This window comes from Escherichia sp. HH26CH (genome assembly GCF_009820205.1).
Lineage (GTDB): Bacteria > Pseudomonadota > Gammaproteobacteria > Enterobacterales > Enterobacteriaceae > Escherichia > Escherichia coli_F.
This window is the reverse complement of the sequence record NZ_VNXM01000059.1, coordinates 1-102,788: the sequence shown is the minus strand read 5'-3', so window position 1 is coordinate 102,788 and position 102,788 is coordinate 1. Positions and strand designations below refer to the sequence as shown.

The following is a 102,788-nucleotide window of genomic DNA, read 5'->3' as shown; positions in this document are numbered from 1 at the left end:
GCAGGCAGAGAAAACTGGCCGATTTTCTCTGCACAGGAGGGATAATACAAGGCCTGATAAGCGTAGCGCATCAGGCAATTTTGCGTTTGTAATCAGTCTCGAGCGGGTCAGTTTGCTGGCCCGCTTTTTTATGCGTTATTTTTGCTGAAGTGCTTAATGCCAAATCATCAATGCAATCAGACTGACCACCACCAGACCACACAATGCGCTGGTCAGAATAAACTGCCGACGCACCCGCTCACAGCGGCGAATAAACTCATCATCGTGATGATCGCGATAACGTTGGGCATAGATATACCAAACGAGACGCACCTGTTTGTTGGGTTGGCCATGTGAGGTAAAAAAGCCCCCTCCATCAACATATTGATAGAGCAATGGATCGCAGTTACGCAGTACCACTAACAACGCGCGTAGTGATGAGAAATAGCGCGCCATGTTAACAATGCAAACGACACATAAAGCCCAAAATAATGCGACGGTGCTTATCATACCTCCTCCCCGGCGACCTGCCCGCGGAGTTCCACCCCGGGGCTACCGCTCCCGATACGCTGCCAATCAGTTAACACCAGGTCCTGGAGAAACCGCTTTTGTGGTGACCAACATCCGAGCGGCTCTATAGATAGTGTAGGAGATCAGGTTGTTTTTTTTCCAGAAGGTTAACCACTATCAATATATTCATGCCGAAAATTTGTTTATCTAACGGGTAAGCAAGGCGGATTGACGGATCATCCGGGTCGCTATAAGGTAAGGATGGTCTTAACACTGAATCTTTACGGCTGGGTTAGCCCCGCGCACGTAGTTCGCAGGACGCGGGTGACGTAACGGCACAAGAAACGCTAGCTGGCCAGTCATCGACAACTTTATGGAAGGAGTAACACTATGGCTTATAAACACATTCTCATCGCGGTCGATCTCTCCCCGGAAAGCAAAGTTCTGGTAGAGAAAGCAGTCTCTATGGCTCGCCCCTACAATGCGAAAGTTTCTCTGATCCACGTAGATGTAAACTACTCTGACCTATACACCGGGCTTATTGATGTGAATCTGGGTGATATGCAGAAACGCATCTCTGAAGAGACACATCATGCGCTGACCGAGCTTTCCACTAATGCAGGCTACCCAATCACTGAAACCCTGAGCGGCAGCGGCGATCTGGGCCAGGTTCTGGTCGATGCAATCAAGAAATACGATATGGATCTGGTGGTTTGTGGTCACCACCAGGACTTCTGGAGCAAACTGATGTCTTCCGCACGTCAGCTGATCAACACCGTTCACGTTGATATGCTGATTGTTCCGCTGCGCGACGAAGAAGAATAATCTTCCCTCCACGACGTGTGCCTGAACGCCCGCATATGCGGGCGTTTTGCTTTTTGGCGCGCCTTGTTACCTGATGCAGCGTATACGCCTTATCTGGCCTACGATCTGCGTACGCAATCAAAATCCCCAGCCAATACAACATTTAACACCATCATATTTTCCATCATTAGTGTGATCAGCTGGTTATTTTCTGTTGTAATAGTGTATTAATCTATTCACCGCATCAATATTAAGAATCTCTGACAGATGTAAACTTTTTCGCGCGTTATCCCTTACGCGTTCATACTTTTCAGGATGGTATTGGAAGGTTAATAAATATGAATACAACACCCATGGGGATGCTGCAGCAACCTCGCCCATTTTTCATGATCTTTTTTGTCGAGTTATGGGAGCGATTCGGCTACTACGGCGTGCAGGGCGTACTGGCGGTTTTCTTCGTTAAACAGCTTGGATTCTCGCAAGAGCAGGCTTTTGTCACTTTTGGTGCGTTTGCTGCGCTGGTCTATGGCCTCATTTCCATTGGCGGCTATGTCGGCGACCACCTGCTGGGGACCAAACGCACCATTGTTCTCGGAGCACTTGTGCTGGCGATTGGCTACTTCATGACCGGCATGTCGCTACTTAAGCCTGACCTGATTTTCATCGCCCTGGGGACTATCGCTGTCGGTAACGGCCTGTTTAAAGCTAACCCTGCCAGCTTGCTTTCGAAGTGCTATCCACCGAAAGATCCGCGGCTTGATGGCGCATTCACCCTGTTCTATATGTCGATCAATATCGGCTCGTTGATAGCGTTATCGTTGGCCCCTGTGATCGCTGATAGATTCGGCTATTCAGTCACCTACAACCTGTGCGGTGCGGGATTAATTATCGCATTACTGGTTTACATCGCCTGTCGTGGAATGGTGAAAAACATTGGTTCTGTACCCGACTTCAAGCCGATGAGCTTCAGCAAACTGTTGTACGTATTACTTGGCAGCGTGGTGATGATCTTCGTCTGTGCATGGCTGATGCACAACGTAGAAGTCGCCAATCTGGTGCTGATTGTTCTCTCCATCGTCGTCACCATCATCTTCTTTCGTCAGGCATTCAAGCTGGATAAAACCGGGCGCAATAAAATGTTTGTTGCCTTTGTCCTGATGCTCGAAGCGGTGGTGTTTTACATTCTCTACGCCCAGATGCCAACGTCGCTGAACTTCTTTGCCATCAACAACGTGCATCATGAAATTCTCGGCTTTTCCATCAACCCGGTCAGCTTCCAGGCGCTTAACCCGTTCTGGGTGGTACTCGCCAGCCCAATACTGGCAGGTATCTACACGCATTTGGGTAACAAAGGCAAAGACCTCTCGATGCCGATGAAATTTACTCTCGGTATGTTTATGTGCTCGCTGGGCTTTTTGACGGCTGCCGCTGCGGGAATGTGGTTTGCTGATGCACAAGGGCTGACATCACCATGGTTTATCGTGCTGGTTTACTTATTCCAGAGTTTAGGTGAACTGTTTATTAGTGCCCTTGGCCTGGCGATGATTGCTGCCCTGGTGCCGCAGCATTTGATGGGCTTTATTCTCGGGATGTGGTTTCTGACGCAAGCTGCCGCGTTCTTGCTTGGCGGCTATGTGGCAACATTTACCGCAGTACCAGACAACATTACCGATCCGCTTGAGACGTTGCCCGTCTATACCAGCGTGTTTGGTAAAATTGGCCTGATTACGCTGGGCGTTGCGGTGGTGATGCTGTTGATGGTGCCGTGGCTGAAACGCATGATTGAGACGCCGGAAAGCCATTAATTATTCTTGCAGAACACAGGGTAGCAATAACACTACCCTGCTTTACTTTCACACCGGCGTACCTGCATAAATATCAAAGCGATGCCCTTTGGTAACTACCGCGTTTGGCGTGGCGACATTCGCCAGCGGTGGCGCGTAGTCCGGGCGCTTTACCACCACGCGTTTGGTCGCCAGCAAGCGTGCAGGCTCCAGCAATCCATCAGCGTCGAGATCCGGCCCCACCAGCGACTGGAACACGCGCATCTCTTTTTTCACCAGCGCGCTTTTCTGCTTATGCGGGAACATCGGGTCGAGATAGACCACCTGCGGGCGGGGAGTAATATCGGTTAGCGCCGTCAGGCTGGAGGCGTGGATTAACTGTAAACGCTCCTGCAACCAGCCGCCGATTTCCGCATCCGCATAACCACGCGCCAGGCCGTCGTCGAGCAGCGCGGCAACGACTGGATTACGCTCCAGCATCCGCACACGACAGCCGACCGAAGCCAGCACAAAGGCATCGCGCCCCAGTCCTGCGGTAGCGTCCACCACGTCCGGGAGATAATCGCCTTTAATGCCCACCGCTTTCGCCACCGCCTCACCGCGTCCACCGCCAAATTTGCGACGGTGCGCCATCGCTCCGCCAACAAAATCAACAAAGATGCCACCAAGCTTCGGCTCATCACGCTTGCGCAGTTCCAGATGCTCCGGTGTTAACACCAGCGCCATCAGGTTGTCTTCATCGTGCTCCAGCCCCCAGCGAGCCGCCAGAACAGATAAGGCACCGTCTCCGGTGCCTGTTTCATCAATTAAGCAGATTTTCACTGAATGATCAGCCCTTAATGCCGTAATGCTCCAGCATCGCATCCAGTTGCGGTTCACGACCACGGAAGCGTTTGAACAGATCCATCGGCTCTTCTGAACCGCCACGGCTCAGAATGTTGTCGAGGAACGACTGCCCGGTTTCACGGTTGAAAATACCCTCTTCCTCAAAGCGTGAGAAGGCATCTGCCGCCAGTACGTCAGCCCACAGGTAGCTGTAGTAACCTGCCGCATAACCACCAGCAAAGATGTGGCTAAATGCATGTGGGAAGCGGCCCCAGGACGGAGACGGTACCACGGCAACCAGTTTTTTGATTTCTGCCAGAGTTTCGAGGATTTTCGCCCCCTGCTCCGGACGGAATTCTGCATGTAGACGGAAATCGAACAGGCCGAATTCCAGCTGACGCAGAATAAACAGCGCCGCCTGGTAGTTCTTCGCCGCCAGCATTTTATCCAACAGTTCTTTCGGCAGCGGTTCGCCAGTCTCATAGTGACCGGAGATAAACGCCAGCGCCTCCGGCTCCCAGCACCAGTTTTCCATAAACTGGCTCGGCAGTTCGACCGCATCCCACGGCACCCCGCTGATCCCGGAGACACCGGCGGTTTCAATGCGGGTCAGCATATGATGCAGACCATGACCGAACTCGTGGAACAGCGTGATTACTTCGTCATGCGTAAACAGCGCTGGTTTACCATTCACCGGGCGGTTGAAGTTACATGTCAGGTACGCGACCGGTTTTTGCAGCGAACCGTCGGCTTTACGCATCTGGCCTACGCAGTCATCCATCCACGCCCCGCCACGCTTGTTTTCACGGGCATACAGGTCGAGGTAGAAGCTGCCGCGCAGTTCGTTGTTTTCGTCATACAGTTCGAAGAAACGGACATCCGGATGCCAGACATCAACATCTTTGCGCTCTTTAGCGGTGATGCCGTAAATACGTTTCACCACTTCAAACAAGCCGTTAACCGCTTTGTTTTCCGGGAAGTACGGACGCAGTTGTTCGTCGCTGATGCTGTAGAGGTGCTGTTTCTGTTTTTCGCTGTAGTACGCGATATCCCATGGCTGCAACTCATCGACGTCAAATTCGGCTTTGGCGAAGGCGCGCAGTTGCGCCAGCTCTTTTTCGCCCTGCGGACGTGCGCGTTTTGCCAGATCGGTTAAGAAATCAAGCACCTGCTGCGGGTTCTCCGCCATTTTGGTAGCCAGAGATTTAAAGGCGTAGTTTTCAAAGCCCAGCAGTTGCGCCAGTTCGTGACGCAGAGCGAGGATCTCTTCCATCACCTTGCTATTGTCCCACTTACCGGCGTTCGGGCCTTGATCGGAAGCGCGAGTGCTGTAAGCGCGATACATCTCTTCACGCAAGGCCTGGTTGTCGCAGTAGGTCATTACCGGCAAATAGCTTGGGATATCCAGCGTCAGTAAGTAGCCTTCCAGTTCTTTCGCTTCGGCCTGGGCTTTTGCCGCCGCCAGCGCGCTTTCTGGCATACCCGCCAGTTCCGCTTCGTCGGTAACGAGTTTGGTCCAGCCCATCGTCGCATCAAGGACGTTGTTGCTGTACTGGTTGCCCAGCTCGGAAAGACGGGTAGCAATTTCGCCGTAGCGTTGCTGTTTCTCTTTCGGCAGACCGATGCCAGAGAGTTCAAAATCACGCAGGGCGTTATCAACCGCTTTCTTCTGCGCCGTATTCAGCGTGGCGTAATGATCGCCATCGCGCAGATCGCGGTACGCTTTATACAGCCCTTCATGTTGCCCTACCCAGGTGCTGTATTCCGACAGCAGTGGCAGGGTTTGTTCGTAGGCTTCACGCAGTTCCGGGCTATTTTTCACCGAGTTCAGGTGGCTGACCGGGGAGAAGATACGCCCCAACACATCGTCCACTTCCGCCAGCGGCTGGCAGAGATTTTCCCAGGTGTACGGTGCCCCTTGCGCTACTACGCGCTCCACATTTTCACGGCAGTCATTCAATGCCTTCGTCACGGCTGGAACGACATGTTCCGGGAGAATTTTAGAAAACGGAGGCAATTCAAAGGGAGTCAGTAACGGATTCGTCATTAGCGCAGTCCTGGTTAAAGAGGTTAAGGAAGCGCTCAACAGGCGCTTTACATAATGTGTGTAGCATGGGGTTAAGTGTAGTGAATTTCAATGAGAAACGTTACGCTTTCGCGGCGACGGCCTCTTTTCGGTATACTGTCCTGATAGGCTTTTGTGCGCCCCGAATACGGGCCGATTTTTACTTACCGGAACACCTTTACCCATGCTCAGTTATCGCCACAGCTTTCACGCTGGCAACCACGCCGACGTCCTTAAACATACCGTTCAGAGCCTGATCATCGAGTCACTGAAAGAGAAAGATAAACCGTTTCTCTATCTGGATACCCACGCGGGTGCGGGGCGTTATCAGTTAGGCAGTGAACATGCCGAGCGTACCGGCGAATATCTCGAAGGTATCGCCCGTATCTGGCAGCAGGACGATCTGCCTGCGGAGCTGGAACCGTACATCAGCGTGGTGGAACATTTTAACCGTAGCGGGCAGTTACGTTACTACCCAGGTTCGCCGTTGATTGCTCGCCAGCTACTGCGCGAGCAGGACAGCCTGCAACTGACCGAACTACACCCGAGCGATTACCCGTTGCTGCGTTCTGAATTTCAGAAAGACAGCCGTGCACGCGTGGAAAAAGCCGACGGTTTCCAGCAGCTTAAAGCCAAGCTGCCGCCGGTTTCTCGCCGTGGTTTAATCCTTATCGACCCGCCGTATGAAATGAAAACCGACTATCAGGCGGTGGTCAGCGGCATTAACGAGGGGTATAAACGTTTTGCCACAGGCGTCTACGCGCTGTGGTATCCAGTGGTGCTGCGTCAGCAAATCAAGCGCATGATCCACGATCTGGAAGCGACCGGTATTCGCAAGATTATGCAAATTGAACTGGCGGTATTGCCAGACAGCGATCGCCGTGGCATGACCGCTTCCGGCATGATTGTGATTAACCCGCCGTGGAAGCTGGAACAGCAGATGAATAACGTGTTGCCGTGGTTGCATAGCAAACTGGTTCCGGCTGGCACCGGGCATGCCGCCGTAAGCTGGATCGTGCCAGAGTAATTGCAGCCATTGCTGGCACCTATTACGTCTCGCGCTACAATCGCGGTAATCAACGATAAGGACAATATGTCATGACTAAACACTATGATTACATCGCCATCGGCGGCGGCAGCGGCGGTATCGCCTCCATCAACCGCGCGGCTATGTACGGTCAGAAATGCGCGCTGATTGAAGCCAAAGAACTGGGCGGCACCTGCGTGAATGTTGGCTGCGTGCCGAAAAAAGTGATGTGGCACGCGGCGCAAATCCGTGAAGCGATCCACATGTACGGCCCGGATTATGGCTTTGATACCACCATCAATAAATTCAACTGGGAAACGTTGATCGCCAGCCGTACCGCCTATATCGACCGTATTCATACTTCCTATGAAAACGTGCTCGGTAAAAATAACGTTGATGTAATCAAAGGCTTTGCCCGCTTCGTTGATGCCAAAACGCTGGAGGTAAACGGCGAAACCATCACGGCCGATCATATTCTGATCGCCACCGGTGGTCGTCCGAGCCACCCGGATATTCCAGGCGTGGAATACGGTATTGATTCCGATGGTTTCTTTGCCCTTCCTGCTTTGCCAGAGCGCGTGGCGGTTGTTGGCGCAGGTTACATTGCCGTTGAACTGGCGGGCGTGATTAACGGCCTCGGCGCGAAAACGCATCTGTTTGTTCGTAAACATGCGCCGCTGCGCAACTTCGACCCGATGATCTCTGAAACGCTGGTCGAAGTGATGAACGCCGAAGGTCCGCAGTTGCACACCAACGCCATCCCGAAAGCGGTAGTGAAAAATGCCGATGGCAGCCTGACGCTGGAGCTGGAAGATGGTCGCAGTGAAACGGTGGATTGCCTGATTTGGGCGATTGGTCGCGAGCCTGCCAATGACAACATTAACCTCGAAGCCGCTGGCGTAAAAACCAACGAAAAAGGTTATATCGTCGTCGATAAATATCAAAATACCAGCGTTGAAGGTATTTACGCGGTGGGCGATAACACGGGCGCAGTGGAACTGACACCGGTGGCAGTTGCAGCAGGCCGCCGCCTCTCTGAACGCCTGTTTAATAACAAGCCGGATGAGCATCTGGATTACAGCAACATTCCGACCGTGGTCTTCAGCCATCCGCCGATTGGGACTGTTGGTTTAACGGAACCGCAGGCGCGCGAGCAATACGGCGACGATCAGGTGAAAGTGTATAAATCCTCTTTCACCGCGATGTATACCGCCGTCACCACGCACCGCCAGCCGTGCCGCATGAAACTGGTGTGTGTTGGACCGGAAGAGAAGATTGTCGGTATTCACGGCATTGGCTTTGGTATGGATGAAATGTTGCAGGGCTTCGCAGTGGCGCTGAAGATGGGCGCAACCAAAAAAGACTTCGACAATACCGTCGCCATTCACCCAACGGCGGCAGAAGAGTTCGTTACCATGCGTTAAATGTTAAAGGGCAAAGAGTGGTGTGCTCTTTGCCCTTAGTTACGTTTCCGCTATCAGTTCAGAAGCTGAAGCAGGAAGCGGATCAGTTCCAGCAGCGCAATTAACGCCCCAAGAACGATGATTGCTTTATCAATCACCCGTTTTCTCCATGCGATGGAGTGAGAATGCATCCGCTTACTCATCCACTGCCTGTCACGGCGCATGTCCCATTGTTAGATGACGACTATCTCACTCCGGCCAGAGCATCAGTTAACGGCACCACCCGTACCACTGATCATGTCTTTGAAAGCGTTTATGCGCATTACCAGAGTGAAAATGCCTCAGAGCTAACTGGATAATTATACAGTACTTGCGGGTTATAAAACCAGCATGTCCTTGCAATGGTTTCAGTATGGTATTAGCATTGATGTGTTAGATGATGGCTATCTCACTCCAGCCAGAGCCACCAACTCTGGGCTGAAGAGTAAAAAAACCGACGCGAAGTCGGTTTTTTTACGTCCGGATTCGGACAAGGCTTAGTACGGCGATAATCCGGTGAAAGTATATAAATCCTCTTTCACTGCCATGTATACCGAAGTGCTCCCTCCGCCAGCTGAAGAAATCGCTAACGCTTGCAATGTTAGCCACTGGCTAATAGTATTGAACCGTTAGATGTGGGCATTCTCACTCCGGCCAGAGCCACCAACTCAGGGCTGGAAAGTAAAAAACCGACGCAAAGTCGGTTTTTTTACGTCCTGATTCAGACCTCCTTTCAAATGAATACCCAACTCAAAATTCACACCTATTACTTACTTTTGCACTTACGCATTCGTTAAAACATATATGTTTTTGACTTATCCGCTTCGAAGAGAGACACTAAGTGCAACAATCAGGAGCGCAATATGTCATTTCTGTTACCCATCCAACTCTTCAAAATTCTTGCCGATGAAACCCGTCTGGGCATCGTTTTACTGCTCAGCGAACTGGGTGAGTTATGCGTCTGCGATCTCTGCACTGCCCTCGATCAGTCGCAGCCCAAGATCTCCCGCCATCTGGCATTACTGCGTGAAAGTGGGCTATTGCTGGACCGCAAGCAAGGAAAGTGGGTTCATTACCGTTTATCGCCGCATATTCCAGCATGGGCGGCGAAAATTATTGAGCAGGCCTGGCGATGCGAACAGGAAAAGATTCAGGTGATTGTCCGTAACCTCGCCAGACAAAATTGTTCCGCAGACAGTAAGAATATTTGTAGTTAAAAAATTTATCTAAACACATATGAATATTCGAATGTGTTTTATCCAGGAGGCATGATGTTACTGGCGGGCGCTATCTTTGTCCTGACCATCGTATTGGTTATCTGGCAGCCGAAAGGTTTAGGCATCGGCTGGAGTGCGACACTGGGCGCCGTACTGGCGTTAGTTACTGGCGTGGTCCATCCGGGCGATATTCCGGTGGTGTGGAATATCGTCTGGAACGCGACGGCGGCGTTTATAGCCGTCATTATCATCAGCTTGCTGCTGGATGAGTCCGGCTTTTTTGAATGGGCGGCGCTGCACGTCTCACGCTGGGGCAATGGGCGCGGTCGCTTGCTGTTTACCTGGATTGTCCTGCTCGGTGCTACCGTTGCGGCCCTGTTTGCCAATGATGGCGCGGCGCTTATTTTGACGCCGATTGTCATCGCCATGCTGCTGGCTTTAGGGTTCAGCAAAGGCACTACGCTGGCGTTTGTTATGGCGGCCGGATTCATTGCCGATACCGCCAGCCTGCCGCTTATTGTCTCTAACCTGGTGAATATCGTTTCAGCAGATTTCTTTGGCCTTGGTTTTCGCGAATATGCCTCGGTGATGGTGCCGGTGGATATCGCTGCAATACTGGCTACCCTGGTGATGTTGCATCTCTATTTCCGCAAAGATATTCCGCAGAACTACGACATGGCGCTGCTTAAATCTCCCGTAGAAGCGGTTAAAGATCCTGCCACCTTCAAAACTGGCTGGGTTGTTTTACTGCTTCTGCTGGTGGGATTTTTCGTCCTGGAACCGCTCGGCATTCCGGTAAGCGCCATTGCGGCAGTAGGCGCGCTGATATTATTTGCCGTCGCTAAACGCGGTCATGCGATTAATACGGGTAAAGTGCTGCGCGGTGCCCCCTGGCAGATTGTCATCTTCTCGCTCGGCATGTATCTGGTGGTTTACGGCCTGCGCAATGCCGGACTAACGGAATATCTTTCTGGCGTACTCAACGTGCTGGCGGATCACGGCCTGTGGGCGGCGACGCTCGGCACCGGATTCCTCACCGCCTTCCTCTCTTCTATTATGAACAATATGCCGACGGTACTGGTTGGCGCGTTGTCCATTGATGGCAGCACGGCATCTGGTGTCATCAAAGAAGCGATGGTTTATGCCAACGTGATTGGCTGCGATTTGGGGCCGAAAATTACACCGATTGGTAGCCTGGCAACGCTGCTCTTGCTGCACGTACTTTCGCAGAAGAATATGACTATCAGCTGGGGATATTACTTCCGTACAGGGATTATCATGACCCTGCCGGTGCTGTTTGTGACGCTTACCGCGCTGGCGCTTCGTCTCTCTTTCACATCGTAATGAGATACTGATATGAGCAACATTACTATTTATCACAACCCGGCCTGCGGCACGTCGCGTAATACGCTGGAGATGATCCGCAACAGCGGTACAGAACCGACCATTATCTATTATCTGGAAACACCGCCAACGCGCGATGAGCTGGTCAAACTCATTGCCGATATGGGGATTTCCGTACGCGCGCTGTTGCGTAAAAACGTCGAGCCGTATGAGGAACTGGGCCTTGCAGAAGATAAATTTACTGACGATCGGTTAATCGACTTTATGCTTCAGCACCCGATTCTGATTAATCGCCCGATTGTGGTGACGCCGCTAGGAACTCGCCTGTGCCGCCCTTCAGAAGTGGTGCTGGAAATTCTGCCAGATGCGCAACAAGGCGCGTTCACCAAGGAAGATGGCGAAAAAGTGGTTGATGAAGCGGGTAAACGCCTGAAATAACTATAGGGGGATATGCCCCCTTATTTGTTCTTCGTGGCTCCTTCGCCATCTGTTTTGCTGTTTACGCAGCACTCCTCACATAAAAATTCAATTATCGCTTCCAGCATTGCGTATTGCGAAACACACATCAGCGTCCGACTCTCACGGTTTTGTTTGACCAACCCTACCGATACCAGTGCTGAAATATGGTGACTGAGTGTAGAGCCGGGTATCCCAAGCTGCTTTTGCAACTCACCGACCGGCAACCCTTGTTCCCCCGCTTTGACCAGATGCTTAAATATGAACAAACGGGTCGGATGACCTAACTCTTTCAGTGCCTTAGCGACCTCTTCCAATTGCATGTGTCACCCCCTCTGTCTGGTTGATATTTCGATAATACCAGAAATATCTTGATCTGAACTTCATTTCGATTATTCTGGAAATATAGTTTTATTCAATGAGGTTACTTATGAGTAGTTGGCTTGCGATGCTGCAAGATGCCGCAGAGATGTTTGTGTTTCTCGCCGTCGAGCTTTCTTTGCTGTTTATGGTGATTAGTGCCGGTGTCAGCCTGATAAGACAAAAGGTGCCAGACCATAAAATCCAGCAGATGATGGGGGCCAGAAAAGGGAGAGGCTATCTCCTGGCTGCTCTGTTGGGAGCCGTTACCCCGTTCTGTAGTTGCTCGACAATACCCATGCTACGTGGATTGTTGTCAGCGAAAGCCGGGTTTGGTCCGACTCTCACTTTTTTATTTGTTTCACCGTTACTTAATCCCATTATCGTCGGGTTAATGTGGGTGACCTTTGGTTGGAAAGTTACCTTGTTGTACGCGATTATCGCCGCCGGCGTCTCCGTACTTGCCAGTATTATCCTGGATTCTCTGAGATTTGAACGTCATATCATTGCCAGTAAAAGCTCATCAGCAAATTGTTGCTCTCCAGCCAAAACTTCGCCGGGGACGACATATACGCCAATAAAAGTGAGTTGCTGTAGTCCAGCGGCTAAAGCCATTGAGAAACCGGTAGTAAACTGTTGCAGTACCAAAGCTGTGGTAAGTATTAATCCCATAAAACTAGCCACCAAAGATGCGTTGCAACAGTTTAAAGATGTACTGCCATATCTTTTGTTAGGGGTATTAATAGGCTCTTTTATTTATGGCTTTATTCCCTCAGCGTGGATTGCCGCTCATGCAGGGGCAGATAATCCCTTCGCCATCCCATTGAGCGCCGTTGTCGGAATCCCGCTGTATATCCGGGCAGAGGCGGTTATCCCTCTGGCATCTGTTCTGATGACAAAAGGAATGGGTCTGGGAGCATTAATGGCATTAATCATCGGCAGTGCCGGCGCAAGTCTGACGGAAGTGATATTACTTAAATCAATGTTCAGAATACCGATGATAGTTGCATTCCTGACGGTTATCTTAGGTATGGCTATCTTGATGGGCTATTTGACTCAAATGCTATTTTAAATAGATGCCAGCAGTAAACTATAAGGAGCATTGTGAGTGCCTTATCCTTCTGAGTAGAAAATCATAGATAGGATAATCCTTAAAAATCACAAATAACTTAACTAATGCTTTGAGAATGATGACGGATCCGTCAGTAAGTCATCAATCGACAATCACCACGCAATCATGCTTCTCTGACATTTTATCGGAGAAGCAATGCCTCTTTGTCTCAGTGCTATCCCCCCTTTTAAAGGGCAGATTTCAGTCGCCAATACAACACATTTTTAAATACACTTTAACCTGGTTCATTATTACACATCTAAAACATCACAAAAATATCACTTCACACACTATCGGAGAACATCATAACTTTTTAAAATGAGCGCTTTTTGATAGTTGTTAATGTTTTCCTTTACGATACTATCACTGCCCTTTTTTTATACACAAATATTACCGGGTAGAAATGAAAGGGAAGTTAAAGGTAATTATATCAGGAAGATATGACGCATTGTGTTTATTTCCGCGTAGAAGAAAATCCATTCCTGTTCTAATTCTCCGATTTGCAAAAATTTAGCGAAATAGATGAACAATAAGGAATGTTATGTCAATTGACTTTACCCCAGGTATGATAAATACATATCACGGCGATATTTATAACCGCACAACAGATACCGACAATATTAAAACACCAAACACACCGATGTGGCCTTGTGATAATCAGGAAGAACAGCAACCCATTAATTTTTCATTGTCTGAAGAAGGATATAACGCTGAACAATTTGATTTAGCGCAACAACAACTCCAACAAATTAATGCGTGCCACACGAACACCACATATACAAATGCAGACTACTCAAAAGTTGTGGCTCAACTTGTAAAACTTATTAATAACATTGAAACGATAAGTTCGACACCACTTACGCAACAGACACAATCAATACTTAATCAGATTAATAACATTAGATACGAAAAGAACAAAAGTGCTGAATGTCGAATCATTGTTGTCGCTAATCCTAAACCCGACAAGGCAATCATAACTAAAATTAGCGTAGAAGAGGGAATACCCATAACATTCAGTGTCCAAACCATGTTTTCAGATACTAATTTTATTGCTGAACAACGAGCTGACTTACCAACTAATATAAAAGATATTCAAAGCCTGTATCAAAAAATGACGAAGTTATATATTGAGCACAGTGAAAATAAAAACAGAATGAAAGTCTTTGCCGGAACCAACTTTATTGATTTCAATATGACAGGACAGAACCTGTCCGGGTTCGTTCTAACCTTGTCAAGGTTTTATTTCGAAGATCTACTTAATATAAATTTCACTGACGCAAATTTATGTGACACTATTTTTTCACATAAGGAACACCCTACCCATAAATTATATAAAGATGAACAATATCTTGACAAACAAATTGAAGGTTTATTTTCAACATTATTAACCATTAATGACAACTTTTTACGAGCAAAAGCTGAAGTTGCTTCGACGATAATTAAGTTTTTAGAGGCCAGGATAACCAATCTTTCATACAACGACATATTAAAATATCAGCAAGAATTCCAAAAACAATGTTATAAGCAAGTTAAAGCCTTTACGACACTCTCCCGATACAATAAAATTCAAACATGGGCACAAATGTCTGAATATCAATTCGAAATATTTCAACACGATACGTTTCATCCTAAAAAAATGTCATACGCACCTTATTTAAAGAGATCGCTACCTGATGAAAAAACTATAAATTATGGGGTGGAAATAGAAATATCAACTGGCAAAAGAATTCGCTTATCAAATCATTACCAGAATATAATCCCATAATATTGAACATTAGCGCTTTATAAGCATTGAATAAAAATAGATTTTATGTACCTTTAAAAAAAGGCTATTTTATGGGGCGATGGATACTCATGTCACGCCCCAAAATTAACAGAATTAAACTAAACAGAATGGATATAAACATCAGACAGGTTTACGTTACTATCAGGCATATCGCCTCAGAATCAGATGAAAACTATAAAGAAATATCTATTATGGTTTTAATATTTGTTGATAAGGATAGTAACATGAACATGACAAAAGGTGCACTCATCCTCAGCCTTTCATTTTTGCTTGCCGCATGTAGTTCAATTCCGCAAAATATCAAAGGCAATAACCAACCTGATATTCAAAAAAGTTTTGTTGCTGTTCATAACCAGCCGGGGTTATATGTTGGTCAACAAGCGCGCTTTGGCGGGAAGGTTATCAACGTTATCAATGGCAAAACGGATACGTTGTTAGAAATCGCTGTATTACCGTTGGATAGCTATGCGAAGCCTGATATTGAAGCCAACTATCAGGGCCGACTGCTCGCCAGACAAAGCGGCTTCCTTGATCCAGTGAACTATCGTAATCACTTTGTTACCATCCTCGGTACCATTCAGGGTGAACAACCTGGCTTTATCAATAAAGTCCCGTATAACTTCCTGGAAGTGAATATGCAGGGCATCCAGGTGTGGCATTTGAGAGAAGTGGTTAATACCACCTATAACCTGTGGGATTACGGCTATGGTGCATTCTGGCCGGAACCGGGCTGGGGCGCGCCTTACTACACCAATGCGGTGAGTCAAGTAACACCTGAGCTGGTCAAATAACACCACCGAGAGATGCAGATGCTTTCTCAGCATCTGCATCATGCATTGCATCAAATTAATACACAGCCAGCTAACTATTATTATAAGCCCTGTCCTGTTAATTACCTTTGGCAAACTGATTATAAAGTTAATGTCCGCACCAGGAGTCGGTTATGTTTCTTATAATTACCAGGGATACGATGTTCTTCACTGCGATGAAAAACATTCTGAGCAAAGGTAATGTCGTTCATATACAGAACGAAGAAGAGATCGACGTAATGTTGCATCAGCATGCCTTCGTCATTATTGATACATTAATGAATAATGTATTTCATTCTAATTTGCTCACTCAGATTGAACGATTAAAACCTGTCCATGTGATTATTTTCTCTCCCTTTAATATTAAACGCTGCCTGGGGAAAGTACCGGTGACCTTTGTTCCGCGAACTATCACCATCATCGACTTTGTCGCACTCATCAATGGCAGTTACTGCTCTGTGCCTGAAGCGGATGTGTCCCTTTCGCGCAAGCAGCATCAGGTTCTAAGCTGTATTGCGAATCAAATGACAACGGAAGATATTCTGGAGAAACTGAAAATATCGCTAAAAACGTTCTACTGCCATAAACACAATATCATGATGATCCTCAATCTTAAGCGGATCAATGAGTTGGTACGCCATCAGCATATTGATTATCTGGTGTGAATTTCCAGTAGGGTGGCGAGTGTGATTTCGCTACCACACAGATTAGCTAATTGAAACGCCTTTCACCCCTGCCATACCTTTTAATAATCGCAACAGATCTTCTATCGACGTCGTGGCATGAAGCTGGATATCAATGGCGACCACTTCATGATCTTCATTTTCCTGCAACGAAACTAAATCCGTTTTTATTTTTTGCTGCTTAAACCAGTCGAGCATTGATACCGTATTACCGTTCACTAATGTCAGCTGTAAATGGTAATTTTTATTCATCAGGCGGAAGGTTAATTGATGGAAGACTTCCAGCACCAGCAAGGTCATTACTGAACCATAAATGCCCAGCTCATACATACCGCTGCCAATCACCATACCAATAGCCGCAGTCACCCAGATATCGGCTGCCGTCGTCAGACCCACAATATTTTGGTTACGAACGAGAATGTTACCTGCACCGATAAACCCGACGCCCGTCACCACCTGAGCAGCAATACGGCTGGGGTCCAGTCCGACGTGATCTAAAGACAGCACGTCAGCAAAACCATATTTCGAAACAATCATAAACAGGGCGCTTCCCATGCCAATTAATACATGTGTGCGTAACCCTGCTCCTTTGCCGCGCATTTGCCTTTCCATGCCAATAGCGCCACAGGCAATTGCTGCGAGTATAAGACGTATAATAAATTCTGCTGTCATATAAAAATGCAAAAAGGAGCAGCAAGATGGCTCAACTTGCTACTCCTTTTTACTTGTGCCCCATTAATTCGGCAAGTCATTAGATGCTTGATTTTTGAAAGTATACAAATTTTTCTGCGGATTTTTTTTGCAGTATTCGATCACTTTAGGAATTTGAGTAAGATCGGTTTCATTTAAAGTAACAGTATCACCACCTTTATAAACTGTTTCTTCATGCAGCATCCACCACGCAACCGGTGTCATTGCTTTTGGATTCAGATCAATAAATTCCTGGCAAGTCATATCTTTAGCGGATTCATTGGCTGCCAGCGCAGATTGTGCGTTCACCAGTGACAAAGCCGCTACAGCGCCCATAAAAATAAACGCTTTACGGAGAGTTGAAATATTCATTTTGTAACCCATTCAATATAGAGATTAAATATGAACAGAAGGAATAGCTGCTTTTGAAGAAGGTATTCCTACCTGTTCAATATGCAAGGAAGTACGATGTAACGTATTCCCGGAATTACATATCTTTCTTAACTTTGTCCCATTCGCTTTTAACTTTATCTTTAAAGTTGGCTTGTTTATCCTGAGTACAAGCCTGAACGATCGCTGGGGTTACGGTTGCAATACCCTGAACATCTAAAACCGCATCTTCTGGTTTATCTTTATTGTTCAGTGCTTCAGCAAAACCAACTGCAGTTGGCTGGAAGGATTCGTCCACAGCCAGAAAATCTTCACAGGTCCAGGTGTTGACCGGTTTTTTGTTATCAGCTGCTTTTTGTGCATCCGCTGCATTGCTCACCACTGGCAGAAGAAGCAGACCACCAAGAATAACGCCTAATACTTTTTTCATCGTAATATCCTCAACTATAAAGTGAAAGAGCCGTCACGAATTAATTTCGACACTGAGGTTATAACCTGGTTTTCTGTATATGTCATGTTGATGGAAAATATCAAAATCAGATATTTTTATTTCAATACAATGAGTTACAGATGCATCAGATACTGTAATTAGGAAATTTTTATTAAATCGACTGCATTCTTAGACGCGTTTTTGGCATAGATTGATAGCAGGGGATTTTCTTCTTAATTTTATAGGGTGGTTATATGTTATATATAGATAAGGCAACAATTTTGAAGTTTGATCTGGAGATGCTTAAAAAGCACCGTAGAGCAATCCAGTTTATTGCCGTGCTGCTGTTTATCGTCGGGTTGCTGTGTATCAGTTTCCCGTTCGTCTCTGGCGACATTTTAAGCACAGTAGTGGGTGCATTATTAATCTGCTCAGGTATTGCGCTTATTGTCGGGTTATTCAGCAACCGCAGTCATAATTTCTGGCCTGTATTATCCGGTTTCCTCGTCGCAATCGCCTATTTATTGATCGGCTATTTCTTCATCCGCGCACCGGAGCTGGGCATTTTTGCCATTGCGGCATTTATTGCCGGTTTGTTCTGTGTGGCAGGAGTTATTCGTCTGATGAGTTGGTATCGTCAGCGTTCAATGAAAGGCAGTTGGCTACAGCTCGTTATTGGTGTGCTGGATATCGTCATTGCCTGGATATTCCTTGGCGCAACGCCGATGGTTTCTGTAACGCTGGTTTCCACACTGGTGGGTATTGAACTGATATTTAGCGCCGCTAGCCTGTTCAGCTTCGCCAGTTTGTTTGTTAAAAAGCAATAATTATCCCTATTGCCACCTGGATCATAGTCACTTGATGTGACTATGATCCAATTAATACTCTCTCCGCTACACAGCATTTTAGATCAATTGCGCGCTATCATTGAAATAATTACCTGCTGATGAGTATTTCAACCTACTGAATTTTATCTGATTTTTTTCATTGCATGGCAAATTAGCCATTTCAAACATTATCATGGCTGATATTTTCCGTAGTCAGGTTTAATGTTTTAAAAGTGCTGTGGGAAAGTGAACAAAGAGTTCCGTAAACGTTGATGCTATGGGCGGTTAAATAAGTAATCCGGGTTCATTTTTTTGCAACTGGCGTTGATTACATTGCATAAATATCCGTGTCTCCAGACGCTATATAAAAACCTGAAGACATGAATGAGTTATTTACTCAGGTAATTTCAATGCGTTAAAAGAAAGCTGGCAATCCAATTGCCAGCTTAAGTCGAAACAAGGAGACTCGATATTTAAATCGGATTACATTTTAACTTTAGTAATATTCTTCAGAGATCACAAACTGGTTATTGATAACTTATTCTTGGGCAGTAATCCGCAAACGTTAATTTTTTGTTTGCAGTTTACAATCTGATAACAACCAGGAATTTTACTTAGGATCAATATATGGAGTGCGTGATGGATAAATCTGAAGTATTGATTAGTGTTAATAGACGTATTAGTTCACGAAGGGCAAGGTTCTTATAGGCGTTTACTATATTGAACAACGATTCGGACAGGGATGTAAATAATGAAAAGGATGACATGTTCGAAACGATAACGGCTAAGGAGCAAGTTATGATTTTTCTCATGACGAAAGATTCTTTTCTTTTACAGGGCTTTTGGCAGTTGAAAGATAATCACGAAATGATAAAAATCAATTCCCTGTTAGAGATCAAAAAAGTAGGTAATAAACCCTTCAAGGTTATCATTGATACCTATCACAACCATATCCTTGATGAAGAAGCGATTAAATTTCTGGAGAAATTAGACGCCGAGAGAATTATTGTTTTGGCACCTTATCACATCAGTAAACTAAAAGCTAAAGCGCCTATTTATTTTGTCAGCCGCAAAGAAAGTATCAAAAATCTTCTTGAGATTACTTATGGTAAACACTTGCCCCATAAGAATTCACAATTATGTTTTTCACATAATCAGTTCAAAATTATGCAGCTGATTCTGAAAAACAAAAACGAAAGCAATATCACGTCAACGCTCAATATTTCGCAACAAACATTAAAGATTCAGAAATTCAACATTATGTACAAGCTGAAACTAAGACGTATGAGCGACATCGTCACCCTGGGTATCACATCTTATTTTTAGTCAGGACATAATTAACTGAAAATGATGGCAGGCATGAAGAGGGATGCAGATGCTGATTTCATTATCCCCGGTGATGACTAAAGGAGAGGCGAAAACGACTTTATTCCCCTGGTATGTGTATCCACCAGTAGAACCCTTCGTTGCCCGAATGCTGGCAGGAACTGTTGGCAGAACGGCAACATTTTTTTTGTCGTTGACCTCACCATGTCGATCACTGTGCTTGCATCCCATCTTACTGGCTGACAACCCCACTATGCCGCTGGTCTGTAAATCCCTCATACCTCTCCTCGCGCGCAATTTAAAGAACCGTTATATCTCAAGAATTTTCAGGGACTAAAATGAACAGAAGAAGAAAACTGTTAATACCGTTGTTATTCTGCGGCGCGATGCTCACCGCCTGCGATGACAAATCGACGGAAAACGCCGCCGCCATGACGCCTGAGGTCGGTGTCGTCACACTCTCCCCCGGTTCGGTCAATGTGTTGAGCGAATTGCCCGGTAGAACCGTTCCTTATGAAGTTGCCGAGATACGCCCCCAGGTGGGCGGTATTATCATTAAACGCAACTTTATCGAAGGCGATAAAGTGAACCAGGGCGATTCGCTGTATCAGATTGATCCTGCGCCTTTACAGGCCGATCTAAACTCCGCCAAAGGCTCGTTGGCGAAAGCACTCTCAACCGCCAGCAATGCCCGCATCACCTTCAACCGCCAGGCATCATTGCTGAAGACCAACTACGTTAGCCGTCAGGATTACGACACCGCGCGCACCCAGCTGAATGAAGCAGAAGCCAATGTCACCGTCGCCAAAGCGGCTGTTGAACAGGCGACTATCAACCTGCAATACGCAAATGTCACCTCGCCGATTACGGGCGTCAGCGGGAAATCGTCGGTGACCGTCGGCGCACTCGTTACCGCTAATCAGGCAGATTCGCTGGTTACCGTACAACGTCTGGACCCGATTTATGTCGATCTCACGCAGTCGGTGCAGGATTTTTTGCGCATGAAAGAAGAGGTCGCCAGTGGACAAATCAAACAGGTTCAGGGCAGTACGCCAGTACAGCTCAATCTGGAAAATGGTAAACGTTACGGCCAGACCGGCACGCTGAAATTCTCCGACCCGACGGTGGATGAAACCACGGGCTCCGTGACGTTACGGGCGATTTTCCCCAACCCAAATGGTGACTTGCTGCCTGGCATGTATGTCACGGCATTAGTGGATGAAGGTAGCCGCCAGAATGTATTACTGGTGCCGCAGGAAGGCGTCACCCACAACGCCCAGGGTAAAGCAACGGTGCTCATTCTGGATAAAGACAATGTCGTGCAGCTACGCGAAATTGAAGCCAGCAAAGCCATCGGCGACCAGTGGGTTGTCACTTCTGGTTTGCAGGCTGGCGATCGGGTGATCGTTTCCGGTTTGCAACGTATTCATCCGGGTATCAAAGCACGTGCAATTTCCTCCAGCCAGGAAAACGCCAGCACCGAATCGAAACAATAACGTTGCAGGCTTAAGGGGACTTTCATGGCTAACTATTTTATTGATCGCCCGGTTTTTGCCTGGGTACTTGCCATTATTATGATGCTTGCAGGTGGTCTGGCGATCATGAACTTACCGGTTGCGCAATATCCGCAGATTGCGCCACCAACCATTACCGTCAGCGCAACCTATCCGGGTGCCGATGCGCAAACGGTAGAAGACTCGGTCACTCAGGTGATTGAGCAAAATATGAATGGGCTTGATGGCCTGATGTACATGTCTTCAACCAGCGATGCGGCGGGTAATGCCTCTATTACTCTGACCTTTGAGACGGGGACATCGCCTGATATCGCGCAGGTTCAGGTGCAAAATAAACTGCAACTCGCTATGCCTTCATTACCTGAAGCGGTGCAGCAGCAGGGTATTAGCGTCGATAAGTCGAGCAGTAATATCCTGATGGTAGCGGCGTTCATTTCTGATAACGGCAGTCTCAACCAGTACGATATCGCGGACTATGTAGCGTCTAATATCAAAGACCCGCTAAGCCGTACCGCGGGCGTTGGTAGCGTACAACTCTTTGGTTCCGAGTACGCCATGCGTATCTGGCTGGACCCGCAAAAACTCAATAAATATAACCTGGTACCTTCCGATGTTATTTCCCAGATTAAGGTGCAAAACAACCAGATTTCCGGTGGTCAACTGGGTGGCATGCCACAGGCGGCAGACCAGCAACTGAACGCCTCGATCATTGTGCAGACGCGTCTGCAAACGCCGGAAGAATTTGGCAAAATCCTGTTGAAAGTTCAGCAAGATGGTTCGCAAGTACTGCTGCGTGATGTCGCCCGCGTCGAACTTGGGGCGGAAGATTATTCCACCGTGGCGCGCTATAACGGCAAACCTGCTGCCGGGATCGCCATCAAACTGGCTACCGGAGCAAACGCCCTGGATACCTCGCGAGCGGTGAAAGAGGAGCTGAACCGTTTATCGGCTTATTTCCCCACAAGCCTGAAGACGGTTTATCCTTACGACACGACGCCGTTTATCGAAATTTCTATTCAGGAAGTTTTCAAAACACTGGTTGAGGCTATCATCCTCGTCTTCCTGGTCATGTATCTGTTTTTGCAGAATTTCCGTGCCACAATCATCCCGACGATTGCCGTACCGGTGGTTATTCTCGGGACGTTTGCGATCTTGTCGGCGGTCGGTTTCACCATCAACACGTTAACTATGTTCGGGATGGTGCTGGCGATAGGGTTACTGGTGGATGACGCCATCGTGGTGGTGGAGAACGTCGAGCGTGTCATTGCGGAGGATAAACTGCCGCCGAAGGAAGCAACGCATAAATCCATGGGGCAAATCCAACGCGCTCTGGTCGGGATTGCCGTTGTGCTTTCCGCGGTGTTTATGCCAATGGCCTTTATGAGCGGCGCGACCGGGGAAATTTATCGTCAGTTCTCCATCACGCTGATCTCCTCGATGCTGCTTTCAGTATTTGTCGCAATGAGCCTGACCCCTGCCCTGTGCGCCACCATTCTGAAAGCCGCGCCGGAAGGCGGTCACAAACCTAACGCCCTGTTCGCACGCTTCAACACGCTGTTTGAAAAATCGACTCATCACTATACCGATAGCACCCGCTCGCTGTTGCGTTGTACCGGTCGCTACATGGTGGTCTACCTGCTGATTTGCGCCGGGATGGCGGTGCTGTTCCTGCGTACGCCGACCTCTTTCTTACCAGAAGAGGATCAGGGGGTATTTATGACCACCGCGCAGTTACCTTCCGGTGCAACCATGGTTAACACCACGAAAGTGCTGCAACAGGTGACTGATTATTATCTGACAAAAGAGAAAGATAATGTTCAGTCGGTGTTTACCGTTGGCGGCTTTGGCTTCAGTGGCCAGGGGCAAAACAACGGTCTGGCGTTTATCAGCCTCAAGCCGTGGTCTGAACGTGTCGGCGAGGAAAACTCAGTTACCGCGATCATTCAGCGGGCAATGATTGCGCTAAGTAGTATCAATAAAGCCGTCGTCTTCCCGTTCAACTTACCCGCGGTGGCTGAACTGGGTACCGCGTCAGGTTTTGATATGGAACTGCTGGACAACGGTAACCTGGGGCACGAAAAACTGACCCAGGCGCGAAACGAGCTGTTATCACTGGCTGCGCAATCGCCGAACCAGGTTACCGGGGTACGCCCGAACGGCCTGGAAGATACGCCAATGTTCAAAGTTAACGTCAATGCCGCGAAAGCCGAGGCAATGGGCGTGGCGCTGTCCGATATCAACCAGACAATTTCCACCGCCTTCGGCAGCAGCTACGTGAACGACTTCCTCAACCAGGGACGGGTGAAAAAAGTGTATGTCCAGGCAGGCACGCCGTTCCGTATGTTGCCGGATAACATCAACCAGTGGTATGTACGCAACGCCTCTGGCACGATGGCACCGCTTTCTGCCTATTCGTCTACCGAATGGACCTATGGTTCGCCGCGACTGGAACGCTACAACGGTATCCCGTCAATGGAGATTTTAGGAGAAGCGGCGGCCGGGAAAAGTACCGGTGACGCCATGAAATTTATGGCAGACCTGGTCGCTAAACTTCCGGCAGGCGTCGGCTACTCATGGACCGGACTGTCTTATCAGGAAGCGTTATCCTCAAACCAGGCTCCCGCGCTGTATGCCATTTCACTGGTCGTGGTGTTCCTCGCCCTTGCCGCACTTTATGAGAGCTGGTCAATTCCGTTCTCGGTGATGTTGGTTGTACCGTTAGGCGTCGTTGGCGCATTACTGGCCACCGATCTGCGCGGCTTAAGTAATGACGTCTACTTCCAGGTTGGTTTGCTGACTACCATCGGGCTTTCCGCCAAGAACGCCATCCTGATCGTCGAATTTGCCGTTGAGATGATGCAGAAAGAAGGGAAAACGCCGATAGAGGCGATCATCGAAGCGGCGCGAATGCGTTTACGCCCAATCCTGATGACCTCTCTGGCCTTTATTCTCGGCGTGCTGCCGCTGGTAATCAGTCATGGTGCCGGTTCCGGCGCGCAAAACGCGGTAGGTACCGGCGTGATGGGCGGGATGTTTGCCGCAACAGTGCTGGCCATTTACTTCGTTCCAGTCTTTTTCGTTGTAGTGGAACATCTCTTTGCCCGCTTTAAAAAAGCGTAACGTGTAAATGAGAGTAAGGTTGAACGTGAGGGTTCTGCCTTACTCTTTCCTGCTAACCATTCGCCACTCAACAACCAGCTGACCGTCAGGAATACCAGGCTTAGTACACAGCACTGAAAGTAGAAGCCACTCCAGCCATTCGTCATCAATTTGAACAGCACAATACTGACCCACATTCCCGTAATCGTATGAATTGTCAGCTTAATAATCCCAAACATGCCGAGTCTTTTCCTCCTGAAAATACCTATACCGCCTGGCATACTGCGAAAGAGAACTAGCCGGTAGCCCGGCAGAAATCATCAGGAAAGAGTTTCACATGAAGCAGGTGCGAGATCCTGACCAATATTCAAATACGAAATAGGTCAGGAAAAGGTACCCGGCGAATGTTGCGCAAACTGATGTGGCGTTACACCATAATATTGTCGAAATGTGTTTATAAAGTATGACGTACTGCTATACCCACATTTTTCAGCAATAGTATGCAAAGGAATTTGACGTAACTCGAGTAATCGTCTGGCCATCGACATCCTGGAAGCGAGTAATATTTTACTGAAACAGGTATTTTCGTCCTGCAACTTTTTTTTGATTAGACTCTCGCTGGTATACATTCTTTCCGCGATATCGCGCAGATACCAACGTTTAGCGATATCAAAGCTAATAAGGCGTTCAACTTTTCCTGAAACAGTGCTGATACTATTGAAAAGTAAGGGGATTAGTTCTTTCTTATGAGAAAACATAGATAAACAGGAAAGGTAGAGCATATTGCTCAGTATCGGCGAATTTACTCCGGATTCATTGAAACTATCAAAAATCGCCGTCACCAGAGGCATGGGCGGGGACTGGTTAATTAACAAACGGTCTTTGCTATGTAACCCTAAATTGCGCGGTAACTGACGAATATTTTGTAAGTAATGGCAAACTGTCAGCTCATCGATATCCAGTCGTCGTGTATCCGGTGAACAAAACGCAAAATCGTCTGCCAAATTTTTATCCAGCAGTAGAATACTTTCGTTGTGCAACGATATTTTTTGCTGTTCATGATGAATATCCAATGAACGACGAACGAGGATCACCGAGCAGACATGAGTCATGACTATCCCTTATATTTCATTACTGCGATTATTTCAATTTCAGTATACTAATGAAATGATGCCAGACCGCTTCTTCGTGCATAAACTGCCATATTTGGTAGGACCAAAAGTTATCCAAAAAGTAGTTTGACATAACAGTTAATTGATAATAAGAAAATGCAAGAAGAATATATTTTCACACAGCGCATAGCTTATGTTTATAAAAAAATGGCTGATCTTATCTCCAGTAAAAGTTATATTTAACTTACTGAGAGCACAAAGTTTCCCGTGCCAACAGGGAGTGTTATAACGGTTTATTAGTCTGGAGACGGCAGACTATCCTCTTCCCGGTCCCCTATGCCGGGTTTTTTTTATGTCTGGGTAAAAACTATAATCTTATTTCTTCCGCAGAATAGTTAGTACCGTAAAAATTCCCTTGCGCAACAATACTTGCCACCGAGTCACGGTTCGGCAATCCCTGCGCCGATCGCTCCTGATACTCTGTGGGCGTCATCCCATAATAATTTCGAAAAACGTAAATGAAATACGACACGCTGTGATAACCACAGGACACTGCGACTCTTTTAATTGAAAACCCATGTATAACAATAAGTTGTAAAGCACGTTGCATTCTACACTCAGTAAGCAACTGTGAATATGACGTACCTTCTTCGCGCAATTTTTTCTTTAACAGGCTTGAACTCATCAACAGCTCGCTGGCGATTTGGGCTAATGTCCACTCATGGGCGATATTATTATTGATGACCGTACAAACTCGTGTTCGCATGTTCGGTTGCAAAACGTTCAGAAGCAGCGGTATAAACTGCTCGTCCTCCAGGAAAACAGATAACAACGCAAAGATTAATGCTCTTTTACGGAGCATTTCTGCATAGCGCAGATTCTTATTCTGCGATAGTTGCGCAACCTCCTGAAAAACAGGAATATCTCTGGTACAGTGATGAACGAGTAACGAAGGAACTTTTTTATGTGCATGAAGATTTAATGCCTCCTCCTTGAGCATCGGGAGAAATAATGAAAGCGTGTCCCTTGAAACTAATACAAAATTCTCGACACACTTATCCACTTGAATTTGACTTGCATCCGCAAAAACCAGTTCACCGCCATTAAAATAGCGATATTCACCATTAACCATGGTGAGAATATATTTATGTCTTGCGTACGCAATTAGACAATTACCATGTAGTGATTGCATAGTCGGCTTAATATTACATAAACATATTACTGTTTATTAATGTAGCACGCCGCCCTCTTAAGTCAAATTGATTGATAAATAAATTTAAACGAAGCGGGAAAACAGGATGATGATGTGTGATGATAGTCGGGCTGGATAACTGGATTTATAATACAAAAAAAGGCGTTAAAAACGTAGAGGAATTATTAGTAAGCAAATAATCCCTTATTGTGATATTAAACGGTCCTGCCACCCTTAATAACATTCATATAACATATATCTTATCAACACGATGAATAAACAGCCAATATATTATTGCATGAATAAGTAACCGAATGCCCCACCTGTTTTTGAAGGTCGGGGCATTCGGTTTTTACAACATTATGTTATTAGGTGTGTTTAAAGCTGTTCTGCTGGGCTATACCCTGCAGTTTCGGGTGATCGCTGAGGTATTTCAGGGAGGCTTTGTAGTCTTCCAGTAACAGTTCAGCAAAGTCCATTTCGAAGCCACGACGACACATAATGCGCATCACCACGATGTCGGTGGCTTCACCGCCGAGGGTGAAGGCCGGAACCTGCCAGCCGCGCAGACGCAGGCGTTCAGAGAGGTCATACAGGGTGTATCCCGGATCTTCACCATCTTTCAGTTTGAAGCAAACCGCCGGGATGCCTTCATCCGGGCGACCGGTACAGATGAACTCATACGGCCCCAGTTTGGCGATTTCATCTGCCAGATAGGCCGCGACCTGGTAGGAGGCGTTCTGTACTTTGGTATAGCCTTCACGACCGAGGCGCAGAAACTCATAGTATTGTGCAATCACCTGACCCGCCGGACGGGAGAAGTTGATGGCGAAAGTGCCAATCTGACCACCGAGGTAGTCAACGTTGAATACCAGTTCCTGCGGAAGCGCTTCTTCGTCACGCCAGATAACCCAGCCGCAGCCCAGCGGAGCCAGACCGAATTTGTGGCCTGAAGCACTGATCGATTTCACACGAGGCAGGCGGAAGTCCCAGACGATATCCGGGGCGACGAACGGTGCCAGGAAGCCACCGCTGGCGGCGTCGATGTGCATGTCGATGTCGATACCGGTGTCGGCCTGGAATTTATCCAGTGCATCGTGCAGCGGTTGCGGGAATTCATAGTTACCGGTGTAGGTCACGCCGAAAGTCGGCACCACGCCGATGGTGTTTTCGTCGCAGGCTTCAATCATGCGTTTCGGATCCATAAACAACTGACCGGGGCGCATAGGGATTTCACGCAGTTCCACATCCCAGTAACGGGCGAATTTATGCCAGCAGATTTGTACCGGGCCGCACACCAGATTAGGTTTATCCGTTGGCTTGCCTGCGGCTTCCATACGCTTGCGCCAACGCCATTTCATCGCCATCCCGCCGAGCATACAGGCCTCGGAAGAGCCAATGGTGTTGGTGCCAACGGCCTGACCGTTTTTTGGCGCAGGCGCATGCCACAGGTCAGCAACCATGTTTACGCAACGCAGGTCGATAGCTGCAGATTGCGGATATTCTTCTTTGTCGATCCAGTTTTTGTTGATCGACAAATCCATCAATTTATGGACGTTTTCGTCGTCCCAGGTCTGGCAGAAAGTGGCCAGGTTCTGACGAGCGTTGCCATCAAGATATAATTCATCATTGATAATCTGGAATGCGACATCATCGCGCATTTCGTGCAGCGGAAATCGTTTTGACTCCGCGATAGTAGAAATGGCCTTTGCGCCAAAACGTGAATCGAGTAGTTCTGAGCGGAAATCCGTTAACAGCTTCTGGTCCATTTCGAACTCCTTAAATTTATATGAAGGCAATAAAAAAGTAGGATTTATCCGCAATGGAAGCAAGGCATTACAGGCTTAATTTAAATAACAAAATCCTAAGCAGAAAAAGGACTTTTTATAATATAAACATTTAACATGATAATATTAAAAACAGACTTTATTGTCGTAATAAAAATCGCCCAAACATTCCTATTCGGGCGATCAAATTAATTATTGTTTATCCTGCATATACGGCGTATATACCCCGTTCAGACTGTGCAGGAAAGCTACGATATCATCCACATCCTCCTGCGGCAGCTCTTTGCCTACCTGATAGCGCAGCATCAGTTTTACCGCCCCGTCCAGCGTCGGCACGTCACCGCGATGGAAGTACGGTGCCGTTAAAGCAACGTTACGTAAACCGGGTACTTTCTGACGCAATTTATCACGCTCTTCTTTAGTAACATTCATACGACCAATATCCGCCGCCGTAATTTCCCCAAAGTTAAAGTCTTTTTTCAGCCCCAACGGCTCGAAAGAACGTCCGCCGAGAATAATACCACCATGACAAGTTGCACATTTATTATCTTTAAATAATTGATAGCCTTTTTTCTGTTGCACCGTCAGCGCATTCTCATCTCCACGCAACCATTTATCAAATGGGGAATCCGGCGTAATTAATGTTTTCTCAAATTCAGCAATAGCATCAGTAATATTTTCGCCACTGAAACCTTGCGGATAGACTTCGAGGAACTGCGCTTTAAGCTGCGGATCTTTTTCCAGCTTAGCAATAATTTCGTCCCAGGATTTCGACGCCATTTCAATCGGGTTCAACGGCGGTCCACCCGCCTGATCCTGCAATGTTGCCGCACGACCATCCCAGAACTGCTCAACGTTAAATACTGAGTTAAAGACCGTTGGTGCGTTAATCGGCCCAACGGCACCACCAACACCAATCGACGTTTTTCTACCATCAACGCCACCCGCATTTAACGCATGGCAATGTGCACATGAAATGGTGCTATCAGCCGATAAACGGGGATCATGATACAGCGCAAAACCCAACGCCACTTTTTGCGCATCGGTAGGTAGTTTTTGCGGAATAGGCTGCACCGGTTCATTGCGATGCTCCGGAGCAGTATCATTACTGGCGTAATATTCCGCGCGCTGTTTTGCAATCCAGGCAAGTATTTCCGCCCGCTCTTCATCACTCACCTTACCCGCCCAGTGTAGCGCGGTATAACGCGTTGGTGGCATAGTTTCATACTGCATCACCCATTCAATCTTATTCAGATCGCTTTGCGAAACGGGTTTATCTGCCAACAGAGCCGCACGCACGGCCTCGAGGTTAAAAGATTTATATCCAAGCTTAATGTCGTAATCCATCAACTGTTTCGCGCCAGGAATATAATAATAGGCGGGTAATTCTGCCGAAGGCGTATGACAATAGTCGCATCCTTTTTCGCGAAGAAAACCTAAAACCTGATTATTTTCACTGACAGCAGATGCCTGAACATCGGCCTGTTTACTGCGTTTATTATCGTGGTACCACACATAACCAGATAACCCTAAATAGCAAATCGCGACGCCAGCCAGGCCGATCGCGGTAATACGTGAGACCATTTTCATTATTCTTCCCTCACGGTGGTGAGTTATTGTGACCCAGAAAATTTTCCAGAATGCTGCAAACGTCTCTGCGAGACAAAGCCATCATAAAAAACAGGGAAATACGCTTTTTGATAGGAATCAATCAATTACATGAATATAAACTATCAATAAGATAGTCTGTGCCTATTATACAGAGCAGGAATGGCATATCATGATTGCGGCGAGAGCAGGATTGAATGTTCTGAAAATGAAAAACAACACGGAATCCGTATTTTTATAAATTCTATTGATATTAGTGCGTTATATTTTTTGACAAGTTAATAAACGTGATCCACCGCACGCTTTGTCGCCCACCAGGCGGAGCGAATGACTACCCTTAAAGAAAAGCCCGATAATTAGCGACGAATTTCGGAGGTCGGATCCTTATGCTCAATCAGAAAATTCAAAACTCTAATCCAGACGAACTGATGATCGAGGTCGATCTCTGCTATGAACTGGACCCGTATGAATTAAAACTGGATGAGATGATCGAGGCAGAACCAGAACCCGAGATGATTGAAGGGCTGCCCGCCTCTGATGCGCTGACGCCTGCCGATCGCTATCTCGAACTGTTCGAGCATGTTCAGTCGGCGAAAATTTTCCCCGACAGTAAAACCTTTCCCGACTGCGCACCCAAAATGGACCCGCTGGATATTTTAATCCGCTATCGTAAAGTGCGCCGTCATCGTGATTTTGACTTGCGCAAGTTTATTGAAAATCACTTCTGGCTGCCGGAGACCTACTCCAGCGAGTATGTATCGGACCCGCAAAATTCCCTGAAAGAACATATCGACCAGCTGTGGCCGGTGCTTACCCGCGAACCGCAAGATCACATTCCGTGGTCTTCCCTGCTGGCGCTGCCACAGTCTTACATTGTTCCAGGGGGCCGTTTTAGCGAAACCTACTACTGGGATTCCTATTTCACCATGCTGGGGCTGGCGGAAAGTGGTCGGGAAGATTTGCTGAAATGCATGGCCGATAACTTCGCCTGGATGATCGAAAACTATGGTCACATCCCCAACGGCAACCGCACCTATTATTTGAGCCGCTCGCAACCACCGGTTTTTGCGCTGATGGTGGAGTTGTTTGAAGAAGATGGTGTACGCGGCGCGCGCCGCTATCTCGACCATCTGAAAATGGAATATGCCTTCTGGATGGACGGCGCAGAATCGTTGATCCCTAATCAGGCCTATCGCCATGTTGTGCGGATGCCGGACGGATCGCTGCTCAACCGTTACTGGGACGATCGCGACACGCCGCGTGACGAATCCTGGCTTGAAGACGTTGAAACCGCGAAACATTCTGGTCGCCCGCCCAACGAGGTGTACCGTGATTTACGCGCGGGGGCGGCCTCCGGTTGGGATTACTCTTCCCGTTGGCTGCGTGATACCGGTCGTCTGGCGAGCATTCGTACCACCCAGTTCATCCCCATCGATCTGAATGCCTTCCTGTTTAAACTGGAGAGCGCCATCGCCAACATCTCGGCACTGAAAGGCGAGAAAGAGACAGAAGCACTGTTCCGCCAGAAGGCCAGTGCCCGTCGCGATGCGGTAAACCGTTACCTCTGGGATGATGAAAACGGTATCTACCGCGATTACGACTGGCGACGCGAACAACTGGCGCTCTTTTCCGCTGCCGCCATTGTGCCGCTCTATGTCGGTATGGCGAACCATGAACAGGCCGATCGTCTGGCAAACGCCGTGCGCAGTCGGTTACTGACACCTGGCGGGATTCTGGCAAGCGAGTACGAAACCGGTGAACAGTGGGATAAACCTAACGGCTGGGCACCATTACAATGGATGGCGATTCAGGGATTTAAAATGTACGGCGATGACCTTCTGGGTGATGAAATCGCGCGCAGCTGGCTGAAGACGGTGAATCAGTTCTATCTGGAACAGCACAAACTGATTGAGAAATACCATATTGCCGATGGTGTTCCCCGCGAAGGCGGCGGTGGCGAGTATCCGTTGCAGGATGGGTTTGGATGGACTAATGGTGTGGTACGCCGTTTAATTGGTTTGTACGGCGAACCATAATATTTTTACAGCCAGCCGCTAACGTCCTGCTGGCTGTAAAATTATCCTCTTCAGGAGGAGATATTTAACATCATTGCTGCCTGGGTGCGATTTTTCACTTCCAGACGGCGATAGAGTGATTCCAGATGCGCTTTTACTGTTCCGGTACTGATATTCAGCGCCCTGCCGATCTCTTTATTTGATTCGCCCGCCGCTAACATGGTTAAAATTTCCCGCTGGCGGGCGCTTAACGATTTGAGATCTTTAATGTCCTTTTCCGGCGTCGTCCGCCAGTCTCCCGGCAGAAACATCATCCCCATCGCCGCACTATTTACCGCCAACGCAAATGTCTCGACGGTTGAATCACGAGGCACAATGGCCAGCACATTAAAATGGATAACTTCCTGTAACCACCGTTTATTGCAATCCGTCGCCGTAATTAACACCTTAACCTCAGGAAATTGCACCACGGTTTTTTGCAGCAACCAGTAGCAAAACTCACCATCCTGATCGCCATCGAGCATCACTAAGGCTTCAGGGTAACTTTCCAGCTTTTGCCATAACTCGTCTGCCTGACTGGCCCCCTGAATACTCACTCCTGGAATACGTTGCTGTAAACTGATTTTCATTCCATGAATAAATATTGACTGCCTGTCAAACATGACTATTTGCATAACTGAATCTCCACCTGAATACGTTAAAAAGACTTAAGTAGTGGAAGGGTATTACCCGCGAGAAAAAATAAGAATTCGCCATTTGGCGGTGGCCATTCTACAGAGATGACGCGTAGAAAATAGTTACCGATATAAATAGTTACAGCTAAACGCCTGAAATTACATGTCGAGGGCATTATTTAAAACAATTTTGAGGATTTCCTTATATTGATGGCTAGTACGCATGCAATTAAAAATGAAATTCCGCGACCACAAGCCAAAATAACAAACGGCAATGAGACAAAAATAAGCACAAATAGCCAATACGTCCTCTGTTCACTTTAAAGGGAATCGCTGAAAAATACGCTCTGTTTAAGGGGATTCACCGTTCTCATAAAGCTATTCTCCCCTTTTCCTGCTGAGAAATCGCCACATTCGTCATGACAACATTGTGAAACCCGGCATTAGATGTTAGAAAAAACAATAAACAATGCGATATGCGCGTTACTGTTTCGCTGTGAACAACAATCGGTCAAAGAAATGGATAAAATTCACGCAATGCAGTTGTTCATCAAAGTCGCGGAGCTGGAAAGTTTTTCCCGCGCGGCGGATTTCTTTGTTTTGCCAAAGGGAAGTGTTTCGCGCCAGATACAGGCACTGGAACATCAACTTGGCACCCAGCTTCTCCAGCGCACCACGCGGCGGGTCAAACTCACGCCAGAAGGCATGACCTATTATCAACGGGCAAAAGATGTGTTGAGTAATCTCAACGAACTGGACGGCCTGTTTCAACAGGATGCCACCAGTATCAGCGGTAAATTACGCATCGACATCCCACCAGGAATCGCGAAAAGCCTGTTACTGCCGCGTCTGTCGGAATTTCTCTATCTGCATCCGGGAATTGAGCTGGAGCTGAGTAGCCATGACCGTCCGGTAGATATTCTTCATGATGGTTTTGATTGCGTGATACGCACTGGCGCGTTATCGGAAGATGGTGTTATCGCCTGTCCCCTCGGCAAACTGACCATGGTCAACTGTGCCAGTCCGCACTATCTGACGCGCTTTGGTTATCCGCAAAGCCCCAACGATCTGACTTCGCACGCAATAGTGCGTTACACACCGCACCTGGGTGTACATCCGTTAGGTTTTGAGGTTACCAGCGTTAATGGCGTCCAGTGGTTTAAGTCTGGCGGCATGTTGACGGTAAACAGTAGCGAAAACTATCTCGCCGCCGGTCTTGCCGGTCTGGGGATTATTCAGATCCCGCGCATTGCCGTGCGCGAAGCCCTGCGTGCCGGGCGGCTTATTGAAGTATTACCTGGCTACCGTGCCGAGCCGCTCTCCCTTTCGCTGGTTTATCCGCAGCGTCGGGAGCTTTCCCGGCGTGTAAACCTGTTTATGCAGTGGCTGGCTGGCGTAATGAAAGAGTACCTGGACTGACCGACTATACTTTTTAAGAATGATAAAGACAGAAGGATAAAAGAGCGGATGACGCAGGAAAACGAGATTAAACGTCCCACCCAGGATCTGGAGCTCGAGCCGATTAAACCGCTGGATAATAGCGAGAAAGGCGGCAAAGTTAGCCAGGCGCTGGAAACCGTCACCACTACTGCCGAAAAAGTCCAACGCCAACCGATTATTGCGCACCTGATTCGCGCGACTGAACGCTTTAACGATCGGCTGGGGAATCAGTTTGGTGCGGCTATCACCTATTTCTCATTTTTGTCGATGATTCCGATTTTGATGGTGTCGTTTGCCGCCGCTGGTTTCGTTCTGGCCTCCCATCCGATGCTGCTGCAGGATATCTTCGACAAAATTCTGCAAAATATTAGCGATCCGACGCTGGCAGCTACATTGAAAAACACCATCAATACCGCCGTTCAACAGCGTACGACGGTAGGGCTTGTCGGCCTGGCGGTGGCGCTTTATTCCGGCATCAACTGGATGGGTAACCTGCGTGAAGCGATTCGCGCTCAATCGCGCGATGTCTGGGAACGTTCGCCACAGGATCAGGAAAAATTTTGGGTTAAATATCTGCGTGATTTTATTTCGCTGATTGGTTTGTTGATTGCGCTCATTGTGACGCTTTCGATCACCTCGGTTGCCGGTTCGGCGCAGCAAATGATTATTAGCGCCCTGCACCTGAACAGCATTGAGTGGCTGAAACCAACGTGGCGGTTGATTGGCCTGGCGATTTCCATCTTCGCCAACTATCTGCTTTTCTTCTGGATCTTTTGGCGCTTGCCGCGCCACCGTCCGCGCAAAAAAGCCCTGATTCGCGGAACATTTCTGGCTGCGATTGGTTTTGAAGTGATTAAAATCGTGATGACCTACACACTGCCATCGCTGATGAAATCTCCGTCTGGCGCAGCATTTGGCTCCGTGCTGGGACTGATGGCGTTTTTCTACTTCTTCGCTCGTCTGACGCTGTTTTGCGCGGCGTGGATTGCCACCGCCGAATACAAAGACGACCCGAGAATGCCGGGGAAAACGCAGTCTTAAAATATGCCGGATGCAGCGTAACGCCTTATCCGGCATACGAATTTATTCGGCCTGGCTCCCCGTAGGCCGGATAAAATGCGCCAGCATCGCATCCGGCTATCATGCGCACATAACCACTTAAACTCTTCCCCAGAGCCTTTTCTGTCATCTCTTAGGAGCAAACAATTTCATTCCAACTCATTACTCCAGCATATAAATCCAGTTGGTAACTTTTATTTAACCTAAAACCAGTTTTATCCACCATTTATGAAATTATGTGAAGCATTTCATAGAAGAAAAATCACCAGCTTAAACATTATTCCCTTTTTGGCTGATTTTCGACCAACTCCGCGATTTGTTACACATTGAAATATCACTTTTGCTGTGCGTAATATGGCTATTCGTTAGCCAAAAAATAAGAAAAGATTATGCAAGCAACAGCCACAACACTCGAAAATAACCAGGAATTTACGCCGGTAAACTCACGCAATAAAGTTCTGGTTGCCTCACTCATCGGTACAGCCATTGAGTTCTTCGACTTCTATATTTACGCAACGGCAGCCGTTATTGTGTTCCCGCATATCTTCTTCCCACAGGGTGATCCTACGGCAGCAACGCTACAGTCGCTTGCCACCTTCGCCATCGCCTTCGTCGCGCGCCCTATTGGCTCTGCCGTCTTTGGTCATTTTGGCGATCGCGTTGGGCGTAAAGCGACGCTGGTCGCCTCGTTGCTAACGATGGGGATTTCGACCGTGGTGATTGGTCTGCTGCCGGGCTATGCCACGATTGGTATTTTCGCCCCGCTGCTGCTGGCACTGGCTCGATTTGGTCAGGGTCTGGGCTTAGGCGGCGAATGGGGCGGAGCGGCGCTGCTGGCAACCGAGAACGCACCACCGCGCAAACGTGCATTGTACGGCTCCTTCCCGCAGCTGGGCGCACCGATTGGCTTCTTCTTTGCCAACGGCACTTTCTTACTGCTTTCCTGGCTACTGACCGACGAGCAGTTTATGAGCTGGGGTTGGCGCGTGCCGTTTATCTTCTCGGCGGTGCTGGTCATTATCGGCCTGTATGTTCGCGTATCGCTGCATGAGTCGCCGGTGTTTGAGAAAGTCGCTAAAGCGAAAAAACAGGTGAAGATCCCGCTGGGTACGCTGCTGACCAAGCACGTGCGCGTCACAGTGCTCGGCACCTTCATCATGCTGGCGACCTACACGCTGTTTTATATCATGACGGTCTACTCAATGACCTTCAGTACCGCCGCCGCGCCCGTGGGTCTTGGCCTGCCGCGTAACGAAGTATTGTGGATGCTGATGATGGCAGTTATTGGTTTTGGCGTGATGGTGCCAGTCGCCGGACTGCTGGCCGATGCCTTTGGTCGTCGTAAAAGCATGGTAATTATCACCACGCTGATCATCCTGTTCGCGCTGTTCGCCTTTAACCCGCTGCTCGGTTCTGGCAACCCGATTCTGGTTTTTGCCTTCCTGCTGCTGGGGTTAAGTCTGATGGGACTGACCTTCGGGCCGATGGGCGCGCTGTTACCAGAGCTGTTCCCGACAGAAGTGCGTTACACCGGAGCATCGTTCTCTTACAACGTAGCGTCGATTCTCGGGGCTTCCGTTGCACCATATATCGCAGCCTGGTTGCAGACTAACTACGGGTTAGGTGCGGTGGGGTTATATCTGGCGGCGATGGCTGGCTTGACCTTAATCGCCCTGCTGCTGACCCATGAGACGCGACATCAATCGTTGTAATAAGAGTGAAAAGCCTGATGCGCTACGCTTATCAGGCCTGAATTTCCATAAAATATATTGAATTCGCAAGGATTTGTAGGCCGGATAAGGCGTTCACGCCGCATCCGGCAGTTTCCATCACTTCTTCATCTGCGACAAAATCGTCCGACACTGATTAGCCTCCCCTTCGGAAGGAGAGATCAGCGCCAGTAACGCCGCCGCCGGTGTTACCAGCGTTGCCAGTGCCGCCGCAACAGCACCACGGGCAATCAACGGCCCGGCTTTCACCCCAGCCTGCGGATTTTTAAATGTCCCACGCACATACAGCGGCGAACGCAGTGTGATAATGCGAATCCCTTTACTTTCTGGATCGATAGTCAAATCCAGTTGCTCCGAAGCAAAACTTGCCGTGCCGGTAACATTGATCAACGCATTCTCAGTATCAAAAGCAAAAATCTGCGGACGCGCCACACCGTTGGCAATATCCAGATTCGCCGCCGCGCAGTTCACCCGCACCTCATCATCACCAAATATCGCGCCGACAATGTAGTTACCGACATTCAGCCCGACAATCTCCATCAGGTTGCGGCTCACCAGCCCGTCATTCATCAACAGTTTCAGGTTGCCGTTACTGTTGCCTAAAAGCGCCGCCACCGAGTTACCGCTACCGCGTAGTTCCGCGTCACCGTTCATTTCCCCCAGCGTCTTCTGCATCAGTTCTACATCGGGCATCAGTTCTTTCAGTTTCAGCCGACGGGCCTGAATATCAGCCCGCCCTTGCATCGGCTTTTGATCGCCTTCCAGATGAATATTCGCCGCAATGCTGCCTCCCGCCATGCCAAATTTCAGCGGTTGCAGGCGCAGGTCAGCATTTTTGAGAATGATATGGGTAGAGAGATCGCTAATCGGCAAGCTACTACCATGTTCAATGCGCCGACCTTTGAAGCGGACATCGGCATCCATGACGTCCCATTTATCGGTTTCGAAGCGGTCATAAGGCAGCACTTTGCCCGCAGGCTGAACGCTTTTTTCGCCTTTCTTCTGCTCAGACCGTTTCGACTTTTCTGCACCTTTTCCAGAATCAACGCCAATCAATGGCCCTAAATCTGCCAGCCGCAATTGCCGCGATTCGACATCACCTTCCAGTTTTGGCCGTGGCTTGCCGGTGGTGTAGATCAGAGAACCGTGGATATCACTATCGCCAATGCGCCCATTAAAGCCTCGATAATCAAATACCGACGATTTTTCAGTGTCGATTTTCGCGACCAGCCGACCATCGGTTTCAAACGGCGGGGTATCGGGCAGCAGAACGCCCGTCAGTTCATAGAGATCACCCAGCGAATCGCCAGAAAATTTAAGCCGTAAATCGACACCGCCCATCTTCATTGGGTCATTCACGACGCCATCAAAAGCGACGCGAGTATTCCCGGAGCGGAAATCAGCCTGTACCGGAAACGGTGTACCTTCGCCGCGTAGTGCCAGCATACCGCCGATTTTACCTTTGCCCGTGAGCGGTTCACCGTTATAACGTCCCTGCGCCTTCAGACCAAAAACGTAATCGCCCACCTTTTCTTTGTCCGCTTTACCTTTCGATCCAGTAACTTCGCTGAACGGCAGCGGCTTGCCTAACGGATCGACAAAAATTTCCAGATCCGCTTTGCTTACTTTGTCATCAATAGCGATCCGCCCTTGATCGAACAGAATATTATCCAGTCGAAACGACCACGCAGACGGCTTTGCATTCATGTCTTTGTTGTCATCATTGGCGAGATTAAAGGTCCAGTTATTGTTCTTTTCAGAGAGACGAATCAGACGCGCGTCGGGCTTCTCCAGTTTTATCCACGGTAGCCAGACCGTTTTGGTCAGCAACGCCAGCGGGGCCAGCGTCGCTTCTACCCGCGGCAAATGCACCATTGTTACTTCGGGAATATCCGGCGGATTGCCAAGAATGATGTCTTCTGCATGCACATGAGGCCACGGCACCCAGCTGCGCCAGCCGGTTTCTTGTTTTTGCCGCTCCCACACCACGCCCAGATCGCCACGGATAGCGAATGGACGATTCAACTCCGCAGAGACTTTCTGGTTGATGGTCGGTTTGAGTCGATTCCAGTCAAATGTTGCAATCAAAATGATCGCCACGACAATCAACAACAAGAAAGTCCCTGAAATCGCAGCGGTTATTTTGCCTGCCTTGCTCATCATTCGCTTCCTCATATTTCTTCCTGTGCCAGTCCTAAAGATAGTCCAGCCAGGCAGAAAATGAGGCAGCTTATAGCGCCAGAACTGCCGAATTCAGCGTTTCTATCGGTGCCGGGCGTGAAAGAAACCAGCCTTGTGCAGCAAATGCAGGCGAATTTTGTACATCGCGCCACTCTTCCGGCGTTTCTACGCCCTCGACGATCACCCCGCGACAATAGCGATTCATGAGATGTAAAAGCTGAGAAAAGAGTGTGCGTCCTTCCGGCGACTGACGCAGCATCACAAACAGTTCACGGGCGATTTTGATGTAGTCGTAACGTACTTCACTTAGCGCAGAGAAATTCGCCATCCCAGTGCCGAAATCATCCAGCCACAGCGGACCAAATTCACACATCGAGGCAAAGGTTGAGTCTTTTGGCAGGCGGATGTGTTCTACCAGTTCGAAACGCAGCCAGGGAAGATGCTCAATCTGGCGCAGGATTTTTGGTTGCTGACGCAGGGCGATGAGCGTAGGACCATCAATATTGACCGATGCCAGCAGGCCGTGCTCGACAAAGAAGTCGGCATTTTGCGCCAGCAAATCAATCTGCTCTTTCACAACCTCCATCCGATGGCTGACGGTGATTTCAGTAAAATAGCGATCCGGCGGCAGACGTTGTAAAGGGTTCGAGGGATGCGTGACCACCGTTAATAGCTCCACGGCCATTAACCGTCCGCAGGTTTGATAGATCGGCTGCCAGGTGTAAGCACGCTCACACTGCAACCAAAAACGCCGTTCCTGCAAGCTCTCGATGCTTGCTTCAGGGTTGCTTATTCGCTGGATAACCTGCCTTATCATCAAAGATGTCCTGTGTTTAAAAGTGATGCTGCCCGGACTCGACAAAGATTATCGGCGCGCAAGAGCAGAACTTTACCGCCTGACCGGGTTAAATTTCCCCACTCCACAACGGAATCTTTCAGGAATACGTTCTGGCTCAAAAAAATAATGGAACACTGTTTTAATATGGTTGACCAGCAAACCACCACAGCGCAAACTAACGCTAATTTTTTACAGATCAGGTTCACGACTATGTCCAAAAAGATTGCCGTGATTGGCGAATGCATGATTGAGCTTTCCGAGAAAGGCGCGGACGTTAAGCGCGGTTTCGGCGGCGATACCCTGAACACTTCCGTCTATATCGCCCGTCAGGTCGATCCTGCGGCATTAACCGTTCATTACGTGACGGCGCTGGGAACGGACAGTTTTAGTCAGCAGATGCTGGACGCCTGGCACGGCGAGAACGTTGATACTTCCCTGACCCAACGGATGGAAAACCGTCTGCCGGGTCTTTACTACATTGAAACCGACAGCACTGGCGAACGTACGTTCTACTACTGGCGTAACGAAGCCGCCGCCAAATTTTGGCTGGAGAGTGAGCAATCCGCAGCGATTTGTGCAGAGCTGGCGAATTTTGATTATCTCTACCTGAGCGGGATTAGCCTGGCAATCTTAAGCCCGACCAGCCGCGAAAAGCTGCTTTCCCTGCTGCGCGAATGCCGCACTAACGGTGGAAAAGTGATTTTCGACAATAACTACCGTCCGCGCTTGTGGGCCAGCAAAGAAGAGACACAGCAGATGTACCAGCAAATGCTGGAATGCACGGATATCGCCTTCCTGACGCTGGACGACGAAGACGCGCTGTGGGGTCAACAACCGGTGGAAGACGTCATTGCGCGCACCCATAACGCGGGCGTGAAAGAAGTGGTGGTGAAACGCGGGGCGGATTCTTGCCTGGTGTCCATTGCTGGCGAGGGGTTAGTGGATGTTCCGGCGGTGAAACTGCCGAAAGAAAAAGTGATCGATACCACCGCAGCTGGCGACTCTTTCAGTGCCGGTTATCTGGCGGTACGTTTGACGGGCGGCAGTGCGGAAAATGCGGCGAAACGCGGGCACCTGACCGCAAGTACCGTTATTCAGTATCGCGGCGCGATTATCCCGCGTGAGGCGATGCCGGAATAATGGTTTTTGACGGAGAACGGGTAGATATTCGTTCTCCGTTAATCATCTTGCAGGGACGAACCGAGCGGTGCTGATGATTTGAAATAAACTGCTGACGCATATCATTCAAACTACGCGTAAATTTAAGCGGGTTCTCACCTTTAATTTCGACCGTGACGAAGACATTCCCATCCTTGTTAAAGAAGTCAAAATAATAGTCATGTTGATGACGACGATTTGTTTTAAATTGACGAAATGATAAATAGCAGCGGTTATCGTAGGTAATTAAAAAATCATTTTCTCCGTATTCGTTTATCATCTTATTTCTCAGGCTACCATCGAAGAGCACTGCATACTTATCTCTATCAGCAAATAATTCGGCATCCGTTTCTCGGTTGATCGTGTTGACGCTGATACCGAATTCTATTTTTACCTTGTCTTTATCGATATTATTTCTTGTGCTGACATACATATTATTGGCATCCCAGAGCAAGAGAAAATATTTGTTGCAGGAATAAAGACCTGTTAAGCAAAAAATGACTGTTAGCAAGAATAGTATGCGTTTTTTGTTACGCATTTATACTCCTGAAAATGCGTTGAGGTCGCAAATATAATTAAATAGTCTGACATAAATAAAATTAATTCCCTATCAATAATACATCTGCGACTTTTCTTGGTCCTTCGTAGATCTCAAATGCCTCGTACTTAGTCATCCATTGTTCAGGGGCGGTATCGAAAAGGAACTGAACGCACCCCATTGAAACGATACGTCCATCGGTTACATTAGGTTTTTCCAATTCAAAAACAACACTCCATGCATTATTTTGCCAGTCAGTTTTCTCCTCTGGAGACCTGGAGACGGGATAATATCTACCGATAGGAGGTGCGCTCCTTCTGCCACCTTCATTTTCTGTAAGCCAAACAACCTTTACACGATACATATGTTTCCATTCATTAATTAAATTAAGTGTGAATTATATAATATTGCCACCCCATGCGGTCTTTCCCATTTTAGTCCATCAACTAATAATGATAGAAAAGAATACTGGAAGCTTATATTTTTAATCACTTCTATTTTTTCATCATCTAATGACAAGATTATCCCCCCCCCGTAATTTTTGCTAACCAGGTTGTTAATAAATTTAATTATAGGATTGGTTGAAATATCCTTTCCTTTATTCACAGCCATTTCCAGGTCATCGACTAAAGAACCATTGAAGTTGTAAACATGATAATCATTAAAGTCTATGTGCTCATCTAAAGGTGGGCCATAAGTAATCGGTAGATTGCATCTCTGCAAAAGATGATGATTACACCAGGCGTATACCGGAGGGTCGCGATGAAAGGTTTCCCCACCCCAGTGAATCATAACCTCTTGTAGATCTAGTTCCTCTGGAGCGAATCGTGTAGGGAGCAAAATATCCAAGTGAAAATCCATAGCCTATCCTAAATTTGGCACCCATAACATAAACTGTGTAAGAATCAACGACTGCCCCCCAAAAATGGGAAAATTCACTTATTCTGCAAAGTTACTTATTAAGAAGCCCATTCCTCATTTTTTGGCAAATAGCCCTTTCGCCAACAGGTCAGAATCTTAAAACTCGCTCGCAAATAAAATTTATTAGCCGAATCGTTTTTAACCATTCTGACTAATGTCATCTCACCCGTTCTTTTATCTATCACGAATTCGCCGTAATCAGATCTACAATAGTCAGAAGATGTAGGTCCAAATTCATATTTTACTACTTTATCAGTTTCTTCAATTTTCAATATTTCTATATGATAGGCCATTATTTAACACCATCTATTGCCTGGCATCGTATACAGCTAAAACCAGTAGCTAAAATCTCAACATAACTATCATAACCTGCTATAATATAATGTTTTAACTTCAACCGTTTTTTAGGGTCATATAATTTCTCTTTTTCTTCAAGCGGTACAGAATTCATTACTTGATATACACCGGAGTCCAGATTTGCACCATCAACCTTCTTAATAACAATATTGTTATAATTGGCTTCATAAAAATTGACGGTAGCACACTTAACTTCAGCAACAGTAGTGAAGACCAGTTCAATTTGAACATAATCTTTCTCTGTTGATATTAACTCCACAGCATCTACTTTAATGTTGACTCCATCAGACTCTGTATATGTTAAAGATAAATAAGTTGTGGAAATCCTGAATCCAATCGATTGTGATTTTAGCACAAGCATAAACTCACTCCTTCCAGGAGGCACCGGTATAATTTATTCAGCCAATAAATAATTAAACTCACACAGCCGTAAGTTTATTCTAATAATCAATGATTATATGCACGCTACCGCCGTGCCAGGAAAAATATCTGCGGGTATATCACGGTAACTTATTCATTACCGTTAATCCCAGCAGCGCAGAAGAAACGCTGCCGGGTTATTTATTACTGTGCGGGTGGAATATCCGTCACTTCAGGATGTACGTCATCCGTGGCAACAGAGGTTGTGGCAGCAGTAGTAGATGGGGCCATGATTTGATCCCAGGCCGCCTGCAACGCTTTCATGTTAAATTCTGGCTCGCCTTTCGGCTGCAGAAGAATTAATGCCATATCGTTCGACAACTGCTGGCGCAGATCCTGATTTAACATCTCTACCGTCAGACTATTAAGGAAATCCTGGCGCAATTTCTGATATTGCTCCGGCGCGATATCAACGACCTGATTTTGCAACGAACGCATCCGCTGCCCCATCAAAATATCAGTATCAGCTCGCGCATAGGCGGCAAACAGTTTCTGCAGCTCCAGTTTCTTTTGCGCCACTAACGCATTGAACTCTTCTTCCGGCAGACCTTTATCGCGAACCTTCGCCAGCTCACGCGCTACCAAATTAAGGTTGCTGTTCAGCTTGTCGTTTGGTGACTCGATGTTGATGGCACACTGCGCACGCAGATACAGCACACGGCAGTCAAATCCAAGACCGATGTCTTTGCTGTTACTGGTGCTTAACGCTTGCTGAACGTGCCAGAACAGCGCCTCACGGGCCAGGTCCGCACGCCAGTAGCGCAGCAGTGCGGCTGATTCACGAATTGGCTGCCACGGCGTATCCCACATGATAGATAACCGGTCCTGACGTACCGCATCGGTCATAATACTCACCGCTTCAGGACGCAGCGGAGAAAGCGTCGGCACCGGAGCCGGTGTTTCACGTTTGCCTTTCAGTTCGCCAAACGTTTTGTTGATTTGGTCGACAACCGAGCGCGCATCCACGTTTCCCACCACCAGCAGCGTCATTGCATCCGGGGTGTACCATTTCTGATAGAAATCTTTAATCTTTTCCGCTTCAACGGGTTGTTTCAGCGGATCGGCAGGATCGTGACCTAACAAGGTTGATCCTTTCAGACGATAGCGCCACCAGCCCTCTTTAGTATCGGCAGGCCAGGTTGCCACCATGTCCTGACTTTGCAGCGCGTGGTTGATGGTTTCTGGTGTGATGGTCAGTTTGCCAGTGGCATTTGCCAGATAAGAGAGCGCTTCTTTCAGCAAGTCGTTACGGTTATTGGGCAAACTCAGATTAAACAGCGTGGTGTCATAAGAGACAATTACCGGCGGCATCGGGCGTTTAGGGTCGATCCCCTGCTGCCACAATGAACGCGCCTGTGCTGCGTCAAGGCCACCGCTTTGCGTTAACGCAATACGAGGGATGGCGTGACTGTAACCGCTCTGTTGTGTACTTTCGGCGAGCGAACCGGTATTAACCAGCAGGCGAATTTCAACACGATCGCTGGGACGCTGGGGCGTGGTCAGCACTTGCCACTGTAAACCGTTGGAAAGCGTCCCCTGTTGCCATGCTGGATCAGGCTGGAGCGCATCTGCCTGCACATAGCCAGCAGTGGCCATCATCAGCAAACCGCCCGCTAAAAGTCGAATTTTTGTGCCCTGCATGTGAACCCCTGATCAACTATCCTGGTAATAAAAAACTGCCCGTTGTCGGTCAGTCTAAATGACATTAAAAACACTTCGTGTTAGACCGCAAGAACATGAAAATGTCACGGAAGAAGTGAAATAAACCTGAACTCACCCAGGTGGTAAGTTCAGGCACAGGGGTCAATTATGCGCAAACACCCGCACTCGGGGAAGGGAGTGCGGGCATAAGTGGTGAGATTAAGAGGATAATTCGTGCGTTTTGCCATCCGGCGCACGATTATTCAGCACATCGTCCAGTTTTTTGTGGTCCAGTTCTTTCACCCACTTAGCAACAACAATGGTCGCTACGCCGTTACCGACCAGGTTAGTCAGCGCACGAGCTTCTGACATAAAGCGGTCGATACCAAGAATTAGCGCCAGACCCGCTACCGGCAAATGGCCCACCGCAGAGAGCGTCGCTGCCAGCACGATAAAGCCACTACCCGTTACCCCTGCCGCCCCTTTAGAAGAAAGCAGCAACACGATTAACAGCGTGATTTGGTGGACGATATCCATCTGACTGTTAGTGGCCTGGGCGATAAACACCGCCGCCATTGTCAGGTATATCGATGTGCCATCAAGGTTAAACGAGTAGCCTGTCGGGATGACCAGCCCCACCACCGATTTGCGGCAGCCGAGTTTCTCCATCTTGTCGAGCATACGCGGCAGCGCCGACTCGGAAGATGAAGTCCCCAGTACAATCAGCAGTTCTTCACGGATGTAGCGAATAAATTTGAAGATACTGAAACCAGTCGCTTTAGCGATTGAACCCAGTACCAGCACCACAAACAGGATACAGGTGATGTAGAAGCAGATAATCAGCTGCCCCAGTTGCACCAGTGTGCCGACGCCGTATTTACCGATGGTAAACGCCATTGCCCCGAACGCACCAATAGGTGCCAGACGCATGATCATATTGATGATGCCGAAGATGACCTGCGAGAAACTTTCGATCACGTTAAAAATCAGTTGGCCTTTGCTGCCCAGACGGTGGAGCGCAAAACCAAACAGTACGGCAAACAGCAGCACCTGCAGAATGTTACCGCTGGCAAATGCGCCAATGACGCTCGCCGGGATGACATCCATAATGAAGGCGACAATGCCCTGGTCTTTCGCCTGATCGGCGTAAACCGCTACCGCTTTCGCATCAAGCGTTGCCGGATCGACGTTCATTCCGGCACCAGGCTGCACGACGTTAACGATGATAAGACCAATAATCAGCGCGATGGTACTGACAATTTCAAAGTAAAGCAGCGCGACTGCGCCGGTACGACCGACCGCCTTCATGCTTTCCATGCCCGCAATGCCCGTTACGACGGTACAAAAGATGACAGGAGCGATGATCATCTTAATGAGCTTAACGAACCCGTCGCCAAGCGGTTTCATTTGCTCGCCTATTTCAGGGTAGAAATGGCCAAGGAGAATACCAATGGCTATCGCTGTCAGGACCTGAAAGTAAAGGCTTTTAAACAGAGAGGTTTTCATAGGGTGTCCTTTAGTAAAACCACAGGTCTTGTAAGGTTATGGGGTACCTGCGGCCTTAAAATAACACCCAGACAACATCACAGAAATGTACCTGGATCATAATTGAAACAAAAAGGTTAAAAAGTTTGAGCTGGCTCGCACAAACCGGCACTTTTTAAAGTTTTGTAATCAGTTTGGGGTAGCTACTTTTCTTCCAGGTAACTCTCTTCGAAGATTTCAATAGGGAGTGGGCGAGCAAAAAGGAAGCCCTGGGCAATACCCACGCCCGCTTTTGCCAGCCAGTCGCGCTGCGCTTCAGTCTCCACGCCTTCGGCAATCATTTGTAAGTTCAGGCTTTGCGCCAACATGATAATTGCTGCAATCATGCTGCTATCTTCTGGCAAGCCTTCAACAAACATTTTGTCGATTTTCAGTACGTCGATTGGCAACGATTTCATATGCTGCAGCTGACGCAGCCCTGCGTAGCCCATACCGAAATCATCCAGCGCCACCCGAACTCCGGCATTGCGCAGCGGACGGAGGATTGCCACCGCTGCATGAGGGTCGTCAATACGTCGGCTTTCTGTCACTTCCAGAATCAGCGTTCCCGGCTGAATGCGATAGCGGGTTAACAGTTCCAGCATATCCGCTACCATATTCGGGTGCATCAGTTGCAGCGCTGAGAGGTTTACCGACAAGGGCAGCATAATGCCGCGCTCTTGCCAGGCAGCCAGCAGTCGACAGGACTCTTCCAGCACCCAGTGACCGACGGTAACCATCAGCCCACAGCACTCAATGCGATCGATTAAGCCATCCGGCAGATCCCAACTGCCATCCGGTTGCTGGATACGCAGTAACACTTCCGCACTGACCAGTTTACCGCTGGTCATCTCGACCTGTGGCTGTAACCAAATCGCAAACTGATGATTTTCCAGTGCATTAAGGATATCGCTCTCTTCCGTCAACCGCTGTTGGGCGGCTTCCATCTGCTGCGGATCAAAGAACTGAATCTGATTCTTACCTTTATGGCGAGCGGTAAATGCCGCAGAAATAGCGCGACTGTAAAGCTGTTCGGCGGTGAGATCGCCGTAGAACATCGCCACGCCAATGCTACAGTGCGGACGGAGTTGAATACGTTCAATCGGCAGGCGCTCGCTCATGATAGTGAGCACTTGCTGACCTAAAGTGATTGCGTGCCACGGTTCCTGTACACCATTGGCAATGACAGCAAAGTCATAACCACTAATCTGCGCGAGGATCATACGTGGCGACAGTACCGATTTGAGTTTTTCCACCAGCGTCAGCAGCAGAATTTCTCGTTGCGCCTCTTTCAGCACGCCCGCAGTATCACGCAGGGTTTCACAGGTGATGATCATCAGCGCGGTGGTTTGTTTACGCGCGACAACCTGCTCCAGCATCTCCATCAGCAAGGCTTTGTTCGGCAAATCCGACACCGGGAAGCGCATCGCATTTTCGTTCTGTTCTTCATAATGGCGCTGCAGCAATTGCTGGTTGAGGTTGTAACTACGCACCAGCATACCGATTTCATCATCCTGATGCAGACGCGGTAATGCCAGTTGGTGACCAACAAGCTCCTGGGCTGGGATGGCGTTAAGTTCACGAGCAATATTGCGTAACGGATGCAAAATCAGGCGGTTAATGCACCAGCTAATCGCCACCGTCAATATTAACGACAAAAGTAAGTAAATGGTCACTAACGTTGAGAGGGTGCTCATCACGAACTTATACATGCGGAAGGAATCCGCCTGTAGCACCAGATAGGCAATTGGCTGCGGGTTTGCCGGACGTTCCAGCGAGTAAACGCCCAGCGAGATTTGCACCGGTAGCTCAAACATGCGAGTAACCATTACCGGCACCGGACGCTCTGGAATAAAACTTTTACGCAGCGCCTGGAACTGGTTAGGCAGCACCACATCGGCACGGCTGACCACGCCTGCCGGTTTAATGCTGGCAAGAATAGCTTCCGCTTCGGGAATATCGCCTTTCAAAATGGCAGAAGATAAGGGTTCGCGGACAGAGCGAGCAATGCTTTCCAGTTGCGTAGCCGTGTTATAGCGATTCTGCTGGACCAGATGGAACAGCAAAACGGTGCAAAAAATAAAAACGAACACCAGGACAACGGCTGCCACCATTGCCATCTGCTTGATTGTTAACGAGCGACTTACGCGCAAATTGTCTCCCCCCGGAAATCCCAGATTGCCGCCCGAGTATACCCGATCGCAGCGGCATTAAGAGAGGCGCTATCTGAAAACTTACCAGTCGGCGTAAGGTATCAGCGGCTGCGGCGGTAAATCCATGTCACCCTGCCATCCGGCGGCGGAATAACGTACGTAGAGCAGGAAATGGCTGGGCGCGTAATCTTTCGCCTGCTGGATATCAATTGCTGTACCGACAAACCAGTTGGATGTGACGCGACGCTCAAGTAATGCCCGCGCCGTATAGCCAAAGCCCTGACTGCTGCCGCCATCGTTGGATTGCCGCGCAGCTTCTTCCTGCCAGTCAGTCGGGATCAGATTCATCAGCGGATACCGCGGCATGGTTTTGGTGCGCGAATGCGACCACGAACCAGACGCCCCCAGCTCCCACGACCAGTTTTCTGTCCGCTCACGCCACATCACCGGAATGGCAAACGACAGGTATTCCTGCGGGCTGTAGTAACCGCCCTGACCGAGTGAGTACGCACTCAGATCTTTGTCGTAATGCCAGATCATGTTGTTCAGGCCGATTGTCACGCGGCGATTGTTCTGGTTGATGACCTTATAGTAATAGCCCGTCATCCAGCGCACGCGCCAGTTATCTTCAACATTTTTACCGGTTAACTGGTCGCCGCTAAGCGATGCCCAGACGCCGTTTGCTTCACCTTTATCGTAGCTCAGGCTTAGCCCCACGCCGTCGGCACGCACGCCGCCCCATTTTTTCCCGGTATTGCCTGGGGAGTCTTTTTGCCCGCCAAAGGCCAGCAAAGAACTGGAGATGGGCCGACGATGGGCGTTAACTGTGTAACCCAGCGGCCCGATATCATCGCTGTAACTGATGCCGCCGACCACATCCACCACGTTGAAGCCCATCGGCGTGGTGCCGATATCCCAGCTCCAGACGTCATTTCGCCAGCCGACCGCCACGCTGGCACCGGAATCCGACTGGCTGCGGTTGCCGCTACAGTCCTGTAATGTACAGGTGCCCCAGTTGTCATCCCATTTGCCATCGGCATTCGTGGAGAAACTGCCGACGTTCATATTGACGAAATCACTGCGAAAGAACATCCGCCCGTCAGAATACGGCGCATCCACCTGCAACATGGTAGTGTGCGCTTTCAGATCGGAGTAACCACCGGTGCCGCTCGACCCCCAGTAATCGTGCTCGAGGGTGACGTTAAGATCCTGCTGGCGATAGAGGTCCGCTGCATCGCTGCGCACGCCGCGTTTCAGCCAGTCATCTTTCTCGTCGTTACGGGTCAGCCGGGTAAAGGTGTCGTTATCCTGCGGACGCGTCGTGGTCACACCGGATGCGACCATCGCGTCTTTGTAGGTTTCCAGCGCCTGCTTTGGATCGCCCGCCTGCGCTTCAAACTTCGCACCGTCGCGCAGCACCATCGCACTTTCCATCGACGGCGGCTGAGATTTTGCCAGCGGGATCAACTGATTAAATTTCTGCTGCGCCGCTGCGGTATCGCCAAGCTGCGCCTGTGCCAGCGCCACGCGCCGCTGAGTGTTCAGCGAGGTGTTATCGGTGGCAGGCAGTTTCGCCAGCTGGCTACGTGCCGCCGCTTTGTCACCGGCAGCGATATCCACTTCCGTCAGGCCAAGAATGGCATCAGCGTTAGTTGGCTCCCGCGTCAGGACATTCTGATATGCAGCACGGGCAGCAGCGTAATCACGTCGTTGTTGCGCCCAGTCAGCCAGCGTCAGATCAATACGCGAGGAAGGCGGTTGCTGGCGCAACATCGCTTCTGCTTCTGCCTCTTTACCGTTTTCTCGCAGGCGATTAGCGGTTTCCAGCACCTGGTCGCTTTGCAGCCGATTAACCAGCTCCTGAATATTGCTGTTCCACTGCGCGCGCGGCAGGCTGTTGATATGCGCCAGTGCCGCTCTGTCCTGGTCGTGACCTGAGAGGTACAGCCCGTAAGCGTAAACCTGCTCCGGGTCGTTCGGCTTCTGCTGCGCGAGATTGCGCATTAACGTATCGGCCTGGCTGCGTTGTCCGGCCTGCCAGAGATCCTGCGAAAGTCGGTAAGTAATCCATACACTGCCGGGGTCCAGTGCCAGTCGTTGCCGCTGAAGTGCTGCTGCCTGCGCCCATTTGCCCTGGTTTTCCAGTGCCTCTGCCTGCTGTGCCAGACGATCGTTTTGCAGGCTACGTTCGATATCATCAATGCTGCGCCGCTGGCTGGCAGAGAGCGAGGCGATAAACGCTTCTGCTTTTTCTGGCGATTGCTGGCGGTAAATATTCGCCAGCCCGCGCACGGCGTTGGTATTGCCGCTGTCCATGCGCAGCGTCTGCTGGTAATAGCGTTCGGCGGCGGAATAATCTTTGCGCGCCATCGCCACATCGCCCAGCCCCAACACCGCATAGCTGTCGGTGTTATCGACACTGCGCGCCTGCTGGAACAGGCGTTCTGCCCGGTCAGGATTATTGGCTTTCAGCGCGGCATCACCCTGCTGGATCGCCAGCCAGTAGCGGTTTACTTTCAGCAGACTGTTCCATTTGTCGTTGTTGCTGCTGTGCGGGTCCAGTGCGAGGGCTTTTTCCAGATTCGCCACCGCATTGGCGCGATCGCCTTTCTGAGAATACGCCTGGCCCAGCGCCCCCAGTGCCTCACTGTCTTTCGGGTTCGCCCGCACTGCCTGTTGTAGTTCGGGAATGGCTTTACCCGCCATGCCAGAGTCCACTGCCGCTAAACCTTGCGCACGAGCGCGGAAAGCAGGGTCGGCCAGCTGTTTTTGCTGTTCTGCCAGTTGCGATTGCGCAGCAGCTACGCTGTCGCCATCGCTAAAGATAGAGAGATATTTTTTCAGCGCCTGCACGCTGGCATCGCTGACAGGCATGTCTTTAATCTGCCCGTACCAGATTTTAGAGGCCCCTTCGCGCCCGGCGTTCGATTTCGCCATCTGCTCCAGTACAGCAAAACCTTCATCACGCCGATCGCTACTAAACAGCAATAGCGCCAGATTGTTTTGCAGGCCCGTATTGCCCGGCGTATCCGCATTAATGCGTTTTAGCTGATTAATCGCTTCGCCACGGCGAGCCGGAATTTTCGCCACCGTACTCCAGTACTCGACGGCAATGTCACCTTCCGGCGGCGCACCGTTGAACAGCTTGTTGTAACTCGCCACAGCTTCTTCTGCATGACCGGTAGTCGCCTGCAATCTTGCCTGTTGCAGTGCCTGACGACCATCCGGCGTAGAAAGTAACATTGTGGTCCGCGACGATTTATACGCATTTGAACTCGGCGCTAACTGCGACAGCCGATCGAGCTGTTTTTGCGCGCCATCAATATCGCCCTGACGTAACAGAGAGCGGAAACGGGCGGCAACGACGTCCGGGTTATTCGGATCAATAAGTTCCAGCCGATACAACGACTGTTGCACCAGGTCTTCACGATGGGTCGCTTCGCCTAACCGAACTTGCTCCAGCAACTGTTGCTGAGCGGTTGGTGCTGCCTCGACCATCGGCATGACGGCCAGACCGAGGGAAAGCGTGAATATGTTTAGTGTGAATTTGCGCATTCCTGGCCCCAGTCAGGTAATAACTCACCTTTTGTCGAGAAGCGGAAACGGTGTTGATCCCAGCCTTGTCCAAACAGGGTCAGCACATAGTTGTAATAGGCATCGCTGCCGGGAAAGTTATCGGCCACGCGCTGGCGCTGAACGGCCTGTGCATCGCGGTTTTGTAAAAAGGGCAGCATGGCGGCAGAAAAACCGACCGGTCCTTTACCCTGCGCTTTCCCCGTAGCCACATCGACTTTTTCCGGCGGATAGCCGTTTTTCTCGGTGAATGTCGCCATCGGTTTAAACCGGTTGAGCATCCGCGCTTTTTGCGGATCGCTGTCAGGCATCATGCCTACCCACATGTAAACACGGATAGCGTCGTAGCTGCTGATCAATGTTTTTTCGGCTTTTAGCTGCCAGCCTTTGTCTTTCTCATAGCGCACCCAGTCTGGTGAAAAGCCTTTCGGGGCGGTTTCCAGCAATAAACGTTGATTGGTTTCGCGCAGCGTAGTCCACGGCGCGCCAAAGCGGGTGAAATACTGCGCCAGCGTCGGCGGCAGGTAGCTGGGGTTAAAACGCCAGCTGTTATCCTCAGCAAATCCCACTTTGCCCGGCAACAACATGGAACCCAGCCCAGGCACCGTCACCACTTCCTCCCGCGCAATACGTTTTAACAACGCGCTGCCGATGTCGGTATAACGCTGCTCTTTCCACAAACGCCCCGCCTCCAGCAACGACCAGGCCATCCAGACATCACCATCAGAGGCCGAATTGCTGTCCAGCACTTCCCACTTACTGTTCTCTTTCTTGCCCCACAGCCAGGCGGGCAAATGTTCTTTTAAAGAACCCTGAGCGAGATTGTTCTGCGTCCAGTCGAGAATATTATCGAAAGCTGCACGGTCGTTAGCCGCCAGGGCAAAGAACATGCCGTAACTTTGCCCTTCGGAGGTGGTGATTTTGCGCGCGTCGCTGGGGTCGATGACGCGCCCTTCCTGACTGATGTAATCCTTTTTGAACTGCTCCCAGGCAGGCCAGTTGCAGGCAGCCTGAACACTAAAGGCAGCCAGCAGCAGCATCGTCACGAGTCCACTACGCAACACATTCATCTTCAATTACTCGTTATCCGGGTTAAGACGACGACGGCTGATAATACGCAGCAAACGCCACAGTACCCAGGCCAGTAGCACGACGCTGATTGCCGCCAGCACCGCCAGCAGAATCGGATGGTTTGCCAGCGCATACCATAAGCGTTCGAACCACGGCAGATGGCCAACGTAATAGACGTCGCCAACACGCAGGCTATTGATACCGGACTCGCGGATCACCGCGACCGAGCCGAACATGGTGGCGCGTTTGCCGCTATCGTTCACCGCATCGTTAAGCATTTCATAACCGCGTGGGCTATCTGCCAGCAGCGCAATCACGCTACGCTGGTCGTTATACGGCGACTGGAAGCCAATCACCGCTGCCATCGCACCGGAAGAGGTCAGCGTTGATTGAGTTTCTGCCGCGCGATCGCTCTCGTCCGGCACAATGCCGGGGAACGGGGTCTGGCGCATCGGCGTTTTCACCCAGCTTTCGGTCGCCTGCACCAACAGGTCGATCTGCTTGTCGTCTTTCAGTTTGTCCGGGATACCACCGATGATCATGATGTCGGCATCTTTGCCCTGAATGGTGCTGCCATCATCGGTCACCGTCAGGTTAATCGCCGGGAAGCCCGTCTGCGCACCGATAAAGCCAACGGTATTCAGCAAGGTTTCCATCTGTGCTTCGTTAGGCGCTTTCGGCATCACGGTGATGGTTTGTGACAGATCCGCCATCCGGCTGAACGGGAAGCCCGCGTTAGCAAAGGCGCGTAGATCCGGCATCGGGATGAAGTGGTAATACTTCGAGAAGTCGATGGTGGAGTCGTCACCAATCACCACATGATTCTGCACCGGCTGGAAGGTAATACAGTTATCCACCGAACCGCCCGGCATCGGGTTCATATACTCAAAGTCGAACCGCAACTGGTTGGTCGCGCCCAGTTTCAGCGCCGGAATAGAGACATCCGTTTTGCCATCCAGCAAACCTTGTAATACCGGAATACGCAGCAGCAGGCGGTTCGCCTCCTGTTTACTGCTCAGGTTGAAGGATTGCAGGAACTGGTTATTCAGGCTGATATCCATCCGCGAACTGTCTTTCACCGGCGGCATGGTGTAGCGATAGTTGATATCCATATCAATGCCGGTACTGCGCATCAGGTAGAGATCCGGCGGCAGGTTTAGCGAAACGTTAATCGCTGCTGGCTCAAGACCGCTGGATTGTAACTGTTCTTCATAGGTTTTCAGTTCACCAAAGGTGACCGGACGATCGGTACGCACCCAGTTCGGCGCATCGTACGGCTTACGCGGTAGCAGCGGTTTCACTTCATTCACTACCACGCTTTCACCACGGAACAGAATGTTACCCTGAGCGATACCTTTCGCTGCCTGCAACAGGTCTTTGTCGTCACGACCAAACACCACCAGCAGTTTGACGTAAGGATTCTGCGGATGGTTAATCATCTCAATCACCGGGGCTTTTACCGCCGGATGATCACGCAGGAAGTCCGGGCGTTTGTCATTAGTGGCAAAAACGATGGCATTACGATCTGGCAGTTGGTTATAGAGCACCGGGAAGTTCTGTCCACGCCAGCCAGAACGCGAACCAAACCACGAGGCAACAATGGCAGATGCTTGTTGCAGACCAACATCCGGCGCACCGGCAAAGACCATCGGTAAGGTGTTGGTGCGGTTATCACGCGGGTCAAAGAATGGCACCGGGAAATGCGACAGGTCATTCTTCACATTCAGGGTCTGATAGGTCAGATCCAGTCCACTGCTCCGCCCAACATCCAGCCAAAGCGTGGTGCTGGCCGGGTTTTCGCACACGTCCTGATAATGACCGACAAACTCCAGCCGCACACGGTTGAAGTCGGTAATAAACAGTGGGTTAATTGGCATTTGTGCCAGCGTTTTTTTACCCAACTGTTCTTTGGTCACTGGCAGCACGCCCATCAGTTCATCATTGAGATAAACCTTTAACTGCGACTGGACAGGCAGTAACGATGGCGATGGCGTGTATTCGAGGTTGAGCATCGCCTTCGTCACCACTTCATCGCTGCGCATACCAAACTCAATGCTGCCGTTCGGGTTAATGCCACGTAGCACCATGCTGCCCGGCGGTGGCGCAATTTGCGCAAAGGTCAGCTTCACATCACGCGAAGGACCGTTCTGCGCCACGATGGGGGCATCAGCGCCCTGCACGCCCGGCATCACTTGCCCCACCTGCGGATTTTGTTCCGTCTGGGCGGCTACAGCTGGCTCAGCATTGATCAGTGGTTGCGTTGCTGGCGTCGCCTGCGTCATGAAAGAGGGGAACGCACTCATCCCCATAGCCACTGCACAAATCCAGAATAGTTTTCTTTTCATCGCGTTATCATCATTGTTGAGCCAAAGCCTGATCCGATGGTTGTGCCGTTTCGCTCCGCGCCGGGCGGCGCGGAATAAACGATACAACCCAGGAAACCAGAGAAGTCAGCACACGGAATATGCCCTTCACCGAAGAAGGCGCAAACTCCGCCAGATGGCGGTAGCCACGGAAGCCGAGCTTCAGAATATCCAGCAGACTTTCCAGCGGCTTATCTTCCGGATAGCTGTCCTGCCAGAGCGCCCATGTATCCGCACGGGCAAACGTACACTGCACAAAATCGATATGTTGCTGGGTGGTGAGCGGCATTAATTTCAGCCCAACTTCATTACCCATCACGCGCGCCACCTGGGCCGGGAAGACGTATTCTTGCTGACCGCGTTTAAGCAACAGATTCACTTTCTGCCCTTCCAGAATCTGTGCCTGACCGTTGATCTTGATCCCCAAACCACCGTCGGAGAAATCCTGAACGGTACACGAGAAGAGGTGACCATCTTCGCGGGCAATTGCCGCGGGCATCGTCATCTCCACGCGGTGCGATCGGCGAACCTGTTTGCTTTCTACCGATACCGCTACCGCACCACCGAGAATAATCAGGTTGTAGAACACCCACACCATACTGACGATGACAGTGAGCATCTCGGTTGGCGGGCCGTAGAAGTAACGCCAGATACCGACCGCAATACCGACCAGGTTGAGCAATACCAGGAAAATGTAGGGCCGTGAGATCACCCAGTCGACGTACTCTTCTTCCACCAGTCCACCTTTGGCGGTGACGTTAAATTTGCCTTTGTGCGGGTTAATCAGCGCCACCAGCGTCGGTGGTGCGATATACCACGCCAGCACCGTTTCGTAGATTTCACTCCAGAAAGAGTGGCGATATTTGCCCTGGATCTTCGAGTTGGTCAGGCTGGCATGAATCATATGCGGCAGCACGAACAGGGCGATCATCAACGCTGGCGCATAGATGATGTAGGCATGCAGCAGCAGGAACGCCAGCGGCGCAGTCAGGAAGATCAGTCTTGGAATGCCCGACAAGAAATGGAACATGGCGTTGACGTAGCACAGCCGCTGAGCAAACTTCAGCCCTTTACCGGTGAGCGGGTTATCAAGACGGAAGATTTGCACCATCCCCCGCGCCCAGCGAATACGTTGGCCGATATGCGCCGACAGACTTTCGGTCGCCAGCCCCGCCGCCTGTGGAATACGCATATACGCTGAAGTGTAGCCACGACGGTGCAGACGCAGAGAAGTATGCGCATCTTCGGTTACCGTTTCGACGGCAATACCGCCAATCTCATCCAGCGGCTTACGACGAATCACCGCACAGGAACCGCAGAAGAAAGTGGCATCCCACATATCATTGCCGTCCTGCACCAGACCATAAAACAGCGTGCCTTCGTTTGGCGTTTTACGAAAACGCCCCAAGTTACGTTCAAACGGATCCGGTGAGAAGAAGTGGTGCGGCGTCTGCATCATCGCCAACTGTTTTTCTTTCAGGAACCAGCCCATGGTCATTTGCAGGAATGAGCGCGTCGGCACGTGGTCGCAGTCGAAAATCGACACGAACTCGCCTTTGGCATATTTCAGCGCATTGTTGATGTTCCCCGCTTTCGCATGTTCATGAGTGGTACGGGCGATATATTTCACCCCCACGTTTTGCGCAAACTGGCGAAACTCTTCCCTGCCACCGTCATCGAGGATCCAGATGTTCAGCTTGTCTTTCGGCCAGTCGATACCCAGCGAGGCGTAAATCGTATTTTTCACCACGTTGAGATCTTCGTTGTAAGTCGGGACAAAGATATCTACCGACGGCCACAGCGACATATCTTTCGGCAACGGTACTGGCTGACGATTCAGCGGCCATACCACCTGGAAGTAGCCGAGCACCAGCACAATCCACGCGTACGTTTCAGCGAACAGCAGTATAAGCCCGCACACCAGACTGACCGGATCGTCCCAGTTCAGCGTAGAGGTGTAGCGCCACCAGATATAACGGCAAGAAACGGTCAGCGACAGCACAATCAACATTAGCGCCGAGAAGCGCCCCGGCATCCGCCGTACGATCAGCGCTACACCCCACAGCAGCATCAGGAAGATAAACTGCGCCAGCGGGTTAAACGGCTGGGTAACGCAGATTAACGCCAGAATCAGCGAGAAGGTGACGATGATACCGAGGATCAACCGCCGCGCCGCGGCGCTCAAATGGCCGAGTTCTTTTTTCTCATCGAGATGCTGTGTTTTATGGCTAACGCGCTCAGGCAGCTCGTTCATCCATTGATGGTAACGTCCACGAATATTCTGCAGACCTGAAAATGTCCGCCTGCGCGGTTTCGGCGTTTCTTTGCGCGATGTACCGATCAGTAACCAGCAGGTTTGAATGAGATAACGGACCGGGTCCAGCGGACGCGGACGCGAGGCGTTGATATGCGGATACAGGTTTTTATGTTCTGCGCGAATACGCTGCCAGCGCGGGTGCTCCAGCGGAATAAAAATCCAGGCCAGGATCAACCAAAAACAGCCGAGCGTCGCGCTGAAAGCCGACGCGCCGTGACGACGATAATCGCGATAACGCCCGATAAGCCGCGCGTTGACCGGCGGGATAAGCAACCACCGGGTCAGGATACTCATGATGCACTCCCGACTGGCGTTTTCAGCCCGGAATAGTTCAACAGGCACCAGTTAGCCAGCGTCAGTATCTCTTCAGCCGCCAGCGCATCACTGCGGTATTCACCGACTGGTTGCTTAGCCGCCAGGCATTGAGCCATCGCTTCATCACGATGAATGAGCATTGGCAGTAATCGGCGCTGGCTTTGCAACCAAAGCTGGTAAATATCGTCCTGAACCTGACTGCCGATACGGAAGTCATTAATCAAAATATGCGCGCCATCCGGCAGCGCCTGCTGATGCAGCCGGATATGGCAGTTGGCATCCACATTGACGATTGCCAGCGAGTGATCGCACAAACTCAGCAGCTGGTGGGTTATCTGCGAGGCATCACGCGGTAAGTCGATTAAAATCCACTGGTAACGCCCGCTGGCTTTTAGTTGCTGTAAGCCGGAGCAAATATCGCTCAGCCGGGTTTGCCAGTGCTGTGGATTTTCTTGTTCTTCAATGGATAACTGACCAAAAGGCAGCAAATCGAGTTGCGAGGTATAGCGCAACCCGGCGTCACGCCAGTCCTGACCGTCCAGCATGGCTCTGGCCCAGCCCTGACGGTGGGTAAAATCAACGTTAAATGACAGGCGCAACAAGTTGTCCGGGCAGGCATCGACCACCAGGACATCTTCTCCCAACATTTGTAATGACCAGGCTAATGCGGCAGTGATGGTTGTTGTTCCCACGCCTCCCCGCACCCCCTGCAATCCCAGTACGGCCATTCACCAATCCCCTACTTTTGTTGCGCAAACTCTGCCAGCAACGGCCAGCGTTTTAATGCCGCGGCCAACTGTTCGCGTTGGGAAATATCGGCATAATCAATATCAGGCAGTGAAAACGCCTGCTTTAACGCCAAAATATCATTCTGGAAGATATAGCCTATCGCGGGATCAGGCAGAGTATCAGGTTCATTGTTATTCATTTGCTTGATCCCTATGAAATAACCGTACCGTTCATGAGACAATTCTAACCGTGAGCATTTCGCCGGTTTATTGTTTACGGCGAGACGGGAATTTGCTCACTTTTTGACTTTCCGTTACGCAACAAAAAAAGTTAAAAACGAAAAGACTAAAATCACACGTCTTGTGACCTGCTAAATTGATTCACATGCTAAATCTGATAAGTTTTAATTTCAATGGTAGGTTTATTTCTTAGCTTTCGCTAGTAAACTGATAATCAGACAAAATGATGACATGAGGGACATTGTGGACCCTGTATTCTCTATCGGTATCTCATCATTATGGGATGAGCTGCGACATATGCCAGCAGGCGGCGTCTGGTGGTTTAACGTCGATCGCCATGAAGATGCTATCAGTCTGGCGAATCAAACAATTGCATCCCAGGCTGAAACCGCACACGTCGCGGTCATTAGCATGGACAGCGATCCGGCGAAAATCTTTCAATTAGATGATTCTCAAGGGCCGGAAAAAATAAAATTATTTTCAATGCTAAATCATGAAAAAGGTCTATACTATTTGGCCCGTGATTTGCAGTGTTCTATTGATCCCAATAATTACCTTTTTATTCTTGTTTGCGCAAATAACGCATGGCAAAACATTCCTGCCGAGCGGCTTCGCTCATGGTTGGATAAAATGAATAAATGGAGCAGGTTAAACCATTGTTCGCTTTTGGTAATTAATCCCGGAAATAATAACGATAAACAATTTTCATTGTTGCTTGAGGAATACCGTTCACTTTTTGGTCTTGCCAGTTTGCGTTTTCAGGGCGACCAACATTTGCTGGATATTGCCTTCTGGTGCAACGAAAAAGGGGTCAGCGCCCGTCAGCAGCTTAGCGTTCAGCAACAAAATGGTATCTGGACATTAGTTCAAAGCGAAGAGGCGGAGATCCAACCACGCAGCGACGAAAAACGCATTCTGAGTAATGTTGCTGTACTGGAAGGTGCGCCGCCGCTATCGGAACACTGGCAACTGTTCAACAATAACGAAGTTCTGTTCAATGAAGCCCGTACCGCTCAGGCGGCGACGGTGGTCTTTTCTTTACAGCAAAATGCGCAAATCGAGCCACTGGCCCGCAGCATTCATACTCTGCGTCGCCAGCGCGGTAGTGCGATGAAAATCCTCGTACGGGAAAATACCGCAAGCCTGCGCGCCACCGATGAACGTTTGTTATTGGCCTGCGGTGCAAATATGGTTATCCCGTGGAATGCGCCACTCTCCCGCTGTCTGACGATGATCGAAAGCGTGCAAGGGCAGAAGTTTAGTCGCTATGTGCCGGAAGATATCACTACCTTGCTGTCAATGACCCAGCCGCTCAAACTACGTGGTTTCCAGAAGTGGGATGTGTTCTGTAATGCCGTTAACAATATGATGAATAACCCTCTCTTGCCTGCACATGGTAAAGGCGTTCTGGTTGCCCTACGTCCGGTACCGGGTATCCGCGTTGAGCAAGCCCTGACGCTGTGTCGCCCTAACCGTACCGGCGATATCATGACCATTGGCGGTAATCGGCTGGTGCTGTTTCTCTCATTCTGTCGGATTAACGATCTGGATACCGCGTTGAATCATATTTTCCCATTGCCGACTGGCGACATTTTCTCAAACCGTATGGTCTGGTTTGAAGATGATCAAATCAGTGCAGAGCTGGTGCAGATGCGCCTGCTTGCCCCAGAACAATGGGGCATGCCGCTGCCTTTAACGCAAAGTTCTAAACCGGTCATCAATGCCGAGCACGATGGTCGCCACTGGCGAAGAATACCAGAACCAATGCGACTGTTAGATGATGCTGTGGAGCGCTCATCATGATGACCATCAGCGATATCATTGAAATTATTGTCGTTTGCGCACTGATATTTTTCCCGCTGGGCTATCTGGCGCGGCACTCTTTGCGACGCATTCGCGACACCTTACGTTTGTTCTTTGCTAAACCTCGTTATGTTAAACCGGCCGGGACGTTACGCCGCACGGAAAAAGCCAGGGCAACCAAAAAATGACTCAATTTACGCAAAATACCGCCATGCCTTCTTCCCTCTGGCAATACTGGCGCGGCCTTTCCGGCTGGAACTTCTATTTTCTGGTTAAGTTCGGCCTGTTGTGGGCGGGATATCTTAACTTCCATCCGCTCCTCAATCTGGTGTTTGCCGCGTTTCTGCTGATGCCCATTCCGCGCTACAGCCTGCATCGCTTACGCCACTGGATTGCCCTGCCGATCGGCTTTGCTTTGTTCTGGCATGACACCTGGTTGCCTGGCCCGGAAAGCATAATGAGCCAGGGTTCGCAGGTGGCGGGGTTCAGTACCGATTATTTAATCGACCTTGTCACACGCTTTATTAACTGGCAGATGATTGGGGCCATTTTTGTTTTATTAGTGGCCTGGTTATTCCTGTCACAATGGATTCGCATTACCGTTTTTGTGGTTGCCATTCTGCTATGGCTGAACATACTTACCCTGGCGGGACCAAGTTTCTCCTTGTGGCCTGCCGGTCAACCGACGACCACTGTAACAACGACGGGTGGTAACGCAGCGGCAACCGTTGCGGCGACGGGTGGCGCACCGGTAGTGGGTGATATGCCCGCACAAACTGCACCGCCAACAACGGCGAACCTTAACGCCTGGCTGAATAATTTCTATAACGCGGAGGCGAAACGTAAATCGACCTTCCCGTCTTCGCTGCCCGCTGATGCTCAGCCATTTGAACTACTGGTGATTAATATCTGTTCGCTTTCCTGGTCGGATATTGAAGCCGCCGGGTTGATGTCGCATCCGCTGTGGTCGCATTTCGATATTGAGTTCAAGAACTTTAACTCCGCCACCTCCTACAGTGGCCCGGCGGCGATCCGTTTACTGCGCGCCAGCTGCGGGCAGACTTCGCACACTAATCTGTATCAACCGGCAAATAACGACTGCTATCTGTTTGATAACCTGTCGAAACTGGGCTTTACCCAGCACCTGATGATGGGACATAACGGCCAGTTCGGCGGTTTTTTGAAAGAAGTTCGCGAAAATGGCGGCATGCAGACCGAATTGATGGATCAAACAAATCTGCCGGTTATTTTGCTGGGCTTTGATGGTTCGCCGGTTTATGACGATACCGCCGTGCTTAACCGCTGGCTGGACGTTACCGAAAAAGATAAAAACAGCCGTAGTGCCACGTTCTACAACACGCTTCCACTGCATGACGGCAACCATTATCCGGGCGTCAGCAAAACAGCGGATTACAAAGCGCGAGCGCAGAAATTCTTTGATGAGCTGGACGCCTTCTTTACTGAACTGGAGAAATCGGGTCGTAAAGTGATGGTGGTAGTGGTGCCGGAACACGGTGGCGCGCTGAAGGGCGACAGAATGCAGGTATCTGGCCTACGTGATATCCCTAGCCCGTCTATCACAGACGTCCCCGTTGGGGTGAAATTCTTCGGCATGAAGGCACCACATCAGGGGGCACCGATTGTCATCGACCAACCGAGCAGCTTCCTGGCTATCTCCGATCTGGTGGTTCGCGTTCTTGATGGTAAGATTTTCACCGAAGACAATGTTGACTGGAAAAAACTCACCAGTGGGTTGCCACAAACAGCACCGGTCTCCGAGAACTCAAATGCAGTAGTTATTCAATACCAGGATAAACCGTACGTTCGCCTGAACGGCGGCGACTGGGTGCCTTACCCGCAATAAGAACGAAAAAGGCCGCAGAGTTTCACCCCTGCGGCCTGATCCGGGCGCAAATTGCCATTACGGCAGCCTGACGCCCGCATGACACGTTACTTCCGCTTATTCAGCGAGTTCACGATCAGACTGGCAAGAATGCCAGCAATGACCGGAGCCGCTAAATCATGCCAGAAGGCCATGCCCAGTTCTGCGAGCGTCATATAGCCGCCTGTGTTGTAATGACAACGTTTCGCGGCTATTCTTGAATTGTTTGGATGCAAGAATGGCCCCCGTGGTGTTGTCAGGTGCATACCTGCAACGTGCGGGGGTTTTCTCTCTCCAGCAACCAATGCCACCAGGGATTAAGCCCCCGCAACATTGCGCCTCACCGGAACCTTTCCGGCTTGCCGCTGATTTTACGATTGCTTTTTACCGTCAGCACCCGGCAATCTTCCTCATTGCGTGATGCCTTCCAGCTTAATTTCTTTATTTGCAATAGTTGCAGTTCATATCCGGGCTGACTCCAGACTGGTAGTGAAATGCGCAATTTTGTAGAATTGCGCCTCCTCGCGACCTCCCCAGTGAATCTGTTGCCTCATTTTTTACATACTGCGTATTCGACTTCTCCACCTGTTGCGCAAGAGAAACTGGGTTTATTCATTTTTGCGAGGCCGACTTCTTTCTGGACAGGACTTTATGCAGCACAACACACTACCGAAACACGATCAGAAAATGCCGTTTACACGCTACGACTTCGGCTGGGTTTTATTATGCATAGGCATGGCGATTGGTGCCGGAACCGTGCTGATGCCAGTACAAATTGGCTTGAAGGGAATTTGGGTATTTATTACCGCAGCGATCATTGCTTATCCTGCCACCTGGGTAGTGCAGGACATTTATTTAAAAACCCTTTCTGAAAGCGATTCCTGTAATGACTACACCGATATTATCAGTCATTACCTGGGGAAGAACTGGGGAATTTTCCTCGGGGTTATCTACTTTTTGATGATTATCCACGGGATTTTTATCTACTCTCTCTCCGTGGTTTTCGACAGCGCCTCGTACCTGAAAACCTTCGGTTTAACCAATGCCGATCTTTCACAATCTCTACTTTATAAAGTCGCCATTTTCGCCGTACTGGTGGCAATTGCGTCTGGTGGTGAACGATTACTGTTTAAGATTTCCGGGCCAATGGTGGTGGTCAAAGTAGGGATTATTGTCGTCTTCGGTTTTGCGATGATCCCGCACTGGAATTTCGCCAATATAACCGCCTTCCCGCAAGCCACCGTCTTCTTCCGCGACGTCCTGCTTACTATTCCTTTTTGCTTCTTTTCTGCGGTATTTATTCAGGTGCTAAACCCGATGAATATTGCCTACCGCAAACGGGAAGCGGATAAAGTACTGGCAACCCGGCTCGCGCTGCGTACCCACCGAATTAGTTATGTCACGCTCATCGCGGTGATCCTGTTTTTTGCCTTTTCGTTTACCTTCTCAATTAGCCACGAAGAAGCCGTTTCTGCCTTTGAACAAAATATCTCGGCACTGGCACTGGCCGCGCAGGTGATCCCTGGGCATATCATTCATATCACCTCTACGGTGCTGAATATCTTTGCCGTACTGACCGCATTCTTTGGCATTTATCTCGGTTTCCACGAGGCCATTAAAGGCATTATTCTCAATCTGTTAAGCAGAATTATTGATACCAAGAAAATTAACTCACGCATGCTGACTCTGGCGATCTGCGCTTTTATCGTCATTACGTTGACGATTTGGGTTTCGTTTCGTGTATCGGTGCTGGTGTTCTTTCAGTTGGGAAGCCCGTTATATGGCATTGTGTCGTGCCTCATTCCATTTTTCCTGATCTATAAAGTCTCACAACTGGAAAAACTTCGCGGGTTTAAAGCCTGGATGATTATGCTGTACGGCATTTTGTTATGCTTGTCGCCACTGTTGAAGCTGATTGAGTAAACCGGAGCGCATGGCCCCGGTTTTGTGAGTTACCGCTGCGGATTTTCATCCTGATCAACAGCAAAACAAGCTACCAGTTGACCGCCGTAGTCTTTTAGCTGCGGCTGCAACTGGGTGCAGGGGCCGAAGCGCCGACGACAGCGGGCGTTAAACGCGCAGCCCGGCGGTGGATTCAGCGGGCTTGGCAGTTCACCGGTGAGCTTGATGCGCTCGCGGCGATCGTCTGGGTTCAGGCGCGGCGTCGCGGAGAGTAGCGCCTGGGTGTACGGATGACGCGGGTTATTGAAGATTTGGTCCTTCGTTCCCTTCTCCACGCAGCGGCCCAGGTACATCACCATCACTTCATCAGCAATGTGCTCCACCACCGACAGGTCGTGCGAGATAAAGACATAAGACAACCCCAACTCCTGCTGCAAATCCATCATCAGATTCAGCACCTGCGCACGCACTGAAACGTCCAGCGCGGAAACCGGTTCATCGGCAATCACCACATCCGGGTCGAGCATCAGACCACGGGCAATGGCGATACGCTGACGCTGACCGCCGGAGAACATATGCGGGTAGCGGTCGTAATGCTCGGTTTTCAGGCCGACTTTCGCCATCATCGACAACGCTTTTTCCCGACGCTGTTCTTTGCTTAAACCGGTGTTGATCAGCAGGGGCTCTTCGAGAATTTGCCCGACTTTTTTACGCGGATTCAGCGAGCCATAGGGATTCTGGAAGACGATCTGGATTTTCTGCCGACGCAACTTCTGCGCCTGCGGATCGTGCTTGAGCAGATCCTGCCCCTGGTAATACAGTTCGCCGCCGGTAGGTGTTTCGATCATCGTCAGTAGCCGACCGAGGGTCGATTTACCGCAGCCAGATTCACCCACTACTGCCAGCGTCTTGCCACGTTCAAGATTAAACGAAACGCCATCCAGCGCCTTTACAAGACGTTCCGGCGCGAACATGCCTTTCTTCACCGGATAATGTTTTTTCAGGTCGATCGCCTGCAACAGCGGTTGTTGCAGGGTGGCCTCTTGCGTACTCATAGTGTGGGCCTCCCGGCATCATCAAGTGGGTAATGGCATTTGGACTGACGCCCGTCAGCGAGCATATTCAGCGCCGGTTCTTCAGCACGGCATCTGTCAGTGGCATAGGGGCAACGCGGGTTAAGCAGGCAGCCATTCGGACGGTCGTATTTGCCAGGAACGACGCCAGGCAATGACGCCAGACGTTCTTTGTCCTGGGCAAATTCCGGCAGCGCACGCAGCAATGCCTGAGTATACGGATGACGCGGTGCATGGAAGATGGCGTGGGCATCGCCCGTTTCCACCACCTGGCCTGCATACATGACGATGATTTTATGCGCCGCTTCCGCCACCAGCGCCAGGTCATGGGTAATCAACACCAGCGCCATGTTCTCTTTCTGCTGCAGCTCCAGCAGCAGTTCGATGATTTGCGCCTGAATGGTCACGTCCAGCGCGGTGGTCGGCTCATCAGCAATCAGCAGTTTTGGCCGACAGGCAATCGCCATGGCGATCATCACACGCTGGCTCATGCCGCCGGAAAGCTGATGCGGGTAAACATCCAGACGCGATGCCGGATCGGGAATACCGACCAGATTCAGCAGGTCAATCGCCCGCTGACGGCGAGTGCTCTTATTACCGCCCTGATGTACCTTAATTGCTTCCATAATCTGGAAACCTACGGTGTAACACGGGTTGAGGCTGGTCATCGGGTCCTGAAAGATCATCGCCACTTCGGCACCCACCAGGTTGCGGCGCTCTTTTTCCGAGATACGCTGCAAATCCTGGCCGTTAAACTCCAGCTTTTCTGCCATCACGCGGCCCGGATAATCAATCAGCCCCATAATCGCCAGTGAACTGACCGACTTACCGGAGCCAGACTCACCCACAATTCCGACCACTTCGCCTTGTTTCACGCTGTAGCTGATACGGTCTACGGCGCGGAACGGTGCGCTTTCGTCACCGAAATGCACCGATAATTTATCTACATTTAATAACGCCATCTCGAACCTCTTACTGCTTCAGTTTGGGATCGAGCGCGTCACGCAGACCGTCACCCATCAGGTTAAATGCCAGCACCGTCAGCAGGATCGCCAGACCCGGGAAGGTCACGACCCACCAGGCGCTTTGCGCGAACTGCAACACGTCAGAGAGCATGGTGCCCCACTCCGGCGTTGGCGGCTGCGCTCCCATGCCAAGGAAGCCAAGGGCGGCCATATCGAGAATGGCGTTAGAGAAACCGAGCGACGCCTGAACAATCAGCGGCGCAAGGCAGTTCGGGAAGATGTTAATAAACATCTGGCGCATCGCCCCGGCACCCGCCACGCGAGACGCGGTAACGTAATCGCGATTCACCTCCACCAGCACGGCGGCGCGGGTTAAGCGCACATAGTGCGGCAAGGCAACGAAGGTTAGCGCCAGCGCGGCGTTACCAATCGACGGGCCGAAAATCGCCACCAGCACCAGTGCCAACAGCAGACTTGGCAGCGCCAGCATGATATCGACCACGCGCATGATGATGTTATCGACCAGACCGCCAAAGTAACCAGCGATCAGGCCGAGAATAACGCCCATAATCAGCGATAACACAACTACCAGACAGCCAACCAGCAGCGACAAGCGCGCGCCGTACATCAGCCGCGACAGCACATCACGGCCTACGTCATCGGTGCCAAGCAAGTGCGCCATGCTGCCGCCTTCCTGCCAGGCTGGCGGGGCGAGCAGTGCATCGCGGAACTGTTCCGCCGGGTTATACGGCGCAATCCAGTTGGCAAAGATCGCGATAAACAACACGATGACGACGTAAACCAGCCCGACGACCGCGCCTTTGTTGCGTTTAAAATAGTGCCAGAACTCCTGTAACGGGGTCATCGGCACCGGTGCGCTAATCACTTTATTTTCAGTAACCTGTGACATGATGCCCCCTTACTTCTTATGACGAATACGCGGGTTCACCACGCCGTACAGCAGATCGACCAGCAGGTTGACGAGGATAATCATCGTCGCCACCAGTAATACACCTCCCTGCACTACCGGATAATCGCGGCGTTGCAGCGCGTCAATCAACCAGCGCCCCAGACCTGGCCACGAGAAGATGGTTTCGGTCAGAATCGCGCCTGCCAGCAATGTTCCCACCTGCAGGCCGATAACGGTCACCACCGGCAGCATGGCATTACGCAGCGCATGGACGATAATCACCCTAAGGCGGGTCAACCCTTTGGCACGCGCGGTGCGGATGTAATCCTCGCCCAGCACTTCCAGCATCGAGGAGCGCGTCATACGTACAATGACCGCCAGCGGGATAGTACCCAGCACAATGGCGGGCAAAATCATATGGGCGACAGCATCAATAAAGTTGCCGTCTTCACCCCAGATGGCGGTGTCGATCAGCATAAAACCGGTTAACGGATTAGAATCATCGAGGAACACCATGTCGCTCACGCGACCGGAGACAGGCGTCAGGTTCCAGTGCACCGAAACCAGCATGATCAACATCATGCCCCACCAGAAGATCGGCATGGAGTAGCCGGTCAGCGCCAGACCAACCGCCGTGTGATCGAAAATAGAACCGCGTTTAACCGCAGCCAGCACACCAACCGGAATACCGACCGCGGTCGCAAAAATCATCGCGCAGACGCCAAGTTCCAGCGTGGCCTGGAAGCGCGGCACGAACTCTTCCCAAACCGGGATGCGGCTTTTCATCGAAATGCCTAAATCACCGTGCATTACACCCCAAATGTAATGGAGATACTGCTGCCACATCGGTTTATCCAAGCCGAGTTCTGCCAGCAATTGTGCGTGACGCTCTGGGGAGATCCCACGTTCACCCGCCATGATCATCACCGGATCGCCCGGGATCATGTGGACAAAGGCAAATGTGAGAAGGGTAATACCGATAAACGTGGGGATGACGAGTCCCAAACGTCGGAGAATAAACTGCAACATAACCCGGATTCTCTGTAGTGACCCGCAGCCTGGAACTGCGAGTCTGTATTGCTCACAAATCAATTCCCGCCCTTATAGGACAAGGAATTAAGTATTGCTGCCGGATGGCGCTGCACTTAAAGGCACAGCACCACCGGGTATGCAGATTGTTGACAAAGTACGCTTTGGTCATGCCGGATGCGGCGTGAACGCCTTATCCGACCTACAAAATCGTGCAAACTCAATACATTGCAGAACTCTCGTAGGCCTGATAAGCGGAGCGCATCCGGCAGTTTTGCGTTTGCCATCAACCTTGTATGGCTTTTAATTATTCGATAGAGACGTTTTCGAAGTGATGTTTGCCTAATGGATCAACCACATAGCCTTTAACTTCTTTGCGTACCGGTTCAAACACGGTGGAGTGAGCGATGATCAGTGCCGGAGCCTGATCGTGCATCACGACCTGTGCTTGTTTGTACAGTTCAACACGCTTGTTGTGGTCGTCGGTAGCACGCGCCGGTTGAATTAGATCTTCAAACGGTTTGTAGCACCATTTTGAGTAGTTGGAGCCTTGTTCAGAGGCAGCGCAGCTGAACAGGGTAGCGAAGAAGTTATCCGGATCCCCGTTGTCGCCAGTCCAGCCCATCATTACCGTCTGGTGCTCGCCATCTTTTGCACGCTTGAGGTACTCACCCCATTCGTAGGTAACGATTTTCGCTTGTACGCCGACTTTCGCCCAGTCTGCCTGAATCATCTCTGCCATGCGACGAGCGTTCGGGTTATACGGACGTTGTACCGGCATTGCCCACAGGTCGATGGAGAAGCCTTTTTCCAGGCCCGCTTCTTTCAGCAAGGCTTTCGCTTTTTCAGGATCGTAGGTGTAGTCCTGAACGTCGTCGTTATAGCCCCACATGGTTGGTGGGATCAGGTTTTTCGCTGATACGCCCGCGCCCTGATACACTGCTTTGATAATCGCGTCTTTGTTCACCGCATAGGTCAGTGCCTGGCGAACTTTCACGTCATCCAGTGGTTTTTTCTGCACGTTATACGAGAGATAGCCGACGTTCAGCCCCGGCATTTCCATCAGGTTGATGGATTTATCCTGCTTCATGCGGGCGATGTCTGCCGGGTTCGGGTACGGCATCACCTGGCATTCGTTCTTCTGCAATTTAGCGTAACGCACGGAAGCGTCAGGAGTAATAGAGAAGACCAGCGTATCGATCTGCGGTTTGGTGCCCCAGTAGCCATCAAACGCTTTGTAGCGAATACGGGAATCTTTTTGATATTGCTGTAACTGGAACGGGCCGGTGCCGATTGGGTTGAGGTCCAGTTTTTCCGGCGTACCGGCTTTCATCATCGCGTCAGCATATTCTTTTGACAGAATAGAGGCGAAGTCCATTGCCAGGTCAGCAAGGAACGGCGCTTCCGGGCGAGTCAGCACGAACTGAACGGTGTTGTCGTCCACCTTTTTCACTTCGCTGATCAGCTCCGGCAAGCCCATACCTTCGAAGTATTCGTAGCTGCCGCCAGAAACTTTATGGTACGGGTTTTGTGCGTTTTTCTGACGATCGAACGAGAACACCACGTCATCGGCATTCAGTTCGCGCGTCGGTTTGAATTCTTTGTTGTTATGCCACTTCACACCTTTACGCAGATGGAAGGTATAGGTTTTACCGTCTTCGCTGACTTCCCACTTTTCAGCGAGGCCCGGAATCACTTCAGTGGTGCCGATTTTAAATTCAACCAGGCGGTTATAAAGCGGTACGGAAGAGGCGTCATAGGTGGTGCCGGAGGTAAACAGCTGCGGGTTAAACCCTTCCGGAGATCCTTCTGAGCAATAAACCAGAGTTTTAGCCTGAACACTTGCTGCGACGGTCATAGCCACCAGGCTGAGACCAAGCTTCAGCATCCCTGACTTTTTCAAGGAAATACGCATTATTCTGCTCCAATTGTGATGTTTGTTGTTTTAACCCTTTGCAGTGGGTTGTCGCTGCCTGACCTTTTTTGTTTTTTACCCGGTCGGGTCAACGTTATGAGGTGGGGATGCCGTACTAATTAACATCAGTGTAACAGTGCGGATCCTCCATAAAATGCCCCTCGTGACCTACAATCTGTCAACAGAATGTGAAAACGTCAATACAGCCAACCGGGATTTACACCAACGGTGAGAATCCACAAACAAAGATTAAAAAAACTTCAAACAGCTATTTGCAGCAGAGAAATTTGTGCTACGCCAACATAACCAGAACAATCAGCTTAATATTTAGCAACATTTGGTGATTAAGTTTTATGCATTTAATGAAAAAAATCTGAGGAAAAGATGGATATCTGAGCGATTAATACCATGAACGCTAAAACGCACAGCGGAAAATGCCAGCGCCAGCCATAAGTAACGCAAAAAAAGATTTAAGCAAATATAAAAAAAGACAATGGATTCTGTCACAAATCCGTTAATGGATAGTGAGATGTGGGGCGCAAATTTGGCAGGGAAATATGTGGTGTGTTGCCGTTTAGATCGGATAAGACAGGTACGCTGTATCCGACAATGAATGCGGGGCCGTTTTGGTCGGTGCCAGAGGATTACTCGCCACTGCGGGCCGTTGCTGCCACAACGTTCTCTCGCTTTGCTCGAGTCGAACCTCCCTGCCCCCGGAGGTTCTTATCCTCTTCAGGTCGCAGAAAGCAAAAAACCAGCCCGTAGGCTGGTTTTTCTAAATTGGTCGGTGATAGAGGATTACTCGCCACTTCGTGGCTCGCCCTGCGGGCCGTTGCTGGCGCAACGTTCTCTCGCTTCGCTCGAGTCGAACCTCCCCGCCCCCGGAGGTTCTCATCCTCATGGGCTTCAAATGCAAAAAAGCCTGCTCGCTGAGCAGGCTTTTCGAATTTGGTCGGTGATAGAGGATTCGAACCTCCGACCCCTTCGTCCCGAACGAAGTGCGCTACCAGGCTGCGCCAATCACCGAATGCGGGGCGCATCTTACTGCGCAGATACGCCCTCGTCAATCCCTTAATAGCAAAATGCCTTTTGATCGGCGAGAAAGTCAGCAGGCTTCTTAGTTAGCCGCTGCCTCTTTTGCCTGCGGGATGTGGCACCAGTTGTTGTTTTCGTTAATACCACCGTCCGGTGAAGTATAGCCAAGACAACCCATGATGGTGTCGTACAGCTCTACGTGACGGCGTGGCACTTTCATGTCGGCTTCTTTTTTCAGCTGCGCAAATGCCTGCGCGTTGGCTGGATTTTCCAGATATTTATCCGACATCCAGACCATCATCGGTACGCGGAACTGCTCCGGCGGTGCCAGTTCACGCGGTGTGCCGTGCAGGTGCTCGCGTTCATTAATTGACTCACCGTGGTCAGCTGCGTAGAACACAATCGCTTTCTTATCGCGAACCTGATCAATCACGCTGGAAATAAAGTGATCCACATAGGTCACCGAGTTGTCGTAGGAGTTGATCATCTGCGCTTTGGTACAGCCGCTATCAACACCAATACATTCTGGCTTCCACTGCGCAAAGCTGCGCGGGTAACGCTGGGTGTAGTTAAAGTGCGACCCCTTGGTATGCAGAATGATCAGATGCTTACCATCCGGGTTACGCCCCAGCGATTGCTGCATTTCGTCTACCAGCAACATATCATCTACCGGCTTGCCGCGGTTACGCGGTTCCGCACCAATCTGCTCACGATAAGCAATATTGTCCGCCATCGTATTGCTGTAGAACCACATTTCGCTTTGCATAGCGTAGAGATCAGAACTGAATCCTAACTGCTTCAATACCGCGAAAATGTTCTGTTCTTTTAATGTGCGCTGCGGATTATCTTCTGCTCCACCCTGACGCACAAACATGCAACGCAGAGAAAGTTTGGTCGCCGTGTCACAAGAATAGCCACGAAACGCCGCCAGATTTTTCTCCTGAGCCAGTTTCGGTGTGGTATTGCGTTCATAGCCGAAAATGCCCATATGATCCCAGCGCGTGGTTTCACCAATAATGAAAACGACATATGTATCATCAACGTTTTGTGGAGCCTGGTACGTAAACTTCTTCGCAGGGTTAAGGAGAGAATTGTTATCGGAAGATTCATCGACCCGCGCCCAGGCATAAAGACCTAACGCCGAAAGCCAGTTTGATGGCAGATAAGAGTTCGCGACAACGCCACCATAACTCGGCAAATCAACACCTGTCGCCCTCTCCACTTTCTTCTGCTGGATATCCAGCAAACGAATCGGTGCCCAAACCATAATACCTGCCAGTACGACGACCGCCAGACTCCGAATACGTTGCCCTGGGGTTCGCAGTTGTCGGAGCAAGGTGTAGCGACAGCGGTTATTCCAGATAAGGATAAGAGGTAATGCGCTTACGGCGATTAACCAGAGAATAAAGTTCAGACCAACAACTTCTTTTGACAGGTCGATATCGGTGGTCATGACGGATGCGATGATGCCATAACCTATGACCACATTAAGGAAAGTCATGTAATAGCTGGCACCTGCAGAAAAGAGCACCACCAGCGATGCCAGAATTCGCCAGCTGCGGCGGCCAAACAGCGAAAGCAGACGCAGTAAAAAGAAGGTCACCAGTACGGTAGCGACCAGTTCAACAACAGCAGAAACGCCTTTCCAGACGGTAAAATCGTGCGCATAGCTGCCGAAGCGGCGGTAAAAAACCGCGCCATTCATAAAAAGGCCAATATAGATTGCAAGCAAAAAGCTCAGCTTCTGCTGTGTAATCGATTTGATGTATCTCATGCAAACAAACCCTGGACAAACAGGTGATAACACCCTGCTTAGTGGCTTTTCAGGCCCGGCAGGGGAAAAGTGCGGAGGTAGTCAGATAAGTAAAATCTACACGCGCGAATAAGTAGACCACAGCAAAGGGAAAAAGTGTGGGGAAAGAGTGTGCATGAAGCACAAATTTACAAAAATGCAAGTTTGAAAAGAGACTATAGCGTTACAAAAAGCAGTAAAAAGGGCCAGTTCACTGGCCCAAATTTTACGCGTCATTGTTTATACATTGCGTTGAAGCGTTTGATTCACACTAAGGCTAAAGCCCAGTAGCTCGCGGCAGGTCATTAAAGGGAGCCATGCGCCTCACGCAACATTTTCTGCTCTAGCTGGCGAATCGTCGTAGAAAGCGCCAGTGACAGAATCAGCAGGGCGAAAATCACGTAGAATGTCACATAGAATCCGCCAAACAGTGAAGCGATAATCGAACCACAAATGCTGCCGATACCGAAACCGAGGTAAATCACACCGTAGTTTTTTGCCAGATTATTTAGGCCGAAGAACTCACTGACCAGTGACGGGAACACAGTGATAGTGCCGCCGAAGTTAAATGCCACGCAGGCAATCGCTGCAAAGAACGTCACTGCATTCAATGGTGCAAACAGCAGGGCCGCCATGCCCACCAGCGAAATGACCTGACCAATGGTGATAACACGGATACGGGCGATTTTGTCAGACAGAATGCCCAGCACCAGACGACCAGAAAGGTTGGCGATGGAAATAACCGTCACAGCATTGGCTGCGGAAATTGCATCAAGATGCGCCAGACTTTGAGCGATATCTTTCGCCACGCCAATCACATACAGGCCACTCATGCAGGCAGTCAGGAACATAACTGCTAACATCCAGTACTGCGGTTTACGCATCGACTCTGCCAGCGTGTAATCCTTCTCCACCACACCATTGCTGGTTTTCACTTCCTGTTTCGGCGCATCTTTCATTAACGTTGCGCCAAAGATAATCATCACCAGTACAATCGCGCCCCAAATAACAAAGGTTTTTTCCAGACCGACCGTTTCCAACAGTTGCGTATCGATAAATTTGAAACCCAGACTACCAAGTCCATAAGAACCAATAGCGAAAGCAGAGATGAGTCCCTTACGCTCCGGGAACCACTTCACGCAGTTAGAGAGCGTCAACAGGTAACCCGCACCATCCGCCAGACCAACCAACACACCGGCGCTTAACCACAGCATCATCAGGTTGTTGGAATGTGCTGTCAGGAAGAAACCTAATCCCAGCAAAATGCCGGAAGCCATAGTGACGCGTTTAACACCAAAACGTTCTTGCAATTTGCCCGCAACAGAAGACGAAATTGCCAGCCCCAGACTTAACAAGCCGAAAGAGAAAGCAACCTGGCTTACCGGAGCCCCCAGCTTGGCAGAAAGCGCGCCGTTAAACAGACTCCAGGTATAAACCGACCCCAGGGCAAACTGGGTAATGATAGTACCAATGAGTGTCAGCCAGCGAGTACGCTGATAATTTGAAGGTGTCATGGCAGTATTCCTGCAGTAATAAAAAGGAAAAATCTCTGCTGACAACCATAACGAAGTGCACTTTATGCCTGGGGAAAAACGGCATGAAATGCTATCAGAACGGAATGAAATGCATTAGTTCAGGAATGAATGACTCGACAATTATTCACCAAATTTATTATTTAGTAAGTTAGTCCCCACTATCGCCACATTAGTTGTTATTTATGGGTTTCAATTGTTTCTATAACGTTAAAATCTGGCGCTAACCCCCATCGTATACAGATAGTCATTATTGTTCGTGGTATTTTCTGCCTGAGATAACGCAGCGTAGGCGGCAATATTTTGATTGAGCAACATATCAGCACCTACCGTGACATCCAGCCAGTTGCCGTTCTGGTTTGTCGCCGTCATCCGGCTTAAGCCTGATTGCGCCTTCCAGATATTCTCGCCAAATTGCTGGTTATAGCTGATTTGCGCCCAGGGCCGGAGATCGCCAAGCCGGGAGTCAACACGCCAGCCTAAGGTACTCACGCTGGCATGCCATAACGGATCGGTCAGTGTAGTAGTACTGTCGCCAAACTCGTTATACATCGAGGTGGTTGTACCATCGTAATGTAATGCCGCGACCGGGCCGGTTGTAACCTGTTCATATAAAGGAAAATTCCAGCCCATACTCATACTGCTGGTCACATCCACAGGGGTTTCTTCCGCCAGATTGACTTCCAGTCCCAGCGCCCTTTGGCTACTTTGAATACGTTGCGACAGAATATCGTTGTAATCAGGTTGATGATCGCTATCCCAGGTGTAGCGCTCTGTGGAATGTCCGGGTTGCGTATCAACGATATATTCTTGTTGCCAGGCGTAAGCTGTGTTGAGAAAAAAGGCACTGATTACCACGCTCGCCAGCAGGCTTAACTGCCAGCGACCACCGCTTTTTTTTATGATCATTAACACGACTCCAGGGAAGAGCCGAATTCGGCAATATTATTGTCATTGTATGAAGGATATCGGGCATAGTAGCCCTGTATTAAATATTGACTTTTTCACCGATGCGTCAAGAAAAGCGGCTGAAATTTTTACGATCGGGTACATAGCGAGGGAAAGTATGGAACGTTGCGGCTGGGTGAGTCAGGACCCGCTTTATATTGCCTACCATGATAATGAGTGGGGCGTGCCTGAAACTGACAGTAAAAAACTGTTCGAAATGATCTGTCTTGAAGGGCAACAAGCAGGGTTATCGTGGATCACCGTCCTCAAAAAACGCGAAAACTATCGCGCCTGCTTTCATCAGTTCGATCCGGTGAAGGTGGCTGCAATGCAGGAAGAGGATGTCGAAAGACTGGTACAGGACGCCGGGATTATCCGACATCGCGGGAAAATTCAGGCAATTATTGGCAATGCGCGAGCGTACCTGCAAATGGAACAGAACGGCGAACCGTTTGCCGACTTTGTTTGGTCGTTTGTCAATCATCAACCACAGGTGACACAAGCCACAACGTTGAGCGAAATCCCTACATCTACGCCCGCCTCCGACGCTCTATCTAAAGCCCTGAAAAAGCGTGGTTTTAAGTTTGTTGGTACCACAATCTGTTACTCCTTTATGCAGGCATGTGGGCTGGTGAATGATCATGTGGTTGGCTGCTGTTGCTATCCGGGAAATAAACCATGATTCGGGAAGCGCAACGTTCAGAACTCCCCGCGATCCTCGAATTGTGGCTGGAAAGTACAACCTGGGGGCATCCCTTTATAAAAGCGAATTACTGGCGTGATTGCATTCCGCTGGTGCGGGATGCCTATCTTGCCAACGCGCAAAACTGGGTCTGGGAAGAAGACGGTAAGCTTCTCGGTTTTGTCAGCATTATGGAAGGCCGATTTCTGGCTGCAATGTTTGTCGCACCGAAGGCCGTCAGACGCGGTATTGGTAAGGCGCTAATGCAGTATGTGCAGCAGCGCCATCCCCATCTGATGCTGGAGGTTTATCAAAAAAATCAACCGGCGATAGATTTTTACCATGCGCAGGGTTTTCACATTGTCGACTGCGCATGGCAGGATGAAACCCAACTACCCACCTGGATTATGAGCTGGCCGGTGGTTCAAACGCTGTAAGTGTTAGTTCCGGACCGTTGTATTTTTCCAGCCATGCCAGCGCCGTATTACCCGCACAACCATTCCCCAGCCGCGAGCTGGGGAGGTCTTTAGTCAATACATTCACTGCGCCGTTTTTACAAATGCCGTCAGCGGTTAAATCCAGATCCGGCCATGCCCCTTCGTGAATGCAAATCACGCCAGGTTTAATTCCCTCGCTAATGACCGCTCCGGCAAGAATTTGCCCGCGTGAGTTCCACAACCGAACAATATCGCCATCTTGTATGCCGCGCGCCTGGGCATCGTCAGGATGAATGGTGACAGGCTCACGATTTGCCACCGCGTACAATTCGCGCAGAGAACTGTAATTCAGCTGGCTGTGCAGACGATGTGCCGGATGAGCAGAAAGTACCTGCAACTGTTCCGGTTCGGCATTGCCCTGCCATTCGTCCGGCTCCAGCCACATTGGATGCCCAGGGCAATCCGGATAAGCGTAATCGGCAATACGCTGCGAGAAGATTTCAATCTTGCCGCTGGCGGTTTTTAATGGATGCGCCTGCGGATCGCGGCGAAAATCGGCGAAGCGAATAAACCGCTCGCTGTCCGGGTTTTCCGGCATCTCAATTAACTGGTTGGCTTCCCAGAACTCAGCAAATGGCGGCAATTCAACCTGCTGGCTTGCCCCGCGCTGCCGTGCAACGTTATAAAACGTTTCCAGCCATTGCAGCTCACTTTTTCCTTCCGTAAACCGCGCATAGCCGCCCTTCTCCCAACGTTCACTCAACTCGGCAAAGACATCAAAATCATTACGCGCTTCATAACGTGGAGGCACCACTTGCTTCATCGGCACCAGATGTTGATTACTGTAATCGCCGGTCATGGTGAGGTCATTACGCTCAAACGAGGTGGTTGCAGGGAGGACGATATCGGCGTGTTTCGCCGCTGCCGTCCAGAAGCATTCGGAGATCACCACCAGCTCCGGTTTTTGCCAGGCACGAATCAGACGATTGGTATCCTGATGATGAGTAAAGTTGGCGCCGCCCGCCCACCAGATAAAACGAATATCCGGGAAGTGACGGTTCATGCCATTGTGTTGGTATGCACCGCCAGGGTTTTCCAGAGCTTCAACAATACGGGCTACGGGGATTTTATCTACCGCATCGGTGCCACCTGGCAAGCTGCCCTGCATAGATGAAAGCACCGCAGCGCGGCGCGTAGGGTTACCACCATTGGCAAAATGGTAAGAAAGACCAAAGCCCCCGCCAGGCGTGCCGATTTGCCCTAACATTGCTGCCAGGGTGACGATCATCCAGTGTTTTTGCTCACCAAACTGCTGGCGCTGCATTCCCCAGCCAGCCATCAGCATGGTGGTATTTTGATGAAAAATAGCCGCCAGTTCGCGGATTTTCTCTGCGTTAATCCCACAAATCTCTGCCGCCCATTCGGCATTTTTCGCTATTCCGTCACTCTCGCCCAGCAAATAAGAGGCGAAGACGTCATAACCTGTGGTGCAACGCGCCAGAAACGCTTCGTCGTGCCAGCCATTTTCCACCAGCGTATGGGCGATCCCCAGCATCAGCGCAACATCGGTGCCCATGTGCGGTGCCACCCACTCCATTTTATCGCCAAAGAAATCGACGGTTTCCGATCGCATTGGATCAATGCAGATCAGCTTTTTCCCGCTGTCACGCAGTGCGGAAAAGTAAGAAAGCCCCTGCTCATCGGATGCATTCCACGCAATTTTCAGCGTATTGAGTGGGTTAGCACTCCATAGCACCACGACATCGCTATGTTCCAATACCAACGGCCAACTGGTTTGCTGTTGATAAACTTCGCTGCCCCCCACGACATACGGCATGATCGCCTGTGCTGCACCGGTCGAATAATCCCCCAGATGCCCGGTATAACCGCCTGCCAGCGCCATATAGCGTTGTAATAATGTCGAGGCCTTATGCAGCACGCCGTTTGAACGCCAGCCGTAGGAACCAGCAAAAATCGATGCCGGACCATAAGCCTCACGAATACGTTTATGTTGTTGGTGAATAAGCTCCAGCGCCTCATCCCAACTCACACGAACAAATTCATCCTGCCCGCGAATGCCTTGCGGGTTTTCCGGTGACGCGAGAAAGCCCTTGCGCACCATTGGAAATCGTACCCGTGTTTTGCTGTGAACCTGGTCGCGAACCGCACTCTGCAAGGAGTTTTTCATTTCTGTGACTAACGCGCCACGCGAGCTAAACACGGTTTCGCCGTCGGTTTCAACCAGCATGGGCCCCCAGTGAGCGGCAGTAAGAACAGAATAACGTGAGGATGAGTTGGCCAAACCGAAGGCTCCTGAAAGATTAGATGTATTGAGCAGTTAAATATTACTTACAAATTTCCGAGTATTCCCAGGAATAATCTTCATGTTCACGCGGCATAATCTCCCGCCACGGAACCCGTGGCAAAGAATAAAAAGGTTATTAAGGATTAACAATGAAGAAACGTGTTTATCTTATTGCCGCCGTAGTGAGTGGCGCTCTGGCGGTATCTGGCTGCACAACTAACCCTTACACTGGCGAACGCGAAGCAGGTAAATCTGCTATCGGCGCAGGTCTGGGCTCTCTCGTTGGCGCGGGTGTTGGTGCGCTCTCTTCTTCGAAGAAAGATCGCGGTAAAGGCGCGCTGATTGGTGCAGCAGCAGGCGCAGCTCTGGGCGGCGGCGTTGGTTATTACATGGATGTGCAGGAAGCGAAGCTACGTGACAAAATGCGCGGCACTGGTGTTAGCGTAACCCGCAGCGGGGATAACATTATCCTCAATATGCCGAACAATGTAACCTTCGACAGCAGCAGCGCGACCCTGAAACCGGCAGGCGCTAACACCCTAACCGGCGTGGCAATGGTGCTGAAAGAGTATCCGAAAACGGCGGTTAACGTGATTGGTTATACCGACAGCACGGGTGGTCACGACCTGAACATGCGTCTCTCCCAGCAGCGTGCGGATTCCGTTGCCAGCGCGTTGATCACCCAGGGCGTGGACGCCAGCCGCATCCGTACTCAGGGCCTTGGCCCGGCTAACCCTATCGCCAGCAACAGCACCGCAGAAGGTAAGGCGCAAAACCGCCGTGTAGAAATTACCTTAAGCCCGCTGTAATCCCTTTCATGCCAGGTGATGCAAAAATCACCTGGCATTCTTCAGTTTTCCTTCATCATATTTCAGGCTAAGGTGATCGCCTTATCAGTGAATGGAGAGAAGAATGAAGCCGTCCGTTATCCTCTACAAAGCCTTACCTGATGATTTACTGCAACGCCTGCAAGAGCATTTCACCGTTCATCAGGTGGCAAACCTCAGCCCACAAACCGTCGAACAAAATGCAGCAATTTTTGCCGACGCCGAAGGCTTGCTGGGTTCAAATGAAAACGTTGACGCCGCATTACTGGAAAAAATGCCAAAACTGCGGGCCACTTCAACGATCTCCGTAGGCTATGACAATTTTGATGTCGATGCCCTTAATGCTCGAAAAATCCTGCTGATGCACACGCCAACCGTATTAACGGAAACCGTCGCCGATACGCTGATGGCGCTGGTGTTGTCTACCGCTCGTCGGGTTGTGGAGGTAGCAGAACGGGTAAAAGCAGGCGAATGGACCGCGAGCATAGGCCCGGACTGGTACGGCACTGACGTTCACCATAAAACACTGGGCATTGTCGGGATGGGACGGATCGGCATGGCGCTGGCACAGCGCGCGCATTTTGGCTTCAACATGCCCATCCTCTATAACGCGCGCCGCCACCATACAGAAGCAGAAGAGCGCTTCAACGCTCGTTACTGCGATCTGGATACACTGTTACAAGAATCCGATTTCATTTGCCTGATCCTGCCGTTAACTGATGAAACGCATCATCTGTTTGGCGCAGAACAATTCGCCAAAATGAAATCCTCCGCCATTTTCATTAATGCCGGACGTGGTCCAGTGGTTGACGAAAATGCACTGATTGCAGCATTGCAGAAAGGGGAAATTCACGCTGCCGGGCTGGATGTGTTCGAACAAGAGCCACTGGCCGTAGATTCTCCGTTGCTCTCAATGGCCAACGTCGTCGCCGTACCGCATATTGGTTCTGCCACTCATGAGACGCGTTATGGCATGGCCGCCTGCGCCGTGGATAATTTGATTAATGCGTTACAGGGAAAAGTTGAGAAGAACTGTGTGAATCCGCACGTCGCGGACTAACCGCGACTGCGGGAAGTAAAGCCCGATAATCGCTCGGGCTTTTACTCTTTATTGGGTTGCAGTAACTGCTGTAGTCCAGGCCTGATTAAACGCCTGATGCTGTGCCGGTAATGGCGCAATCAGTTTGTTATATTCACTTGCCTGCTGCGAAGTCGGGAACTGGATGCCATTTGCTACAAAACTCACCTGAGTACCTTGCTGAGCAATGTAGTCTCCAACCATCACCAGTTGTTGCGTGAAAGTTTGTGCCGCCGGAATCAACGGTTGCAAAGCATCAGCTGGCGTCGTTACCACTTTGGTGAATGCCTGATCAAAGACCGGTTTCAGGTCATCGCTCTGTTTTAGCGCAGAGTGCGCAGCATCGGCCTGCAACTTCGCATTTTGCAACTGTTGCGCCAGTACGCCCAGAGAACCGTTCATTTCACGCAGTGGGCCGCTTTGCGTAACGTAATCCTGCGGTACGCGAATTGCGTTAACGCTGTCTACAACCGGACGCAGACCGGAATCCATCGCCTGATTCACCTGCTGTGAATAACCATACAGAATCGCGTAATCAGAGACAAAAGGACCAAACTGTTTTTTCTGATCGGCAGTCAGGGTTGGTAGACGTTCACCGCTACGCATCACTGTATTCTGCAGGAAGTCGATAAACGCTTTACGCTGATCGCCTTCTTTATCAAAACACCCACTCAGGCTAACTACCATTAATAACGCCGCAAGAGGCGCAAACCAGCGAGAGCAGGACTTTCCTGTCGCCATTTTCTTACTCCTTTCACCCAAAAAAAGCGCACAACGACACACGCGTGTCTGACGTGACAAGGATAGTCCAGGACAGGCTTGCAGGATACCCTTTCTACGTAATCTTCCTGGTAAAATAATGGAGAAAACGAAACAAGGTTAATTTGTTGTTTCATTGTTAAAAAATGACATTGCAGTTGCCTTTTTTCTAGCCAGAGATTTACGTCTTTACAGAACGCCATATTTTCGAAATCTTTACAATCCCGGAGTGGTAAAAGATATATCGGCATTTATCAGATCGTTAGGTCGCTATAAGTCACGCTAAGTGTCAGGCTGAATCGAATCACAGGCAGAGCATGCCCTGCCTTACTCCCGCTGTGTCTGCTTTTCCCGACTATTCTTAATGAGCTTCGATGCAATTCACGATCCCGCAGTGTGATTTGAGGAGTTTTCAATGGAATATAAAGATCCCATGCATGAGCTGTTGAGCAGCCTGGAACAGATTGTTTTTAAAGATGAAACGCAGAAGATTACTCTGACGCATAGAACAACGTCCTGTACCGAGATTGAGCAGTTACGTAAAGGGACAGGGTTAAAAATCGATGATTTCGCTCGGGTTTTGGGCGTTTCCGTCGCCATGGTAAAGGAATGGGAATCCCGACGCGTTAAGCCTTCAAGTGCCGAACTAAAATTGATGCGTCTGATTCAAGCTAACCCAGCGTTAAGTAAGCAGTTGATGGAATAGACTTTTATCCACTTTATTGCTGTTTACGGTCCTGATGACAGGACCGTTTTCCAACCGATTAATCATAAATATGAAAAATAATTGTTGCATCACCCGCCAATGCGTGGCTTAATGCACATCAACGGTTTGACGTACAGACCATTAAAGCAGTGTAGTAAGGCAAGTCCCTTCAAGAGTTATCGTTGATACCCCTCGTAGTGCACATTCCTTTAACGCTTCAAAATCTGTAAAGCACGCCATATCGCCGAAAGGCACATTTAAATTATTAAAGGTAATACACTATGTCCGGTAAAATGACTGGTATCGTAAAATGGTTCAACGCTGACAAAGGCTTCGGCTTCATCACTCCTGACGATGGCTCTAAAGACGTGTTCGTACACTTCTCTGCTATCCAGAACGATGGTTACAAATCTCTGGACGAAGGTCAGAAAGTGTCCTTCACCATCGAAAGCGGCGCTAAAGGCCCGGCAGCTGGTAACGTAACCAGCCTGTAATCTCTGCTTAAAAGCACAGAATCTAAGATCCCTGCCAAATGGCGGGGATTTTTTTATTTGTTTATTCAGGAAATAAATAATCGTTCGCGTAATAAAATCTATTATTATTTTTGTGAAGAATAAATTTGGGTGCAATGAGAATGCGCAACGCCGTAAGAAAGGCGGGAATAACTTCCCGCCGAAGACTCTTACTCTTTCAAATTGCAGGCTAAAAATGCCGCCAGCTCATAACTCTCCTGTTTAATATGCAATTCACACAGTGAATCTCTTATCATCCAGGTGAAAAATAAAAGCGTGCAACAAATCACTATTAAAGAAAGTAATCTATATTTCTGCGGCATTCCCAGCCTCCTGTGTTGATTTCCAACGAGTAAGAGGCTAACCTTATGGTGTTCAGGCATAGGGTAGCCTCACTTTGATTTATAGTCAGGTGGGGCTTTTCTCTGTCTGCCTTTCGGTGAATACCTGAGACAAACAGTCTCAAGCACCCGTGGCTATTCTAGCTTAATAAGTTCTTTTCTTCTCCTTGATATAATCCTAAAAAAATCTCATAAAATTAATATATGAGACAATCTTTATTCAGCAGAAGATTATTAAAGGTTTCTCTATTATTTAGCGATAAAAAAGCCTGCCAGATGGCAGGCTTTTTAATAACGACGTTATTACTGCAACAGCGAAATATCCGCAACTCGCAGGAATAATTCGCGCAGTTTCTCCAGCATGGTAAGACGGTTGATTCGCAATTCTTTGTCATCAACCATGACCATCACTTTATCGAAGAAGGCATCAACCGGTTCACGCAGCTCAGCCAGTTCGACCAGCGCATCCTGGTAACGACCTTCAGCAAAGTACGGCTCTAGCTTATCACGTAGCACCACAACCTGCATCGCCAGTTTAATTTCTTCCGGCTCTTTCAGAGTAGAGGCATTCACGCGGTCGCTCAGCACTTCGTCAGATTTCGCCAGAATGTTAGATACACGCTTGTTCGCCGCCGCCAGTGCTGCAGCTGCATCCAGGGTACGGAAGTGCGATACCGCTTTCATTCGGGCATCGAAATCTGCCGGACGAGTCGGACGACGCGCCAGTACCGCCTGGATGGTATCAACGGTGTAACCTTCGTCCTGATACCAGGCGCGGAAGCGACCGAGCATAAAGTCGATAACATCATCAACTACGTTGCTATTAGTCAGCTTATCGCCATACAGACGCACCGCTTCTTCGGTCAGGGTTTGCAGATCAAGGTTGAGGTTCTTCTCAACGATAATACGCAGCACGCCAAGTGCGGCACGACGCAACGCAAACGGGTCTTTGTCGCCTTTCGGATGCTGGCCGATACCGAAGATACCCGCCAGAGTATCCATCTTGTCAGCAATCGCCAGCGCACAGGCTACCGGGTTAGACGGCAGGTCATCACCGGCAAAGCGCGGCTGATACTGCTCGTTCAGCGCCACGGCAACATCTTCCGCTTCGCCATCGTGACGCGCGTAGTGCATCCCCATAACGCCCTGGGTGTCGGTGAACTCGAAGACCATGTTGGTCATCAGGTCGCACTTGGACAGCAAGCCCGCACGGGTTGCGTGGTTAACGTCAGCGCCAATCTGTTCAGCAATCCAGCCAGCCAGCGCCTGGATGCGGTCAGTTTTGTCGCGCAGTGTACCCAGCTGTTGCTGGAACAACACGGTTTGCAGGCGCGGCAGGTTATCTTCCAGACGTTTTTTACGGTCGGTGTTGAAGAAGAACTCGGCATCCGCCAGACGTGGACGAACGACTTTCTCGTTACCAGAGATAATTTGCTGCGGATCTTTCGATTCGATATTGGCAACGAAGATAAAGTTCGGCAGCAGTTTGCCGTCGTTCGCATACACCGGGAAGTATTTCTGGTCACCCTTCATGGTGTAAACCAGCGCTTCAGACGGCACCGCGAGGAATTTCTCTTCGAATTTTGCGGTAAGCACAACCGGCCATTCCACCAGCGAAGCGACTTCTTCCAACAGGCTTTTGCTTAAGTCAGCGTTACCGCCAATCTTACGCGCCGCTTCTTCGGCATCGGCTTTAATCTTCGCCTTACGTTCTTCGTAATCGGCGATGACTTTCCCGCGCTCACGCAGAATTTCCGGATACTGATCAGCATTGTCGATAGTGAATTCCGGCTCGCCCATAAAGCGGTGGCCGCGAATCACGCGATCGGACTGAATGCCCAGAATGGTTGCCGGAATGACTTTGTCGCCCAGCAGCAGGGTCACGGTGTGAACCGGACGCACGAAGTGCACGTCGCTTGCGCCCCAACGCATCAGTTTCGGGATCGGCAGCTTCGCCAGCGAAGTGGCGACCATATTCGGCAGCAGGGCTTCGGTGCTTTCGCCCTTCACATGAGCGCGATACAGCAACCATTCGCCTTTATCGGTGGTCAGACGCTCAGCCTGGTCAACGGTAATACCGCAACCACGCGCCCAACCTTCTGCCGCTTTACTCGGTTTACCTTCAGCATCGAACGCCTGAGCAATTGCCGGGCCACGTTTTTCGATTTCACGATCCGGTTGCGCTTCCGCCAGGTTAGCTACTTTCAGCGCCAGACGACGCGGAGCAGCAAACCATTGAACGGTGCCATGTGCGAGGCCAGCGTTATCCAGCTCCGCAGTAAAGTTCGCAGCAAAGGACTCAGCCAGGCTGCGCAGTGCTTTTGGTGGCAGCTCTTCAGTGCCGATTTCCACCAGAAAAGTTTTCTCAGACATAGCCGCCTCTTACTTATCTTTGTTGCACATCGGGAAGCCGAGGGCTTCACGGGAAGCGTAGTATGCTTCTGCCACTGCTTTGGTCAGGGTGCGAATGCGCAGAATATAGCGCTGACGCTCAGTGACGGAGATGGCTTTACGCGCATCCAGCAGGTTGAAGCTGTGGGCGGCTTTCAGAATACGCTCGTAGGCTGGCAGCGGCAGCGGATTTTCCAGCGCCAGTAGCTGCTGCGCTTCTTTCTCGTATTGCTCGAAGCAGGTGAACAGGAAGTCCACATCCGCGTATTCGAAGTTGTAAGTGGACTGCTCCACTTCGTTCTGATGGAACACGTCGCCGTAGGTGGTTTTACCCAGCGGGCCGTCGCTCCAGACCAGGTCGTAAACGCTGTCTACGCCCTGAATGTACATTGCCAGACGTTCCAGACCGTAGGTGATCTCGCCGGTAACCGGTTTACACTCCAGACCACCAACCTGCTGGAAGTAAGTGAACTGCGTCACTTCCATGCCGTTCAGCCACACTTCCCAGCCCAGCCCCCAGGCACCCAGCGTCGGGTTTTCCCAGTTATCTTCCACGAAACGGATGTCGTGGATGGTCGGGTCCATGCCCAGCTCTTTCAGAGAACCGAGGTACAGCTCCTGAATATTGTCCGGCGATGGCTTAATGACCACCTGGAACTGATAGTAGTGCTGTAAACGGTTGGGGTTTTCGCCGTAGCGACCATCGGTCGGGCGACGAGAAGGCTGAACATAAGCAGCCGCCATCGGTTCTGGCCCCAGCGCGCGCAGACAGGTCATTGGGTGAGAGGTTCCCGCGCCGACTTCCATGTCCAATGGTTGAACAATGGTGCAGCCCTGGCGAGCCCAGTAATCCTGTAAGGTCAGGATCAAGCCCTGGAAGGTCCTGGTATCAAACTTTTGCATATTATTTCGTGCTGGATACGTGTGGATTTAAAGGAAGGGATCAGTATACCCGCTGGATGGAAGATATACAGTACGAAACGGGAAAAAGCAGGGCTTAACGCATGGAAAGATGCAAAAAATGGCCATCTGCGTCAAAAGAACAGACAAACTGCTCTTTACGGAAGGTATAACCGCGCATTTCATAGCTTCCCTGAAATTGTTCAAAAGCAGTGACGTCGATTTTTTGCTCGCCGGTGTTATAACGTTTTGCCGCCTGATCCTTGCATAACGCTTCCATATTCAATGAACGCAGAGGATCAACCTTTACCCGTTGTGCTTTCTGCACGGGTGGCGGTGTCGAGCATCCCACTAACACTACAAGCGCCATTGCCGGAAAGAAAGAGTTCATCATCATTAAATTACCGTCTGGTTTGCAGGTGAGTCTTATTATTTATATCGGTATAGTGGCTAATATCTTACGAATTTCCTTAAGCCTCTATAAGCTGTAGTGATAAAACTCAGATTATTCCAGTGCGCCAACCGAATGATTTATCGGTCAGACTTTTTTTAACCAGATACAGAGACACAGATGCAGCCCAAAATTTACTGGATTGATAACCTGCGAGGGATAGCGTGTTTAATGGTGGTGATGATTCACACCACTACCTGGTATGTGACCAATGCTCATAGTGTTAGCCCCGTCACCTGGGATATCGCCAATGTTCTGAATTCTGCCTCTCGTGTCAGCGTGCCGCTATTTTTCATGATTTCCGGCTATCTCTTTTTTGGCGAACGCAGCGCCCAGCCGCGCCATTTCTTACGTATCGGCTTATGTCTGCTTTTTTATAGCGCAATCGCACTGCTCTACATTGCGCTGTTTACCTCCATCAATGTGGAGTTAGCGCTGAAAAACCTGCTGCAAAAGCCAGTGTTTTACCACTTATGGTTTTTCTTCGCGATTGCGGTGATTTATCTGGTTTCACCGCTGATTCAGGTGAAGAACGTCGGCGGAAAAATGTTGCTGGTACTAATGGTGGTGATTGGTATTATCGCTAACCCAAACACAGTGCCGCAGAAAATTGACGGTTTTGAATGGCTGCCAATTAACTTATATATCAATGGCGATACTTTTTACTACATCCTGTATGGCATGTTGGGGCGCGCCATTGGCATGATGGACACACAGCATAAGGCACTGTCGTGGGTGAGCGCCACACTGTTTGTTGCGGGGGTATTTATTATCTCTCGCGGGACATTATATGAATTGCAGTGGCGCGGAAATTTTGCCGATACCTGGTATCTTTACTGTGGGCCGATGGTTTTTATCTGCGCAATCGCACTATTGACTCTGGTTAAAAATACGCTGGATACACACACTGTTCCCGGGCTTGGGCTGATATCACGCCATTCTTTAGGTATATACGGGTTCCACGCATTGATTATCCATGCGCTGCGTACCCGGGGGATTGAGCTTAAAAACTGGCCAATACTGGATATTATTTGGATCTTTTGCGCGACGTTGGCAGCGAGTTTGTTACTTTCTGTGCTGCTTCAACGAATCGACAGAAACAGACTAGTGAGTTAAGTAAAAGCCCGGTTACATTGGACTGACCGGGCTTACGTGAATTATTCGCTGTATTCTTCCTGGGTAACCTGTGTTTCTTTTGGTGGGTTTATTCCGGCATCACGAATATTCTTCTGCACCGCTACTGCACCAAACAAGCTTAAGAAGAAAGCCAGTCCATAAAAACCTTTCTCGCTGAGTAATAACGTCGCATTCCACAGACCTACCATCAGTAACGCAACAGAGATAATAAAGACAGTCAGGCAGGTCATATAATAAATGGAGGTGGTCGGTATGCCTTCATACTTGTCCCGAACGGTCTTTTGATAAGACGCCGCAGAAAACAGTCCTAATACCAGTACGGCAAAATAATATCCTTTTTCATTTAACTGCATCTCTGCATTCCATAGCCCTAACAGATAGGTAACGATACCACCAACAAGAGCTATCCATGACACAATACTAAATGCCGGAGAATAGGTTGATATTTTGTTGTCCATCACAGTATTCCTTTCATTCCTGAATGTGTAAGAGCTTTATGTTGCTCATGCCGAGCGAAACAAACGCATTTGACCAAACAAGCAGACAAAAAAGGCGATAGGGTAGATCACCATTTCATAAGCATTGATAGGTGCGTTTAAAACACCGATAAACAAGAGACCGATAGTGATTAACGCAACTAACTGGCAGATGTGAATAAAAAAATCATCCAGTTGCCCGAGTTTTTCTGCGCGAAGATATGCATAGTTGCCAAAAGTTGCCGTCATTAACACGCCAAGAAAATAACCTTTGCCACTTAACAATGGGCATGAGATCCATAGCCCAACCAGATAAACCAGCGCTCCGACAACAAATAATAGTTTTGCCACAGTCTTTGAGGTTTTCATAATGATCTCCATATCTACCAGCGATACATTACGAGTAACCAACGAAAGACAAAACTGAAAAATGCCATTAACAAATGATTTTCAGAATAAATTCATACTAAATATTAATTGATTATTGATATATATAGATGTGAATTATCCCCCACCCGGTCAGGCAGGGGATAACGTTTACGCCATTAATGGCAGAAGTTGCTGATAGAGGCGACGGAACGTTTCACGTCGTGGCTGATAAGTGGCATAACGCTGCGCATCTGGTAAATGCGACTGTTCTAACGGCAGTTGTGGCAACAACTCAATGAGCGATTTCTCTGGATTCGCCGCAATCTGCGCCAGCCTTGCTGCGCCCAGTGCTGGCCCCACATCCCCCCCCGTGCGGTAATCGAGTTGCTGACCGCTGATATCCGCCAGCATCTGACGCCAGTACTCACTACGCGCCCCGCCACCAATCAACGTAACACTTTGCGGTTTAATGCCGCAGGCATGCACGACATCCATGCCATCTGCCAGCGCATAACCCACGCCTTCCAGCACTGCTCGCGCCAGTTCATTGGGGCCATGTTGATGAGTCAAACCAAAGAAAACCCCCTTCGCCTGGGGATTATTGTGTGGCGTACGTTCACCGGAAAGATAAGGTAGAAACCAGACAGGCTCGGCACTTTCATCAGCCTGTTGAGCAGCCGCGATTAAAGCTGGGACATTGTTCAGGCCCGTTAATTTCGCGGCCCAATCCAGACACGACGCTGCACTCAGCATCACAGACATTAAATGCCAACGCTGCGGGAGCGCATGGCAAAAGCTGTGTACGGCGCTTTCTGGCTTGCTTAAGAATCCTTCGCTGACAGCAAAATAGACCCCCGACGTCCCCAGCGATAACATTGCCTGATTAGCATCAACCATTCCCACACCAATCGCACCAGCTGCATTATCACCACCGCCTGCGACAACTGGCACTGCCGCCATACCCCACGCTTTCGCAACTTCAGGTAGCAAAGCACCAGTAATTTCGCTGCCTTCGTATAATGCGGGCATCTGGTCACGAGATAAGTGGCAAGCCTGCAGCATGACGTCACTCCAGTCACGCTTTGCGACATCCAGCCACATGGTGCCAGCTGCGTCAGACATATCACTGGCAAACTCCCCCGTCATACGCAGACGCAAGTAATCTTTCGGTAATAATACTTTGTCGATTTGACGGAATATCTCCGGCTCATGCCGCTGAACCCATAGCAATTTAGGCGCAGTAAATCCGGGCATCATCAGGTTACCGGTAATCACCCGTGATTGCGGAACTCGCGCTTCCAGCAAAGTGCACTCTTGCGCACAGCGCCCGTCGTTCCACAAAATGGCAGGGCGTAATACCCGTTGCTGGGCATCCAGTAAGGTTGCACCGTGCATCTGGCCGGCAATACCCAATGCTTTAACGTCCTGCAGAGAATGCTGATCGCCCAGAGCTTTCATTGCGCGATCAGTTGCCTGCCACCACTGTTCCGGGTCTTGTTCCGACCAGAGTGGATGCGGGCGCGAAACGGTCAGCTTTTCCGTTTGCGAAGCAACCACCTCACCCTGCTCGTTGAGCAAAATAACTTTTACGCCCGAGGTGCCAAGATCTATCCCGATATACATATCGATCGTTCCTTAAAAAAATGCCCGGTATCGCTACCGATAACCGGGCCAACGGACTGCACAGTTAGCCGTTATTTGTCGAACAGATAATGGTTTACCAGATTTTCCAGTTGCTCCTGGCGACCACTCTGATGCACCGGAGACAAATTATGTTCCTGAGCATATTTGGCTAAATCTGCCAGTGACATTTGGCCTTTCAGGATTTGCTGGCCTAATTCGCTATTCCAGCCGGAATAACGCTGCGCGATGCGTTTATCCAGCTCGCCATCTTCAATCATGCGTGCTGCAATTTTCAGCGCCAACGCCATCGTATCCATCGCGCCGATATGACCGTAAAACAGATCATATTTATCAGTACTTTGACGACGGACTTTGGCATCGAAGTTCAGACCGCCGGTGGTGAAACCGCCTGCTTTGAGAATTTCATACATCACCAGCGCATTCTCTTCCACACTGTTCGGGAACTGGTCGGTGTCCCAGCCCAGTTGTGCATCGCCACGGTTGGCGTCGACAGAACCGAACAGGCCAAGCGCAATGGCGGTGGCTATTTCATGATGGAAAGAGTGACCTGCCAGCGTCGCGTGGTTAGCTTCAATGTTCAGTTTAATCTCTTTTTCCAGACCAAACTGTTTCAGGAAGCCATACACCGTCGCGGCATCGTAATCATATTGATGTTTAGTCGGTTCTTGCGGTTTCGGTTCGATAAGCAACGTACCCTGGAAACCGATTTTATGTTTATGCTCAACCACCATTTGCATAAAGCGGCCCAGTTGTTCACGCTCCTGACGCAAGTCGGTATTTAACAGCGTTTCGTAACCTTCACGACCGCCCCACAGAACATAGTTTTCACCGCCCAATTTATGGGTTGCTTCCATCGCTGTAACAACTTGCGTCGCCGCCCAACTAAAGACTTCTGGATCTGGGTTCGTCGCCGCACCCGCACCGTAGCGAGGGTTTGTAAAGCAGTTAGCGGTTCCCCACAGCAGCTTCACGCCGCTCTCTTCTTGCTTGCCTGCCAGGACATCAACCATTTGCGCAAAATTATTGATGTACTCTTTTAACGACACGCCCTCAGGGGAAACATCCACATCGTGGAAGCAATAAAATGGCACATGTAACTTGTGGAAAAACTCAAATGCGACATCTGCTTTACGCTTCGCCAACGCCAGTGCCTCACCAGGCTGCTGCCACGGACGATTAAACGCCCCCACACCAAACATGTCCGCCCCGTTCCAGCAGAAGGTGTGCCAGTAGCAGGCGGCAAAACGCAAGTGCTCTTCCATACGCTTGCCCAACACCAGTTCGTCGGGATTATAGTGATGGAATGCTAACGGGTTAGAGGATTTTGAGCCTTCATAACGAACGCGATCGAGCTGGTCAAAATAGGCTTGCATATTGAACTCCATAATCAGGTAATGCCGCGGGTGATGGATGATGTCGTAATATTGGGCACTCCCTTTCAGTTGCTCAATTATGTTATTTCACACTGCTATTGAGATAATTCACAAGTGTGCGCTCGCTCGCAAAATAAAATGGGATGATGAAACTGGGTAATTCCTCGAAGAGAAAAATGCAATAAGTACAATTGCGCAACAAAAGTAAGATCTCGGTCATAAATCAAGAAATAAACCAAAAATCGTAATCGAAAGATAAAAATCTGTAATTGTTTTCCACTGTTTAGTTGCTAAAAATTGGTTACGTTTATCGCGGTGATTGTTACTTATTAAAGCTGTCCTCTAACTACAGAAGGCCCTACACCATGAAAATAAAGAACATTCTACTCACCCTTTGCACCTCACTTCTGCTTACCAACGTTGCGGCGCACGCCAAAGAAGTCAAAATAGGTATGGCGATTGATGATCTCCGTCTTGAACGCTGGCAAAAAGATCGAGATATTTTTGTGAAAAAAGCAGAGTCTCTCGGCGCGAAAGTATTTGTACAGTCTGCAAATGGCAATGAAGAAACACAAATGTCGCAGATTGAAAACATGATTAACCGGGGTGTCGATGTTCTTGTCATTATTCCGTATAACGGTCAGGTATTAAGTAACGTTGTAAAAGAAGCCAAACAAGAAGGTATTAAAGTATTAGCTTACGACCGTATGATTAACGATGCGGATATCGATTTTTATATTTCTTTCGATAACGAAAAAGTCGGTGAACTGCAGGCAAAAGCCCTGGTCGATATTGTTCCGCAAGGTAATTACTTCCTGATGGGCGGCTCGCCGGTAGATAACAACGCCAAGCTATTCCGCGCCGGACAAATGAAAGTGTTAAAACCTTACGTTGATTCCGGAAAAATTAAAGTCGTTGGTGACCAATGGGTTGATGGCTGGTTACCGGAAAACGCATTGAAAATTATGGAAAACGCGCTAACCGCCAATAATAACAAAATTGATGCTGTAGTTGCCTCAAACGATGCCACCGCAGGTGGGGCAATTCAGGCATTAAGTGCGCAAGGTTTATCAGGGAAAGTAGCAATTTCCGGCCAGGATGCGGATCTCGCAGGTATTAAACGTATTGCAGCCGGTACGCAAACTATGACGGTGTATAAACCTATTACATTATTGGCAAATACTGCCGCAGAAATTGCTGTTGAGTTGGGCAATGGTCAGGAACCAAAAGCAGATACCACACTGAATAATGGTCTGAAAGATGTTCCCTCCCGCCTGCTGACACCGATCGATGTGAATAAAAACAACATCAAAGATACGGTAGTTAAAGACGGATTCCACAAAGAGAGCGAGCTGTAAGCATTACGCCCCGGCACAGAGCGGGGGCGTGATTTCTCTCCATGCCGTGTAAATTAATTGGCTTAGGTGGAGTCGTTATGCCTTATCTACTTGAAATGAAGAACATTACCAAAACCTTCGGCAGTGTGAAGGCGATTGATAACGTTAGCTTGCGGTTGAATTCCGGCGAAATCGTCTCACTCTGCGGGGAAAATGGGTCTGGTAAATCAACGCTGATGAAAGTGCTGTGTGGTATTTATCCCCATGGCTCCTACGAAGGCGACATTATTTTTGCGGGAGAAGAGATTCAGGCGAGTCACATCCGCGATACCGAACGCAAAGGTATCGCCATCATTCACCAGGAATTGGCCCTGGTGAAAGAATTGACCGTACTGGAAAATATTTTCCTGGGTAACGAAATAACCCACAATGGTATTATGGACTATGATCTGATGACGCTACGCTGTCAGAAGCTGCTCGCACAGGTCAGTTTACTTATTTCACCAGATACCCGCGTTGGCGATTTAGGGCTAGGGCAACAACAACTGGTTGAAATTGCCAAGGCACTTAATAAACAGGTGCGCTTGTTAATTCTCGATGAACCGACAGCCTCATTAACTGAGCAGGAAACGTCGGTTTTACTGGATATTATTCGCGATCTACAACAGCACGGTATCGCCTGTATTTATATTTCGCACAAACTCAACGAAGTCAAAGCGATTTCCGATACGATTTGCGTTATTCGCGACGGTCAGCACATTGGTACGCGTGATGCTGCCGGAATGAGTGAAGACGATATTATCACCATGATGGTCGGGCGAGAGTTAACCGCGCTTTACCCTAATGAACCACATACCACCGGAGATGAAATATTACGTATTGAACATCTGACGGCATGGCATCCGGTTAATCGTCATATTAAACGAGTTAATGATGTCTCGTTTTCCCTGAAACGTGGCGAAATACTGGGTATTGCCGGACTCGTTGGTGCCGGACGTACCGAGACCATTCAGTGCCTGTTTGGCGTGTGGCCCGGACAATGGGAAGGAAAAATTTATATTGATGGCAAACAGGTAGATATTCGTAACTGTCAGCAAGCCATCGCCCAGGGGATTGCGATGGTACCCGAAGACAGAAAGCGCGACGGCATCGTTCCGGTAATGGCGGTTGGTAAAAATATTACCCTCGCCGCACTCAATAAATTTACCGGCGGTATTAGCCAGCTTGATGACGCGGCAGAGCAAAAATGTATTCTGGAATCAATCCAGCAACTCAAAGTTAAAACGTCGTCCCCCGACCTTGCTATTGGACGTTTGAGCGGCGGCAATCAGCAAAAAGCGATCCTCGCTCGCTGTCTGTTACTCAACCCGCGCATTCTCATTCTTGATGAACCTACCAGGGGTATCGATATTGGCGCGAAATACGAGATCTACAAATTAATTAACCAACTCGTCCAGCAGGGTATTGCCGTTATTGTCATCTCTTCCGAATTACCTGAAGTGCTCGGCCTTAGCGATCGTGTACTGGTGATGCATGAAGGGAAACTAAAAGCCAACCTGATAAATCATAACCTGACTCAGGAGCAGGTGATGGAAGCCGCATTGAGGAGCGAACATCATGTCGAAAAGCAATCCGTCTGAAGTGAAATTGGCAGTACCGACATCCGGTGGCTTTTCCGGGCTGAAGTCACTGAATTTGCAGGTCTTCGTGATGATTGCAGCGATCATCGCAATCATGCTGTTCTTTACCTGGACCACCGATGGTGCCTACTTAAGCGCCCGTAACGTCTCCAACCTGTTACGCCAGACCGCGATTACCGGCATCCTCGCGGTAGGAATGGTGTTCGTCATAATTTCTGCTGAAATCGACCTTTCCGTCGGCTCAATGATGGGGCTATTAGGTGGCGTCGCGGCGATTTGTGACGTCTGGCTAGGCTGGCCTTTGCCACTTACCATCATTGTGACGTTGGTTCTGGGACTGCTTCTCGGAGCCTGGAACGGATGGTGGGTTGCATACCGCAAAGTCCCTTCATTTATTGTCACCCTTGCGGGCATGTTGGCATTTCGCGGCATACTCATTGGCATCACCAACGGCACGACGGTTTCCCCCACCAGTGCCGCGATGTCACAAATTGGGCAAAGCTATCTACCTGCCAGCACCGGCTTCATCATTGGCGCGCTTGGCTTAATGGCTTTTGTTGGCTGGCAATGGCGCGGAAGAATGCGCCGTCAGGCTTTGGGTTTGCAGTCTCCGGCCTCTACCGCAGTTGTCGGCCGCCAGGCATTAACGGCGATTATCGTCTTAGGCGCAATCTGGCTGTTGAACGATTACCGTGGCGTTCCCACTCCTGTTCTGCTGTTGACGTTGCTGTTACTCGGCGGAATGTTTATGGCAACGCGGACGGCATTTGGAAGACGCATTTATGCCATCGGCGGCAATCTGGAAGCAGCACGGCTCTCCGGGATTAACGTTGAACGCACCAAACTTGCCGTGTTCGCTATTAACGGATTAATGGTCGCTATCGCTGGGTTAATCCTTAGTTCACGCCTTGGCGCAGGTTCACCTTCTGCGGGAAATATCGCCGAACTGGACGCAATTGCCGCATGTGTGATTGGCGGCACCAGTCTGGCAGGCGGCGTCGGGAGCGTGGCCGGAGCGGTAATGGGGGCATTCATCATGGCTTCACTGGATAACGGCATGAGTATGATGGATGTACCGACCTTCTGGCAGTATATAGTTAAAGGTGCGATTCTGTTGCTGGCAGTATGGATGGACTCCGCAACCAAACGCCGTTCTTGATTTTGATAAAAATTTTCTCAAAACCGGTAACTTATTACCGGTTTTGAGTTTTTGCATGATTCAGCAGGAAAAGAACCATGTTTACTAAACGTCACCGCATCACATTGCTGTTCAATGCTAATAAAGCCTATGACCGTCAGGTAGTAGAAGGCGTAGGGGAATATTTACAGGCGTCACAATCGGAATGGGATATTTTCATTGAAGAAGATTTCCGCGCCCGCATTGATAAAATCAAGGACTGGTTAGGAGATGGCGTCATTGCCGACTTCGACGACAAACAAATCGAGCAAGCACTGGCTAACGTCGACGTCCCCATTGTTGGGGTTGGTGGCTCGTATCACCTTGCCGAAAGTTACCCACCCGTTCATTACATTGCCACCGATAACTATGCACTGGTTGAAAGCGCATTTTTGCATTTAAAAGAGAAAGGCGTTAACCGCTTTGCTTTTTATGGTCTTCCGGAATCCAGCGGCAAACGTTGGGCCACTGAACGCGAATATGCTTTCCGTCAGCTTGTCGCCGAAGAAAAGTATCGCGGAGTAGTTTATCAGGGGTTAGAAACCGCGCCAGAGAACTGGCAACACGCGCAAAATCGGCTGGCAGACTGGCTACAAACGCTGCCGCCGCAAACCGGGATCATTGCCGTTACCGACGCCCGGGCGCGGCACATTTTGCAAGTATGCGAACATCTACATATTCCCGTACCGGAAAAATTATGCGTGATTGGCATCGATAACGAAGAACTGACCCGCTATCTGTCGCGTGTCGCCCTTTCTTCGGTCGCTCAGGGCGCGCGGCAAATGGGATATCAGGCGGCAAAACTGTTGCATCGATTATTAGATAAAGAAGAAATGCCGCTACAGCGGATTTTGGTCCCACCAGTTCGCGTCATTGAACGGCGCTCAACAGATTACCGTTCGCTGACCGATCCCGCCGTTATTCAGGCCATGCATTACATTCGTAATCACGCCTGTAAAGGGATTAAAGTGGATCAGGTACTCGATGCCGTCGGGATCTCGCGCTCCAATCTTGAGAAGCGTTTTAAAGAGGAGGTGGGTGAAACCATCCATGCCATGATTCATGCCGAGAAGCTGGAGAAAGCGCGCAGTCTGCTGATTTCAACCACCTTATCGATCAATGAGATATCGCAAATGTGCGGTTATCCATCGCTGCAATATTTCTACTCTGTTTTTAAAAAAGCATATGACACGACGCCAAAAGAGTATCGCGATGTAAATAGCGAGGTCATGTTGTAGCGATGATGAGAATTGTCGGCGTCGCATCAGGTAACTCAGCACAACCACCTGATGCGAGCAAAAGCCTTATCCGACTGGCAAGTCGGATAAGGCTCGAGGAAATGCAATTACATATGCGCCGCGATTAACCGTTGGTTATCCTGGTACATTGCGAACAGGTAGTTGTTATAACTCTTCCCTTTGGTCGAGTAGCCCTTCAGCTTGTGAATCATCGCTGTGGCAGTCACTTCCTGATCCGCTTTACGCAGTTGTGCACGCGATTTACGGAACGAAGAGTAAGCCGGGTGAGTATTCAGGTTAGTGACATAGGCGCTCACCGATTCTTTGACAGAACTGAACTGTGAGTACCCCTTCACTTTACCCGGCGCATTGGTACAACGTCCTTTCATGCACTTCATGCCGAATAGGTTGTTGTTGCTACGCGCCAGCTTCGACGTTCCCCAACCGCTTTCTGCTGCAGCCATCGTCGCTACCATACTAGTGGGGATAATGTCTACGCGTTCCAGCAAGGTATTCCACGGGATTTTTCGCGTATTACCAGACCACTTCACCTTGTAGCGTTTGGCGATGTCTTTCAGACGCGCACGCTCAGCAGGTGACCATTGGCCCTGATACTGTTTTGAAATGAGCCAGTTACGTTCCGCAGTAATGGCCGCATTTTGGCTGGTAATGTAAGGCATTACGGTCCGGAGAAACGCTTTTTTCCTTGGTGTTCCGGAAGGGTATTTTCGCAAATCAGGAAGTGAACTACTCTTTGCACTATTGCGAGAATACTCTTGTTTACTGCTTACCTGTTTATTACTAGCTTTAATTAAGTGGGACTTTTGACTCGCTGTTGTTGTGTGCGTCTTCGCTAACACCTCACTCGAAAACACCAGAGTGAGTAACATAAGAATCATCGCCCCATATCGTCGTATGGGAGTCAAAATCATCAGGTCTCCTGGTCGGATTTAATCATTCCAACACCTTATATTTTTCACAAATTTGAGAGTTGAATCTCAAATCATATCAAAAATAGCTGTCAAGAGCACCCCAAGGAATAGTCCAAATCTGAAACTATGTCACGTGTTAACGATTCAGATTGGCGCTAAATCGCAGAAAATGTGGGGTTTATCGCAAAATTCAGCCGTTTTTTGCGCGCGATCGCTCACCCTTGCTTCTCATCCTGTGGACTTACCGCTCAGGGATGAGTTTTGTCTGGCTTATCGCTGGCAAACTGTCTGAAATCGCAGCAATAAGGACTCATCCGCCATGAAACTCGCCGCCTGTTTTCTGACACTCCTTCCTGGCTTCGCCGTTGCCGCCAGCTGGACTTCTCCGGGGTTCCCTGCCTTTAGCGAACAGGGAACGGGAACATTTGTCAGCCACGCGCAGTTGCCCAAAGGTACGCGTCCACTCACGCTAAATTTTGACCAACAGTGCTGGCAGCCTGCGGATGCGATAAAACTCAATCAGATGCTTTCCCTGCAACCTTGTAGCAACACGCCACCTCAATGGCGATTGTTCAGGGACGGCGAATATACGCTGCAACTAGACACCCGCTCCGGTACACCAACATTGATGATTTCCATCCAGAACGCCGTCGAACCGGTAGCAAGCCTGGTCCGTGAATGCCCGAAATGGGATGGATTACCGCTCACACTGGATGTCAGCGCCACTTTTCCGGAGGGAGCCGCAGTCCGGGATTATTACAGCCAGCAAATTGCGATAGTGAAGAACGGTCAAATAACGTTACAACCCGCTGCCACCAGCAACGGTTTACTCCTGCTGGAACGGGCAGAAACTGACACATCCGCCCCTTTCGACTGGCATAACGCTACGGTTTACTTTGTGCTGACAGATCGTTTCGAAAACGGCGATCCCAGTAATGACCAGAGTTACGGACGTCATAAAGACGATATGGCAGAAATTGGCACTTTTCACGGCGGCGATTTACGCGGCCTGACCAACAAACTGGATTACCTCCAGCAGCTGGGCGTCAATGCTTTATGGATAAGTGCCCCATTTGAGCAAATCCACGGCTGGGTTGGTGGCGGTACAAAAGGCGATTTCCCGCATTATGCCTACCACGGTTATTACACCCAGGACTGGACGAATCTTGATGCCAATATGGGCAGCGAAGCCGATCTCCGGACGCTGGTTGATAGCGCGCATCAGCGCGGTATTCGTATTCTCTTTGATGTCGTGATGAACCACACCGGCTATGCCACACTGGCGGATATGCAGGAGTATCAGTTTGGCGCGTTATACCTTTCTGGTGATGAGCTGAAAAAAACGTTAGGTGACCGCTGGAGCGACTGGAAGCCCGCCGCCGGGCAAACCTGGCATAGCTTTAACGATTACATTAATTTCAGCGACAAAACAGGCTGGGATAAATGGTGGGGAAAAAACTGGATCAGAACGGATATCGGCGACTACGACAATCCTGGATTTGACGATCTCACCATGTCGCTGGCCTTTTTACCGGATATCAAAACCGAATCAACTACCGCTTCTGGCCTGCCAGTGTTCTATAACAACAAAACGGATACCCACGCTAAAGCCATTGACGGCTTTACCCCTCGAGATTACTTAACCCATTGGTTAAGCCAGTGGGTCCGTGACCACGGAATTGATGGTTTTCGGGTCGATACCGCCAAGCATGTTGAGTTGCCCGCCTGGCAGCAACTGAAAACCGAAGCCAACGCCGCACTTCGCGAATGGAAAAAAGCGAATCCCGATAAAGCGTTAGATGACAAACCGTTCTGGATGACCGGTGAAGCCTGGGGCCATGGCGTGATGCAAAGTGACTACTATCGCCACGGCTTCGATGCGATGATCAATTTCGATTATCAGGAGCAGGCGGCGAAAGCGGTCGATTGTCTGGCGCAGATGGATACGACCTGGCAGCAAATGGCAGAGAAATTGCAGGATTTCAACGTGTTGAGCTATCTTTCGTCGCATGATACTCGTTTGTTTCGTGAAGGGGGCGACAAAGCAGCAGAGTTATTGTTATTAGCGCCAGGTGCAGTACAAATCTTTTATGGTGATGAATCCTCTCGTCCGTTCGGTCCTACCGGTTCTGATCCGCTGCAAGGCACGCGTTCGGATATGAACTGGCAGGATGTTAGCGGTAAATCTGCCGCTAGCGTCGCGCACTGGCAGAAAATCAGCCAGTTCCGCGCCCGCCATCCTGCAATTGGCGCGGGCAAACAAACGACACTTTCGCTGAAGCAGGGCTACGGCTTTGTTCGTGAGCATGGCGACGATAAAGTGCTGGTCGTCTGGGCGGGGCAACAGTAACGTTTCCGGCTTCCCGTTCGTGAGTACCTCGGGAAGCCGCCAACCAGGATAAAATGTCAGCCCTAATCAGAGTTGCAGGATAAAGCACCGCTCCCACTTCAACAGACCGATTTGCACCCCAGCAAATGTAGCGTTATTGTTACCTTCCTTGCTACAGAGTTCGACAGATATCCCGCTATGACATTCTCCCTTTTTGGTGACAAATTTACCCGCCACTCCGGCATTACGCTGCTGATGGAAGATCTGAACGACGGTTTACGCACGCCTGGCGCGATTATGCTCGGCGGCGGTAATCCAGCGCAGATCCCGGAAATGCAGGACTACTTCCAGACGCTACTGACCGACATGCTGGAAAGTGGCAAAGCGACTGATGCACTGTGCAATTACGACGGTCCACAGGGGAAAACGGAGCTACTCACACTGCTTGCCGGAATGCTACGCGAGAAGTTGGGTTGGGATATCGAACCACAGAATATTGCACTAACAAACGGCAGCCAGAGCGCGTTTTTCTACTTATTTAATCTGTTCGCCGGACGCCGTGCCGATGGTCGGATCAAAAAAGTGCTGTTTCCGCTGGCACCGGAATACATTGGCTACGCTGACGCCGGACTGGAAGAAGATCTGTTTGTCTCTGCGCGTCCGAATATTGAACTGCTGCCGGAAGGCCAGTTTAAATACCACGTCGATTTTGAGCATCTGCATATTGGCGAAGAAACCGGGATGATTTGCGTCTCCCGGCCGACGAATCCAACAGGCAATGTGATTACTGACGAAGAGTTGCTGAAGCTTGACGCGCTGGCGAATCAACACGGCATTCCGCTGGTGATTGATAACGCTTATGGCGTCCCGTTCCCGGGTATCATCTTCAGCGAAGCGCGCCCGCTGTGGAATCCGAATATCGTACTGTGCATGAGTCTTTCCAAGCTGGGTCTACCAGGCTCCCGCTGCGGCATTATCATCGCCAATGAAAAAATCATCACCGCCATCACCAATATGAACGGCATTATCAGCCTGGCACCTGGTGGTATTGGTCCAGCGATGATGTGTGAAATGATTAAGCGTAACGATCTGCTGCGCCTGTCTGAAACAGTCATCAAACCGTTTTACTACCAGCGTGTTCAGGAAACTATCGCTATCATTCGCCGCTATTTACCGGAAGATCGCTGCCTGATTCATAAACCGGAAGGAGCCATTTTCCTCTGGCTATGGTTTAAGGATTTGCCAATTACGACCGAGCAGCTCTACCAGCGCCTGAAAGCACGGGGCGTGCTGATGGTGCCGGGGCACAACTTCTTCCCAGGGCTGGATAAACCGTGGCCGCATACACATCAATGTATGCGTATGAACTACGTGCCGGAGCCGGATAAAATTGAAGCGGGGGTGAAGATTCTGGCGGAAGAGATTGAACGCGCCTGGGCTGAAAGTCATTAAAAATTGCCTGATGCGCTACGCTTATCAGGCCTTGTATTATCCCTCCTGTGCAGAGAAAATCGGCCAGTTTTCTCTG

At 49.7% G+C, this 102,788-nt stretch carries 89 protein-coding genes, 1 tRNA gene, 2 other RNA genes and 1 pseudogene; 39 read left to right on the top strand and 54 right to left on the bottom strand.

Translation table 11 applies throughout. The annotated features are described in order from the left end of the window. Positions 1-153 precede the first annotated feature (153 nt). Positions 154-489 carry a universal stress protein UspB gene (uspB, locus tag FQ015_RS19120; RefSeq protein ID WP_000626187.1) on the bottom strand — a complete coding sequence of 112 codons (336 nt, stop codon included), beginning with the start codon at positions 487-489 and terminating at the stop codon, positions 154-156. Between the two features lie 390 nt (positions 490-879). Here uspB and uspA point away from each other — a divergent pair, with 390 nt between their 5' ends. Beyond that, positions 880-1,314, top strand: a complete 435-nt coding sequence (gene uspA / locus FQ015_RS19115; RefSeq protein WP_000323571.1) for a universal stress protein UspA — start codon at positions 880-882, stop codon at positions 1,312-1,314. A gap of 98 nt (positions 1,315-1,412) precedes the next feature. On the opposite strand, the gene FQ015_RS24340 is transcribed toward uspA, so the two are convergent. After that, positions 1,413-1,466 (bottom strand): hypothetical protein, encoded by a 54-nt coding sequence (locus FQ015_RS24340; protein ID WP_212591402.1) that lies wholly within the window; start codon positions 1,464-1,466, stop codon positions 1,413-1,415. A gap of 165 nt (positions 1,467-1,631) precedes the next feature. Here FQ015_RS24340 and dtpB point away from each other — a divergent pair, with 165 nt between their 5' ends. After that, complete coding sequence (gene dtpB / locus FQ015_RS19110) at positions 1,632-3,098, top strand: dipeptide/tripeptide permease DtpB (protein ID WP_160524383.1); 1,467 nt, start codon at positions 1,632-1,634, stop codon at positions 3,096-3,098. Between the two features lie 48 nt (positions 3,099-3,146). Here the strand turns inward: dtpB and rsmJ are convergent, their stop codons facing one another. After that, positions 3,147-3,899, bottom strand: a complete 753-nt coding sequence (gene rsmJ / locus FQ015_RS19105; protein WP_000686620.1) for a 16S rRNA (guanine(1516)-N(2))-methyltransferase RsmJ — start codon at positions 3,897-3,899, stop codon at positions 3,147-3,149. Positions 3,900-3,906: 7 nt separating this feature from the next. After that, positions 3,907-5,949, bottom strand: a complete 2,043-nt coding sequence (gene prlC / locus FQ015_RS19100; RefSeq protein ID WP_160524382.1) for an oligopeptidase A — start codon at positions 5,947-5,949, stop codon at positions 3,907-3,909. 202 nt (positions 5,950-6,151) lie between these two features. Between prlC and rlmJ the strand changes: the two genes are divergently transcribed. Both rlmJ and gorA read left to right on the top strand, forming a co-directional pair. Continuing rightward, positions 6,152-6,994, top strand: coding sequence for a 23S rRNA (adenine(2030)-N(6))-methyltransferase (gene rlmJ, locus FQ015_RS19095; RefSeq protein WP_039020658.1), 843 nt, complete (start codon positions 6,152-6,154; stop codon positions 6,992-6,994). A 71-nt stretch (positions 6,995-7,065) separates the two neighbouring features. After that, positions 7,066-8,418, top strand: a complete 1,353-nt coding sequence (gene gorA / locus FQ015_RS19090) for a glutathione-disulfide reductase (RefSeq protein ID WP_160524381.1) — start codon at positions 7,066-7,068, stop codon at positions 8,416-8,418. Between the two features lie 53 nt (positions 8,419-8,471). Here the strand turns inward: gorA and dinQ are convergent, their stop codons facing one another. Beyond that, positions 8,472-8,555: a damage-inducible type I toxin DinQ gene (gene dinQ / locus FQ015_RS19085; RefSeq protein WP_001295215.1), complete on the bottom strand. Its 84-nt coding sequence runs from the start codon at positions 8,553-8,555 to the stop codon at positions 8,472-8,474. Between the two features lie 27 nt (positions 8,556-8,582). On the opposite strand from dinQ, the gene FQ015_RS19080 reads away from it, so the two are divergent. The 4 genes from FQ015_RS19080 (at position 8,583) to arsC (ending at position 11,435) form a co-directional block, all read left to right on the top strand. Next, positions 8,583-8,756, top strand: a complete 174-nt coding sequence (locus FQ015_RS19080; RefSeq protein ID WP_160524380.1) for a hypothetical protein — start codon at positions 8,583-8,585, stop codon at positions 8,754-8,756. 543 nt (positions 8,757-9,299) lie between these two features. Continuing rightward, positions 9,300-9,653, top strand: a complete 354-nt coding sequence (gene arsR / locus FQ015_RS19075) for an As(III)-sensing metalloregulatory transcriptional repressor ArsR (protein ID WP_160524379.1) — start codon at positions 9,300-9,302, stop codon at positions 9,651-9,653. Between the two features lie 54 nt (positions 9,654-9,707). Then, entirely contained in the window at positions 9,708-10,997 is a 1,290-nt protein-coding gene (arsB, locus tag FQ015_RS19070) for an arsenite/antimonite:H(+) antiporter ArsB (protein ID WP_160524385.1), read from the top strand. Between the two features lie 12 nt (positions 10,998-11,009). Continuing rightward, positions 11,010-11,435 carry a glutaredoxin-dependent arsenate reductase gene (arsC, locus tag FQ015_RS19065; RefSeq protein WP_000065787.1) on the top strand — a complete coding sequence of 142 codons (426 nt, stop codon included), beginning with the start codon at positions 11,010-11,012 and terminating at the stop codon, positions 11,433-11,435. 20 nt (positions 11,436-11,455) lie between these two features. Here the strand turns inward: arsC and FQ015_RS19060 are convergent, their stop codons facing one another. Beyond that, the gene (locus FQ015_RS19060; RefSeq protein ID WP_001175588.1) at positions 11,456-11,776 is read right to left on the bottom strand and encodes an ArsR/SmtB family transcription factor; all 321 of its coding nucleotides are present in this window, start codon (positions 11,774-11,776) and stop codon (positions 11,456-11,458) included. A gap of 107 nt (positions 11,777-11,883) precedes the next feature. Between FQ015_RS19060 and FQ015_RS19055 the strand changes: the two genes are divergently transcribed. The 4 genes and pseudogenes from FQ015_RS19055 to FQ015_RS19040 all read left to right on the top strand — a co-directional run bounded on the left by FQ015_RS19055 (position 11,884) and on the right by FQ015_RS19040 (position 16,184). Beyond that, positions 11,884-12,885: a permease gene (locus FQ015_RS19055; RefSeq protein WP_032304001.1), complete on the top strand. Its 1,002-nt coding sequence runs from the start codon at positions 11,884-11,886 to the stop codon at positions 12,883-12,885. 580 nt (positions 12,886-13,465) lie between these two features. After that, positions 13,466-14,582, top strand: a pseudogene (locus FQ015_RS19050) (hypothetical protein). Between the two features lie 352 nt (positions 14,583-14,934). Continuing rightward, the gene (slp, locus tag FQ015_RS19045) at positions 14,935-15,501 is read left to right on the top strand and encodes an outer membrane lipoprotein Slp (protein WP_001057453.1); all 567 of its coding nucleotides are present in this window, start codon (positions 14,935-14,937) and stop codon (positions 15,499-15,501) included. 152 nt (positions 15,502-15,653) lie between these two features. Beyond that, entirely contained in the window at positions 15,654-16,184 is a 531-nt protein-coding gene (locus FQ015_RS19040; protein WP_000478615.1) for a helix-turn-helix transcriptional regulator, read from the top strand. Between the two features lie 42 nt (positions 16,185-16,226). Here the strand turns inward: FQ015_RS19040 and FQ015_RS19035 are convergent, their stop codons facing one another. The 3 genes from FQ015_RS19035 to hdeA form a co-directional block, all read right to left on the bottom strand. Continuing rightward, the gene (locus tag FQ015_RS19035; protein ID WP_001296814.1) at positions 16,227-16,874 is read right to left on the bottom strand and encodes an MgtC/SapB family protein; all 648 of its coding nucleotides are present in this window, start codon (positions 16,872-16,874) and stop codon (positions 16,227-16,229) included. Between the two features lie 63 nt (positions 16,875-16,937). Then, positions 16,938-17,264, bottom strand: coding sequence for an acid-activated periplasmic chaperone HdeB (hdeB, locus tag FQ015_RS19030; RefSeq protein WP_077782377.1), 327 nt, complete (start codon positions 17,262-17,264; stop codon positions 16,938-16,940). A 115-nt stretch (positions 17,265-17,379) separates the two neighbouring features. Next, the gene (gene hdeA / locus FQ015_RS19025; RefSeq protein ID WP_000756553.1) at positions 17,380-17,712 is read right to left on the bottom strand and encodes an acid-activated periplasmic chaperone HdeA; all 333 of its coding nucleotides are present in this window, start codon (positions 17,710-17,712) and stop codon (positions 17,380-17,382) included. A 254-nt stretch (positions 17,713-17,966) separates the two neighbouring features. Here hdeA and hdeD point away from each other — a divergent pair, with 254 nt between their 5' ends. Together hdeD and gadE are read left to right on the top strand one after the other, a co-directional pair. After that, complete coding sequence (gene hdeD / locus FQ015_RS19020; RefSeq protein ID WP_000965667.1) at positions 17,967-18,539, top strand: acid-resistance protein HdeD; 573 nt, start codon at positions 17,967-17,969, stop codon at positions 18,537-18,539. Positions 18,540-19,337: 798 nt separating this feature from the next. After that, a complete protein-coding gene (gene gadE / locus FQ015_RS19015; RefSeq protein ID WP_105278572.1) occupies positions 19,338-19,865 on the top strand; it encodes an acid resistance transcriptional activator GadE in 528 nt (175 codons plus the stop codon). On the opposite strand, the gene FQ015_RS19010 is transcribed toward gadE, so the two are convergent. Then, the gene (locus tag FQ015_RS19010; RefSeq protein WP_001205315.1) at positions 19,866-20,144 is read right to left on the bottom strand and encodes a hypothetical protein; all 279 of its coding nucleotides are present in this window, start codon (positions 20,142-20,144) and stop codon (positions 19,866-19,868) included. Between the two features lie 107 nt (positions 20,145-20,251). Between FQ015_RS19010 and mdtE the strand changes: the two genes are divergently transcribed. Together mdtE and mdtF are read left to right on the top strand one after the other, a co-directional pair. Then, positions 20,252-21,361: a multidrug transporter subunit MdtE gene (mdtE, locus tag FQ015_RS19005; protein ID WP_337191372.1), complete on the top strand. Its 1,110-nt coding sequence runs from the start codon at positions 20,252-20,254 to the stop codon at positions 21,359-21,361. A gap of 24 nt (positions 21,362-21,385) precedes the next feature. Next, positions 21,386-24,499, top strand: a complete 3,114-nt coding sequence (gene mdtF, locus FQ015_RS19000) for a multidrug efflux pump RND permease MdtF (protein ID WP_105267439.1) — start codon at positions 21,386-21,388, stop codon at positions 24,497-24,499. A gap of 362 nt (positions 24,500-24,861) precedes the next feature. Here the strand turns inward: mdtF and gadW are convergent, their stop codons facing one another. The 4 genes from gadW to ccp form a co-directional block, all read right to left on the bottom strand. Beyond that, entirely contained in the window at positions 24,862-25,590 is a 729-nt protein-coding gene (gadW, locus tag FQ015_RS18995) for an acid resistance transcriptional activator GadW (protein WP_000150009.1), read from the bottom strand. Positions 25,591-25,957: 367 nt separating this feature from the next. Then, the gene (gadX, locus tag FQ015_RS18990; RefSeq protein ID WP_160524377.1) at positions 25,958-26,782 is read right to left on the bottom strand and encodes an acid resistance transcriptional activator GadX; all 825 of its coding nucleotides are present in this window, start codon (positions 26,780-26,782) and stop codon (positions 25,958-25,960) included. A 368-nt stretch (positions 26,783-27,150) separates the two neighbouring features. Further along, positions 27,151-28,551: a glutamate decarboxylase gene (locus FQ015_RS18985; RefSeq protein ID WP_000372240.1), complete on the bottom strand. Its 1,401-nt coding sequence runs from the start codon at positions 28,549-28,551 to the stop codon at positions 27,151-27,153. A gap of 210 nt (positions 28,552-28,761) precedes the next feature. After that, positions 28,762-30,159, bottom strand: a complete 1,398-nt coding sequence (gene ccp, locus FQ015_RS18980) for a cytochrome c peroxidase (protein ID WP_032303993.1) — start codon at positions 30,157-30,159, stop codon at positions 28,762-28,764. A gap of 404 nt (positions 30,160-30,563) precedes the next feature. Between ccp and FQ015_RS18975 the strand changes: the two genes are divergently transcribed. Next, on the top strand, positions 30,564-32,213 hold the full coding sequence (locus FQ015_RS18975) for an alpha,alpha-trehalase (protein ID WP_160524376.1): 1,650 nt from the start codon (positions 30,564-30,566) through the stop codon (positions 32,211-32,213). A gap of 50 nt (positions 32,214-32,263) precedes the next feature. Here the strand turns inward: FQ015_RS18975 and FQ015_RS18970 are convergent, their stop codons facing one another. Beyond that, on the bottom strand, positions 32,264-32,866 hold the full coding sequence (locus FQ015_RS18970; RefSeq protein ID WP_001167676.1) for a helix-turn-helix transcriptional regulator: 603 nt from the start codon (positions 32,864-32,866) through the stop codon (positions 32,264-32,266). A gap of 519 nt (positions 32,867-33,385) precedes the next feature. Between FQ015_RS18970 and FQ015_RS18965 the strand changes: the two genes are divergently transcribed. From FQ015_RS18965 to FQ015_RS18955, 3 genes are all read left to right on the top strand, one after another. After that, positions 33,386-34,285, top strand: a complete 900-nt coding sequence (locus FQ015_RS18965) for a LysR family transcriptional regulator (protein ID WP_202385138.1) — start codon at positions 33,386-33,388, stop codon at positions 34,283-34,285. A gap of 48 nt (positions 34,286-34,333) precedes the next feature. Next, a complete protein-coding gene (gene yhjD, locus FQ015_RS18960) occupies positions 34,334-35,347 on the top strand; it encodes an inner membrane protein YhjD (protein ID WP_000191271.1) in 1,014 nt (337 codons plus the stop codon). Positions 35,348-35,754: 407 nt separating this feature from the next. Continuing rightward, positions 35,755-37,077 carry an MFS transporter gene (locus tag FQ015_RS18955; RefSeq protein ID WP_001149025.1) on the top strand — a complete coding sequence of 441 codons (1,323 nt, stop codon included), beginning with the start codon at positions 35,755-35,757 and terminating at the stop codon, positions 37,075-37,077. Positions 37,078-37,194: 117 nt separating this feature from the next. On the opposite strand, the gene FQ015_RS18950 is transcribed toward FQ015_RS18955, so the two are convergent. Further along, positions 37,195-39,255, bottom strand: coding sequence for an AsmA family protein (locus tag FQ015_RS18950; protein ID WP_160524384.1), 2,061 nt, complete (start codon positions 39,253-39,255; stop codon positions 37,195-37,197). Positions 39,256-39,325: 70 nt separating this feature from the next. Beyond that, positions 39,326-40,093 (bottom strand): cyclic-guanylate-specific phosphodiesterase, encoded by a 768-nt coding sequence (gene pdeH / locus FQ015_RS18945; RefSeq protein WP_160524374.1) that lies wholly within the window; start codon positions 40,091-40,093, stop codon positions 39,326-39,328. Positions 40,094-40,324: 231 nt separating this feature from the next. Between pdeH and kdgK the strand changes: the two genes are divergently transcribed. Further along, the gene (gene kdgK / locus FQ015_RS18940) at positions 40,325-41,254 is read left to right on the top strand and encodes a 2-dehydro-3-deoxygluconokinase (protein ID WP_039021892.1); all 930 of its coding nucleotides are present in this window, start codon (positions 40,325-40,327) and stop codon (positions 41,252-41,254) included. On the opposite strand, the gene FQ015_RS18935 is transcribed toward kdgK, so the two are convergent. The 14 genes from FQ015_RS18935 to bcsR form a co-directional block, all read right to left on the bottom strand. Then, positions 41,226-41,810, bottom strand: coding sequence for a hypothetical protein (locus FQ015_RS18935; RefSeq protein WP_160524373.1), 585 nt, complete (start codon positions 41,808-41,810; stop codon positions 41,226-41,228). The two genes, kdgK and FQ015_RS18935, sit on opposite strands and share 29 nt — an antisense overlap. 61 nt (positions 41,811-41,871) lie before the next feature. Further along, on the bottom strand, positions 41,872-42,174 hold the full coding sequence (locus FQ015_RS18930) for a hypothetical protein (RefSeq protein WP_160521664.1): 303 nt from the start codon (positions 42,172-42,174) through the stop codon (positions 41,872-41,874). A 17-nt stretch (positions 42,175-42,191) separates the two neighbouring features. Then, entirely contained in the window at positions 42,192-42,671 is a 480-nt protein-coding gene (locus FQ015_RS18925) for a hypothetical protein (protein WP_160524372.1), read from the bottom strand. Positions 42,672-42,769: 98 nt separating this feature from the next. Beyond that, positions 42,770-43,024 (bottom strand): hypothetical protein, encoded by a 255-nt coding sequence (locus tag FQ015_RS18920; protein WP_000323301.1) that lies wholly within the window; start codon positions 43,022-43,024, stop codon positions 42,770-42,772. Next, complete coding sequence (locus FQ015_RS18915; protein ID WP_160524371.1) at positions 43,024-43,449, bottom strand: hypothetical protein; 426 nt, start codon at positions 43,447-43,449, stop codon at positions 43,024-43,026. The genes FQ015_RS18920 and FQ015_RS18915 overlap by 1 nt, the downstream gene beginning before the upstream one ends. Before the next feature lie 203 nt (positions 43,450-43,652). Continuing rightward, complete coding sequence (locus tag FQ015_RS18910; RefSeq protein WP_001163147.1) at positions 43,653-45,149, bottom strand: M16 family metallopeptidase; 1,497 nt, start codon at positions 45,147-45,149, stop codon at positions 43,653-43,655. A gap of 219 nt (positions 45,150-45,368) precedes the next feature. Continuing rightward, positions 45,369-46,655: a C4-dicarboxylate transporter DctC gene (dctA, locus tag FQ015_RS18905; protein ID WP_000858214.1), complete on the bottom strand. Its 1,287-nt coding sequence runs from the start codon at positions 46,653-46,655 to the stop codon at positions 45,369-45,371. Between the two features lie 182 nt (positions 46,656-46,837). Then, positions 46,838-48,826: a biofilm formation regulator HmsP gene (gene hmsP / locus FQ015_RS18900; RefSeq protein WP_001266333.1), complete on the bottom strand. Its 1,989-nt coding sequence runs from the start codon at positions 48,824-48,826 to the stop codon at positions 46,838-46,840. An 81-nt stretch (positions 48,827-48,907) separates the two neighbouring features. Beyond that, positions 48,908-52,381: a cellulose synthase complex outer membrane protein BcsC gene (bcsC, locus tag FQ015_RS18895; protein ID WP_160524370.1), complete on the bottom strand. Its 3,474-nt coding sequence runs from the start codon at positions 52,379-52,381 to the stop codon at positions 48,908-48,910. Beyond that, the gene (gene bcsZ, locus FQ015_RS18890) at positions 52,363-53,469 is read right to left on the bottom strand and encodes a cellulose synthase complex periplasmic endoglucanase BcsZ (protein ID WP_001353587.1); all 1,107 of its coding nucleotides are present in this window, start codon (positions 53,467-53,469) and stop codon (positions 52,363-52,365) included. Before bcsZ ends, bcsC begins: the two co-directional genes overlap by 19 nt. A 6-nt stretch (positions 53,470-53,475) precedes the next feature. Next, complete coding sequence (gene bcsB, locus FQ015_RS18885; RefSeq protein WP_001355017.1) at positions 53,476-55,815, bottom strand: cellulose biosynthesis cyclic di-GMP-binding regulatory protein BcsB; 2,340 nt, start codon at positions 55,813-55,815, stop codon at positions 53,476-53,478. A gap of 10 nt (positions 55,816-55,825) precedes the next feature. Beyond that, on the bottom strand, positions 55,826-58,444 hold the full coding sequence (bcsA, locus tag FQ015_RS18880; RefSeq protein WP_160524369.1) for a UDP-forming cellulose synthase catalytic subunit: 2,619 nt from the start codon (positions 58,442-58,444) through the stop codon (positions 55,826-55,828). Continuing rightward, entirely contained in the window at positions 58,441-59,193 is a 753-nt protein-coding gene (bcsQ, locus tag FQ015_RS18875) for a cellulose biosynthesis protein BcsQ (protein ID WP_032185391.1), read from the bottom strand. Before bcsQ ends, bcsA begins: the two co-directional genes overlap by 4 nt. Positions 59,194-59,204: 11 nt before the next feature. Next, entirely contained in the window at positions 59,205-59,393 is a 189-nt protein-coding gene (gene bcsR, locus FQ015_RS18870; protein WP_001063314.1) for a cellulose biosynthesis protein BcsR, read from the bottom strand. A 271-nt stretch (positions 59,394-59,664) separates the two neighbouring features. Between bcsR and bcsE the strand changes: the two genes are divergently transcribed. From bcsE to bcsG, 3 genes are read left to right on the top strand one after another with little or no spacing between them, the layout of a single operon-like run. Next, positions 59,665-61,236: a cellulose biosynthesis c-di-GMP-binding protein BcsE gene (gene bcsE, locus FQ015_RS18865; RefSeq protein ID WP_001204923.1), complete on the top strand. Its 1,572-nt coding sequence runs from the start codon at positions 59,665-59,667 to the stop codon at positions 61,234-61,236. Next, the gene (bcsF, locus tag FQ015_RS18860) at positions 61,233-61,424 is read left to right on the top strand and encodes a cellulose biosynthesis protein BcsF (protein ID WP_000988308.1); all 192 of its coding nucleotides are present in this window, start codon (positions 61,233-61,235) and stop codon (positions 61,422-61,424) included. The genes bcsE and bcsF overlap by 4 nt, the downstream gene beginning before the upstream one ends. Further along, positions 61,421-63,100 (top strand): cellulose biosynthesis protein BcsG, encoded by a 1,680-nt coding sequence (gene bcsG, locus FQ015_RS18855; RefSeq protein ID WP_000191576.1) that lies wholly within the window; start codon positions 61,421-61,423, stop codon positions 63,098-63,100. Before bcsF ends, bcsG begins: the two co-directional genes overlap by 4 nt. A gap of 86 nt (positions 63,101-63,186) precedes the next feature. Here bcsG and FQ015_RS18850 read toward each other — a convergent pair whose 3' ends face one another. Next, positions 63,187-63,294 carry a type I toxin-antitoxin system toxin Ldr family protein gene (locus FQ015_RS18850; protein ID WP_000170736.1) on the bottom strand — a complete coding sequence of 36 codons (108 nt, stop codon included), beginning with the start codon at positions 63,292-63,294 and terminating at the stop codon, positions 63,187-63,189. A gap of 475 nt (positions 63,295-63,769) precedes the next feature. Between FQ015_RS18850 and FQ015_RS18845 the strand changes: the two genes are divergently transcribed. Further along, positions 63,770-65,041 carry an aromatic amino acid transport family protein gene (locus tag FQ015_RS18845; protein ID WP_160524368.1) on the top strand — a complete coding sequence of 424 codons (1,272 nt, stop codon included), beginning with the start codon at positions 63,770-63,772 and terminating at the stop codon, positions 65,039-65,041. 29 nt (positions 65,042-65,070) lie between these two features. Here the strand turns inward: FQ015_RS18845 and dppF are convergent, their stop codons facing one another. From dppF to FQ015_RS18790, 11 genes are all read right to left on the bottom strand, one after another. Further along, positions 65,071-66,075 (bottom strand): dipeptide ABC transporter ATP-binding subunit DppF, encoded by a 1,005-nt coding sequence (gene dppF / locus FQ015_RS18840; protein ID WP_000107013.1) that lies wholly within the window; start codon positions 66,073-66,075, stop codon positions 65,071-65,073. Next, positions 66,072-67,055, bottom strand: coding sequence for a dipeptide ABC transporter ATP-binding protein (dppD, locus tag FQ015_RS18835; protein ID WP_001196478.1), 984 nt, complete (start codon positions 67,053-67,055; stop codon positions 66,072-66,074). The genes dppF and dppD overlap by 4 nt, the downstream gene beginning before the upstream one ends. 10 nt (positions 67,056-67,065) lie before the next feature. After that, positions 67,066-67,968, bottom strand: coding sequence for a dipeptide ABC transporter permease DppC (gene dppC, locus FQ015_RS18830; RefSeq protein WP_000084677.1), 903 nt, complete (start codon positions 67,966-67,968; stop codon positions 67,066-67,068). 9 nt (positions 67,969-67,977) lie between these two features. Then, positions 67,978-68,997: a dipeptide ABC transporter permease DppB gene (gene dppB / locus FQ015_RS18825; RefSeq protein WP_000938853.1), complete on the bottom strand. Its 1,020-nt coding sequence runs from the start codon at positions 68,995-68,997 to the stop codon at positions 67,978-67,980. Between the two features lie 307 nt (positions 68,998-69,304). Continuing rightward, positions 69,305-70,912, bottom strand: coding sequence for a dipeptide ABC transporter substrate-binding protein DppA (dppA, locus tag FQ015_RS18820; RefSeq protein ID WP_001222892.1), 1,608 nt, complete (start codon positions 70,910-70,912; stop codon positions 69,305-69,307). A gap of 627 nt (positions 70,913-71,539) precedes the next feature. Then, positions 71,540-71,660, bottom strand: a non-coding RNA gene (locus FQ015_RS18815) — RtT sRNA. A 33-nt stretch (positions 71,661-71,693) separates the two neighbouring features. After that, a non-coding RNA gene (locus FQ015_RS18810) (RtT sRNA) lies at positions 71,694-71,827 on the bottom strand. Positions 71,828-71,861: 34 nt separating this feature from the next. Beyond that, positions 71,862-71,938: transfer RNA gene (locus FQ015_RS18805), tRNA-Pro, on the bottom strand. 91 nt (positions 71,939-72,029) lie between these two features. After that, complete coding sequence (gene eptB, locus FQ015_RS18800; protein ID WP_039020908.1) at positions 72,030-73,721, bottom strand: kdo(2)-lipid A phosphoethanolamine 7''-transferase; 1,692 nt, start codon at positions 73,719-73,721, stop codon at positions 72,030-72,032. Positions 73,722-74,044: 323 nt separating this feature from the next. Then, positions 74,045-75,253: an L-lactate MFS transporter gene (locus FQ015_RS18795; protein ID WP_160524367.1), complete on the bottom strand. Its 1,209-nt coding sequence runs from the start codon at positions 75,251-75,253 to the stop codon at positions 74,045-74,047. Between the two features lie 228 nt (positions 75,254-75,481). Continuing rightward, positions 75,482-76,180 carry an autotransporter outer membrane beta-barrel domain-containing protein gene (locus tag FQ015_RS18790; RefSeq protein WP_000584470.1) on the bottom strand — a complete coding sequence of 233 codons (699 nt, stop codon included), beginning with the start codon at positions 76,178-76,180 and terminating at the stop codon, positions 75,482-75,484. Between the two features lie 157 nt (positions 76,181-76,337). On the opposite strand from FQ015_RS18790, the gene tag reads away from it, so the two are divergent. Both tag and FQ015_RS18780 read left to right on the top strand, forming a co-directional pair. Continuing rightward, the gene (gene tag, locus FQ015_RS18785; RefSeq protein WP_000438948.1) at positions 76,338-76,901 is read left to right on the top strand and encodes a DNA-3-methyladenine glycosylase I; all 564 of its coding nucleotides are present in this window, start codon (positions 76,338-76,340) and stop codon (positions 76,899-76,901) included. Continuing rightward, positions 76,898-77,338 carry an N-acetyltransferase gene (locus tag FQ015_RS18780; protein WP_000617470.1) on the top strand — a complete coding sequence of 147 codons (441 nt, stop codon included), beginning with the start codon at positions 76,898-76,900 and terminating at the stop codon, positions 77,336-77,338. The genes tag and FQ015_RS18780 overlap by 4 nt, the downstream gene beginning before the upstream one ends. Here FQ015_RS18780 and bisC read toward each other — a convergent pair. After that, entirely contained in the window at positions 77,307-79,640 is a 2,334-nt protein-coding gene (gene bisC, locus FQ015_RS18775; RefSeq protein ID WP_039020907.1) for a biotin sulfoxide reductase, read from the bottom strand. The genes FQ015_RS18780 and bisC overlap by 32 nt on opposite strands. 152 nt (positions 79,641-79,792) lie before the next feature. Between bisC and FQ015_RS18770 the strand changes: the two genes are divergently transcribed. Together FQ015_RS18770 and ghrB are read left to right on the top strand one after the other, a co-directional pair. Then, the gene (locus FQ015_RS18770) at positions 79,793-80,452 is read left to right on the top strand and encodes an OmpA family lipoprotein (RefSeq protein ID WP_160524366.1); all 660 of its coding nucleotides are present in this window, start codon (positions 79,793-79,795) and stop codon (positions 80,450-80,452) included. A gap of 103 nt (positions 80,453-80,555) precedes the next feature. Continuing rightward, on the top strand, positions 80,556-81,530 hold the full coding sequence (ghrB, locus tag FQ015_RS18765) for a glyoxylate/hydroxypyruvate reductase GhrB (RefSeq protein WP_039020906.1): 975 nt from the start codon (positions 80,556-80,558) through the stop codon (positions 81,528-81,530). Positions 81,531-81,578: 48 nt separating this feature from the next. On the opposite strand, the gene FQ015_RS18760 is transcribed toward ghrB, so the two are convergent. Then, a complete protein-coding gene (locus FQ015_RS18760; protein ID WP_000190516.1) occupies positions 81,579-82,289 on the bottom strand; it encodes a DUF3053 domain-containing protein in 711 nt (236 codons plus the stop codon). Positions 82,290-82,722: 433 nt separating this feature from the next. On the opposite strand from FQ015_RS18760, the gene FQ015_RS18755 reads away from it, so the two are divergent. From FQ015_RS18755 to FQ015_RS24335, 3 genes are all read left to right on the top strand, one after another. Further along, positions 82,723-83,013: an HTH-type transcriptional regulator gene (locus FQ015_RS18755; RefSeq protein ID WP_000455798.1), complete on the top strand. Its 291-nt coding sequence runs from the start codon at positions 82,723-82,725 to the stop codon at positions 83,011-83,013. Between the two features lie 281 nt (positions 83,014-83,294). Further along, entirely contained in the window at positions 83,295-83,507 is a 213-nt protein-coding gene (cspE, locus tag FQ015_RS18750) for a transcription antiterminator/RNA stability regulator CspE (RefSeq protein ID WP_000014594.1), read from the top strand. Between the two features lie 140 nt (positions 83,508-83,647). Further along, positions 83,648-83,719: a hypothetical protein gene (locus FQ015_RS24335; RefSeq protein ID WP_212734940.1), complete on the top strand. Its 72-nt coding sequence runs from the start codon at positions 83,648-83,650 to the stop codon at positions 83,717-83,719. On the opposite strand, the gene hokA is transcribed toward FQ015_RS24335, so the two are convergent. From hokA to FQ015_RS18730, 4 genes are all read right to left on the bottom strand, one after another. After that, on the bottom strand, positions 83,696-83,848 hold the full coding sequence (gene hokA / locus FQ015_RS18745) for a type I toxin-antitoxin system toxin HokA (protein WP_039020905.1): 153 nt from the start codon (positions 83,846-83,848) through the stop codon (positions 83,696-83,698). The two genes, FQ015_RS24335 and hokA, sit on opposite strands and share 24 nt — an antisense overlap. A gap of 321 nt (positions 83,849-84,169) precedes the next feature. Beyond that, the gene (gene glyS, locus FQ015_RS18740; RefSeq protein ID WP_039020904.1) at positions 84,170-86,239 is read right to left on the bottom strand and encodes a glycine--tRNA ligase subunit beta; all 2,070 of its coding nucleotides are present in this window, start codon (positions 86,237-86,239) and stop codon (positions 84,170-84,172) included. 9 nt (positions 86,240-86,248) lie between these two features. After that, positions 86,249-87,160 carry a glycine--tRNA ligase subunit alpha gene (gene glyQ, locus FQ015_RS18735; RefSeq protein WP_001168544.1) on the bottom strand — a complete coding sequence of 304 codons (912 nt, stop codon included), beginning with the start codon at positions 87,158-87,160 and terminating at the stop codon, positions 86,249-86,251. Positions 87,161-87,254: 94 nt separating this feature from the next. Then, positions 87,255-87,554, bottom strand: a complete 300-nt coding sequence (locus FQ015_RS18730; protein ID WP_000980161.1) for a YsaB family lipoprotein — start codon at positions 87,552-87,554, stop codon at positions 87,255-87,257. 174 nt (positions 87,555-87,728) lie between these two features. Here FQ015_RS18730 and wecH point away from each other — a divergent pair, with 174 nt between their 5' ends. Then, on the top strand, positions 87,729-88,724 hold the full coding sequence (wecH, locus tag FQ015_RS18725; protein ID WP_160524365.1) for an O-acetyltransferase WecH: 996 nt from the start codon (positions 87,729-87,731) through the stop codon (positions 88,722-88,724). 41 nt (positions 88,725-88,765) lie between these two features. On the opposite strand, the gene yiaA is transcribed toward wecH, so the two are convergent. From yiaA to xylA, 4 genes are all read right to left on the bottom strand, one after another. Further along, positions 88,766-89,203, bottom strand: coding sequence for an inner membrane protein YiaA (gene yiaA, locus FQ015_RS18720; protein ID WP_001296808.1), 438 nt, complete (start codon positions 89,201-89,203; stop codon positions 88,766-88,768). A 45-nt stretch (positions 89,204-89,248) separates the two neighbouring features. Beyond that, positions 89,249-89,590 carry an inner membrane protein YiaB gene (yiaB, locus tag FQ015_RS18715; RefSeq protein ID WP_001339904.1) on the bottom strand — a complete coding sequence of 114 codons (342 nt, stop codon included), beginning with the start codon at positions 89,588-89,590 and terminating at the stop codon, positions 89,249-89,251. Positions 89,591-89,758: 168 nt separating this feature from the next. Then, positions 89,759-91,213 (bottom strand): xylulokinase, encoded by a 1,455-nt coding sequence (xylB, locus tag FQ015_RS18710; protein ID WP_160524364.1) that lies wholly within the window; start codon positions 91,211-91,213, stop codon positions 89,759-89,761. 71 nt (positions 91,214-91,284) lie between these two features. Beyond that, on the bottom strand, positions 91,285-92,607 hold the full coding sequence (gene xylA / locus FQ015_RS18705) for a xylose isomerase (RefSeq protein WP_160524363.1): 1,323 nt from the start codon (positions 92,605-92,607) through the stop codon (positions 91,285-91,287). 365 nt (positions 92,608-92,972) lie between these two features. On the opposite strand from xylA, the gene xylF reads away from it, so the two are divergent. From xylF to xylR, 4 genes are all read left to right on the top strand, one after another. Continuing rightward, complete coding sequence (xylF, locus tag FQ015_RS18700) at positions 92,973-93,965, top strand: D-xylose ABC transporter substrate-binding protein (protein ID WP_001296518.1); 993 nt, start codon at positions 92,973-92,975, stop codon at positions 93,963-93,965. A gap of 77 nt (positions 93,966-94,042) precedes the next feature. Next, entirely contained in the window at positions 94,043-95,584 is a 1,542-nt protein-coding gene (gene xylG / locus FQ015_RS18695) for a D-xylose ABC transporter ATP-binding protein (protein WP_039020899.1), read from the top strand. Beyond that, the gene (gene xylH / locus FQ015_RS18690; RefSeq protein WP_000045978.1) at positions 95,562-96,743 is read left to right on the top strand and encodes a xylose ABC transporter permease XylH; all 1,182 of its coding nucleotides are present in this window, start codon (positions 95,562-95,564) and stop codon (positions 96,741-96,743) included. Before xylG ends, xylH begins: the two co-directional genes overlap by 23 nt. Before the next feature lie 77 nt (positions 96,744-96,820). Further along, positions 96,821-97,999 (top strand): D-xylose utilization transcriptional activator XylR, encoded by a 1,179-nt coding sequence (gene xylR / locus FQ015_RS18685; RefSeq protein WP_000494495.1) that lies wholly within the window; start codon positions 96,821-96,823, stop codon positions 97,997-97,999. 107 nt (positions 98,000-98,106) lie between these two features. Here xylR and FQ015_RS18680 read toward each other — a convergent pair whose 3' ends face one another. Then, the gene (locus FQ015_RS18680; protein ID WP_105277714.1) at positions 98,107-98,931 is read right to left on the bottom strand and encodes a protein bax; all 825 of its coding nucleotides are present in this window, start codon (positions 98,929-98,931) and stop codon (positions 98,107-98,109) included. Positions 98,932-99,250: 319 nt separating this feature from the next. Here FQ015_RS18680 and malS point away from each other — a divergent pair, with 319 nt between their 5' ends. Continuing rightward, positions 99,251-101,281 (top strand): alpha-amylase, encoded by a 2,031-nt coding sequence (gene malS / locus FQ015_RS18675; protein WP_160524362.1) that lies wholly within the window; start codon positions 99,251-99,253, stop codon positions 101,279-101,281. Between the two features lie 177 nt (positions 101,282-101,458). After that, on the top strand, positions 101,459-102,712 hold the full coding sequence (gene avtA / locus FQ015_RS18670) for a valine--pyruvate transaminase (protein WP_000144351.1): 1,254 nt from the start codon (positions 101,459-101,461) through the stop codon (positions 102,710-102,712). The last annotated feature ends 76 nt before the right edge of the window (positions 102,713-102,788 follow it).

What these genes read in the sequence shown, in the direction of transcription:
- FQ015_RS18950 (WP_160524384.1), bottom strand. Translation starts at nt 39,255, where the DNA reads ATGAGCAAGGCAGGCAAAATAACCGCTGCGATTTCAGGGACTTTCTTG.
- bcsE (WP_001204923.1), top strand. Translation starts at nt 59,665, where the DNA reads ATGAGGGACATTGTGGACCCTGTATTCTCTATCGGTATCTCATCATTA.
- xylG (WP_039020899.1), top strand. Translation starts at nt 94,043, where the DNA reads ATGCCTTATCTACTTGAAATGAAGAACATTACCAAAACCTTCGGCAGT.
- FQ015_RS19055 (WP_032304001.1), top strand. Translation starts at nt 11,884, where the DNA reads ATGAGTAGTTGGCTTGCGATGCTGCAAGATGCCGCAGAGATGTTTGTG.
- dppF (WP_000107013.1), bottom strand. Translation starts at nt 66,075, where the DNA reads ATGAGTACGCAAGAGGCCACCCTGCAACAACCGCTGTTGCAGGCGATC.
- ghrB (WP_039020906.1), top strand. Translation starts at nt 80,556, where the DNA reads ATGAAGCCGTCCGTTATCCTCTACAAAGCCTTACCTGATGATTTACTG.
- FQ015_RS18985 (WP_000372240.1), bottom strand. Translation starts at nt 28,551, where the DNA reads ATGGACCAGAAGCTGTTAACGGATTTCCGCTCAGAACTACTCGATTCA.
- glyQ (WP_001168544.1), bottom strand. Translation starts at nt 87,160, where the DNA reads ATGCAAAAGTTTGATACCAGGACCTTCCAGGGCTTGATCCTGACCTTA.
- arsR (WP_160524379.1), top strand. Translation starts at nt 9,300, where the DNA reads ATGTCATTTCTGTTACCCATCCAACTCTTCAAAATTCTTGCCGATGAA.
- yhjD (WP_000191271.1), top strand. Translation starts at nt 34,334, where the DNA reads ATGACGCAGGAAAACGAGATTAAACGTCCCACCCAGGATCTGGAGCTC.
- gorA (WP_160524381.1), top strand. Translation starts at nt 7,066, where the DNA reads ATGACTAAACACTATGATTACATCGCCATCGGCGGCGGCAGCGGCGGT.
- FQ015_RS18910 (WP_001163147.1), bottom strand. Translation starts at nt 45,149, where the DNA reads ATGCAGGGCACAAAAATTCGACTTTTAGCGGGCGGTTTGCTGATGATG.
- FQ015_RS18920 (WP_000323301.1), bottom strand. Translation starts at nt 43,024, where the DNA reads ATGGCCTATCATATAGAAATATTGAAAATTGAAGAAACTGATAAAGTA.
- FQ015_RS18730 (WP_000980161.1), bottom strand. Translation starts at nt 87,554, where the DNA reads ATGATGATGAACTCTTTCTTTCCGGCAATGGCGCTTGTAGTGTTAGTG.
- FQ015_RS18790 (WP_000584470.1), bottom strand. Translation starts at nt 76,180, where the DNA reads ATGATCATAAAAAAAAGCGGTGGTCGCTGGCAGTTAAGCCTGCTGGCG.
- FQ015_RS18770 (WP_160524366.1), top strand. Translation starts at nt 79,793, where the DNA reads ATGAAGAAACGTGTTTATCTTATTGCCGCCGTAGTGAGTGGCGCTCTG.
- dtpB (WP_160524383.1), top strand. Translation starts at nt 1,632, where the DNA reads ATGAATACAACACCCATGGGGATGCTGCAGCAACCTCGCCCATTTTTC.
- bcsZ (WP_001353587.1), bottom strand. Translation starts at nt 53,469, where the DNA reads ATGAATGTGTTGCGTAGTGGACTCGTGACGATGCTGCTGCTGGCTGCC.
- hdeD (WP_000965667.1), top strand. Translation starts at nt 17,967, where the DNA reads ATGTTATATATAGATAAGGCAACAATTTTGAAGTTTGATCTGGAGATG.
- mdtE (WP_337191372.1), top strand. Translation starts at nt 20,252, where the DNA reads ATGCTCACCGCCTGCGATGACAAATCGACGGAAAACGCCGCCGCCATG.
- xylR (WP_000494495.1), top strand. Translation starts at nt 96,821, where the DNA reads ATGTTTACTAAACGTCACCGCATCACATTGCTGTTCAATGCTAATAAA.
- gadE (WP_105278572.1), top strand. Translation starts at nt 19,338, where the DNA reads ATGATTTTTCTCATGACGAAAGATTCTTTTCTTTTACAGGGCTTTTGG.
- hdeB (WP_077782377.1), bottom strand. Translation starts at nt 17,264, where the DNA reads ATGAATATTTCAACTCTCCGTAAAGCGTTTATTTTTATGGGCGCTGTA.
- FQ015_RS18845 (WP_160524368.1), top strand. Translation starts at nt 63,770, where the DNA reads ATGCAGCACAACACACTACCGAAACACGATCAGAAAATGCCGTTTACA.
- FQ015_RS18930 (WP_160521664.1), bottom strand. Translation starts at nt 42,174, where the DNA reads ATGTATCGTGTAAAGGTTGTTTGGCTTACAGAAAATGAAGGTGGCAGA.
- rlmJ (WP_039020658.1), top strand. Translation starts at nt 6,152, where the DNA reads ATGCTCAGTTATCGCCACAGCTTTCACGCTGGCAACCACGCCGACGTC.
- yiaB (WP_001339904.1), bottom strand. Translation starts at nt 89,590, where the DNA reads ATGAAAACCTCAAAGACTGTGGCAAAACTATTATTTGTTGTCGGAGCG.
- tag (WP_000438948.1), top strand. Translation starts at nt 76,338, where the DNA reads ATGGAACGTTGCGGCTGGGTGAGTCAGGACCCGCTTTATATTGCCTAC.
- FQ015_RS18970 (WP_001167676.1), bottom strand. Translation starts at nt 32,866, where the DNA reads ATGCAAATAGTCATGTTTGACAGGCAGTCAATATTTATTCATGGAATG.
- bcsC (WP_160524370.1), bottom strand. Translation starts at nt 52,381, where the DNA reads ATGCGCAAATTCACACTAAACATATTCACGCTTTCCCTCGGTCTGGCC.
- gadW (WP_000150009.1), bottom strand. Translation starts at nt 25,590, where the DNA reads ATGACTCATGTCTGCTCGGTGATCCTCGTTCGTCGTTCATTGGATATT.
- dctA (WP_000858214.1), bottom strand. Translation starts at nt 46,655, where the DNA reads ATGAAAACCTCTCTGTTTAAAAGCCTTTACTTTCAGGTCCTGACAGCG.
- slp (WP_001057453.1), top strand. Translation starts at nt 14,935, where the DNA reads ATGAACATGACAAAAGGTGCACTCATCCTCAGCCTTTCATTTTTGCTT.
- FQ015_RS18760 (WP_000190516.1), bottom strand. Translation starts at nt 82,289, where the DNA reads ATGGCGACAGGAAAGTCCTGCTCTCGCTGGTTTGCGCCTCTTGCGGCG.
- FQ015_RS18755 (WP_000455798.1), top strand. Translation starts at nt 82,723, where the DNA reads ATGGAATATAAAGATCCCATGCATGAGCTGTTGAGCAGCCTGGAACAG.
- dppC (WP_000084677.1), bottom strand. Translation starts at nt 67,968, where the DNA reads ATGTCACAGGTTACTGAAAATAAAGTGATTAGCGCACCGGTGCCGATG.
- dppD (WP_001196478.1), bottom strand. Translation starts at nt 67,055, where the DNA reads ATGGCGTTATTAAATGTAGATAAATTATCGGTGCATTTCGGTGACGAA.
- dppA (WP_001222892.1), bottom strand. Translation starts at nt 70,912, where the DNA reads ATGCGTATTTCCTTGAAAAAGTCAGGGATGCTGAAGCTTGGTCTCAGC.
- FQ015_RS18850 (WP_000170736.1), bottom strand. Translation starts at nt 63,294, where the DNA reads ATGACGCTCGCAGAACTGGGCATGGCCTTCTGGCATGATTTAGCGGCT.
- ccp (WP_032303993.1), bottom strand. Translation starts at nt 30,159, where the DNA reads ATGAAAATGGTCTCACGTATTACCGCGATCGGCCTGGCTGGCGTCGCG.
- FQ015_RS18780 (WP_000617470.1), top strand. Translation starts at nt 76,898, where the DNA reads ATGATTCGGGAAGCGCAACGTTCAGAACTCCCCGCGATCCTCGAATTG.
- dppB (WP_000938853.1), bottom strand. Translation starts at nt 68,997, where the DNA reads ATGTTGCAGTTTATTCTCCGACGTTTGGGACTCGTCATCCCCACGTTT.
- pdeH (WP_160524374.1), bottom strand. Translation starts at nt 40,093, where the DNA reads ATGATAAGGCAGGTTATCCAGCGAATAAGCAACCCTGAAGCAAGCATC.
- eptB (WP_039020908.1), bottom strand. Translation starts at nt 73,721, where the DNA reads ATGAGATACATCAAATCGATTACACAGCAGAAGCTGAGCTTTTTGCTT.
- bcsB (WP_001355017.1), bottom strand. Translation starts at nt 55,815, where the DNA reads ATGAAAAGAAAACTATTCTGGATTTGTGCAGTGGCTATGGGGATGAGT.
- FQ015_RS19040 (WP_000478615.1), top strand. Translation starts at nt 15,654, where the DNA reads ATGTTTCTTATAATTACCAGGGATACGATGTTCTTCACTGCGATGAAA.
- FQ015_RS18965 (WP_202385138.1), top strand. Translation starts at nt 33,386, where the DNA reads ATGGATAAAATTCACGCAATGCAGTTGTTCATCAAAGTCGCGGAGCTG.
- mdtF (WP_105267439.1), top strand. Translation starts at nt 21,386, where the DNA reads ATGGCTAACTATTTTATTGATCGCCCGGTTTTTGCCTGGGTACTTGCC.
- hdeA (WP_000756553.1), bottom strand. Translation starts at nt 17,712, where the DNA reads ATGAAAAAAGTATTAGGCGTTATTCTTGGTGGTCTGCTTCTTCTGCCA.
- FQ015_RS19035 (WP_001296814.1), bottom strand. Translation starts at nt 16,874, where the DNA reads ATGACAGCAGAATTTATTATACGTCTTATACTCGCAGCAATTGCCTGT.
- glyS (WP_039020904.1), bottom strand. Translation starts at nt 86,239, where the DNA reads ATGTCTGAGAAAACTTTTCTGGTGGAAATCGGCACTGAAGAGCTGCCA.
- xylH (WP_000045978.1), top strand. Translation starts at nt 95,562, where the DNA reads ATGTCGAAAAGCAATCCGTCTGAAGTGAAATTGGCAGTACCGACATCC.
- hokA (WP_039020905.1), bottom strand. Translation starts at nt 83,848, where the DNA reads ATGCCGCAGAAATATAGATTACTTTCTTTAATAGTGATTTGTTGCACG.
- uspA (WP_000323571.1), top strand. Translation starts at nt 880, where the DNA reads ATGGCTTATAAACACATTCTCATCGCGGTCGATCTCTCCCCGGAAAGC.
- xylF (WP_001296518.1), top strand. Translation starts at nt 92,973, where the DNA reads ATGAAAATAAAGAACATTCTACTCACCCTTTGCACCTCACTTCTGCTT.
- xylA (WP_160524363.1), bottom strand. Translation starts at nt 92,607, where the DNA reads ATGCAAGCCTATTTTGACCAGCTCGATCGCGTTCGTTATGAAGGCTCA.
- FQ015_RS19010 (WP_001205315.1), bottom strand. Translation starts at nt 20,144, where the DNA reads ATGAGGGATTTACAGACCAGCGGCATAGTGGGGTTGTCAGCCAGTAAG.
- FQ015_RS19080 (WP_160524380.1), top strand. Translation starts at nt 8,583, where the DNA reads ATGCATCCGCTTACTCATCCACTGCCTGTCACGGCGCATGTCCCATTG.
- bcsQ (WP_032185391.1), bottom strand. Translation starts at nt 59,193, where the DNA reads ATGGCCGTACTGGGATTGCAGGGGGTGCGGGGAGGCGTGGGAACAACA.
- avtA (WP_000144351.1), top strand. Translation starts at nt 101,459, where the DNA reads ATGACATTCTCCCTTTTTGGTGACAAATTTACCCGCCACTCCGGCATT.
- uspB (WP_000626187.1), bottom strand. Translation starts at nt 489, where the DNA reads ATGATAAGCACCGTCGCATTATTTTGGGCTTTATGTGTCGTTTGCATT.
- FQ015_RS18955 (WP_001149025.1), top strand. Translation starts at nt 35,755, where the DNA reads ATGCAAGCAACAGCCACAACACTCGAAAATAACCAGGAATTTACGCCG.
- bcsF (WP_000988308.1), top strand. Translation starts at nt 61,233, where the DNA reads ATGATGACCATCAGCGATATCATTGAAATTATTGTCGTTTGCGCACTG.
- cspE (WP_000014594.1), top strand. Translation starts at nt 83,295, where the DNA reads ATGTCCGGTAAAATGACTGGTATCGTAAAATGGTTCAACGCTGACAAA.
- FQ015_RS18795 (WP_160524367.1), bottom strand. Translation starts at nt 75,253, where the DNA reads ATGACACCTTCAAATTATCAGCGTACTCGCTGGCTGACACTCATTGGT.
- kdgK (WP_039021892.1), top strand. Translation starts at nt 40,325, where the DNA reads ATGTCCAAAAAGATTGCCGTGATTGGCGAATGCATGATTGAGCTTTCC.
- FQ015_RS18915 (WP_160524371.1), bottom strand. Translation starts at nt 43,449, where the DNA reads ATGCTTGTGCTAAAATCACAATCGATTGGATTCAGGATTTCCACAACT.
- wecH (WP_160524365.1), top strand. Translation starts at nt 87,729, where the DNA reads ATGCAGCCCAAAATTTACTGGATTGATAACCTGCGAGGGATAGCGTGT.
- FQ015_RS18935 (WP_160524373.1), bottom strand. Translation starts at nt 41,810, where the DNA reads ATGCGTAACAAAAAACGCATACTATTCTTGCTAACAGTCATTTTTTGC.
- FQ015_RS18975 (WP_160524376.1), top strand. Translation starts at nt 30,564, where the DNA reads ATGCTCAATCAGAAAATTCAAAACTCTAATCCAGACGAACTGATGATC.
- gadX (WP_160524377.1), bottom strand. Translation starts at nt 26,782, where the DNA reads ATGCAATCACTACATGGTAATTGTCTAATTGCGTACGCAAGACATAAA.
- prlC (WP_160524382.1), bottom strand. Translation starts at nt 5,949, where the DNA reads ATGACGAATCCGTTACTGACTCCCTTTGAATTGCCTCCGTTTTCTAAA.
- bcsA (WP_160524369.1), bottom strand. Translation starts at nt 58,444, where the DNA reads ATGAGTATCCTGACCCGGTGGTTGCTTATCCCGCCGGTCAACGCGCGG.
- arsC (WP_000065787.1), top strand. Translation starts at nt 11,010, where the DNA reads ATGAGCAACATTACTATTTATCACAACCCGGCCTGCGGCACGTCGCGT.
- bcsR (WP_001063314.1), bottom strand. Translation starts at nt 59,393, where the DNA reads ATGAATAACAATGAACCTGATACTCTGCCTGATCCCGCGATAGGCTAT.
- bcsG (WP_000191576.1), top strand. Translation starts at nt 61,421, where the DNA reads ATGACTCAATTTACGCAAAATACCGCCATGCCTTCTTCCCTCTGGCAA.
- arsB (WP_160524385.1), top strand. Translation starts at nt 9,708, where the DNA reads ATGTTACTGGCGGGCGCTATCTTTGTCCTGACCATCGTATTGGTTATC.
- malS (WP_160524362.1), top strand. Translation starts at nt 99,251, where the DNA reads ATGAAACTCGCCGCCTGTTTTCTGACACTCCTTCCTGGCTTCGCCGTT.
- yiaA (WP_001296808.1), bottom strand. Translation starts at nt 89,203, where the DNA reads ATGGACAACAAAATATCAACCTATTCTCCGGCATTTAGTATTGTGTCA.
- FQ015_RS18925 (WP_160524372.1), bottom strand. Translation starts at nt 42,671, where the DNA reads ATGGATTTTCACTTGGATATTTTGCTCCCTACACGATTCGCTCCAGAG.
- FQ015_RS18680 (WP_105277714.1), bottom strand. Translation starts at nt 98,931, where the DNA reads ATGATTTTGACTCCCATACGACGATATGGGGCGATGATTCTTATGTTA.
- xylB (WP_160524364.1), bottom strand. Translation starts at nt 91,213, where the DNA reads ATGTATATCGGGATAGATCTTGGCACCTCGGGCGTAAAAGTTATTTTG.
- FQ015_RS19060 (WP_001175588.1), bottom strand. Translation starts at nt 11,776, where the DNA reads ATGCAATTGGAAGAGGTCGCTAAGGCACTGAAAGAGTTAGGTCATCCG.